The sequence below is a fragment of the Roseofilum capinflatum BLCC-M114 genome, assembly GCF_030068505.1.
GTDB lineage: Bacteria > Cyanobacteriota > Cyanobacteriia > Cyanobacteriales > Desertifilaceae > Roseofilum > Roseofilum capinflatum.
Map to the genome: position 1 here is coordinate 57,672 of NZ_JAQOSO010000074.1, position 81,398 is coordinate 139,069.

Consider the following 81,398-nt stretch of genomic DNA (forward strand, 5'->3'; position numbering starts at 1 on the left):
AATCTCCTGAACCGTTCCCTTATGAGTCAAACTATACAAAACGAAGGCTAGAGGACACAAGGGTGAGTGTGGCATAGGTGATATCAAGGATTTTAAAGACCAAAACCCATTACACTAAACAACGGTTAAACTCTAGAACAAGGCCAGAGGCCCTAGGCTACTCTGGTTAGTCTATACCTATATTCGGCGATCGCCCTGAACTGAATCCGGATTTCCCCCTCTGGATCAGGATTAAACTCTTTTCTAAATGATTGAAACCCAGTTGAATGACTGGAATTACATTTACGTCTTCTTGATTGAGTCCATTGCGTTATACCCATTTCTCCCCTAGTCTATGAAAGAAGTTTCAACTGCCATTAACCCCCCCCAAGAGACTCCATCGAGTCCCTCAAACCAAAATACAACCCTGAACGCCATCGGGTTATCTCTGTTATGGCTGATGATTATCCTCATGTTTGGCAGTGCTGGGTTTGTAGCCACTTGGCTGTTAACTCGCGTGCCTCCCACCCCAGACTGTAAAGAGTTGTCGCCGTTGGCTGCTGATGGCGAGCAACTCTATTGTGTGGAACAGCAAGCCCTTTCTGGCAAGCTAGAGGATCTAGAATCGGCGATCGCCTTTGTAGAGCAATGGGACTCTGACCATGCTCTCTATGCCGAAAGTCAACGGTTGATGAACAATTGGTCAAAGGCAATTTTAGAATTTGGTCGCCAGGAAATGCAGGCGGGTAATCTGGAAAAAGCAATTGAGATGGCTCGTAAAGTGCCCCAGAGCAGCCCCTTATATGCTGAAGCTCAGACCAAGATTAACTTATGGCAAGCCGACTGGGAGACCGGTCAAGAGATCTATGAAAAAGCGCTTAAGGCCATAGAAACTCAAAATTGGACGCTTGCCTATCAACAGGTAGCTCTGTTGGGCAAACTCGATGACCCCTTCTGGAGTCAAGAGCGCTTTGTCGAGGTGACTCAGTTAATGGCCTCGGAAAAACAACATCAGAAACAGTTAAAGGATGCTCGCTATTGGGCCAGTTATGGTACGGTCGCCGACTTAGTAGAGGCGATGGAGCGAGTGAATGAAATTCCGGCCGATAGCTTGACTCGGAAAACAGCAAACGAGGAAATCGCCACTTGGAGTCGTCAGCTTCTGGAAAAAGCGGAAGAGCGCTTAGAAGAAGAGGATCTTGAAGGGGCGATCGCCATTGCTGAAAACGTTCCTAGTTATTCCCCTCGTTATGCGGAAGCTCAAGATTTTATTCGCTTGGGAGAGGCCATTGATACCGTTGAAGAGGAAAATTTAGGGGCTTTGTTATTAGCCCAAACTCAAGCGGCTCAAATTAAACCCGATCGCCCCCTCTATGAAGAAGCTCAAGCCAAAATTGGCCAGTGGCAAGAACAAGTGCAAGATGAAATGCAAATCCAGTTTGCTACTTTCATTGCTAACGTGGGCCAACCCATGGCCCTGAAACAAGCGGAAGAATTTGCCCAAATGGTCTCCGTTGACCGTCCCCGACGCATTCAAGCCCAGACTAAGGTGGCCCATTGGCGCAAGGAAATTCAACGGCTAGAAGCACGACCGGTTTTGGCGATGGCTCGCCAAGCGGCAGCCAGGGAAACTTTGGAAGATTTTGAACAAGCCATATCCTTAGCTGCCGAGATTGAGCGGGGCCATCCCCTACGCATTGAGGCTCAAACCTTAATCGCGGAATGGGATAAGCGGATTGAAATTATTGAGGATGGGCCGATTCTGGATCGGGCTAAATCTTTGGCTCAGGCAGGAGATTTGTGGGCCGCTATTGAGATGGCGGAAAAAATTACGCCCGATCGCGCCTTGTATGGTCAAGCCCAGGATATTATTTATGAGTGGGAAGTGGAAATTCAAACGGCTCAGGATGAAGCGGATATGAGGGATGCTGAATATTTAGCCTCTTTGGGTCGTTACAATGAAGCCATTAGCGCTGCTTCCCGTATTGGTTGGGGTAGACCCCTGTATTACCAGGCTCAAGATGCGATCGCCCGTTGGCAAGCAGAACTCGATGCCTTATACACTCCTCCTGCTCCAGTGTATCAAGAGCCGGTTTATCAAGAACCGGTTTATCAGGAGCCGGTGTATCAAGAGCCGGTGTATCAAGAACCGGTGTATCAAGAACCGGTTTATCAGGAGCCGGTTTATCAAGAACCGGTTTATCAAGAGCCAGCACCCGAACCCGTTTATGAAGCGGCTCCTGAGCCTTCAGATTATAGCCCTGAGCCGCAGTTTTAAGCAGAGGTAGAGGTGGCAGAGGATATACAAAGTATTGGTATTCCCTGAACCAGTGAGCCTACCCCTGGTCTCTCAATTAAGTGTCCCATGTCCCATTCTCAACCGTTTCCGATTCGCCTGTTATTCATCGTTCCCAGTCGAATTTTTCGGCTGGGACTTCAGGCAACTGTACAAGCCTATCCTGAATTAGAGATTATGGCTGAAGTAGACACCCCTAGCGCTGCTTTGCGGTATCTACAAGACCAACGGCTATCGATTAGCGATCGCCCCCCTGGTGTGGGCATTATCGTGATTGATTCTGCCCTAGAAGCCTCCCTCTCCAAAGATGCCTTACTACAGTTTTGTCAAAATCTGAAAACCTGGTATCCCTCCTATAAACTGGTTTTATTGAGCGATCCAGGGACAGTCAGTTGGCAAAGAGCGCACGCGGTAGGGGTTGACGGCTATTGTCCGAAAACGGCGGATCAGAGCCAGTTGGTGGCTACGCTCAAACAAGTCGCCCTCGGAGAATCTTATCAGGTCAGTGTTGCCCCATCCTGGGTTGAGAGCGATCGCCCATCCTGGTGGACGAGAGTAAAACACCGTTGGTATCTCTGGGGGATTAAAACCATCTCGGAAGTCGAAACCAAGTTAAAAGCACAACTGAATCAACCCGATTTATCCCTATTAGAACGGGCAGTGATTCGCGGCAGACTGCGGGAGTTATTAACCGCTCGATGGTGTATTCATTGGTTATTAGCGCCCCAGTTAGAAACGGTAGAATTTGAAGAAACCAGAGCAAATCCTGCCAACCCCAATTCTGAACGATCAGCCAATCCCTCCCTAGTTCCTTCTCCTCCCCCAATTTTAGACCTCGAATCTAGTGAATCATTAATCCCCATTTCTCCCCTTCAGCAAGTCTTAGAAAACACTGCGGCTCATCTGCAATTTCAACTCAATAACTTAACCCACACCCCCCTAGAGCTAGATATCCTCAAACCCCAAAAACGGCAAGAACTCTTACAAGTTGTGTTGGAAGAGTGGGAAGTCCTGCTTCAAGATTTGAAAATCTCCCAAATTCAAGGAGAGCAATTAGTCGCCAAAAAAATCGATTTACTGCGAGATTTATGGTCAGCTTCTGTAACTGAGTTCTTCGGCAAATATTCACGAATTAGGGTCAAAGGGAAAGAAGTCGAGATTGTCCCGATTGTATTGCAGGATATCGACCGAATTCAGACCGAGTATTTAGAGAAAATCCCCTTATTCATGGACTTGCTCAATTATTTAGTCTATGAAAGCCCCCTGATGATTGATAATCGTTTATATGCCCCTGGCACACCAGAAGCGCGAAAACGTGCTGAAATGTTAACCCAAAATCTGATTGTTCAGCTAGGGAATAGCGTGGTTAATCCTCTTTTAAATCACTTTGCTGATTTTGTAGAAGTGAAGCAGATTTTTTACGATGAACAGTTGATTACCAGTCGCAAAATAGAACGCTTTCGCAATGATTTATCCTGGAGATCTCGCCAACAACAATGGTTAGGAGAACCCAAAGCTATCTTTGAAAGTCAATATTCTTTATTCATCTTAGAGGGGCGAGGCATTGAAAAAGTATCGATTTATGCCCCCAGACGGGAAGAATTAGATGGGTTAAAAGGGTGGTCTTTAGTAGTAACCTTAGTCCTTGAAGGTCGAGATGCTGTTGCTCCTCGCTTACAAGCCTTAGTTGGCTCAGTTGGCCAAGTTTTAATCTATATTTTAACCCATGTGATTGGACGAGGAATTGGCCTTGTTGCGCGGGGAGTCCTGCAAGGAATCGGTAATTCTTGGTCAGAGAGTCGGTTAAGTGGGAACGGCGATCGCCCAAAATAATTAAGCATTAACCACTTAACCATGATGGTCTTCAAAGATTTGCAGGGCTAAATCAAAGGGATATTCCGGCGATCGCGTCAGCAAAATTTCGTAAGCCAAATCCACAAACGCCTGATCTAGACTGGCTTGTGGTCTAATTAACTTACTGGAAGGGTAACGTTCTGGAGTAATATTAATCTCTTCCGTAAACCCCGTTTCTAGACCCTGATGGTGATGCCAAGTTAAGCATTTTCCCCTTAAGGTTAACTGAAACCAAATCAGTTCCCGATCCTGAATGTCAAAAAAGACATCAAAATAAGGCTCTTCTCCCTGATACCAAAAGCGTAAAATTCCCTGCTCTTCGTCGAATTTTAACAAATTCTGGCGAATTGGTCTTAAGGAAGCTCCCAGCTTTTGAATATGATCGCGAGTCATGGTTAACATAAGAATAGGAAGGAATCATAGGGGAAATCGTGAGAATAGGATTGAGGGAACTTAGGGCAGGTCGCCCGAATTGGCTCGGAGAATAGACCGAAAGTATGGTAGCCTTTGTTTAATCCTATAGTTCCTTATCCATTGAGCGTGTTGGGAATCCGTAATAAAATGCTATTGAATCAAATTGATCGATGGAAACAAACGTTCGTCAGTGGATGTTTGTTGCTGATGGTACTCTGTGTCACTTGCTTCTTGAGTTTGGGGACACCAGAGGCGATCGCCGGTATGAATGAAGATACCTTTGATGGTAATATTTTTGCCCTCTATGGGGGGAATGGTTCCCTTGTTCCTCCTAGAGTTGCATTTAAAGATTCCCTAAAACAAGATCGGGCTACATTATTAGTGTTCTATCTTGATGATAGCCGAGATTGTAAGCAGTATGCGTCGGTGATCTCCCAGCTTCAAGCTTATTATGGGCGAATTGTTGATTTTGTGCCCCTGAGTGTGGATCAAATTATCTTTGATGAGACTAAGGATAGCACGAAAGCGGCTTACTACTATAAGGGCAAAGTGCCCGAAACCATTCTCTTCGATCCGCAAGGTAATGTGGTTTTTGAAGGGACGGGTAATATCCCCTTTGAACAGGTGGATGATGCTCTACGGGATTTATTTGATTTTCCCCCCAGAGAAAATACCCAACCCCGTGTTCCCAAAGCGGTGAATGAGCTGAATACGGAGTTAGCCCCGAATTAAAGGAACGCAGGGGACAAGAAACAATGAACAATGAACAATGAACAATCAACAATGGGGAGCGGTTGAGAACCGTTGGCTCTAGCGGTAGGGTGGGCAGGGCAAGAGTTATCAAAGTTGAATCAATGGCTTATTCTTCTGCCCACCTTACTCCCTACTGCCTAACTTAAAACCTTGGCTGCTGCGGTTACCCCTGCACCGGGAGTAAAACCGGTATCGCCTAAGATTTGTAAGCTGGTTTCTAGGGCAGAAATGCAGGTGAGAATATCGCGATCGCCCACAAATCCCAAATGACCAACCCGGAAAATTTTACCCTTCAAATGGTCTTGTCCACCGGCTAGGGCAATATTAAACTGTTTCCGCATCGTCGAACGAATGGCTTCTGCTTCCACGCGATCGGGTGCAACTGCGGTGACTGCGGGACTGGCGGCATCATCAGGAGCAAAGGTGGGCAAATTGAGGGCTTTTACGGCTTCGCGAATGGCTGTTTTCGATCGCTGATGACGGCTAAAAATACTCTCTAATCCCTCATCTTTGAGCATCTGTAGAGCCACTTGCAAGCCATAAAATAGATTCACGGGAGGGGTAAAGGGATTACTGTTTTTAGCGGCGGTTTTGCGATACGGGCCCAAATCTAAATAGAATTTGGGTAAGTTGGCACTTTCATAAGCTTCCCAAGCTTTCGCACTCACAGAGACAAATCCTAAGCCTGGAGGAATCATATAGCCTTTCTGGGAACCCGACGCAACTACATCTAATCCCCATTCATCAATGGGAACGCTAATTGCGCCTAAACTGGTGACGGCATCCACCATAATCAGGGCTTGTCCATGGGTTTTCACGTAGCGGTTAATGGTTTCTAGGTCATTGAGTACCCCTGTGGAGGTTTCCGAGTGGGTGATAATCACCGCTTTAATTTGCTTGTCGGTATCTGCTTCGAGCTTTTCCCGGAATGCTTCGGTATCGAGGGGTTGTCCCCATTCGGCGGTAATGATTTCTACCTCTAGGTTATAGGCTTTAGCGACTTTGGCCCAGCGATCGCCAAATTTACCATTACTGCCGACTAAAACGCGATCGCCTGCACTCAAGAAGTTAATAATCCCCGCTTCCATAGCCGAGGTTCCACTCCCGGCGACAATTAGCACATCATTCTGGGTTTGGTGCAACCACTTGAGATTTTCCGTCACCTCTTTCATAATCAAACTAAAGTCGCCACTACGATGACCTATAATCGGTTTTGCCATCGCCAATAGCACCGGATCGGGCACTGGAGTAGGGCCGGGAATCATTAACATTAAGTTGTCATCCATGGGGTTGTGTCCTCAAATTTTTATGGGGCGATCTACTATCCTACAAGGATCGGGGTATGGGATAAAGAGCCAGCCCCTTGATTCCCGCCATGGATAGACATAAGGACAGGATGTGGGGACGTTTTAATGGGACGATCTCTGGAATGGATGGGTGGCAATATCCTACAAGTTGGTGTTCGCCGACAAGCAGGTTAAAATCGTCAACAGGGGGAAATGAAATGTCACTTTTCTTTCTTAGCATCAATGGCACAATAGCACGATGATAGGCGATCGCCTCCCCTGTTGGCAGACAACAATCAAACGGGTGAGAGTCGTTCGTAGAGCGGACGGTTGTTAGCAACTCAAGAGACAAGCCCCATGGAACGGCTGCTTAACCAACGATATCAATTTATTAAAACCCTTGGCTCCAACCAGCTTGGCCAAACTCACCTGGTGGGCGATACCCATTTGCCGGGCCATCCTCGATGTGTGGTCAAACAATTAAAATTGCCCGGTAATAATCCCAAAACCTTAGAATTTAGCTTAATTTTACTCAATAAGAAGGCGGAAGCCCTCAAAGGTCTTGGCGCTCATCCCCAAATCCCTAAACTGCTCGATTACTTTGAAGAGAATCAAAGTTTTTATTTAGTGGAAGAGTTTGTAGTGGGCACTTGTTTACGAAAACAACTCGAATCTCAACCCCAATGGTCAGAAGCTCAAGTGGTGAGTTTGCTCGAAGAAGTATTACAAATCTTAGCATTTGTCCATAGCCGAGGCCTGATCCATCGCTCGGTTAAACCCTCGAATTTAATTCGCCGTAAATCAGACGATCGCCTAGTTCTAACTGGATTTGGGATCTTTAAAGAAATTGGCGCTCAAGTGATGCGCTCTCAACAACAACTGTTACAGGCTCAAAGAAATGGCTCGGTGGTCTATGTTTCCCCAGAACAAGACCAAGGACAAGCCCATTTTAATAGCGATCTCTATTCGTTAGGGATGATTGGGATTCAATTACTGAGCGGTCAAAGTCTTCTGGAATTATCGACCTTGAGGGGGAAAGCGAACCACGATTGGTGTGATGGAGTCAAGGCTAATCCAGAATTTATTCGGATTTTGAATAAAATGGTGGCTCCAGACACAAAGGAACGCTATCAGTTAGCCAACAGTGTTTTGGACGATTTGAGCAGTTTGCAACCGGGTAAGGTGACTGGGCACTTAGTGCGCTCGGAAACCCCTCCCTTAGTTCCCCAAGGACAACCCCCAGAAGAGACGATGAATTATGAGGAGGCAACGCCAGTGACTCCCCTAAATTCCTGGCAAGCCAAGCGTTATTTATTACCGTTGATGGTGACATTAGGGAGTTTGATCTTGCTGGGGATTGCCTTGGGATCGAGTCGTTTATCTTTATCCGGGTTGGGCAATCAGGGTGGACTGAGGGAGGCTCAAGGGTATGTAGAAGAGGGCAATTTAGAGGAGGCTCTGGAGTCTTATGATCAGGCGATCGCCAAACAGCCCCAAAAGGGTGAGGCTTATTATCATCGCGGGTTGATTCATCAGGATATGGAGAATCTGGAGGCGGCTTTGGAGGACTTTACCCAGGCGATTTTGCTGGAGAGTCACCTGAGTCAGTCCTATTATCAACGTGGCAATATCCGCTTTGAGTTGGGCGATCGCCAGGGAGCGCTTGCCGATTATACTGAGGTGATCCAACTCGATCCCAGTTTTGTCCCCGCCTACGTGAATCGCGGGAGTGTATTGTCAGATTTAGGAGATGATAAGGAGGCGATTCTGGATTATACTGAGGCCCTAGAACTAGAGCCGACGTTGGGGGCTGCCTATTTGAATCGCTGTTTATCTTGGTCAAATGTGGGAGATCAGGATCGGGCGATCGCCGATTGTACCCAAGCCATTAATCTGGAACCCACCGATGGCTTTGCCTATCAAAATCGGGGGTTAGCCCGGCGGAAAAAACAAGATTTTCAGGGGGCGATCGAAGATTACAATATTGCCATTCGCCTCGATCCAGAAGATCCGGTTCCCTATCATAATCGAGGCTTAACGCGATTAGATTTAGGGGATGCACAGGGAGCGATCGCCGATTTTACACGGGCGATCGAGCGTAAGTCCGATTTTGCCCTCGCCTATTATGACCGAGGATTAGCCTACATGAAGCAAAAGCAAGCCGATAAAGCCATTTTCGATCTAGAAAAAACTGCCCAACTCTGTTCGAGTATGGGCAGAGTTGGGTGCTATGAAGATGCAAAATATCAATTGGATCGATTACCCTCTACCGGAAACGTTACGCCATAATCCGTCGTCGTCCCGTACCCCCTCTGGGGGTTTGACCTCCTCTACGGTTGTATCCATATCCATAGATCAGTTCTGTGGACTCGGAAGCAACGGATAGAGTCGGTACTTCAGGAGAAGAAACCGGAGTCGTGGCGATCGTGTTCACCATGAACAAGGGAGACACCAATAAAGCGATCGGAAAGTGCATAGATGCCACACAATTAACTTCTATACTCTCTTTACCGAGACCCTAAGTGTAATCCGGACAGTTTGGCTATTTTTGTTTTAATACCAGCAACGTAATATCATCAAACACTTTTTGTTCCCCAATAAACAAGCGTACATCCTCAATAATCCGATCGCGAATGTGAATCACTGAATGTTGCCGGTGCTGTTGTGCCAATTGAGCTAATCGCTCTAACCCATACTGCTGATTCTCCAGATTTTCCGCTTCCGTAATTCCATCTGTATAGAGGATAATCACATCATCTGAATTTAAAAACAGCTCTTGTTCATGAATAAATTCACCAATCTGCCAATCTAAACCTATGGGAAATCCTAAATCCAGAGTATCAATCAACTCCAGCTCTCCATTCCCTCGCACCACAATAATTTCTTCATGTTGTCCACTCACTTTCATCAAACCCTCTTTATAGTTAAGAATAGCCAAACTCATATTCTTATGCGAGTTCATCCGTTCTAAGTTTTGACAGAGAGTTTTATTAACCATTTCCAAAAAATGGATCGCACCGGTTTCATGCATATTTTCCAGGGTTCGCACCACCGTTTGCGCCATGAGCATTAACACGCCACTTTCCAAACCATGGCCAGTTACATCTCCAATCGTAATCTTGATGCGATCGCCTTCCTGCAAAATATCGTAATAATCCCCCCCCACTTCATCCGCCGGTTCCATATAGCAAGCGATTTCCAAATCTTCCACACTGTCTAATTCCGTAGCTTTTGGCAGCACCATCTGTTGAATCTTTTTCGCCACATCCAACTCGGAACTCAAGCGGAGATTCTCTGAGGTTAATTGTTCATTTAAGGTTTTAATTTCGGCATTCGCTAAAGCCAGTTCCGCCGTGCGCTCTTCAACTTTCTGTTCTAAGTTACGGTATAAATATGCATTTTCCAGGGCGATCGCCGCTTGCCCCGAAATTACCTGTACAATATTCACTCTTTCCTCCGTGAATGCCCCCGTTGTTAAGTTATTTTCTAGATAAACAATACTAATGAGTTTACCTTGATTAACCAGAGGTACACAGAGAATTGATTGAGGTTGATGGGTTTGAATATAACTATCCTGAGTGAAATTTCCAGAATGTGATGCATCGTTTAAAACTATGCTTTCCTGGGTTCTGGCTACATAGTTAACAATAGCATGGCATACTACAGTTGATTCTTCTACAGGTAATTCTTGCAGTACCCTAATTTGTTCCGAGTTAATATTTCCCGATGCTTGAACGATTAAACTCCCTCGATCCACAATCATCAAACAGCCCGTTTGTGCCCCAGCATTTTGCAGGATAATTTTCATTAACTCCACCAAAAGCTTATCTAAAACAATCTCTCCAGAAATAATCTGATTCGCCTTAAACACGGTTTTCATATCTAAGGTCTTATATAGATTTTTTCCACTAGACGTTTCAGTTATAGTCTTAGTAACATTTAAGTTCTGTTGGGAAACAGCACTTAATAAGGTTGAATACTGTCGATTTAAGTAGTTAACTTTCGCTAAAGCACCCCAAAGCATATAAGCATAGCTTGCATCCTGCATGTACGATTGGGCAATCTTACCTTTTCCCCAGTTTAAGTAAAACTTAGCAGCCAGCTCATTGGCTAGGGCTTCTTCATGGATATATTGATTTTCATGGGCAGCCGATATTGCCCGGTCATAATCTGCAATCGCTTCCGCTTTGTTGCCATACACTCTATGTTTTTCAGCTTGCAACAAATACCATTTATGTAGATGATTACTGGGAGAACACTGCGCCCATTGATTAACCGTTTTTTCGTGAACATCCAGCCGTTCTAAGTAACTATTTTTATCTCCTTCTGAATCCAATGACAAAATAGCTAGATAGGTTAATGCAGCATAGAAATGAAAACAGGGAATACACACCATACCTGTCACTGCATTTTCATAATTATTTTCTTCTGCAATTTTGATATACTCTAATGCAGACTGATAATCTTCAAATAAATAGGCTAAAAGCAACTTGTAGAGATAAAGTAAGCTCAACGCTGTTAATTCTTGATCCTCTTCGTGTTTGGGGATTCTCTCGATTTCATTGTAGACTTCTCCCAGCAGTCGATGGGGTTCAGGAAATGTTTCTCTCAGGTTTATCCCGGTTTGTTGCAGGAGATCCAAATACCCTAATGGAGAAAACTGTTTAATTGAGATCATTAAATGACGATAGTCTAACAGTTCACGGATCATCGGTTCGAGTTCAGTGCCGAATAAGAATCTTTGTAAATAAGAATTGGAGATACTATATCCACAAAACAAAAAATCACCGGTTTCCAAGCCTGACTTATGTCCTTCATATAAAGTGGCACTGGTCTCTCGAAAGTGATCTTTAAAGTGTTGAATATGGTTGCCAAACATATTCAGGACAATAGATTTAAAGTTATTCCAATGAAAACGATCCAGCAAATTCAGGGATAATCGACCAAAGGCATAACCCTCTTCTAATTCTTGCCAAACTGAACAGAGGACTAAGCCATGGAGAACATAGCCGACGACTGAGGCAGGGGAATTGCCAAATTCAAGGGATAGGCGAACCATGGTGATCCCCACCATTGGCAGTAAATCGGGCTTACCTTGGAAAACAGGAGCCAGTAGCATATGTAATATGTTCATGGAGGCCTGGATATGGCGATCGCTCATGATCGGCAGATCGATTAACTCCTCAATGGTTCTGCCTTCGAGTTGTTGATTGAGAGCTTGTAGCGCCTCATTATTTTGCGTGGCATTCATAGAAGCGGGTACATCCACCCCCAATTCCTGTAAGACTTGTCTACCCAAATCCACAGATTCCTGCATTTTACCTTGACCGGTATATGAACTAATTAGCACTTCATAGACCGGGATTTTGTCGAGAATTGTCTGGCCGTGGTGTAAGACTTGATTGGCTCTCTCTTGCATCCGATCTAAATCGGCATTTAAATAGGCTAACTCAGTGCCTGTGATATAAAGCTTTAAAGTTAAATGATATTGACTGTCCCAAGAATGAGAGTTGAGCAAACCAATCCCAGTTTGCACATACAAAATACCCGCACTATAGGCCGTTGATTTTTTGGCTTTTTCCCCAGCTTGTAAGTTGAGTTGAGCTAACTCTTCTTTTTCGGAGTCTTGTTCAATGAGTGCTTGGCCTAAATTTAAGTGACCGAGGAAATCAAAGAGCCTTTCTTCTTTCTGTTCTTCAGATGAGTTACCCAGGAGTAAGCGGCCAATTTTCAAATGCAGAGCAGCTTTGTCATCTTCAGCAATTAAGCTATAGGCAGCTTGTTGCACGCGATCGTGCAAAAACTTGTAATCTTGAATGAGCAGTTCTTGATCTAATTCGGATACCGTTAAAATTAGCCCAGATTGAATGGCTTTGACTAAAGCTAAAAATGTATCTTTAGGTGATGTTTGGGCAATAATAGATAACGTGGATAAATCAAAATTAGCACCGATACAAGCGGCTAATTTCAAAACGTCTTGAGTGGCTATCGGTAGTTTTCTCAAGCTTTGAATCATTAAATCGACAACATTATCTGTAATGTTGCAGCTTTCTATCTCCTGCTGATTCCACTGCCATTTTTTCTGTTTGTAATCAAAGTTGATTAATTTTTCAGAATATAAGTTAAGCAAAAATTGATTAACAAAAAATGGATTTCCATCTGTTTTTTGAAAGACCAATTCAGCCAAAGAATTGCTTTTTTCTAAACTAGACTTTAAGGTTTCACTCAGAATTTGATTCACATGGTGTAGAGACAGATTGTTTAGGTTTATTTCTTTAATTATGGCTTGAGTCTCTCTTAATTCATTGACCATCATCTCCAGGGGGTGACCTGGATTCACTTCATTATCTCGATAGGCTCCAATGAGTAAAAGATTTTGCAAATTAACATCGGACATCATTAATTTAATCAATTTGAGTGTGGCGGCATCTGCCCATTGTAAATCATCTAGAAAAACGACTAAGGGATGTTCGCGACTACAAGTCGCATGAATAAAATTTTGAAATACTAAGTTAAATCGGTTCTGGCTCTCTGTGGCTCCTAATTCGGCTACTGGCGGTTGCTCACCAATAATGAGTTCGATTTCGGGGATGACATCAATTAATACGTTTCCATTGCTTCCTAGGGCTTGCAGAAACTTATGTTTCCATGCTTGTAATTCTCTTTCACTTTCGGTTAAAATTTGCTCGATGAATTGACTGAAGGCAGTTAAGATTGCTGAGTAGGGAATATTGCGCTTAAATTGGTCAAATTTACCGGAAACAAAATATCCTTTTTTTTCAGTAATTGGTTTGTGAATTTCTTGAACTAAACAGGATTTGCCAATCCCTGAGTATCCGGCTACTAAGATGAATTCGCTTTGGTCTTTTGCTCCCTCGAAGGAACTCAGTAGGGTTTCAATTTCTTTTTCTCTACCATAGAGCTTTTGAGGGATAGAAAAATGATCGGAAACATCATTTTGACCTAGGTCAAATGAGAGGATTGTACCGGTTTGTTGAAGTTGATTAAGTGCGGTTTTTAGATCGGATTCTAATCCCCAGGCACTTTGATACCTATCTTCGGCATTTTTGGCCATGAGTTTCATGGCGATATCGGAGAGGATGGGAGGAAGGGATGGGTTTATTTGATGGGGAGGTTGGGGGGCTTTGGCAATGTGAGCATGAACCAGTTCTAATGGGTCTATCGTCTGAAAAGGGAGTTGATGGGTGAGGAGTTGATAAAATAGGACTCCTAGGGAGTAAAAGTCGGTGCGATAATCTAGGGAGCGGTTCATTCTCCCGGTTTGTTCGGGTGAAATGTAGGGTAATGTGCCTTCTAGGGTGTTGGGATTTTTGAGGGTGGGATTTTCTCGACTTAGGGGTGTGGCGATGCCTAAATCAATGAGTTTGAGTTGTTGGGTTTGAGGGTTGATGACGATATTGGCTGGATTAATATCTTTATGAATAATATTTTGGGCGTGTAGTTCTCCTAAGCTCTGAGCAATTTTAATCATGATTTCTAGAGATTGCTCTAAGTTGAGTGACGATGGGTTGAGGAGGTTGGCTAATGGGATGCCTCCAAAGTCTTCTAAGACGATCGCCAGGGTTCTTTGATAGGGTTGTAAGCTGTAGGCTCTGATCGTGCCTTCTAAATTGAGACTATGGGTGAGTTCGTATTCTTGTTTGTAGCGGGTGAGTTCGGCGGCAGTGGGGTAATCTTGTTTGAGGATTTTGATAATGACGGGGGTTCGATCGCTCTGACGGATGCCACGATAGACTTGTGAGTTGAAGCTATCGTAAATTTGAGTGAGGATTTGATAACCAGGAATATCGATCATGACTGAAGTTGTGACTGATCCGAAAAGAGTTCTATCCGATCAGAAAGAGCGATCGCCAACTCGATAGGATACCTCGATCGCTCTCTATGATTAGTATTATTCTCAATATGGGCGCAGAAGATGTCAATCAGATCGGCACTTGAGTGACGGAAATCTTGCCGGAAAAACAGATATCGACATCGGTTCCCGGAGTGCGATCGCGGCGATCGTAATTTCCGCAGTAGATATACTCACCTCCTTCTACCCGATATTGGAGGGGCAACGGTTGGGTACTCAGGGGACAAAACACCATTTCCGGTTCTTTAGCACCCGGTTCCAGATGGGGAATATTCACATTCCAGAAACATCTCGGTTCTAGGGGATGGGAAAACAGCTTAGATAAAATATGGGCTGTCCATTGGGTTGTCCGTTGCCAGTCGATCGCCAGGGGGCGCTTAATCCAGTGGGAAATGGCAATACCGGGAACTCCATGAAAAGCCGCTTCGCGCACCGCAGCCACGGTTCCCGACATATAGACATCAATCCCCATATTGCCCCCCGCATTGACTCCAGAGAGAACCCAATCAATCGGTTGATTCAGTTGGGGTTGCAGTTGGGCGATCGCCAAGCGAGTACAATCAGCAGGTGTACCGTGAACCGCGTATTCAGTTGGCGATCGCTCCTCCATCTTCAGAGGTTTATGGGTGGTCGTTTGATGCCCACAGCCAGAATACTGAACCGTCGGTGCAACCAGAATCCCCTGATCCCCAACAGCGTTCTGGAGAGCGCGAATACCGGGAGCATCAATCCCATCATCATTGGTTAAAATTATCATCAGTTAAAATTAGAATCCGAGTGGAACCTATCTGTGTCTATCAATCGCCAGCATCCAACCCACTAAGCCATCTTGAGTGCGAACTCGGACATATTGTTGTCCACCGTAGTAAAAACTATTGTTCCAGTTGACGATTATGGGTTCACCTCGATAAACTGTGCGGACGCGATCGCCCTGATTATTATAAATCCCCGAAGTCACCCCTACTTGTTCGCGGGAACCCCTACGGACTGGATCTCTAAAATCAATTCCTGGAGGGCCAAAAAAACCGCCCCCACCGGGATTTTGAGCATAATTGGTTTCAAATCGGGCGCGACAACCATTTCTCACCCAAACAAACCCATTCCCAAATCCCCAGTTCCCTATACAAGAGGCTGTAGAATACTGTTCCACTAAAGTCACCCCATTGCGAGTATCGATGGGGCAGTTGGCAGGTTGGGCATCCCGACTTTCACAGCGCACCGATCGCGGGGGCTGTTGCCGTTGAGCGGTAGCCGGTTGCGGGTTAATAGTGCTGAGACCCACCATTACACTAGAGCATAGGGCGGCACTTAGATAAGATTGAAGAACTCGACGCATCGCTGAGTTAGTTAACATAATATAGAATGCCCGTTGATTGTAACATTGCTCAGGGCTGACGAAAGTTTGAGTGAGGGAGTGCCAGAAGAGAAATCTTTCGGTTGGGTTAAGAGTGATTTATAATCTCTTTATATAACTTAATCACCGCCGTTATTTTATCCTTTTGTCTCTTAAGATTATGACCAGCTTAACAGAACTGAAGATCCAACTCGATAGTGATAATCTTCGCGATCGCAAGCTGGCCCTGTTGGCACTGCGAGATCTCTCCCCGACTCAAGCGATGCCTTTGGTCAAACAAGCACTGCAAGACCGCAATCAACAAGTGCGGTCTATGGCCATTTTTGCCCTAGGGGTGAAGCCAACGGAAGAATCCTTTCCCTTGCTGGTCAATCTGTTAGAGACCGATCCTGATTATGGCATTCGTGCCGATGCTGCGGGGGCTTTGGGTTACTTGCGAGATTTAAGAGCCTTTGAACCCTTAGTGCGGGCTTTTTATGAAGACCCCGATTGGTTAGTGCGCTTTAGTGCCGCCGTTTCCCTAGGCAATTTACGGGATCAACGGGCCCATGATGTCTTGCTGCAAGCTCTAGATAGTGCGGAAGTGGTGATCCAGCAAGCGGCGATCGCCGCTTTAGGAGAAATCCAAGACCTCAGCGCCGTCTCCGCAATTTTGCGATTTGCGGGTTCAGACGATTGGCTCGTGCGTCAGCGTCTAGCAGAAGCCTTGGGTCATTTGCCCTGTAGCAAAAGCCAATCCGCCCTCAAATATCTCAGCAAAGACGCTCATCCCAACGTGGCCCAAGCCGCTACCCTAGCCCTAGAAAACTTGGCTTTCTGAACTCATTATTCATTATTCATTATTCATTATTCATTGTTCATTGTTCATTGTTCATTGACCTCACCCCCCAGAACGCTTGACTTTATAGCCTTTTTGTGATAGAAAATTCATCATTTTTTGTCCATGATCCCCTTGAATTTCCAAGGTTTGCTCCTTCAGGGTTCCCCCCGCTCCACACTGAGCTTTCAATTGTTTCAACAGAGCAGACAAAGTGTCCTGGGAATGTTGAAATCCTTGCACCACCGTCACCGTTTTTCCCTTGCGTCCTTTGCGAGACACTTCCACCTTCAGGTTTTGTTGCTTCGGCGGCACATCCACCTGCACCGAGTCTTGTCCCTCGGTGTTTGCACCCTCGCCAAACTCTTGATAGACTAGGCGATCGCCCGATTTTGACTTACCTTGAGAACCCATGTTCAGTATTTCCTAACTTCTCCAAAATATAGAATCCACGGATAAAATCTGCCACCACTTCCGCCGTCGGCACAGACAACTGTTGCATTTTCATCGTGTTGGTTTCACTGGTCTGAAAATAAGCAGCCGAATTAATCAACCGCTTACCAAAAGAGGGATGAAAATAAATATTGAGGGATTGATCGCTCGAATTGGTCAAACTCACCTGAGTCGGCACAGAAAAGAACTCTTCCGAACCCGGTGGGTTGGGCAAATCTCCACCCACTTTCACCCGGACAACCCGACTCATGACCTGACTAAGTGCCTTACTAATTTGTTTAATCCGTTTTCGGTCTCGAATGGTCAAATAATCCTCCATATCCGGAGAGCGAATAATCTCCATCACTTCAGAAATATTGCGTTGGGTGGCCGTACTATCCTTAAAGGGTAAAATGGCTAAATAGGCGATCGGCAACAGCTCCTCATCCCGGTCTAACCGGAAAATCAACGTCGTCCGACGATAGCCCACCTTAATACTCGGAGGATGATTCATCCCCGGATATTGCCCAGCAATATGATAATAGAACGCCGATAAAACAAACGATGCTGCATGATCGAGTTGGGCATCTACAGTAATACTCACCGTAGGCGGAGTGGGATTAAAAAACTGCTTAAACTCATCCGGTGTAAAATGATAAACCTGGGTATGATCGCCATCGGGACTTAAATCCACCCATTCACAGGCCATGCCATCGGTCTTTAAACCAAATCGAGACACCCCATGGAGCTTGGCCCCAGTTAAAGTCGCGCCACTCAAATCTGCGCCGCTCCATTCCACTTGGATCAAATTGGCTTGAGTTAAATCGGCATGAACCAAACTACAATTGACCAAATTGGCATTACTCAAATCCGCTCCAATCAAATTGGTTCCACTCAATTTGGCTTCACTTAAATCCGCCCAACTGAGATTGGTTCCACTGAGATCCACCCAGCGCAGATTGGCTCCACTTAAATTGGCTCCGCTCAGATTAGCCCGACTGAGATTGGCGTGGCGCAAATCCGCATCCCGCAAATCTGAGCCACTCAAATCCGCTCGTCCTAAGTCGGTTCCATGGAGATTGGCCCCTTCTAGATTGGCCGCAATCATGGATGTGCCGCGCAAATCCACTTCACTGAGATTGGCCCCACTGAGATTGGCTTGACGCAGGGTGGCTTCTCGCAAATCGGCCCCCGTCAGGTTTGCTCGACTGAGGTTAGCATTACTCAATTGAGCGCGAATCAGTTCAGCCCGAATCAGGCCGGTTTGTATTAAGCTTGCACCACTGAGATCCGCTCGTACTAAGTTAGCCACATTGAGAATGGCGCGGTTGAAATTGGCTTTGGTGAGATTACAACCACTGAGCCGAGCGACATTGAGTTTGGCTTTACTCAGATCTGCCCCTTGTAGGTTAGCCCCACTGAGGTTGGCTACACAGAGATTGGCCCCGCTAAAGTTGGCTTCACTCAAGTTCACCCCACTCAAATTTGCTTCGGTGAGTAAGATGCCCATAAAATCTCTTTGTCCGGCTTCGTACTGATTAAGCACTTCCTCTTCGTCCATGGCGATTTCCTAGAGATTGGTTGAGGTACACTGGCGTTGGCATAGGTTTCCCATCGAGTTGGATAACTGGGATGATGGGGAACAGGGGATCATGAACCCGATCCGGTGACTCTGATGGATAGATTGGAGTCTGGGAGGGGGTGACAGGGAGACCCAAAACGTTGAATGGATAGGTGGGTGATGAAAGTAGGCATCATTGGTTTAGGGTTAATCGGTGGGTCATTAGGGTTGACTTTACGATCGCTCGGTTGGGAAGTTTTGGGAGTGAGCCGTAATCCCCATACCTGTGAAGCAGCCGTTGCACAAGGGGTGGTGGATCGAGCCAGTCTTGAGTTGAGCCATTTGAGTATGGCAGAAATTATTTTTATTTGTACTCCCATTGGCCGGATTGTGCCGATCGCCCAGCAATTGGTTCCTTGGCTCTCTCCGGCCACAATTGTAACGGATGTCGGGTCAGTTAAAACGCCAATTGTCGAGTCTTTAGCCCCCATTTGCCCCAATTTTGTTGGCGGTCATCCCATGGCAGGAACGGCAGCACAAGGGTTAGGCGCGGCCGAGTTCGGATTATTTGAAGATCGTCCCTATGTTCTCACGCCGGTGGAAACGACCCCACCCGAATCTTTAGAGCGGATGACCGAAGTGGTGCGATCGCTACAAGCCAAGGTGTATCATTGCTCACCCCAAGACCACGATCGAGCGGTGGCCTTGATTTCCCATTTACCTGTTTTCATTAGTGCTGGATTAATTGCGACTTGTAGCGATCGCCCCCTGGACTCCGTGCGCGATTTAGCCCAAAAACTGGCCAGCTCCGGCTTTGCCGATACCAGTCGCGTGGGGGGAGGCAATCCAGAATTGGGTCGCATGATGGCCGAATACAATCGAGAAGCTCTGAAAGAATCTCTCTTAAGGTATCGCCAAAATTTAGATCGAGTCCTCACCTGGATTGAAAACGAAGATTGGGCCGCCATTGATGGGTACTTACAGAAAACCCAACAAGAGCGACCCAAGTTTTTGTAGGGAATGGGGAATGGGGAATGGGGAATGGGGAATGGGGAATGGGGAATAGGGAATAGGGAATAGGCAAAAGTTGATCCTCCCTATCTCCCCCACTCCCCCACTCCCCTATCTCCTAACTGCTCTGTCCTGGGACTAAGTTTTCTGCGCCTTCAATGACTTTCATCGAGATGATGCGATCGCCTTTTTTCAACTCTGGCAACACTTCCTCACCCTCAACCACATAGCCAAAACCAGCATAGCGACCATCCAACAGATTTAAGCCCGCAGGAGTCAATTCCGGTTCAAACAGGAAGAAGAAAAACTGAGATGAACCCCCATTCGGATCGTCATCCGGGCGAGCCATGCCTAGGGTTCCATAGGCAGAAAACGGCAATACCGGATCTTCCCGGTAGAGGCCAATTTCTTCTAGAGTAAACTCATAAATCGGTTCCGGTTCACTTTGAACCCGAATTTCTAAAGGAATAGTGCGCTCTTCTCCCGTGTCAGGATCGACAAACCCCTCTTCTGGGCCGGGAGGATCGCCAAGTTGCAGCACATAGAATTCTTCCGCACGGGTAATCGGTAAACCATCATAAAACCCTCTGGAAACCAGATCCACAAAGTTCCCAGCCGTCACCGGTGCATTATATCCATCAACGACAACCGTCAAGGTTCCTTTTTCTGTTTCAATTTCTACGGTTGCCCGTCCTTTTAACTGAGGTAAGGCACTATAGTCGGAGGGGACTTCATAGGGAAACCCTTGCACCATCAGATTTTCCAGAACATCTACCTCAGAGAGGCAACTTTTTTGAGTCGCAAAGGCGGCCATTTTGTCTTGTTCTGCCACTTGATCCCGAAGGGTGTTGAGATCGGCACTCAGTTGGTCTAAAACGGCTTGAGCTTCAGAGTGCCGAGATTCCGGAATACTGGCTAAAATTTTTTCACTACGGGTGGAGACCAAAAAACTCGCTTCACTGAGGCTAGAGCTTGCCGCACTCCAACGTCTTCCCCGAATGGGGGCCACAATCGACTCAATATCCCCTTGGATTTTAAAGATGGTGGGATTATCAATCGGTAGGGCATAGCGCAAAAGGGCATCGCCCTCGGTAATGGCATCTCCACCAGGGAGGCGACTTTCTCGGTTCGGTGCTGCTTGAGTGGGGCTACTGAGTCCCACCCAACAGGTCAGGAGCAGCACAAAAACCAAGGTTGCCTTGAATAAGGACTTTAGACTATGAATCATGGAAATCTTATCGCGATCGCTTCACAAGTATCAGCTCTGGGTTGAGCAACCCTAGGCTTATCATCCCATAGATGGGGACGGGGGGATTGGGAAGATCGAACATCAGGGCGATCGATTATTTCATCGGTTCTGATCCTAGAGAAACCAAAGGAGAATAATCCTTAAGTCGCACAGACTGTTGAGGCACGCCAATACCAATTCCCTCCTTTTCAAACACTAACTTCAGCCGCCGACGAAACTCACGAGCCACATCCCATTGTTTGATCGGTTGAGTTCGGATAAGGGCACGGATCAAAACCCCTTGGTGAGAAAGTTCATCCACTCCCAACATTTGCAAATCATCGGTAATAATATGCTCCCAGGCCGGTTCTTTTCTCATGGCTGAAGCCGTTTCTTCAATTAATTCCATCGCCCGATTTAAATCTGCATCATAGGCAATCACCACACTAAAATTCACCCGCGACCAATCCTTGGTCATATTGCGGACTATATCCACCGATCCATTGGGAATGGTAATGGCTTCTCCATCTAAATTTCGCAATTGGGTCATATATAAATTCAGCTTCTCTACTAATCCACCTACCCCATTAATATCCACCACATCTCCAACTGCATAACGGTCATTCCACAAGATAAGAGCGCCATTGAGTAAATCTTGAACCGTATTTTGGGAAAACCAACTCAAGGTCACAGCAATTACCCCAAAACTTGCCAGGATCGTTGGCGAAAAACCCAATAACCGCAACGTCATTAGGATGCCAAGGGTGATAAAAATAAAGCTGGTCAGTTGAGTTAAGGCCGTTGAATAAGTATTCGCTCTTAAAGCATAGCGAGACGAGGAACTCGATTCCTGACGGGAGGAATATCTAGCCCATCGACTCAGAGACCATTCAATTAAGAAATCGCCCAGTTTATTGAAAACAATGATTAAGACCCACACCAGAGGTAAACTTAAACTTAACTCCCAGAAAAAATGTTGATAATTTCGGGTTTGAGGGTAGACATTAACTAAGGCAGCTCCTCCCCAAGACCAAATCAAAAATTGTACGGTCAAGAGTAATTGTAGAATGAGGTTGAGGAGGTTACGCTGTTGTTTCAGGAATGTGCGGCGCTTAATCAATAATTGAGGCAAGATTTGCAATATTGATTCTAATTGATTGGTTGTGTTATTCAGTTGTTTCCAAAATTCGGGGAGTTTAATATTGCCTTTTACGATCAATGCTAAGTTTTGAGGTAATGAGTCAGAAGAAGAGGTCTCGCCCTCGCTAGACAAGGAGGTTAAGTTTTCTGATGAGGCCGATTCAGCATTGAAGGCGAGATTATTATCGAGTTCTTGAAGGGTGCGACGGAGTTTACGATCCCAAGCTTTGATTAATCGGTAGATTACATAAATAGAGAGGCTGATAAAGATAATCCATAGGAGTCTTCTACCGACAGTCTTCAAAGGTTGAAAGGGGGTTTGGTATAGTTCTTCTCGCTCGGAGATGGAGTCCTGAAGTTGCTTCTGAATTTTATTTTTCCATTCTTCTGCTAAATTGGAAATTTGTTTTTCTGCGTAGCGAGCATCTAGTTCAGTGATGGTTACAATTTTACGAGAGACTAGACCTTCTTGATCGGGCAAAAAAACCACAGTTTGACCAAATAATTCTCCAACTTCTATTTTTATAGACGAAGAAGTATAAGTCTCGTCGGCTGCTTTCTGTTCCAGGTCATAGATTTGTTTAGAATTAATGATTCTATAGAGGGTATTTTGAATGTTTTTTGATCGTTCCTCTGCTGAAAGAATGTATTGATCTCCACTGTTGAGCTGATTTTCGGGCAAAGAGGTGACGGAAAACAAGAAGTTGCCATCGACATAGACCGGACTGCATAAAATATTGCCACAATCATACATTTCATTAATATTCCACCCTAGGGCAGAGGTGGAGTGTTGAGGTTCTGATGTGGGGAAGAGGGGGAGCTGACTGAGGGCTGGAGACGTGCAAAGTCCAGATAAGATCAGAGCAACCATACAGACTCTGAGAATAAATTTCCAGATTCTGGAAGAACGTTGAATGGATCTTATGAGTCGGATGAGGTACATGATCAAAACTGAACTAAGGATGAACAAATTGCTTTGATGATTATAAGAGATCTGTGGGCAGATGAGTGAATGGATTAAGATGGTGAACGATAGTCTAAGATAAAGGGTTATGGAAGTTGGTTTAGAGACTCTGTTGAGCGATCGCCGCTTAGAGGTAACACAAAGGAGTCAGCAAGGGAATGACCCCATATCCATCAGAAATGGTAAAATGATCGGGTAGTAAAATCGTAGTGCCGTGACAACCCTAAAATGGTGGGTTACGGCGGATTGATAGATTGCTGTCAGAGTCTAGGTTTTAGCCGCCTAACCCACCCTACGCTAATGCACTATTTTAGCTGTGTCATGGCAGTAGGGTGCGTTAGCGAAGCGTAACGCACCAATCCTCTATCTATGGGTTGGCTAAGACCGATTCTCCCATTTGAATGCGCCATAAACTGGCATACACACCATTACGAGCTAACAGGTCTTCATGACGACCGGATTCGATGACTTTGCCGCGCTCCATGACGTTGATACAATGGGCGTTGCGGATGGTAGAGAGACGATGGGCGATCGCGATCGTCGTCCGATTCTGAGTGATGCGCTCTAACGATCGCTGAATGGCGGCTTCCGTCTCATTATCTACCGCAGAGGTGGCTTCATCAAGGATCAGAATGGGAGGATCTTTCAAGATTGCACGGGCGATCGCCAATCGTTGCCGTTGTCCTCCGGATAATTTCTGACCTCGCTCCCCAACAATAGTATCGTATTTTTGCGGTAATTCCATAATAAAATCATGGGCTTCTGCCAAGGTTGCCGCCGCAATAATATCGGGTTCAGAAGCCTCGAATGTGCCATAGGCAATATTTTCGGCTACAGTTCCATGGAATAAGAAGACATCTTGGCTCACTAACCCAATACAGCGCCGCAAATCCTCTAATCGTATTTTTTGCAACTCAATACCATCGAGAGTGATTGAGCCGTTTTGCACCTCATAGAGCCGCAAAAGCAGCTTGACTAGCGTACTTTTTCCCGAACCTGTAGAGCCGACAATGGCAAGGGTTTTGCCGGCGGGAATGGTGAAGGAGACCTGGTTTAAAACCGGCAGGCGATCGCGATAGGAAAAACTCACATCTTTCAACACCACTTCACCACGCACCGTCTCTAAAGGCAGGGGAGTATCTCCCGTATGAATGGCGATCGGTGTATCCAATAATCCCATTACCCGGCGAGTAGAAGCCATGGCACGCTGACATAAATCTAAGGTATTTCCGAGGCGTGTCAGGGGCCAAAGTAACCGTTGAGTCATAAACACCAGGGTACTATAGGTTCCCACCGCTAACGTGCCGTTGACTGCTTTTAAGCCGCCATAGAGTAAGATGCAGCTAAAACCGAGCAGAATTAACATCCGCACTAAAGGAATAAACGCCGCAGAATAGGCGATCGCCTCCTGGTTCGATCGCCGATAAGCCATTGAATCTTGTCCCACCCGCTTGACTTCGTAGGCTTCGGCGGTAAAACTTTTAATCGTGGTAATACCACTGAGATTATTCGCTAACCGATGATTGAGAAACCCTGCATTCTGACGCACTTGGGTATAGCGAGGAGCGAGAAACTTCTTATAGGCGATCGACCCCCAAATAATAAACGGCATGGGAACAAGGGTCATCCAAGCTACATCTGGCGCTAGGATTAAAAACATTGTGCCAATGATTAAAACCGTGGTCGATACTTGAATCACCTCATTGGCTCCCACATCCAAAAACCGCTCTAATTGGTTAATATCATCATTGAGAATTGCCATTAACTCGCCCGTGCTGTGGTCTTCAAAATAGGCCAGGTCTAGGTTTTGTAAATGACTGTAGGCATCTAAGCGCAGATGATGTTGAATGGTTTGCGCCAAATTGCGCCACAATCGTTCATAGGCGTATTGAAATGCTGATTCTAAGCCCCAAACTAGGGCAGAAACCAAGGTGAGCAGCAAGAGTTGGGTAAAAATGTTGGTGATTCCCAGAGCGGCGATCGCTGAATTTTCCTGTTTAACCACCACATCCACAGCAATCCCAATTAAGACGGGAGGGGCAAGATCGAACACCTTATTGAGAATAGAGGTGGCGATCGCCAACCGAACTTGATTCTGATAGGGGCCACTATACTCGATTAAACGCTGGAGAGGAGAAGAACTCAATTTCACGGTTTTGGGCATGGGGTAGAGAATTTGACTTCAATGAGTGTAACAAGAGAATTCTCGCTATTACCAGTGCCCACATAAAAGCAGCTTGTTCTAATGAACAAGCTGCTCAGAAAAAACTAGGTGATATCATGTCCGCTAAATCAGCTATAACAAGTCATTGCGTTTCGGCTGTCGCCGACATGAATACGAAGTATGCGCGTTTCGGCTGTCGCCGACATGAAAGCGAAGCTTGCGTGAAACGTAAAGCGCGAGTGGAACGGAGTGAAATGAAGCAATCTCGATCATCTCGATAATTGTAGCGTTAGCGAAGCTTGCGCGAAGCGCGAATGCTTCCCTGCGGTCGCAATGACATCTATTTAACCGGACATCATATGAAATGGATGGGAAAACCGTCCATAGGCAATTACATCATACCCATGCCGCCCATGCCGCCCATGCCACCCATACCACCCATGCCGCCCATGCCGCCCATGCCGCCCATATCGGGAGCAGCAGATTTGGGTTCAGGTTTTTCTACGACTAAGGCTTCCGTGGTTAAGACCATTCCAGCAATGGAACCAGCATTTTGCACAGAAGAACGAACCACTTTAGCCGGGTCAATAATACCCGCAACAATCATGTCTACATATTCACCCGTAGCAGCGTTGTAGCCCACATTAAATTCAGTAGTCCGTACATGGGAAACCACAACAGAACCTTCAACGCCAGCATTATCAGCAATTTGACGTAGGGGAGCAGCCAAGGCGCGAGAGACGATTTCTGCACCAATTTGCTCTTCAGGGCTTAATTGAGCTTTGAGTTCTTCCACTTTATTGGACAGGTGAATTAAGGTCGTTCCGCCTCCGGGAACAATCCCTTCATCAACAGCAGCTTTGGTGGCGTTTAGCGCGTCTTCGATGCGAAGTTTGCGGTCTTTAAGTTCCGTTTCAGTCGCTGCACCCACCTTAATGACGGCTACCCCACCAGCGAGTTTAGCGATCCGCTCTTGCAGTTTTTCTTTATCGTAATCAGAATCGGTTTCTTCCAGTTGGCGACGAATTTGGGCGATCCGTTTTTCAACATCCGCTTGGGTGTTGTTTTCCGAGACGATCACGGTGCTGTCTTTGTCGATGCTAATTTTGCGGGCGCTTCCCAGCATGTCTAGCTCGATGGTATCGAGACTTAAGCCCACTTCTTCGGAAATCACTTGACCGCCAGTCAATACGGCAATGTCTTGCAGCATTTGTTTGCGGCGATCGCCAAATCCCGGTGCTTTAACGGCGGCTGCATTCAGTACCCCTCTGGCTTTATTCACCACCAGAGTGGCTAGGGCTTCCCCTTCAATGTCCTCTGCAATAATCAGCAGGGGTTGACCCGCTCTGGCCACTTTTTCTAAAACCGGAACCAGGTCTTGAATCGAGCTGATTTTTTTGTCAGTGAGCAGAATCTTGGCACTGTCATATTCCACCGTCATCTGGTCATTGTTGGTGATGAAATAGGGCGACAGATAACCGCGATCGATTTCCATCCCTTCCACCACTTCCAGCTCGGTGAGCAAGGATTTGGACTCTTCCACGGTGATTACACCATCTTTGGTGACCGCTTCCATGGCTTTGGCAATCATTTGCCCCACTTCTTCGTCATTGCCAGAAGAAACCGTGGCCACTTGGGCGATCGCATCTCCTTCTACGGGTTTAGCAATGGCGGCAATTTCTTTGACTAAGTGGGCGATCGTTTTTTCAATTCCCCGACGTAGCGCCACGGGGTTTGCACCAGCAGCCACATTTTTTAGCCCTTCCTTCACCATGGCTTGAGCTAAAACAGTAGCGGTGGTGGTTCCATCCCCTGCCGTGTCTTTGGTTTTAGACGCTACTTCCCGGATCAGTTGCGCTCCAGTATTTTCGAGAGCATCTTCGAGTTCAATTTCTTTAGCAACAGTGATCCCATCATTAATGATTTGGGGCGCTCCAAATTGCTTTTCTAACAGCACATTCCGACCTTTGGGGCCGAGGGTAATACGGACGGCATCCGCTAGGGCGTTTACACCTTTTTCTAAGGCTTTCCGCGATTCTTCCTTAAATGAGACAATTTTAGCCATACACCTTTAGGGTTAGGTTTACCTGATATCATCAGACGCTTTAGCACTCTCTTGGTTAGAGTGCTAACCTCTTCCACATATATCAGGTTTGGGTCAAGTTTCGAGGTAGGGATATCCACACATGGAATGGGGGGAGTGGGTACACTCCGACAAGATCCCCACAACTTCCCTTAAAAAGGATCGATCGCCCAAAATGCCCTAAAGCACAATACTATACAGCGCTTCACGCTAGGCAAAAGGCAAGAGGCAAAAGGCAAAAGTCTTGTTGCAAAAGGTTTTTAGCGTTCAACCCTGTATTCCATAACAGAGCAAAGTGCTGTAATACCCATGGTTATCCTTTTTTTCCCTTCAATTCAGGATATTATGTCTGGCTCAACAGCCGAATTGTAGGGTGCGTTAGCGAAAGCGTAACGCACCTACTACTGAGAATACAACTAAGGTGGATACACCCAGATTGATCTACAAAAATGGTATCTGTAGGGGCGAACGGCCGTTCGCCCCTACAACCATATCTCACTCTTATCTGAATCAAATATAATTGTCATTGCGACCGGAGGGAAGCAATCTCTAAGATTTGGAGATTGTAGAGATTGCTTCGTTCCGCTCCGCTCCACTCGCAATGACTGGATTTAATTCACTTAGGGCTTTTTCTGGAGAGCTTGCATTTCTTCTTGCACGCTCATGCCAATTTGAAGAGCTTGACCAAACAAATCACCATATTGACTCGCTTCCTCGCTCATTTGCAAAATCTTTAAAGGTTCTAGGTTCATATTAAAGTCAGTTGACCGAAGGTTAGGGTTTTCGCGAAATGTCTTTTCAATTCTTAAGGCACAAATGAGATCGGCTCTCATTATCCTCAATGCTTCGATCATTTGTTCTTTATTGTTCAATCGCTTTGTCCCACCAGAACACTGTGCTTCATCTAATGCATCTACTGCATCAAGTAGCGAATTATAATAAGTACAATCTCCTAAATATAGAGTCGTCAGCACTTACATATAGGAAATGTTGTTTTTGTTCCTCGCAATAACACAAATGGATGATTGGGTATAAACCCTAGTTGTGCTAAAGATACATCTATTCTACCCAAATCGCCCAAAATGCCCCAAAGCGCAATACTATAATACCCATGTTTATCCTTTGCTCATTAGGCCAGATGCTCCATGACCCGATTATCACCAGATGAACGTAACGCCCTGTACACCGTGGAGTCGGAACGGGTGGGCATTCATAAATCGATTTTGGCAGGATTATATGAGGTGCAGCAAAAACCCCAACTTCAGGATGGAGAAACGGGGCTGGGAATTTCCCCGGCTAACCGTATTGCTCTAGAATCCGTTGATGAGTTTGAAGGTCAGGTCATCTATGCCGCCAATACAATAAGGGTAATTACGGATACACTAATTAGTCAAGGATGGCAAGGGGACGACCTTTGGGATACGACTCTGGGTTACTACAGCAAGAAATTTATTGAGCGGGTGGCCGAGGGCTATTCGCCGCCACCCCAGGAAGTCAAAGCAGCCCGTTTAGAGCCTTGTGATGGTAAAAAGCTGTATGAAATTTATGTCGAAGACTTGCAAACGGACTATAGCCTCGAAAACCTGCCCTCGAATCTCTCCTATTTGGATATTGCCCTGTTATCTCTGGTCGAGCGCATCCCCCAATATTATCAAGGCTTACCTCATCAACGGGATGGTCTGCTAGAGGTGTTTCGGATCTGGCGTAACTTTGATACCCGTGAAGAGGCGATCGCCGCTCTCACCGAAGTTCCCCCCTCCACAGCCCCCAACTGGGAAGAAACCCATGTTGATCCGCCCCTGCTGCAATTTCTCTCCCGTCTCTCTCGCAATTATCTCGGCTATCCCCATCAACGGGAAGCCCTGATCCGTCTCACCCAACTCTGGCGCAACCTGGACTCTAGGGAAGAAGCCATATCCTCCTTGGAACGGGACACCTCCCCCGAACCCGCCCTCTTTTATCTCGACCCCGCTCTGATTGCCTTTGCCCAACGGGTTCCCCAATACTACACCGGTCGCGGATACCAGCGCCAAGCCCTCACCGAAGCCTTCCGCATCTGGCGCAAACTCTCCTCCCGCACGGCAGCCTTAGCCGATTTAGGCTTAGAGGTCAAGATGCTCAGAACCAGCAGCACCGACCCCAATGTACTCGCCAATACCGCCGCCCAACTGGATCGGGAACTGCTCGGTTTTATCAAGCGTGTCCCTTTTGCCTACACCGAAGAAGAGCATCAGCGCAATGCCCTGATTCGTATGGTACAACTGTGGCGAGGACTGGACTCGCGGGAAATTGCTATCTATACCCTGTTTGAAGACCTGAAGCGGATGAATAACACTCACCGCAATAGCCCGGATGCTCCTCGCCAACCGGGGCCCGTGGTTTTACCACCCCGTCCCAGCCGTTGGACACCCGACAATATTCAACTCCATGCTTCTATTATTCCCGGAGGCTATTTTACTTGGGCTGAAGCTACCCATGGCGGGACGCGAGTGCCTCCCAATCAATCCACGGTTAATGCTATTGTCAGAATAGCAGTTTTAGCACAACAGGCCCGCGATCGCATCGGTCGCCCCTTCTTTATCACCAGTTGGTATCGTCCCCCCGATATTAATCACCGAGTTGGCGGAGTGTCTAATAGTCGGCATATCGTCGGAGATGCCATAGACTTTTACTGTGACGGACTCACCGGAAATCAAATTTATTGGTTCCTCGATCCCTGGTGGCCTGGGGGTTTAGGTCGATATCAGAGATACCCCTATATCGCCCATATTGACGCTCGTAGCTATCGAGCGCGATGGATTCGCTAAGAGGGTCGATTAGATTTTAGAGATTCTTCAGGATCGATCCTCTCAGAAAACACGCTGAAAAAGAACGAACGCCTACAATAGAACAAAGCTCCTAGTCGGTATCCATATGCAGCATCGTATCCTTGTTGTTCCGCCTACTCTAGCCCAAGCGTCTCCCGACGCTCAACCAGAGTCCCCCTCTCTGGGCCTGTTACCGATGATCTTTATGGGTCTGTCGGCCGTTCTACTGCTTGCCCTAGTCGGAGGAGGGATTTATGCCAAACTTGAGTTGGATAAAGCTAATAAAAAAGTCAAGTTTGAGGATTTTAAGAATAAGGAACTCCAGAAAAAACTCAAACTAGCCCTGAGTACCATTACCAAAATGGAGGCCAACCCGGACTTGGTTCACTCACGGGAATTTAACCTGGACTATCTGCGAATGCGGATGGATGAGGAAGTGTTCCATTTTGCGATTGTCAATCAAATTAAAGTTAAAGTTAAAGAGCAAATTACTGTTGCTTTACGTCCCACCCAAGCTAAGGAAGGTAAAATTGGCGAGACCTCCGCATCCGCTCGTAAGATCAGTGAAGTTTTTGATGTCACCTATGAAACGGGAGAAGGGTCAGTCATTCAAAAGCGGGTGTTATTCCGAATTCAAATTAATATGACTCGTCTACCCACTCAAGCGACCTCAAAAACGATTCAGGATATTATCGATTGTATTGAAACCTATCTGAGTCCCCATCCTGACCCCAATTGGCAACCGGCCATTCAGGGCAGATTAGTTAATTTACATTGGGATCAAAAAGCGAAACCGACACCTTTACTGGTCTTAGAGCAACTGAATGAAGGAAGCAATGTGACCTTCAAGACGAAAACCCATGCCCCTTCCCCAACTCCCCCTGCGACAAAAACTTCTCGTTCGAGTAGTAGTCGCACCAAGGGTCGATCTTCGGGAAGTCGTAGTAGTGGCAAAAGTAGCAGTAGTCGAACGTCAGGAAGTCGCTCTCGCTCTCAAGCTCGGCGCTCTAAGTAAGGATGCGATCCCATGTCCGGTTCCATCGTTGTCATGGCGATCGCTACAACCCATAAACCTGTGCGTCCTCAGAGGGCGCATTTGCAGTTTATGGGGTTGCAATTGAGATTGAACGGGCCCTGAGGGACTCGAACCCCCGACTTACTGATTAGAAATCAGTTGTTCTATCCGACTGAACTAAGAGCCCAGAGCTTGAGTAAGCACTTCTCCCATTATAAGTCAAACACCCCCAAAAGGGTACTGTCTCATAAAATGAGTTGCTGGATATATGAAAATTACGTTAAATTTAGTTAAGATTCATGGAGAATGAAGATTTTATTATGAAATTATCTTGGAAAGTCATACTTCTGTGGACATTACCCGCCCTAGTCATTGGCTTCTTTGTGTGGCAAGGAGCCTTTGCCCCCAATGTGGTCGATGGAGGTCGCAATGCTGCAACCACGCGCATGACCTATGGCCGCTTCATTGAGTACCTGGAAGCGGGTCGAGTCAATAAAGTGGATCTCTACGAAGGCGGCAGAACGGCCATTGTGGAAGCCGTCGATCCTGAACTCGATAACATCATGCAGCGCTTGCGGGTAGACCTTCCGGGCAACTCCCCAGAAGTGATTTCCCAACTGCGCCAAGCGGATGTGAACTTGGATATCCATCCCCCCCGCAGTGATGGAGCCGTTTGGGGCTTACTGGGTAATTTAGTCTTCCCTTTACTGTTGATTGCTGGATTATTTTTCCTCTTCCGCCGTTCGGGTAATGTACCGGGGGGGCCGGGGCAGGCGATGAATTTTGCTAAATCGAAAGCTAAATTTCAAATGGAAGCCAAAACCGGTGTCATGTTTGATGATGTGGCCGGTATTGAAGAAGCTAAAGAAGAATTACAAGAAGTCGTTACATTCCTGAAGAAACCCGAACGGTTTACGGCCGTTGGCGCACGCATTCCTAAAGGGGTGCTGTTGGTGGGCCCTCCGGGAACGGGTAAAACTTTGCTGGCTAAGGCGATCGCCGGAGAAGCAGGCGTTCCCTTCTTCAGTATCTCTGGTTCCGAGTTCGTGGAAATGTTTGTTGGGGTCGGCGCTTCGCGGGTGCGCGACCTGTTTAAGAAAGCCAAAGATAACGCCCCTTGCATTATCTTCATCGATGAAATTGATGCCGTGGGTCGGCAACGGGGAGCCGGTATTGGCGGCGGAAATGATGAGCGCGAACAAACCCTAAACCAGTTATTGACGGAAATGGATGGGTTTGAAGGTAACACAGGCATTATTATTATCGCGGCGACCAACCGCCCGGATGTGCTGGATCAGGCCCTGTTACGTCCCGGTCGCTTTGACCGTCAGGTAACGGTGGATGCTCCTGATGTGAAGGGACGGTTGGAAATTCTCGATGTTCATGCTCGCAATAAGAAATTAGCGCCGGAAGTTTCCTTAAAGGCGATCGCCCGTCGCACCCCTGGCTTTACCGGTGCAGACTTAGCTAACTTGCTCAATGAAGCTGCTATTCTCACGGCTAGACGGCGCAAAGACGCGATCACGATGCAAGAAATTGATGATGCGGTAGACCGGGTAGTAGCGGGAATGGAAGGGACTCCCCTCACGGATGGTAAGAGCAAGCGCTTAATTGCCTATCATGAAGTCGGCCATGCGATCGTCGGAACCTTGCTCAAAGACCACGACCCCGTACAGAAAGTCACCCTCATTCCCAGGGGACAAGCCCAAGGGTTAACCTGGTTTACCCCTAGCGAAGAACAAAGCCTGATTTCTCGCGCCCAACTCACCGCTCGCATTTGTGGGGCCCTTGGGGGTCGCGCTGCCGAAGCCATCATTTTTGGCGACGCAGAAGTGACCACCGGTGCAGGGGGAGATTTGCAGCAAGTCACCGGAATGGCTCGGCAAATGGTCACCCGGTTTGGCATGTCCGATCTGGGCCCCTTATCCCTAGAAGGTCAAACCAGTGAAGTGTTCTTAGGTCGGGATCTGATGTCCCGTTCTGAATACTCAGAAGAAATTGCCTCCCGCATTGATGCCCAAGTTCGGGTCATTGTAGAACATTGCTACGATCAAGCTCTGCAAATTATGCGCGATCATCGCAATGTCATCGATCGCCTGGTCGATCTGCTGATTGAAAAAGAAACCATTGATGGGGAAGAGTTCCGGCAGATTGTGGCGGAATATACCACGGTTCCAGAAAAGGAAAGTTACATTCCTCAAATCTAATCCCCTCTCTGTGTGAAAACAACCCGATGTAGGGGCGAACGGCTGTTCGCCCTTTTTTTATCAGAAAAATGCCGACAACTCCGTGAATTCCCTCCGGGAATGATGTCCATTACTGTACTGGATGTTGGCCATAAAAGGGAAGTGCATCGATCCAACTGGGTCGTTCTCCCTGTTTCCAACCTAATGCTGCTAACTCTAAAACACTGGAAACGGTTTCGCCTAAATGGGGTGGGGTTTGAATTAAGGGATAGGAATGCTGTTCTAAGGTCTTTTGCCATCCTTCAGGAGTAAAGACTTGATCCGGAATGAGGGGGATCGGGGGATAGGTGTTCACCGGATAGATGGCTCCAAAGCGCTGCCCCCGTTGAGCAGGCATTTCTACCGCTATCACGGGATGTTCCTCTCGACGCGACCAGGCTACAGCAGCGAGGGTAGAAATAGTAAAGAGGGGTAGATTGAGCTGTTGGGCCAGGGTGCGAGCAGTGACTAGACCCAGACGAGTCCCGGTAAAGCCTCCAGGGCCTTTGGCAACGGCTAACCAGCTTAAGTCTTGCCAACTGAGGGGTTGAATGAAGGTTCCTAGTAAATGGTGCAGTTGACTTGAGGTTTCATGTCCGAGGTTCCAGGTTTGCGATCGCCGATTTCCGGTTAGGTCTTGGAGAGCTAAACCGAGTTGGGGGCTGGTGGTATGGAGGGCTAAACCGGACATAGACAAAATGTTCTGCTCTTAATAATTGCTTGATTAACTTTACTATTATCTATTATCCCCAACCCAGCCAATGCAGCCAACGACCGACCTCTACCCGCTCCCATAGGCTTCCTGGAAGGGACTGATTTAAGCGCAGGGGAATTTTAGGAGTGGAAAAGGATTGGGTATAAGCTGGACTGAGAAAAACTTGATAGCGTTCTTTCTCTGGGGTTAATTGTTTAATAAAGGCTAGTGAAACTCCATTTAGCAATTGATGTAGAGGTTGAAAGGGGGAGGTGACTGGATTGGAATATCTGAGATTGCCAATACTTAAATGGGGGGTTCCGATAGCGGTGAGCAGATATTTGGGCCCGGTTAAGTGGTTAAAGGGGCGGATTTGATGTTCGAGAGCAGGGGTAACAGCATCATTGGTATTGGTTAAGATCAGGGTGGGGATTTTTACGGCGCTGATTCCAGTTTCGCCAAATAAACGCCCGATCACGGGGCTAATGGCAATCACTTGTACAATGCGGTCGTCCTTGAGAGAGTGGGGTACAGTGGTGAGATCGGCGGCTGCACATTGTAACCAGTCAGCCGGAGAACGACCCAAGGGTAGGCGATCGCGGCAAAATCGGCGTAAACTGGTTAAATCTAGCTCTGCACCGGCTAAAACGAAGGCAGTATATCCCCCCAAGGAATGACCGACCATTGTTACCCGCTCGGTGTTCAGTTTGCCGTAAAAAGGGCCGGGTTGATGATTGAGGTTTTGTAGATAATCGAGCAAAAAGCGGATATCTTGGGGGCGATCGATAAATTCTTCTGGAGGAACTAAGGTCGCCAAGTGGCTAAATTTTGACCCATTTATTAACCATTTTAGGCTACTTCCGGGATGCTCGATCGCCGCTACGGTTAATCCATTGGATGCTAAATGGTAGGCTAAACCGGATAAGTAATTGCGATCGGAGCCATATCCGTGGGAAATGACCACTAGGGGGCCAGAGGCTGGCGATTCAGGAATAGTATAGAGATCTACGGGGATCACCCGCTTTCTATCCCAATCTCGAAGGATTAATGATGTTTTTTCTACCAGGTCATCCGCCGGTTGGGTGGGATCGATGTCCCAGGTTAAAGCGTCTGAGGGTTCATTGACTAACAGTTCCCGACTCAGTAAGGGTTCTAGAAGACGACTTTGCCAATAATCATGGTTAAACTGGAGGGCAAAGGATAGGGCGGCGGATAGATTTACGGTGATTTCTTTACCGGGATAAGCTTTGAGAATCGAGAGAACACTGAAATGGTTGTTTTTCAGGGTGGTGGTTACAGCTTGCTCTAGATAGTCGAGACGACTATCGGGCAAAATGGGAACGACACTTTGGTAAATTTCTAGACTGAGGGGAGAGTGAAAAATGTTTCTGAGGATGCGATCGCCCAGTCGGGTATCGATGGGAAACCGATAATCTATGAGCTGCTGTACCCTAGGGGTGAGGACAGAGCGATAGGGGTGCAAGGCTGGGGAGAGGGTTCCGGTTTCGCTAAAGTGTTCTAAATCGGCGATCGCGATTTGAGTCTGCCATAATCCTAAACGGAGATTGATGCGATCGGCTCCATAGGCAGCTTGTGCGAAGGCACACCAGCTTGTCAACAAAGTTAAGATCAATCTTAAACCCCATTGCCTGGGCGATCGCTTCATCATCCTCATGCTTGACTCAAACTCAACAGTTCTGGGCACACCCGTTAACGGGTTTCTTCCTGTGCTTCTCTCAGTAATAACACAAACTGATAGGTTCCCACCGGCATATCCCTCTCAGGACTCCAATTCCCATTCACCCAATCCCAAATATAAAGCTGTTTATTCAGAATTGTCACATAAGATATCTCTCCTAAATTTCCCGTCACCAAATACATCGGCACACCCAACCGATAAGTATTATTACAATTTTCAGCACCCGATTGAATTTGGTTACAAATCTGACGGTATAACGTAGGATTTAAATCGATTAGTTCATGAAAATTGCGGCGGTGTTCTGCCCAAGCTGCATCCGAAATTACCATACATCCTAAAAACGCTGTTAAACTCGTTAACAGGCTGGCAACTATACGAGTTTTCATCATCTAGACTCCATTTGAGAATTTGGCTTTGATTATATAGCGCTACAGGCTGGTAATGGGTAACAAAGATACTCCCAACCTCTGATTGATTGAGAGCATCCTGACCTAGAGTTAAGTTTGGAGTTCACCCACTTCTATGGTTATTCGTTTTCTGTCGTAAATTGTCTGAGTAGCTCTTCACGAGACAATTGTAGAAGCAGAGGGGTAAATTCGTCTGAAGGCAGGGCGGCTATTCGCCCTACAATAGCAGCGAGTTCTTCATCCACTTCTCCAAACCGAACCTGCAAGAGATTAGTTATGAAGCGCACAGTAGCTTGCTCTTCCCCCTCTTGCCGTCCTTCTTGCCGTCCTTCTTGTCGTCCTTCTTGTCGTCCTTCTTGCCGTCCCTCTTGCCGTCCTTCTTGTCGTCCTTCTTGCCGTCCTTCTTGCCGTCCTTCTTCGCGCAGTTGGGCGATCGCTTCTTCATAAAGTTGAGTTAAAGTCACGATTAGCTACTCCTCTGACACTTAATCCTGTTCTACCCTAAATCGCAGGAGTAACTCTTCACGAGACAATTGTAGAAGCAGAGGGGTAAATTCGTCTGAAGGCAGGGCGGCTATTCGCCCTACAATAGCAGCGAGTTCTTCATCCACTTCTCCAAACCGAACCTGCAAGAGATTAGTTATGAAGCGCACAGTAGCTTGCTCTTCCCCCTCTTGCCGTCCTTCTTGTCGTCCTTCTTGTCGTCCTTCTTGTCGTCCTTCTTGCCGTCCTTCTTCGCGCAGTTGGGCGATCGCTTCTTCATAAAGTTGAGTTAAAGTCACGATTAGCTCCTCATCATCTCGATCTGCTTCTTGGGTTTGCCGCGTGGCTAGAATCGTTAAAAGTTCGTAGACCAATTTTATCACATTCGCTCGCCAGCGATTCCCTTTGGGCAAAGCTTCGAGTTCTCTGATAGCTTGTTGTTGGACTCTTCCCCGTCCTAGGAGTCTCAACCATAGAGTGTCGGGAGTACGGGGGAGTTGATGAATAACGATAATGGCGCTTTTGTAGAGTGCTGGACAATAATAGACTCCTGTCGGTTCATTGGCTAACTCCTTTGCACCAGCGCTCTCTAGTAAGTTTTCTGATGCTGTGGGAGTTAATATCCATAGTTTTGGTGGCTCAGTATCAGTCTGTTGTGTATTTTCTCTATCCCGTTCCTCTTTGGCTTGCAGTACCAATAGTTTCAACAGACAGGCGCGAATGTCCTTAGCTGTGATGGGGTTGCGAAAGGGTTCAAAGATTGCCGGAGTTTCCGTAAGTTTCCCTAACAACCCAAGTTCGCTGGCATCAAGTTCGGAAGAAGATGGGGTAAAGAACACATCAACTTGGCGGACTTCTGAGGCAACATCTTTGCTGGTTTCTACTGTGCCAAAAGAGGAGAGGAGTTCGCTGAGGTATTGTTTAGCGAATTGGTCATGGATAAATCGGGTCACGGTGAGGCATTGAGCAACTGCAATAATTTTACCAGAAGGGAGCCAGCCATCCCATAGCCAGGGTTGACGGGCGATCGTAGACTGATTAAGGTTTAACATTCAACCCCCTCAACTCATATGACCTTACCCGCAGATTTAATCGGGCAACTCAAACAGAACCAAAGCCGTTTATACGAACTGATCGATCGCTTCAGTCAAGCGAAAGTATTAGTTGTTGGCGATCTAACCCTCGATGAATTCCTCACCGGTCAAGTAGAACGACTCTCCAGAGAAGCCCCTGTTCTGATTTTACGCCATGAGGAAACCCGCCAAATTCCTGGAGGGGGAGCCAACGCGGTTTACAATTTGGCGAAATTGGGGGGACAAATTAAAGCGGTGGGTATTGTGGGAAAAGATGACCAAGGGCAAGCCCTGCGGCGGATTTTTGAGGAAGCGGGGATTAATACCCAAGGCATTCTGATCGATGAAACCCGGCCCACAGTCACCAAAAGTCGCATTTCTGGCCATGCTCGTCAGTCGGTCACTCAGCAAATTGTGCGGGTCGATCGCAAGTCGGATCGGTTGCCAGAGTTATCTTTACAACAGGCGTTAGCGGATTATGTTCAATCCCAATTAGATCGGGTAGACGGTGTGATTTGTTCGGACTATGGGGATGGAGTCTTTTGCACTCGACCAGATGGGCAAGTCTCTCCCGTGATTCCCGCCAGCTTAAGCCATAATCGAGTAATGGTAGATACGCAAAAAGATTTGCAACGCTATCGGGGAGCAACCTTGTTTACTCCCAATTTACCGGAGGCAGAACAGGCGGTGGGTTATGCCATTGATTCGGATGAGCGGTTAATGCAAGCGGGGGAAGAGTTGTTAAAGATGACTGAAGCCAGTCATCTTTTAATGACTCGTGGAGATGAGGGGATGAGCTTGTTTACACCGGAAAAGCCCATGGTTCATATTCCCGCCTTTAACCGTCGCCAGGTGTTTGATGTTACGGGAGCTGGGGATACGGTGATTGCGGCTGTGTCTTTGGCGTTGTGTGTGGGGGCTTCGTTTTGGGAGGCGACGGTGTTGGGCAATTTGGCGGCTTCTCTGGTGGTGCGCCAGTTCGGAACGGCGACAACCCAGGGTGAAGAGATGAAACAGGCTTTGGCGGAGATGCTGGAGAATAGGGAATAGGGAATGGGGAATAGGGAATAGGGAATAGGGAATGGGGAATGGGGAATGGGTTCGTGTGATTGCTATAGTGGTCAGGGGTGTAGGGGCGGGTTCTCCCAAATCTCGACGACTGATAAATTTATGAGCTAAACCCGCCCTAATAGGTCTGAATATCAACGGTAATTTTAAGGATATTTAAGGATATGGAAAATCGTAATTCTCGTCGTGTTTTGGTTACCGGTGGTGCGGGGTTTATTGGCTCGAATTTTGTCCAGTATTGGTGCGATCGCTACCCGGAAGATCGGATGGTGGTCTTGGATGCGCTCACCTATGCGGGGAATTTGGCTAATTTACAGCCGGTGAAGGATCGTCCTCAATTTCGCTTTGTACAGGGGGATATCGGCGATCGCTCCCTCATTGACCAACTTTTAGCCGAAGAACAAATTGACACCCTGGCTCACTTCGCTGCCGAATCCCATGTAGACCGCTCTATCCTTGGGCCAGGGGCATTTGTGCAAACCAATGTGGTCGGTACATTTACCCTCTTAGAAGCTTTCCGCCAACATTATCCTACTCTATCCGATAAGGGCTTATTTTTGCATGTCTCTACCGATGAAGTGTATGGTTCTTTAGGGCCGAGCGATCGCGCCTTTCAAGAAACCACCCCCTACGCCCCCAACAGCCCCTATTCTGCCTCGAAAGCGGGGAGCGATCACCTAGTTCGCGCCTATTATCATACCTATAATTTACCCACGATTATTACCAATTGCTCCAATAATTATGGCCCCTATCAGTTTCCTGAAAAGCTGATTCCCTTGATGACCCTTAACACCTTAATCGGCAAAAACTTACCCGTTTACGGCGATGGTCAAAACATCCGAGATTGGCTTTATGTAATTGACCATTGCAGCGCTCTAGATGTGGTTATTCATAAAGGAAAACCAGGGGAAACCTACAATGTAGGGGGAAATAATGAAGTTAAAAATATTGACTTAGTGACCATTTTATGCGATCTGATGGATGAACTCGCGCCCCAGCTCCCTGTACGTCCCTGTCGGAATCTGATTACGTTTGTGAAGGATAGACTGGGACACGATCGCCGCTACGCGATCGATTCGACTAAAATTCAAACGGAACTCGGTTGGCAACCTTCAGTTACCGTGGAAGAAGGACTACGGCAAACCCTGAAATGGTATTTAGATCATCAAGATTGGTGGCAACCTCTACTGTCCCAAGACTATCAGGATTATTACCGCCAAGTTTATGAAGGGTGTTAGGGGTCGAGAGAGATGTCACCATAATTGGAAGTGGAGTCCAGACGCTCTCACCGATTGAGAACCATCTCTGAGTTATGGGACTATTAGTCCCACTGGATGTACGTTTTGGGTTTTACCCAAGACTTTCCATCCAAACAAATCGCACAACCGAATCAACTATATAGCAAACTTAAATGAGTTATGTAATGGCTGCCCCTCATCCCCTGTATATGAGTGTGGGTTCAGGATATTGATGGGTTGGTATTTACCTAAGCTAATGTTGGTATAACCCGTCCCTACGAATCCTGTATTAGACAAAATTAGACCATGATATGGTAAACTAAAATACTCGTAGGTAAAATCTGTAGAGCAATTTTCAGAGCGATCGCCCCTAACCCCCCAATCAACCCCCATTCTCTGAGCTTATTCCCTATTCCCTAGCGCGAAGCGCTATAGATCCCCTTCAATCACAACCAACGCCTCCTAATTTGCCGATATTTTGGGCGCACCTACCGCTTGTTGAAGTCCCAAAAGCCTTTTGACCTCAATGACCCGATCGCCTCTCCTTGACATCCAAACCAGGGTCTACAATCATGAGGGAACATTCCGATAGCAATATTTCTTTAACAAATGTGTCACAGGGGACACAAACCTGATAAATTGACCGAGTATCGGTAAATGATTTTGAATCGAGTTACGTTATGAAAGTCCTAGTTATTGGTGGCGACGGCTATTGTGGGTGGGCTACCGCACTCTATCTGTCTGACCATGGTTATGAAGTAGGGATTCTGGATAATCTCGTGCGTCGTCATTGGGATCAACAACTTTGTGTTGAGACCCTGACACCGATCGCACCTATTCAGCAACGGTTACGCAAATGGCATGAATTGACCGGCAAAAAGATCGATCTCTTTATTGGCGATATCAATGATTATGATTTCTTGATTCGCTCTTTGCGTCAATTTGAACCGGAAGCGATCGTCCATTTTGGCGAACAGCGCTCGGCTCCGTTTTCCATGATTGACCGCGAACATGCGGTGATGACACAAACCAATAATGTGGTTGGCAACTTAAATCTTTTGTTTGCCATGAAAGAGGAGTTTCCAGACACCCACTTAGTAAAATTGGGAACTATGGGTGAATATGGAACGCCCAATATCGATATTGAAGAAGGATATATCGAAATTAACCATAATGGACGGACAGATACCCTTCCTTATCCGAAACAACCGGGAAGTTTCTATCATTTGTCTAAGGTTCATGATAGCCACAATATCCATTTTGCCTGCAAGATTTGGGGTCTGCGAGCCACGGATCTAAACCAAGGGGTGGTTTATGGGGTGCATACGGATCAAACCAGACGAGATGAAATGCTCATCAACCGTCTGGATTATGATGGAGTCTTTGGGACAGCGCTGAACCGGTTCTGTATTCAAGCGGCGATCGGTCATCCCCTCACGGTTTATGGTAAAGGGGGACAAACCAGAGGCTTTTTAGATATCCGCGATACGGTGCGCTGTATTGAAATTGCGGTGAATAATCCTGCCAATTCCGGTGAGTTCAGAGTCTTTAACCAGTTTACCGAAATGTTTAGCGTCGGCGATCTGGCTCTCATGGTTGAAAAAGCCGGTAAGCATGTGGGATTAAATGTGGAAATTAACCATCTGGATAATCCCCGTGTGGAATTGGAAGAGCATTATTTCAATGCCAAAAATACCAAACTCAAAGACTTGGGATTAGAACCGCATAACCTAGAAGAGTCGCTGCTCGATTCTTTGATTAATGTGGCCCAACACTACAAAGATCGGGTCGATGAAACTCAAATTCTTCCCAAAGTTTCTTGGCGACGGAATTAGTTAGCTCAGTCACCAGTTACCAGATGGATGGTTTTTCGATGTCCAGGTGGGACATTGCTGGTGACTGTTCCCTATTTATTACTTTCAGGATGGCGCTTTTTTTATGAGAATTGCTCTATTTACAGAAACTTTTCTACCGAAGATCGACGGAATTGTAACTCGTCTGACGCAAACGGTCGATCATCTACAACGGTTGGGCGATCGCGTGTTGATTGTTTGTCCAGAGGGGGGACTGACGGAATATAAGGGGGCGAAAATCTATGGGGTATCGGGAATGCCCCTGCCTTGGTATCCTGAGCTGAAAATGGCGTTTCCGCGACCAGCCATTGGGGAGGCGATCGCCGATTTTAATCCCGATCTCATTCATGTGGCAAACCCGGCGATCCTGGGTTTAGCTGGACTCTATTATGGCAAGAAGTTGGAGATTCCCCTTGTTGCTTCTTACCATACCCATCTGCCCCAATACCTACAACATTACGGGTTAGGCATGTTAGAACCGGTGTTATGGGAGTTGCTTAAAGGGGCCCATAATCAAGCGGATCTCAACCTCTGTACCTCCAGTGTGATGGTACAAGAACTCATCAACCATGAGATTGAACGGGTGGATTTATGGCAGCGCGGAGTCGATACGGAACTCTTCCATCCCAGTTTAGCTTCTAGAGAAATGCGCGATCGCCTCTCCCAAGGCCATCCCGACAGCCCCCTCCTCCTCTATGTCGGACGCTTAGGGGCAGAAAAAGAAATTGAGCGTATTAAACCCGTCCTGGAAAGTATCCCCGGTGCTAGATTGGCTCTTGTAGGGGATGGCCCCAACCGCGCCGTTTTAGAAGAACATTTTGCCGGAACTCCCACCCATTTCGTCGGCTATCTGCGCGGCCAAACCCTAGCCTCCGCCTTCGCTTCCGCCGATGCCTTTATCTTCCCCTCCAGCACCGAAACCCTCGGCTTAGTTCTCCTGGAAGCCATGGCTGCGGGTTGTCCCGTCGTCGCTGCGGGAACCGGCGGCATCACGGATATTGTCACTGATGGCGTAAACGGCTACCTGTTTGACCCCACGGATGATAAGGGAGCGATAACAGCCACTCAAGCTTTACTCGATAATCAAGCGGAGCGTGAAACCCTGCGCCAGAATGCCCGCCAAGAGGCGGAACGCTGGGGTTGGAGTGCGGCGACGCGGCAATTGCGCCGCTATTATCAGGGGGTGGTGAATACCCGGCAACCCCTAGCTGCTTAGTGATACCCAGTCCGCTAAATACCTTAATTAAACGTCATAACCGCTAAAACTGTTGTATCAGTAAGGTGGGCAGGTTTCGCTGGTAGATTTTGAATGATGTTGCCTTATTCATCTGCCCACCCTACGGTGATTGGCTGTGGTAGCTCGATAAAAAAAAGTAGGGGCGAAACATTTTTCTCCCCTACAAAATTAGGTTTTAACCGAACCTAAACTATCAGGATAGAGAACCTATACCAGAGCAAAGGACTGGCTAAAGTCAACACTGGCAAACGCTGTTGCACCTACGGCAAATTCTTGACCACCAAGAGTGCCACCGACAAAGACGCTGCTCATGACGGAGACATTACCGGTAAAGTTAACCTGAATATCGGCAGTGCTGAAGGTGAGTTGTTCAGGCGCTACACCGTTGACGATACCGAGAACGGAGGTTACGCCATTATTGTTGACTTCGATAATGGTATTGCCGTTTTCTACGGTGAAGGTGAGATTATCGGGAGTGATGCCACCGGTTAAGCCGATGGTGTCGCCTTCGCGGTAGTCTAAAATCAGGTCGGCTTCGGCTGCGGTTGCGGCTGCGGTTCCGGTGCGGAGAACGAAGACATCATTGCCTGCACCACCGATGAGGGTGTCTATACCGGCATCACCACTGATGACATCATCACCATCACCACCGTTGATGAGGTCATTGCCTTGACCGCCAAAGATGTTATCGTTGTCTGCGCCACCGTCGATGGAGTCGCTGTCTTGACCGCCGGTGAGTTGGTCTTCGCCAGCATCTCCGTTAACGATATCATTGCCGCGATCGCCGGAAGCCATATCATTACCATCGCCACCACTGACAGCATCATTCCCTTGGCCACCGTAACAGATATCATTCCCTTCGCCACCGTTAACCACGTCTTCACCTTGGTTACCATTGGCAGTGTCATCACCTGCGCCAGCGTCAATTTGATCGTTACCCGCCAAACCAAAGATGGTATTCGCTCCGGCTGTACCAATCACCACATCATTACCGATACTGACATTAAACTCAGTGGTGAAGTCAACAGAAACATTCGTTCCGGTTGTAGTTGTGGTTGAAGAAGAACTCGGAGGCGCAACCGGGTCAGTAAACGTACCCGAACCGGAACCAGAAGCTGGGGGTTCGGGGTTGGGGAAGGCGGCCAAAATTTCCGCACTGGTTAAATTAGCGACTTGTTCAACAACACCGGCTCCTCCAGAATTGCTTTCCAAGGAGAAGAAGTCTTCAACCACTAAGTCTTTGCTTGCATCAACCTGGCCATCATTATCGAGATCGACAACTAAATTAGTGCCATCGCGTAAGACCTTCGTTCCCGTGGCTGGCGCTGCATCTTCACCTTCCGGAGGTAGAGACAGGGTAACCCCTTCCACCTCAATCACATCATCAGTACCACCACCATCTTTAATCGTGGTTCCCACAGCATTGGCAGCCGTCAATTTATAGGTATCGCTACCGCCGCCTGCTTGCAGATTTAAGCCCGCAACTGCACCACCAGTAATCACATCATTGAAGTCAGAACCAATAGCCCCTTCAAATCCGCTAATCTGATTCTCAAATTGACCGACAATCGTGATACCCGTTTCCAGGTTAATTTCCACACCGACCGAGGCTTCTACATAGGAAACAATATCAATGCCATCGCCACCGGTTAAGGTGTCATTACCTTCTCCACAGGTGAGGGTATCATCCCCTTCTCCCCCATCAATGTTGTCATTACCTGCTCCACCATTGAGGGCATCACCATTTTCGCTACCGGTCATGGTGTCATCACCTGTGGAACCGGTGAATCCTTCCACCCCTTCCATTTGGTTGTTGAGTTGTCCCCCTCCAGCGAGAGTGCCGCTCACCGTGGTTGTGCCGGTGGCAGAAACATTAATTGTTAAGCCAATATTGATCGAGATGTCTAGCTCAATACTCAGGAAACTGACAATATCAAATCCAGCTCCCCCTTTAATTTCAGTGGTGGTTTCTCCACCAATGAGCAAGTCATCATCAGCACCACCATCTAGTACATCGCCACCGACAAGGGTATCTTTACCATTGCCACCGACGAGACTATCTGCTCCTTCGCCACCGACGAGGCTATCTTTGCCGTTACCGCCTACTAGGGTATCGCCGCCGTCTCCACCGACGAGGGTATCATTACCATTTTCGCCGACTAGGGAATCATCGCCTTCGCCACCAACACAGGAGTCATCGCCATTGCCACCGAGACAGGTGTCATTACCGGCATCGCCCACTAGGGTATCATCCTGATTTCCGCCGATGAGGGAGTCATCCCCTTCACCACCTTCGAGGGTATTTTTGCCGTTGCCACCGTCGAGGGTGTCGTTCCCTTCACCGCCTACACAGGAGTCATCCCCATCGCCACCAATTAAGGAATCATCTCCATTGCCACCGTCGAGGGTATCTTTATCTTTGCCACCGTCGAGGGTGTCGTTGCCTTCGTCGCCTACACAGGAGTCATCCCCATCGCCACCGATTAAGGAATCATCTCCATTACCGCCTTCAAGGGTATCTTTATCTTTGCCACCGTCGAGGGTGTCTTTGCCTTCGTCACCTACACAGGAGTCATCCCCGTCTCCACCGACTAGGGAATCATCCCCATTACCGCCGATGAGGGTATCCTTGTCATCTCCTCCATCTAGGGTGTCGTTATCATCGCCGCCGTCTAAGGTATCATCACCATCGCCACCTACACAGGAGTCTTCACCCGCACCGCCAGCGCAGGAGTCGTTCCCAGCTCCACCGAGGCAGGTATCATCACCTGCACCGCCGTCCATTTCGTCGTCACCGTCAGCGCCGGATAGGCCGGAAATTTTGGAGAGGTTACCGGAACCGCCACCGGAACCACCACCGGAACCGGAGCCACCGCCTGAACCGGAGCCACCGCCTGAACCGGAACCACCGCCTGAACCGGAGCCACCGCCTGAACCGGATTTTCTAGATTTTCCCGATCCACCAATGAGGACATCGTTGCCATTTCCCCCATTGATTTGATCGTTTCCTGCACCACCGATGAGGATTTGACCGTTGCTTAAATCGCCGGATACGCTGCCTTGTCCTTGACTGTCAACGGAAATAATGGCTTTACCAAGAACTTGAACGGAAATGTCGAGGGCAAATTCAGCGACTTGTGCATCGCTGAGTTCGCTGACGTTGACTCCAAAGTGAGCTTGCAGTTCGGCTTCGTAGTTGACTTTAACGAAGGTTAGAGCTTCAACGGATAGGGTGGATTCAGCAGTAATGAATGCCATGTTTTAATTCTCCTGATTCTCTTGAGATTGAGTAGGGCTGGGGATCTTAGAGTCCACAGCGTTTGAGTCGCGATCCTAAGTAGGGCCATAAGCGTCCCCGTCTTCCCCATGTGGGAAGATGGCCCTGGGGAGCGCCGAGATCGAAGGTGAGGTTAGCGTAGGCTAACCAGGACTGGCCTAGCGATCGCCAACCGACGCGATCGCCGAATTCTTGATAGTTTTTGTCGAGTGACCGCCAAATGCGGTTTTGCACGCTAAATCCAAAGTGACCGTTGCTGTATTGCACCCATAAGCGGTCAAGGGTTCGCAGGTCTCGACCGGGCAGGTATTTGACTTGCTCTTCGGTGAGACTACCTTCTGAGGTACGATCGCTAATTTCGAGCAAAATTTGGTCGGTTTGGCGATCGGCTTCTTGCCAATTTCCGGCGGCTAAGAGTTGCTCTAAGGTGCTGTAGTCCATGCCTACAGCCGAACTCCATTTACGCTCGGTGTCGTTGATGGCAGGGGGCGCTTGCCAAGGGGGGGAAATGAGGGCAATTCCCAAGAGATCGAACCAGTGCTGAACCGACTGGGGCCGGTCTTCGGGTTCGAGGGCCATGCCTGCTAGAATGGCGGCGTTGGTGCGATCGCTAATCACCGGATTCAGTTGGTTCGGTGGAATGAGCGGATCGGGTTGATTGCGAGCCACCCGGCGATCGCGGTTGGTTGCTGACTCTGGCACTTCTTCGGTTAACAATGCATACAGGGTAGCAGCTAACCCGTAGACATCGGTGTAAGCGCCCCGAAAGGATTGCCCATCATACTGTTCTATGGGGGCAAATCCTCGACTCACATAAGCGGTATGACCTTGGACGAGATTGGGCATAAATTTACGAGCCATGCCAAAGTCGATCAGTGTGGTTGAGGCTTCACCCTTGCGCCGCAGGATGTTGAGCGGTTTGATATCCCGATGCAAGAACCCTTGATGATGGACGGTATTGAGAGCGTCTCCAATTTGTTGAATATAGTGCAGGGCTTCGGCTTCGGGTAAGGCTCCTTCGGTATCGACTAGAGTCCCTAAATTTGTGCCGTCGATATACTCCAGAACAATGCACCACAGGTGGTCTTCTTGGATCAACTCTTCCACCCGCACAATGTGGGGATGGGAGCATTTAGCGATCCACAGGGCTTCATTGAGAAAGTCTTGTTGACATTTCTCGAAGTCCTTTTTATTGCGGATCTTCTCATTGAGCGTTTTGATCACCACCTTCTCGCCGGTTTCCGTGTGAGCCAGATAGGTAATGCCAAATCCGCCCTCACCGAGTTGCCCGGCGATCATATAGTGACCGTCTTGGAGTTGATGTCCCGGTTGCCACACCATAGGGTTTTGTTGTTCGAGATCAAAAGCGAGGTTTAATTTGGGCTTTATTTTAGTCGATTGACCCGTCCAATCTGGAGTAGGTAACAAGAGCATAAATCACACCGAATCCCAGGGTTCTTGATGGAGAACATTGTTGACAGGATAGGCCATTATCTCGCCTGTTTCGGCGATCGCCCCAATGGGTTGATGGAGCGATTTGGCTCCCTCCCCCTTCAAAGCTCTTAGACGAGGCTTCTTTTTTAGCACTTCTTATAACTTCCATAGAATTTGACCTAGCCGGTCATCTTCTACAGAACATCACGTTTGAAGTTCTGTTAGTCCTGTCCATCTAGTCCTACATCCTCAATTTTCTCCATTACGGATTTTTCACTTAATTTTTTTTTGGGTCTGAATCAATCCCAAAGTGCTGATGAACGCCCTGCGGATCGTCCGATTGTACCAATTTATTCCTGTGAATATTCTTTTGTTGAATAGATTTAGGAAAAATTTATTTTTTTGATCGCACTTAAGCCAATCCCACATCTACTTCTACAAATATCACTTGGTTATTTAATACCAAACTAAAGTTTATACCGTAGATCGACGCGATCGTTGCACCTGTACTAATTTGATCGATTCTGGCTTCAAAATGCCCCGTTCTCACCACGGTTACATCATTTACACTAATTCCTGCTAAACCAATGATTTCATTTTCGTGATAGCCAAAAATCAAAGGAATACTGGTAAAGTCACCTGCTAGAGAAGCCCGTAAAATATAAGTATCCAGACCTGCTCCTCCAGATAAAATACCGCCACCGCGATCGCCACTTAGGGTGTCATTTCCGTCACCCCCAGAAATCATATCGCGGCCTTGTCCACCCCAGATAAAATCATTGCCGGCTCCTCCGGTTAGGGAATCATTTTCTTGCCCACCTAAAATTAAATCATTCCCGATACTCCCCTCAATAGTATCGTTGCCTTGTCCACCAAAAAAGAAATCATTGCCACTATCCCCATTGAGGATATCATTCCCTAAATCTCCATAGAGGAAATCATCCCCATCACTGCCACTAATCGAATCATCATTTTGTCCCCCATAACAAAGATCGCTACCTTCCCCACCGACGATCCAATCGTTGCCTGTATTGCCACTAATAAAATCTCGTCCCCCTGCACCGCTTAAAGAATCATTTCCTTCTAAACCGAACAAGTAGTCATTGCCTTCTTTTCCTAAGATCTCGTCATTATCGATCGTTCCCATTAAGAGGGCATCTTGGTTATCGGGTGTCGTAATGGCTACCATGATTCTCTCGATTTAAGGTGGATATGAACAATTCTAGGGAAAGGAGCTGATCGATATCCCTAATCGGGCATTGCAGATTAACCCTGAATTAAGGATGCCCAGATTTTCCCTAAAATTGTCTTGGATTGGATTAAGTTTTATTGCACAGATGAGGGGGACTCCTGTGCAGGTTGGGGCCAAATATAAATGAATCCCGAAATCCAGGTTAAGGCTACAGCGCTCCAAAATAGGATTAAGATGGGCACAGTCCAAGAAAGGGGAGTTGGAGCAATTAAAAAGGCGATCGCCGCAATCTGCACTACGGTTTTCAGCTTACCCCAGAGATTCGCACCAGAAACGGTAGTTTGATTCACCCGCCATCCGGCGATCGCCAATTCCCGCGCTAAAATCAGAAACACTCCCCAACCTGGCACTTCCCCCAACTCCACCAACGACAACAACGGCGCTAACACCAACAACTTATCCACCAAAGGGTCGAGAAACTTACCCATCTCACTGATTTGATCTAACCGCCTAGCTAAATAGCCATCCAACCAGTCCGTTCCCGCAGCCACCAAAAACACCGCCAAACAAAACCAGCGCCGCTCTACTGTCGGCTCTAGCAACCCGTAGAGCAGAAAGGGAACCCCCAGCAAGCGAGAAAATGTAATCCAATTGGGAAGCGTCATAATTACTTAAAAATTAAAACTGTAAAATTAAACCGGGTTTCTTGCCTCTGTTCCCTATACTATCCGAGGTTTTCCTAGAAGTCTGGTTTCTGAACCCCCTTTGAGAAGTCCAGCAAGATGTAACATTTTGTAATATCCAGCTCCTACGCCAAAGTCAATGCTGCAAGAGGCACGAAATGCTCGAAAATGAAGATGCTGAAGATCCGAGCATCAGCTATTTATGAGCATAAAAACTATTTCAACTCAACCGTTTACCGACCAGAAGCCAGGAACCTCCGGTTTACGCAAACAGGTTCTGGCCTTTCAACAACCCCATTATTTGGAAAATTTCATCCAATCGATTTTTGATAGTTTAGAGGACTTTCAGGGTAAAACCTTGGTGTTGGGTGGAGATGGTCGCTATTATAACCGAACAGCGATTCAGACGATTTTGAAAATTGCGGCCGCTAATGGCGTGGGTCGTGTTTTAGTGGGTCAAGGGGGGATTCTATCCACTCCTGCGGCTTCTTGCATTATCCGTAAAAATAATGCATTTGGCGGTATTGTTCTTTCTGCCAGCCATAATCCAGGGGGGCCAGAAGGGGATTTTGGTGTGAAGTATAACGTTAGTAATGGCGGGCCAGCTCCGGAAAAGGTGACCAGTGCCATTTACGATCGCTCCAAAACCATCGATCAGTATAAAATCTTAGAAGCAGCCGACCTCAATCTTGACCAGTTGGGTAGCTTCAAACTCGGAGATATGACCGTAGAGGTGATTAACTCCGTTGCTGACTATGCCGAGTTGATGGAGTCTCTGTTTGATTTTAACGTCATTCGCAACTATCTAGCCTCTGGCCAGTTTCGCATGTGCATGGACTCCCTGCACGCCGTCACCGGGCCCTATGCCAAGGAACTGTTTGAAAACCGGCTCGGCGCACCTGCGGGAACGGTGCAAAATGGGGTTCCTCTAGAAGACTTTGGGGGCGGACATCCTGACCCTAACCTAGTCTACGCCCATGATTTGGTCGAAGTTCTCTATGGAGACAATGCGCCCGATTTTGGGGCAGCTTCCGATGGAGACGGCGATCGTAATATGATCCTAGGAAACCACTTTTTTGTCACCCCTAGCGATAGTTTAGCCGTCCTCGCCGCCAATGCCACCCTCGTCCCCGGCTACAAAGACGGCCTCGCCGGAATTGCCCGCTCCATGCCCACCAGTGAAGCCCCCGACCGAGTTGCTGAAAAACTGGGCATTGACTGTTACGAAACCCCCACCGGCTGGAAATTCTTTGGTAATCTTCTTGATGCTGGAAAAGCCACCCTTTGCGGCGAAGAAAGCTTCGGAACCGGTTCCAATCATGTGCGGGAAAAAGACGGACTTTGGGCTGTTTTATTTTGGCTGAATATCCTGGCCGTTAAAAAGCAATCTGTCGAGGAAATTGTCCGCCAACACTGGCAAACCTACGGTCGAAATTACTATTCCCGTCATGACTACGAAGGGGTAGACTCTGAACCCGCCAATACCTTAATGGAAAACCTGCGTTCCTTAGTCCCCACCCTCCAAGGTAAACAGTATGGCAACTATGAAGTCAAATATGCCGATGACTTCAGCTATACTGACCCCATTGATGGGAGTGTGGCCAGTAAGCAAGGGATTCGCATTGGCTTTACCGATGGCTCTCGGATTGTCTTCCGCTTATCGGGAACGGGAACCCAAGGAGCAACCTTGCGCCTGTATTTAGAGCGGTATGAACCCGATTCTAAAGCCCATCATCAAGACCCACAAGAGGCTTTAGCCCCCTTAATTCAATTGGCTGATGAAATTGCCCAAATTCGCACGTTAACCGGACGGGATAAACCCACTGTTATTACTTAACATCCCGTTTTAAGCAGTAGTGGCTTGGCAAGCTTAAAACTGTAGGTTGGGTTGAACGAAGTGAAACCCAACTTTCGTCAGACGGGTGTTGGGTTTCGTTCCTCAACCCAACCTACACTCTTACCCCCAATTTTAAGCTTGCCGGTCCAGTAGGGTGGGCAGTGCCCACCCTACCAATTAATTAGAATCTTTTCAAGAAATGGATTGAACACAATAGGAGATAAATTAAGTGTTTATGGTCGCCTTAGAAACGATTAAATTATTTCAAAAACAACCCGAACCTCGCTATTTTAAGGCGGGAGATATTATTTTTGAAGATGGACATAAAGGGGAACATATGTATGGCATTATTAAAGGAACCGTAGAATTAAAAGTTAATGATAAAGTCGTAGAAACCATTGAACAGGGAGATGTGTTTGGAGAAGGTGCTTTAGTGCATCATGAAGGCACTCGCGCTTCTACCGCAGTGGCTAAAACAGATTGTACTTTAGCTTTTATCGATAGAAGGCGCTTTTTATTTGCGGTGCAAGAAACGCCAGAATTTGCCCTAGAGGTTTTACGGAGTTATTCCGATCGCCTGCGACGGCTCAAACGGCATGAAATGTAAGCGCTACGGGTTGGTAATGGGTAATGGGTAATGGGTAATAGCCCATCCTCCCCATTCCCACAGGAAAGCGCAAAGCACTGTATTCTGACGGTGTTACTTCAATCCTAAAATAATCCTTAAACTTTTTCGCCATCCCCCCTAAATTTTTAAGAGTTATTTAAGTTCAGTCCTGGAAAAAATTTCTTAAGATTAAGTTGGGTAAGTCTAAGTTATCAACACCTTACTCGATTTACAGACATTTTAGGAGATAATTATGAGTCAGACGCTACTCGAACAACTGCGCCAAATGACGGTTGTGGTTGCCGATACGGGGGATATGCAATCCATGGAGAAATTTACCCCCCGCGATGCGACGACGAACCCCTCCTTGATTACCGCAGCCGCTCAAATGCCGGAATATCAAGAGATTGTGGATAGTACCCTGAGAAAAGCCAGAAAAGATCTAGGAGATGCAGCAGGGACTCAGGAGGTGGTTCAATTAGCCTTCGATCATTTAGCTGTGGACTTTGGAGTAAAAATTCTGGATATTATTTCTGGACGGGTGTCTACGGAAGTGGATGCTCGCTTATCCTATGATACGGAAGCGACGATCGCCAAGGCTAGAGATATTATTGCCCAATATGAAGAAGCTGGGGTCTCTCGCGATCGCATCTTAATCAAAATTGCCTCCACTTGGGAAGGCATCAAAGCGGCTGAAATTCTGGAAAAAGAAGGCATCCATTGTAATTTAACTCTCTTGTTTGGCTTGCACCAGGCGATCGCCTGTGCCGAAGCTGGAGTCACCCTGATCTCTCCCTTTGTCGGTCGCATTTTAGACTGGTACAAGAAAGAAACCGGACGGGATAGCTATCCTCCTGCCGAAGATCCGGGGGTATTGTCGGTCACTCAAATTTACAACTACTACAAGAAATTTGGCTATCCCACGGAAATCATGGGAGCCAGTTTCCGCAACATTTGCGAAATCACCCAATTAGCTGGATGCGATTTACTCACCATATCCCCGAAACTCTTGGCTGAACTGGATTCAACCAGTGGCGAATTGCCGCGCAGACTCGATCCAGAAGCAGCGAAGGGAATGGAGATTGAAAAAATTCCCATGGATAAGGAAACCTTTGAGAAAATGCACGCCGAAGATCCGATGGCTTCAGAAAAACTCGACGAAGGAATTAAAGGATTTTCTAAAGCCTTAGAAGAGCTAGAGAGTCTATTAGCAGAGCGTTTAAATCAAGTCGAAGAAATGGTTACTGTTTAATCTGTAGCAAAAGGTAGTAGGGGCGAAAATTTTTCGCCCCTACCGATAGGGTATTTAAGAGCGCTGAAGTTTACCTAAGTCTCCTCGTTGCTCTAAGCTAAACTCAGGATGCACTTTTAAGAACTGGCGCACCCCTTCGCGAACTTGTTGCCCCCAGAAATCCTCTCCCATATCATGGAGAATAATCGCCCCATCGGTTGCGAGATGGGACGCTAAAAGGAGCAGATCGCTAAGTACGGCTTCTGTGTGGTGATCGGCATCGAGGAAAACGACATCAAAGGGGCTATGAGTTTGACAGACTTCTGGGCCAAGGGTGGCATAATGGTCTAGATTAACGCCATAATCGGTAACGTTTTGGCGATCGCCCTTATCGGGGAAACAGCAAGAGAAAAAGCCCTGATAGATCTTAACGCGATCGCGAACTCCCACATGGGTGAGCGCTGCTTCCACAAACGATAGCATGGTTTGCGGGTAGTCTGGGATCTCAAATTTTCGCACACACAACCCATTCATCAAACCCGTCGGCAAACCAGGATCGACACAGATCATTTCAGAGTCAGGAAAACACAGGCTTAACACCACAGAAGATACACCTACAAACGTGCCCACTTCTAGAATTTTTTCCGGACGTTTGTGGGGACAAAGCTGCACCAAAATCTCTGCATCATCGGGTTTTAAGGAAGCATTTTCCACAAACTCTCGATTGAGTCCTGCTTGGTCTAAGAAAGCAAGGGCCAACTGGCGAGCCTCTTGGGGAGACATGGAGGGTTTCATGATTAGGTATGCCTCTATAACCGGCGTAAAAATTCCAGGGGTAAGCCATCCCGATCGGCAATAAAGGCCACCTCATAAACCTGATTGCCAATCATTTGTTGCATGGGAGCCAATAATATTTTTAGGGGAGGAAGATCGGGACAAGCCGTCACTTTTTGCTGTAACTCCTGTAACCAGCTTGGTAAATCCGAGGCGCGATCGCTTAAATCAAACGATAAATGATAATATCCAGTATAATGCTCATCCCCAAACGCATCAGCCGCCGGACGAGGTTCAGGAATTTGGATTAACTCAATCCGTCCTCCCAACCCTTCCAGCCAACAAGCCAAGGTCATCCCTGTGGTAAAGCGCTCAGTCACCTCAAATCCGAGGATCTCATAAAAGGCGATCGCCTGATGGATATTACCCGTGCGAATTGAAACATGGTGCATGGTCATACACCCTATTCAAACAAACGGAAATAGGGATAACGTACCGGTGCGCCCGGTTCCTTATCCAAGTCAAAATTAATCACCTCCCAACAGGGTTCTTGGGAGGGATCGGGACTAAATTCAACCGGCAACCCATATAATTTAGGCGTTTGGGCATCTTCCCCATTGCGCCAAGCTGAATTGCGCTCCAAATAGGCATAAATTAAGTCCTGATAGCGCCGAGCAATAATAATTTTAGTTGCCCGATACCCTTGAGTATAAAGCCGGTCTAAAGCCTCATGGATCTCAAAGCGAATTCCATCGGGATGGGTATGTTGTCGATACCATTGGTCTTTCCAGAGTCGCCAATGACGGCCAGACTGGATATGGAGTAACTCCTTCGTCTTTGGATCAGATTCAAACGCGCCATGACGAGGACAAAGATAGGTATCCGTCAGCGTCAACGCTGGAATGGTTTGACGACAGTGAGGACACTGTATCTCTGGCCCAAAAACAGGATATTGAAACGTGGGGTTGATCATGAAGCGTTTTTTGCCACAACAAATCGCACTTTGTGATTGTATTATAACCAGGAGAATTTTGCTGTATTCTTCTCTGGTTGTTATTTGAGTCAAAACCCAATATGAATCCCTCCGATCCCATGTTTCCTACCTACTGGGAAGCCCCAGACACCTCTTCTGCGGCGTTTATTGCTGCGAATGCCACCCTAGTGGGCAATCTTCAATTGGGCTTAGGCTCTAGTGTCTGGTATGGGGCAGTGGTGCGGGCAGATGTCGAGCGTATCGAGATTGGAGCCTATAGCAATATTCAAGATGGAGCCATTTTACATGGCGATCCGGGTAAGCCGACGATTCTAGAAGAGTATGTCACGGTGGGCCATCGGGCGGTGATCCATAGCGCTCAGATCGGGCGAGGATCGTTAATTGGTATTGGCGCAATTGTTCTTGATGGGGTAACGGTGGGTGAAGGGTCGATTGTCGGTGCAGGTGCAGTAGTCACTAAGGATGTGGCTCCCTTTTCCCTGGTGGTGGGAATGCCTGCCAAGCGATCGCGGGAAGTCACCCAAGAAGAAGCGGATCATTTAATCGAACATGCTCAGAAGTATTATCAGTTAGCCCTTGTTCATGCTAATCAGGGTACAGATTTAGGCTTCACAGAGTCCTTATAGCTTCGAGGACTCCAGGATGCGATCGATTTGCACCCATAACTGGGATTGAGTCGAGCTATTGTTTAACAGGCGATCGGCTTTTTGGCATTTTTGCGCTAAAGGCATTTGACTGTCGATTCTCATCTGTGCCTGTTCTAAGGTTAACTGATTGCGCTGCATCAACCGCTTGAGTTGTTGTTCCTCAGAGCAGTACACCACCCAAATTTCCTCGACCAGATCGCTCATCTGGGCTTCAAACAGGAGGGGAATGGAGAAGACGAGGGTATCCTGGGGAGAGGATTGGTTAAGGATAGTGTAGAGGCGATCGCGCACATAGGGATGAATTTGCTCCTCTAACCACTGTCGCTCTGTGGAGTTCTTAAACACAATCTCCCCCAACTGCTGGCGATTTAATCCCCCCTCCGGTAACTGAATCGACTCCCCATATCGTTGCACAACGCGCTCAAAAATCGGCGATTCCGGTTTTACCGCTTCCCGCGCATAAACATCCGCATCAAACACCGGCAAACCATAGCGTTTTTCCAGATATTCAGTCACCGTACTTTTTCCCGTCGCAATTCCTCCAGTAATTCCAATTTGCGCTTGTTTTCGACTCATTGATCGATCGTCCCTTGTCATTTTGATCTTCATCATCTAAAACATTAGCTAACCCAAAAGTTCTTGAATCAATGTTTTGAACGTTCTGATAGCTATTTTCCAATTCAGCCGAGACTCGTATTCCTGAAATGAAGACAGAGCCAAAGACTGATACGCTTCTCGATTGTGTAGCATCTCTAGGATATACTCGCTATAAACTGAACTTTCAGTTTCCAAGGAAAATGTCTTTCCATTTTTTCCATCTTGAATAATCGTCGGAATTCCACCAATATTAGTGCTGACACAAGGCACACCATAGGAATTAGCCTCGATTAAAACATGAGGAGAACAGTCGGCTAAAGTGTGTAATATTAAGAAATGAGACGCAGAAAATAAATGATCGAGTTGTTGTTGTCCAGATGTTGTGGATTTATCGATATATCCAATAATATTAACAAAATCGAGACTTGATACCCATTTAGGGGGTTGACATCCCACTACATTTAAGTCTGTTTTTACTCCTGCATTGTTTAAGTTTTTGGCAACTTCTACCGCAAAATCCCCTCCTTTGCGTTCCCAATCTACACCGATAAATAACAGTTGACATTGATCGGGGTTTCGGTTTTGAATCGATAATTCAATATCGGATAAAGTTCTTGTACTTTTCAGATTCGCTCCCCAAGGGATAACGCTCACTTTCTCAGAGGGCAAATTATAAATTTTCATTGATTCCTCGGCAGCCCAATCGGATGTGAAAATCAGGCGATCGCACCGATCAAAAGCTGACTTTTCTAAGCGATAAATATTTCTTGTTGTTTCACCAGACAAATTATTTAAATAAGAATAAAAATTGATTAAACTCCCTAAAGGTGCATCTGTCCATAGAACTAGAGGTTTAGGGCTTTTTAAGTAGGCAAAAGGAATCGCATTTTCTGGACAGAGTGCCAGCCTAGCAGCAGAATTACATAACTTTTTCTCAATTTGTTTAGCATAGGATTTCAAAATTACAGGTTCTGCCCAACTATAATAATCTTGTTTAAATAAATTGCGATAAAATAGCCATTTTAATCGTGTGACGGGAGTCTTATATTTTTCTAAAGGGCCGAGATGGTTTAAGGTAAAGTCTTGTGCTTGAAATTCTTGAGACAAATAAGAACCAGCAGTATACATTCCCATATGTTGCTTGGGCCAGCTAGAGGGCTTAAATACATCATAGGTAGTTATATAATCGAGTTGCATTATTTTATCTCATCTTAAGGTTTTTTGATTAGATCTTGCATCAGCTTATAAGCTAATTCTCCAGCCTTGTCCCAATTGAGGCGATCTTGATATTCTTGGAACGAAGAAGTGGCTAAATCCTGATAAGTTTCCCAATCATAGAATGTGGATTGAATATACTGGTGATACTCTTCAATTTTGGCATTGAGAGCAAAGGTTTTACCATTTTTACCTTCCCGAATTAATGTGGGAATACCTCCCACTTTCGTCGATAAACTCGGCAGTCCGAAAGAGCTTGCTTCCCGGATGACTGCTGGTGTTACATCTGCTCTGGAGGGTAAGATCAGAAAATGAGACTGGGCAAAAATTGAGTTGAGTTGTTCTCGTCCCTTATCTGTGGATTTATCAATAAAATCGATCGCGGTGACAAAATCCGGTATCGTTTGATCGGTGGGTGGACGGGTTCCAACAATGGTTAACTGAACCGGAAATCCAGATTGATGTAGCGATCGCCCCACTTCTAAGGCAATATTACCCCCTTTGCGATACCAGTCTACACCGATAAACAACAGATGGCACGTGGCTTTCGACTTCCCACCAATGATATGCTGAATCTCTTCTGGGGTGCGATCGCACTCCATATTTGCCCCCGTAGTCACCACCTTTAGCTTGTTGGCGTTAACATTATATAGTTTTTTGGCTGTTTCTGCTGCCCAATCCGAGGAAAAAATAGCCAGGTCAACATTCTGTAATGCTCGGAAATCAATGGCTTTTAAATATTGCTTAGATCGCCAGCATGTATTTCGATAGACTTCTGGAATTCCCCCACAAGTGGTGTCTGTCCACAAGACTTTGGGACAGTTATACTTTAAGTAAGCTAAAATAAGAAGATTGGGAGAAAAAATAATATCAGGTTTCCATAATTCTAATTGACGAATAATTTGCTGGCAATAGTTTTGATTCACCGAAGGTTCCGCCCAATAGAGATACTCTTGTTGAGAAAATATGGTTTCATAAAATCGCCGTTCTAACTTCGCAAAAATTGAATGCTTCTGTTGTAGCGCACCAATATATAAAAACGACTCCGCCTGCTGTTCCAACATTTTCGCCATCCAGTAGTTGCTTCCCCAGTTACCAACCGAGCCACGGGGCCAACTTTTGGAGTTGTATAGATCCGAATGGGTTACAAATGCGAGTTTCATTTCAACAATTCCTAAAACTTAAATTGACTTAGAACATAAACTTTGATAAAATTTTATGGTATCGAAACTTAATTGTTTCCAATCTAGTTGTTCTAAAGGAGCTTGTTGCGATCGCGGTTTTTGTATCCATTCTAAACTTTCTTTGAGCAGATTAGCATTTAACTCATTTTCATAGACTTTTACCCAATCATAACCAACCCAGGTTTGCAGTTCAGCCATGGCTCCTTGATTCGGAACCAGGATCGGACAATCGAAGGATAAAGCTAATAAAGCGCTTCCAGAATTGAGGATTTCTGCAAATGGAAGGACAACTAAATCGGCGGCTCTATAATAAAATTGCAGCTCTTCATTAGGGACATATCCGAACAGCAGACGAATTCGGGAATCTTGATGAGCAGACTTTTCGAGTTCCCCTTGCATTTCTGGAAGATCGAGACGGCCAACAATGAGTAAAATAGCGTCAGGATCGTTTAATTCTCGAAAGGTTTGAATTAGGAGGGGAATATTTTTATAGGGGGCAATGTATCCGAGAAATAGGATAACATTGGAGGTTTGGGGAATATTGAGCTGATTTCGGGCAGTGGCGCGATCGCACTCATCGGCATATTCTCCCCGATAATGACCATGGGGAATTATCCCACAAGGACGCTCTCTGAGGCTAGGATAGCATTCTTGGGCAAGCTCTTTGCCTATCTGACACATGCTGATATAGCCATCAATGCGCTTGAGCAGTTGCCCTTGAAACCATTCTGCTACTTTGGGATGAAGCACAATATGGGGAATTTTATCGTGAAATGTCCAAACAATTCGAGTTCCTCTAAATTTAGCCCAATCAATTAAGGCTAACATCATCCGAGCGCGAACCCATGCCATTATGGAACTAGGATGGCGAACAATCGTTTCCGCAGCCCAATGGAGATGAAAAATATCATAGCGCTTGCTCAGTAACCGCTTAAATGAAAACTCTTCCACCTCGACTCCTTGTTGAGCCATGGGTTGATATAATAACCAATTATAAGGATTAAGATATCGAGTTTTGAACGCCGGCCAAGCAAGCACTTTCATAAACTTATACTTTATCTAGATATTTATTTTTCCACAAATAGAATGGACTTTTCAAGCTATTCACCAGCATCTCCAATCGACAAGCAGCAGTCAAATTGGATTTAACTTGAGTTCGGTAACGCAAAAATAATAGAATCATTCTTCTGATATCATTGACCATATACATGGGATAAATTAATGGTCTTTGCCAAGGCTTAAAATTAATGGTTCGAGTTACATAGCGACTCAAGCCAATTCCCTGAAGTAGAGAGAGTAAGTAGGAGCGCTGTAAACGAGAATCTGGAATTTTATGATCGATTTCCATTTGGGGATTGTACCAAATTTCCCAGCCATTTTTGCGAAGGTAAGATAAAGTCTCTAAATCTTCAGAGGTTAACCAACTTCCTTCTACTCTTCCAGTTAAAATCAGGTTTTCTGGGACGCTAGTCAACCAAGCTTGTTTGCGAACCACTAACCCCGCACTAGGAGGTAATAGATTATTTTTGGGACTGTATTCTAGGGGCTGATCTCCTCGTTCGACAATGGCCAAAAATCTGAGAAGGGGTTTAACCTCTTCTGAAGGGGGAGATTCAAATTGTCCATGAATTTGACTGCCAAATGCGCCCGCTTGGGGATACTCTTGTGCGAACTTCAAGGCAGAATATACCCAATTGTCACTCGGCAAATTATCATCATCTAAGAAGCCAATTAACTCAGACTCCGATTTTTTCACCGCTCGCTGGCGAGCAAACGCTGCGCCTTGTTCGGGTTCAAACTCATATCGCAAAGGAATGTTTAAATCCCAAGTTTTTTGGTACTCTTGGAACACTTGAGCGGTGCTGTCTGTACTATTATTATCAACTAGGATAATTTCCCAACTCAGGGACTCAACCCCAGTTTGTTGGCGCAACTTATCCAATACTTCTGGAAATCGGTTTGCGCCATTATAGGTGGGAATTGCAACTGTAAATTGGACAGACATTGTTTACTCTCCTTACTCGGAGACAGATGCAACCGGTTCGGGTTCTGGGGATACAGTGGCATCCTTGGGTTTACTGAAGGTTAATGCACCGTCTTGGCAATCAATGATAATGGTATCGCCTTCTAGGAAAGTATTGTCTAAAATTTGGGTGGCGATCGCATTCTCAACCTGTTTTTGAATCGCCCGCTTCAAGGGACGGGCCCCATACACCGGATCGTAGCCCGCCTCCACCAAATGGTCAACCGCCGCCGGGGTAATCTTCAGCGTAATCTTCTGTTCCGCTAACAACTGCTCGGTGCGTTTGAGTTGAATATGGACAATATTGCTCAATTCCCCTTTACCCAAGGCATGGAAGAGGATGATATCATCGACGCGGTTGAGAAACTCCGGTCGAAACTGCTTCCGCAGTGCCTTTTGTACCCGTTTCCGCATCTCCTCATATTGGCTATCATCGCCAGAAACATCTAAAATATGCTCCGATCCAATATTACTGGTCATCACAATCACCGTATTGCGGAAATCAATTGTCCGTCCTTGGGAGTCCGTAATTCGACCATCATCGAGGACTTGCAGCAGAATATTAAATACATCTGGATGCGCCTTTTCCACCTCATCCAACAGCACCACAGAATAGGGACGACGACGGACTTGCTCGCTCAGTTGTCCCCCTTCCTCGTATCCCACATATCCCGGAGGCGCACCGACTAAGCGGGAAACGGCGTGTTTCTCCATATACTCGGACATATCAATTCTGACCATGGCTTCTTCCGAGTCGAATAAACTGGCAGCCAAGGATCGCGCTAATTCCGTTTTTCCCACCCCTGTCGGCCCCATGAACAGGAAGGAACCGATGGGACGACCGGGATCTTTCATTCCGGCTCTGGCGCGGCGTATGGCTTCAGCAACTGCCTGTACAGCCTCATGCTGACCGACGACGCGCTCGTGTAAATAGTCTTCGAGGTGTAGCAGTTTTTGCCGTTCAGATTCGAGTAAACTATTAACCGGAATTCCCGTCCACTTGGCGACAATTTCGGCAATATCTGCTTCTGTGACTTGTTCGCGCAATAGAGTCGATCCCGTTTCTTGCAAGGCTTGTAGTTGCCCTTCTTTAGTTTCTCGCTCCCGTTCCGTTTTCTCTAATTTGCCATATTTGAGTTGGGCAGCCCGATTTAAATCATAGGCTCGTTCGGCTTGTTCGATTTGCACGCGCAATTGTTCTTCTAATTCTTTGAGGATCTTAATATCATCGATCAGTTGCTTTTCCATTTGCCATTGATCGTTGAATGTCTTCTGTTTTTCCTTGAGTTCGGTAATCTCTTGCTCGATGCGTCTGACTTTTTCTTGGGGTTCCTTCAACTGTTCCCCATCTAGGGAGATTTTTTCCATCTCTAGCTGCATGATTCGGCGATCGATGGTTTCCAATTCCACCGGTTTCGAGGTAATATTCATTCTTAATTTAGCGGCCGCTTCATCAATCAGATCGATCGCCTTATCGGGTAAGAAGCGATCAGTAATATACCGGTTCGATAACTTCGCCGCCGCAACTAGGGCTGAGTCCGTAAACTTGACGCTATGGTGGACTTCGTAGCGGTCTTTTAATCCCCGCAGAATGGAAATGGTATCCTCAACACCAGGTTGATCGACATATACTTGTTGAAAGCGCCGCTCCAGGGCCGCATCCTTTTCAATATAATTGCGGTATTCATCCAGGGTGCTTGCCCCAATACAGCGCAATTCGCCCCGCGCTAACATGGGTTTGAGTAAATTGGAGGCATCCATGGCGCTCGACTGTCCGGAACCAGTTCCCACCACCGTATGCAGCTCGTCGATAAACAGGACAATTTGCCCTTCGGAGTGGGTGACTTCCCGCAAAACTGCCCGCAGTCTGGCTTCAAATTCTCCCCGATATTTGGCTCCAGCGATTAAACTGCCCATATCCAGGGTGATCAGTTGCCGGTTTTTCAGGGACTCTGGCACTTCATTATTAACGATACGCTGTGCTAGGGCTTCGGCGATCGCCGTTTTTCCCACCCCCGGTTCCCCAATAAGCACCGGGTTATTTTTCCGTCGGCGCGACAGGACTTGTATCACCCGCCGAATCTCCTCATCCCGCCCGATAACCGGGTCTAGATTGCCCGATCGCGCCAATTCTGTCAAATCTCGCCCATACTTCTCCAAAGCGTCGTAGCGGTTCTCTGGGGCTTGATCGGAGACCGTTTGACTGCCGCGAATATCCTTGATCGTTTGCTCCAGTTGCGTGCGGGTGCGGTTAAACCGACGCACCAATTCCCGGCCAATCCGTTGATCTTCGGCTAAAGCGAGTAAAATATGCTCGACGGAAATATATTCATCATTCCAGGTTTGCCGAGCAATTTCAGCTTCATCGAGCAGCTTATCTAGACTGCGACCGAGATAGAGTTGGTCAACATTGTAGGTGGTTTTCTGCCGCGCATCAAACTGGGTCAATTGCTGTAATAACCGCGCTGGGTCAATTCCCGCCTTTTCTAAGATAGTTTTCGCCAGGCCTCCTTGCTCCAAAAGAGCGATCGCCACATGCTCGACTTCCAACTGCTGATGTTTCCCCCGTCGAGCGATATCCTGAGAGTTGACAATGGCTTCCCAAGCTTTATTGGTAAATTTAGATGAGTCAGTTGGTTGCATGGTTAGGATAATTGGCGATCGTTTCGCTATAAGCTTATCTATTATAATGATCAATTCTGTAGGGGCGAACGGCCGTTCGCCCCTACATCACCTAATTAAGTGGGCAAGGTGGGCAGAACCAGCCGCAATATCGTTCAAATTTCACAATACTCTCCTGCCCACCCTACGATAATTTACTGTAGGGGTGGGTTGTGCAAGAGCTAGGAGAGTGGCGATCGCCCATCTGAACCCACCCCATCAGGCTAATGTTTGGTCTTTTGCTACAGTGTTAACCATACCCAACTTAGAGCGATCGCCATGTTTAATCTTTCTCGTACCCGTTCCCTAAATCAGGTTCAAGAAGCCGTTCCAGCCCTTCTTGATGAGTTAAAAACCGATAAAACACCGATTGTGATTACCCTGGATGGTAAAGCTGCGGCTGTACTGCAAGATGTTGAAAGCTATCAAAATCTGCTCGACAGACTAGAATTATTAGAAATGATTGTCGGGATTCGGAAAAGCTTAGAAGAATTTGAGCAAGGAAAAGGAATTTCGATCGATCAAGCATGGGAACAGTTTCAGCAAAAACATGACTTACCAAGTTGAAATATCTCCTACGGCAAACCAAGATATAGAAAATATCTTTCTTTGGCTCCAGCAAAATATCCCCAATCAATCTTATCGCTGGGTTCGGGGATGTTATGAAATCATGCTGACACTTGAGAACTTCCCTAATCGTTGTCCCCTGGCTCCAGAAAGCGAATATTTAGATATAGAAATACGTCAACTTTGGTATCAAAAAAAGTATCGTATTTTGTTTAGTGTGACCGAAAATGAAGATCGGGGAACGGTTCAAATCCATAGAGTCAGACACGGATCTCAAAAACAGATTGAATCTTTAGAGGAATTTTTCAATGATCGGGAAGAAGGAAATGAGTAATACCAATCCTTTCAAGATAGTGCCACGACTAGCGAGATTATGAGATTGCTTCACTCCACTGAGTTCTGTTCGCGTTTCACGCAAGCTTCGCTTTCATGTCGGCGACAGCCGAAACGCTGACATACTATAACTGATCCAATGGACTTGATATGACAGTTTATTATGGCGATCGCCCATCTGAACCCACCCCATACCGCTTTGTACCCTGGCGGGGGGCGGGTTTAGGAGATGGGATCGCTGATGATTTACTCAGAGCAGGAATTCCCCAAAATAAAATTGTCCTCGGATTTTATCTTCCCCATATCCGACGTTATACCGAATTTGCGGTCAATTAAACCAATTCTCCTATGTATCGTTGTTAACCTGACTCAGGTCAGGTTAAAATAACGATTGATTTTCCTCTCTTCTCCTCCATGTCTATTCAGGCTCAACCTCCTATTTTTCTCGTGGGCTGTCCGCGATCCGGGACAACCTTTTTGCAAAGCGCGATCGCTGCTCATCCAACGATCCATTCCTTTCCCGAAACCCAGTTTTTCAAGCACTTAACTCCTCACAACCCCTTAAAAGCTCAATTAGGGTTAGTGGCTCGGAGTAAGATCCGACCGAAACTGATCTCTTTTTTCCAAGAAATCAATCGTCCTGACTTAATTTCTACCATTCCTCAGATCCCCTATAAACCTATTTATATCAATTATTTTATTAATCTCTTGCAATCCTTAACTCATGAGCAAGGCAAAGATCGCTTCTTAGAAAAAACCCCAGAACATCTCTATTACATTCCGGAAATCGAGCCGTATGTTCCAGGCGTGAAATTCATTCATCTCTTTCGTAATGGCACTGATGTAGTTGCCTCCTTGTATGAAGTCACCCATCGCTACCCGCAACGTTGGTGGGGAGTGTGGACTCTTGATTATTGTATCGATCGCTGGCTGGAAATGGTTGCCCTGAGTCAAACTTATCTAGACCAGCCTCATCACTGTGCCGTTCGCTATGAAACACTTTTGCAAAACTTTAGTGAATGCTTGCAGCGCATTTGCCAGTTTCTCAACATTGAATATAGTGAAGCAATGATCGACAACTATCATCACTCTTCAAAGTTCTTGATTAATACAACGAGTAGACAAGTAGAGAACCAGATTAGAGATATTAGTACAGTTAGCTCAAAATTTGAATCCTTGTTTGATGAGTCACAACGAGAGTATATTATCGAGAGAGTTTCTGCTGTTGATTTAGAGACGATTCCGTTTCTGTAACAAGTCATTGCGTTTCTGCTTCGCGGACATGAAAAGCGCTCTGCTGGCAAGCATTGAAAATCAAGACTTGAAAACAGAAGAGTTTCAATTCTTACTCATTACTGATTACTTACATCGCCCGTTTTACCCATCCCCCAATCCTCCACCAGACCCTAAGACAACTTCATGAGAGCATCCGTAAGCATCGGCGGCAACTTTCTCAGCACCTTACCCCGTTGGCGATCGATCGCCACTAATGTCACCTGAGCCGTTAGATAACGTTCCTGACCATCTAACGAACAAATTTGACATTGTATGATCTGGCGAACCCCCGTAATTTCCGACAAACGAGTTTTCAAGATCGCCCTCATCCCCAACTGAAGCGGTTGATGATAGCGCACCGACAGATCCACCACGGGTAGATCGCATCCAATAGCCACCAATTCCGCAAAATTGAGACCAATGGAGCGGAAATACTCTACCCGCGCCTCCTCCATCCATTGGATATAAGTTCCATGCCAAACCACACCAGCATAGTCCGTATGGTGGGGATAGACACACAGGGGATATTCAAACCAAGGGCGATCGCCAGGATCGGCCGTTGGCGGGGAAACCGGTACAATTCCAGAAGTTGGGATCGGTTTGTCTGACACTTTTCTTAAGATTCTACGTTCAAACTTCAGATTATCCTTAAATCATAAGAAAAATTTCCTCAATACAGGTGGAATTACTCCTATGTTCAAGAAAATTTTAGTTGCCGTTGCCGGCCGAGGCCTATGCGAACAAATGATGAACATGCTCCTGGAGATTCCCTCAATTCAACGGGAAGCTCAGGTGACCGTTCTTCATATTGTTCCCAAAAAATCTAGCGAAAGTGCGATGGCCAGTCGGTTGGAAGAAGGGGGCAAAATCCTAGCTGAAGCCGTGGCCTCCCTCAAACTCGATGAAGACCGGATTAATCCCCGACTCAAGCAAGGAGACCCCAAGCAAACCGTTCTGGATGTGGCAGAAGAAGAAAACTCTGACCTGATTATCATGGGTTCTCGTGCCCTGGGTCGTCTGCAATCGATCCTGCAACAATCTGTGAGTCAATATGTTTTCCAGACCACAACCCGTCCCATGCTTTTGGTCAAAGATGATGTGTATGTCCAACGCATCAATCGGGTATTAGTCGCTCTCGATGGTTCAGAAACTGCCCAGGAGAGTCTCCGGGTTGCCCTGCAACTGTTGCAAGAGGTCTCTGGGGGTTCTCTAACCCTGCTTCATGTGAATCCAGAATCAAAAATTCCCAGTCCCGATCAAGACCCGATTTTAGTCGAAGCAGCCCAGAAAGCAAAAGCCTTTGGAGTCAATACGGAACTGCTCCATGCTGTGGGTAATGCCGGTGAAAAAATTTGCCAGCTTGCCGAAGAAAAAAATGCCGATTTAGTGGTGTTGGGTTCTCCAGACCGTCGGCCCTCAATTGCCAAAGGATTACCCGATCTCGACCGCCTATTGGGATCTTCTCTATCTGACTATGTGCGCGTTCAGGCCAACTGCCCGGTATTACTGGTCAGAAGTTCCAGTAACTAGGGATTGGAGCCATAAAAAATGCTGAGACGTTTCTCATCTCAGCATTTTTCATTCATCTAACCGTGAAACATCAGGACAATCAAGTGCCTTTATTCTCACGACTAGCGGTTTGAATATAGAGGATCAACAAAAATACAGCAGGAACCAGAACGAATAGGATGCTGGCCACAAATCCTAAATCATTGACTTGCATGAGCTATAGGCCTCTTGTTATCTAAGGGTTACATCCCTACCTAGAATAACCGAAATTTATCCCCGGTTGAAATAGTTTACGGCTTGGTTTTCACACTGACGGGGCCATTGACCACGGTTTGACAGGCTAAACGGTAAGTTTCAGGCTTTTTCTTGAGCTTTCGTTGTTCAAAGTCAGTCTTAGGAGAAAGGTTTTCCATTCCCTCGACAATCTCGACGATACAAGTCCCACATTGACCGACTCCGCCACAGTTGGTCATTTTACCGATCAGCTTATAGATATCGATCCCTTTCTCCAGAGCTTGTAAGCGCAAGTTGGCTCCATCGGCGGCGATCGCCTCCTGATTCTCATTGACAAATTTGATGTTAGCCATGATCACCTCTTGTTTCTTCTCGTTAAGAATTATAAAGAAATGTTGCGCTTTTGGGTATAGTTATGATCAAAATCAACAAGAAACTAGCGTAATCGATTTCAGCTTGCAATCGGTTCCATCACTGGTTACAATTCGTTATATTCGTTCTCATGAAAAAACCAGCGCTCATGAAGAGAAGTCTTGACGGCTCTGAATTGAGAAGCTGATTTAATATTACGGTAGACTCAGCGTTGAGCTTCAAGGTTCTACCGAAAAAACGAAAAACCACTTGAGTTGATCGTCGATTTATAAGTCCTAAAAGGAGGAGCGTAGTCAATGGGACTACCCTGGTACCGAGTACATACAGTCGTCCTGAATGATCCAGGCCGTCTAATCGCTGTACACCTGATGCACACTGCCCTGGTTGCAGGGTGGGCTGGCTCAATGACCTTGTATGAGTTAGCTATCTATGATCCTAGCGATCCTATCCTTAATCCTATGTGGCGGCAAGGCATGTTTGTCATGCCCTTCATGGCCCGTCTAGGAGTCACCGATTCCTGGGGAGGATGGAGTGTTACGGGTGAATCCGTATCCAATGTTGGCTTCTGGTCTTTTGAAGGCGTAGCCGCAGCCCACATCATTCTATCCGGCTTATTATTCCTAGCCGCTTGCTGGCACTGGGTCTACTGGGATTTGGAACTCTTCACCGACGCTCGTACCGGTGAACCTGCCCTAGACCTGCCCAAAATGTTTGGTATTCACCTATTTTTGTCTGGACTGCTGTGTTTTGGCTTCGGAGCCTTCCACGTCACTGGCCTATTTGGGCCAGGGATTTGGGTGTCCGACCCCTACGGCTTAACCGGAAGTGTCCAGGCGGTCGCCCCAGAATGGGGCCCGGCGGGATTTGACCCCTTCAATCCGGGGGGAATCGCCGCTCACCACATCGCTGCTGGTGTGGTTGGTATCATTGCTGGATTATTCCATCTCACCGTTCGTCCCCCAGAGCGCCTCTATCGCGCCCTGCGGATGGGTAACATTGAAACCGTACTTTCTAGCAGTATTGCTGCCGTGTTCTTTGCTGCCTTCGTCGTAGCAGGAACCATGTGGTATGGTAGCGCCGCCACTCCCATTGAACTCTATGGCCCCACCCGCTATCAGTGGGATCAGGGCTATTTCCGGCAAGAAATAGAACGCCGAGTTCAAACGAACCTAGCCAATGGCGATAGTCCATCAGAAGCCTGGAATAAAATTCCAGAAAAACTAGCTTTCTATGACTATGTAGGAAACTCTCCAGCCAAAGGCGGTTTATTCCGGGTTGGGCCGATGAATGATGGTGATGGGATTGCCCAAAACTGGCTCGGACATCCCGTATTCAAAGATAGCGAAGGTCGCGTGTTAAGCGTGCGCCGGATGCCGAACTTCTTTGAAACCTTCCCCGTTGTCCTCACGGATGAAGAAGGTGTAGTTCGCGCTGATATTCCCTTCCGTCGAGCTGAATCTCGGTATAGCTTCGAGCAAACCGGGGTAACGGCAACGATTTATGGTGGTGAACTCGATGGGCAAACCATTACTGACCCAGCTAAGGTGAAGCAAATCGCTCGGAAAGCCCAATTGGGTGAACCGTTTGAATTCGATCGCGAAACCTTGGGTTCGGATGGTGTATTCCGCACCAGCACCAGAGGTTGGTTTACCTACGGTCACGCCGTATTTGCTCTGTTATTCTTCTTCGGTCATATCTGGCATGGTTCTCGGACTCTATACCGAGATGTATTTGCCGGAATTGATTCCGATATTGAAGAACAAGTTGAATTCGGTGTGTTCGCTAAACTGGGTGACACTACTACCCGTAAAGAACCGGTTTAGTAGACTGGCGAACCCCTTAAACGGGGGTCAGCATCAAAACCCATAACGGAAAAAGTAGGAGTAGGCCAATCTACTCCTACTTTTTCTTGGTTTCAAAGTAAGATAAAATAAGGGCAATTCATCCATTACCCCATGGGGACGTTAAACTATGGAAAGCACCGTTTATATATTGGTTCTAGCATTAGCTTTGGGCACAATTTTCTTTGCGATCGCCTTCCGCGATCCCCCGAAAATTGGTAAATAAGACGCTCCCATGAGGGATTTTGTCTCAATCTAGGAACAGTCCATCCCGCAAAGAGGCTCAAGGATTTAATCATTATGCGATGTCCATTTTGCCAACATACCGATAGTAGGGTTTTGGAATCGCGCTCTGCCGAAGCTGGGCAAAGCGTGAGACGGCGGCGAGAATGCCTACAGTGTAAACGCCGCTTTACCACCTATGAACGGATAGAATTGGTTGCAATTACGGTCTTGAAACGGGATGGACAACGGGAGTCGTTCGATCGCTCAAAACTGCTCAGGGGAGTGGTGCGATCGTGTGAAAAAACAGGCATTGATTTGGCGACGTTGGAGCGACTGGTTGACCGGATTGAAACCAATTTGCAACAACGCACTCAACGAGAAGTCAGCAGTTGCGAAATAGGCGAGCAGGTGTTACGCCATTTGCGCCCCCTGAGTGAGGTCGCCTATATTCGGTTTGCATCAGTCTATGGAAAATTTCAAGGGATTCGGGATTTTGTAGAGACTCTCAATCATTTGCAATCTCACCCGATCGCCGAGCAAGCTGCGCCAAAGTCCGATGGGACGGAGCCTGAAAACTCGATTTCGTCACCCGATCCTCAAAGCGATCGTCAATGGGTTTGTACTCCCTTAGATTACGTCTAACTTGAATTAGGATGACCCAGATGACCGAAAGGGGCGAATCTGACTACACTTCCATAGAAGCATTTGATAGCGCAACAGTTAGTGAAACGTTAATTCGGTTAACTCGGCCCTGGACAGTCCATCGCCCCATGGAAAGGCACTCTTGTCCAGAAGCTCTGCAAATGGCCATGGAGCAATTGATGATCCTGATCGAACAACTGCGATCGCCCCAAGGGGGTTGGCCAGAAAATTTACCCTTTACAGAAGAAAACTTGCTTCCCTACATCACAGAAGAAGTTTATGAAATCTTAGAGCATCTCTATGAGATCGATCCCCCCCAGATCCGCCAATCCCCCCAAGACTCAAACTGGCTAATAGAAGATCTCAGTGTCCAACTGCTCTGGAGCATTGCCACCAGTTCCTATGCTCTCATGCAACTTAGTGGGGGTGTACTGGCCCAAACTGGCGAAACCAAGGGACTCTTGCGCGTAGTTCCCATTCTAGAAGTGCAAGCGGATTCAATTGGATGGGCCATCGATTTAGCCACCCTAGCCCCTCCTCCCCTCCCTCCCGATCCACAAACTCAGTTCCAAATCCTCACACCATCGATCGCTACCCCCATCTCCTGTGCCGATCTGCTCCAAGAATGTCACGACAATCTGCATACTCAGACCCCCCATTTGCAAACCTGGACGGAACCTGAATTGGTCGATATTCTCGAACCGGGTAAAGATTGGGTCTCCGGTACGGTGCAAGTTAAGCTGGGTTTAGAGTGGATAGCAGAAGCAATGGAGCCAGATCGTCATCCGAGCGATCCACCGATTCAGATTCGCTGGACTGATCCCCAATTGATTGCTGCTTATCGTCAAACCTTGCTTTCTACGGCCCTATTTCCGGCCCTCGATCGACTGGGAAAGTTAGACCCCCTAGAGACAGAGAGTCCCTTAAAGGCGATCGCCATTACCCAACAAGTCTTAGCCCATCTTAACCTCTGGCAAGAACAATCGAGTCCCAAAACCATTCCTTCCCCCTTCCACTTTCAACTGCTCAAAGAGAGCCTGGAACTCGATCCCCAAGTCTCCTTAAACCAATGGATGTCCTATCTACTCTGGGAACTCACCAGCTTATCCTATGACTTAATGCAATTCCTCGGCCAAGTCCCGGCCTGCGTGCTACAACCGGAATGGGGATGGGATGCAGGAACCTTGCGCTTAGTTGCGCTGCTGAATGTCAAATCCATTGACCAAGATCTCCAAATTGACTTAGCCACAGGACAATCCTACACTCCTAGCCATTTTTGTTTGATGAATGATGCCATCATAGAATTGTCCTTGAGGGAAAATGAATCCAAATTAACCCTACAAACCGATCAGTTTTTAGAACAGATTCAAACAGAGATCGAAACCGTAAAACCTGCCCTGGGTTTACTCTTTTCCGGTACTGGGATAAAAATTGCCGCATCCGGTCAACCCTGGAAATTGGGACTGGTTCAGCTTACCCTAGTGACTGAGTTTATTCCTGCCTAAGCACACAGCAACGGTTTTTACAACGCCATAAGTGTGATTTAATTCAATATCAACAGTCCTACGATCTCAGAGCGCTCAAAGCGCGTTTACTGCAACGATTCTAATCATGTCTCTATTTCCTCTTATGCCGATCGCTGCCTTAATGGTGATGAACCTCAGCCCCGGTCTGCATCTTTCCCAACTTCCTTCTTCCCTAGAAACAACGTCCTGGCAATGGATAGATTGGACTCAAGGGAATACAACTCAACGGCCCCTTGCTCAAGCTCCCATTACCCTGATATTCAAAGAGGGTAAAGTGAGTGGATTTGGCGGATGTAACAATTACTTTTCTAGCTACCAAGTGGACGGCGATCGCCTTACCCTAGCCGAGTCCTTTGGCCGTACCTTCAAGGCCTGTGGGGATCTCTCCGAGCAAGAAGACCAATTTCTAGAGCGTTTAGGGCAAGTCGAGAGCTATCAAATTAACCCGGATGGAGAACTCTATCTGTTTTACCCCCAGAATGGGGAAGTAGGGCAAATGCGCTTTAGACCGATTCCCGAACTCTCCGAAGCTCAGTCTTCGTTTACCGATCTTCCTGCCAACCATTGGGCCCGGGAGTTTATCATGGCCCTAGTCGAGCGTAACCTAATGTCCGGGTTCTCCGATGGTACATTCCGCCCCGACGATCGCCTCACCCGCGCCGAGTTTGCCAGTCTTCTCCAGAAAACCTTCGATCTGCCCCAGGTGCGTAAGCGCGTCCAATTTCGAGATGTTCCCCAAGAGTTTTGGGCCCATGGAGCGATTGCATATGTAGCCACGACCATTCCCCAGCTCATGGGAGGTTATCCAGGGGATCTCTTTCGCCCAGAAGAGCCGATTTTAAGGGTTGAGGTGGTGGTAAGTTTGGCAAATTTATTGCGGGACGTGCCAGAGGTGGAAGTCAAACGGCTGTTGGAGCGTTATGAAGACTGGGAAGACATCCCCGATTATGCCTTAGAAAAAGTGGCGATCGCGACAGGGCAGCAGATGGTGGTCAATTATCCTCAAACTGGGCAACTGCGTCCCCAGGAATCCACCACCCGTGCAGAAGTGGCAGCCCTGGTGTATCAAGGCTTGGTACAAATTAATCAAGCGCCCGAAGTGCGATCGCCCTATCGGGTTAATCCTTAAATTGATGGTATTACAGTACAAGATTGCTCTCTTCTCAGGCTATTCTGGATCGCAGATCGCCTATAGCTCAAAATCCAACAGTCCCCAGGGAGCATCTATAGATTCAGAAAAATTGGGACTGTGCAACAAATTTCTCGGCAGAACTATCAGGGAAGAGATATCCCTAAATCCCCCAAGCCAATTTTTATCCCGATTAGTCATAAAAAATCGCGTTACTCTAAACAGAAGAAGAGGCTTGTGACATCGGGGATTGAGGGGCAAAACCCACCTTTTCCCCTTCGGGTTCCGACCCATTCAATCTGTCCCAGTCCCCTAGCCTGTGGGATCGGCGATCGCTCAGGGATAGGGTCTTAGGGGTCATCCACCGCTCTCAATCAACCCAAAAATGTTCAACGATCACAATCACCAGATGAATCACTTGACTTCAACTCCAGGATGGCAACGGTGGGTTGGTGGGACTCTCGCGGCATTGATCGTCATCGGGCTAGAAGCAGTAGGGATGATCGATCAATTAGAACGGTTAGCCTATCGAGGCTTGTTCCAGTTGCGGGGAGAGGAACCTTGGCATAGTCAAGTAGTGATTGTGGGCATTGATGAAACAACCCTGAAAAATCGAAAAAACTCCGAGAGTCCCCGGCAACTGTATGCGGCTCTTTTACAGCGTTTGGCCCCCAGTCAACCCCGGATGGTGATTTTGGATATTTTAATGCACGATCGCTCCCCTGACGATCCCCAGTTGGCGGAAGCGATGGGTCAAGTCCCTGTAGCCTTGCCGATGGCTTGGGATAGGCAAGGAAATGAGAAGCTGCCGGTTCCGGAATTAGCCGCCGAAGCTGTCGTTATGGGCCATGTGGTGAGTCGTCAAGATGCCGATGGTTTGACTCGTACCGTTGCGTTTGAGTCCCGGCAGATTCCTGCCCTGGGAGTAGCAGTCGCTCATGAGGTGATCGATCAGCCTGTGGGCTTGGATCGGCAGGGGTCTGAATTATGGATTAATTGGCCTGGCTCGGTTAAGCATTTGCCCCAATATGGGTTGTTGGATGTAATTGAAGGGCGAGTGCCGATGGAGAACTTCCACAACAAAATTGTGATTGTGGGGGCGAATGTCACCGGGTTTAATCCTGTGTTGACCCCGTTTGATGTCAATCCTCCAGCGAATGGGATTCATGTTCATGCGGCGGTGATCAGTAATCTGTTATCGCAAAATGGGTTAGAGCAGGTGGGAACGTCTTGGAATTGGGCTGGCATACATTTGCTTTACTTTGGGGGGGCGATCGCCTTGAGTGCAACTGTGGTGTTTTGGTCGTTCCGCAAACAAGTAATTGTGGTGGTGGGTTTGGGGGGAGTATGGCTGGGAGTGTGTTATGTGGCTTTCCGGTTTTATTATCTTTTGCCGGTGGTATCACCCTTGGTGTTGTTGGGTTTAACTCTGTTATTGGTGACGCTTCAAGACCGGTTGAAGATGAAGGCGATTTTGGTGGAACGGGAAAAGCAATTGTTTCAGTCGGCTTTTTACGATCCGGCGACGGGTTTACCCAATTATGCGTTGTTTATGGATCGTTTGGAGGGGGCCCTGTCTCGGACTCGTCAACCGGCTGGCCCCCCCTTGTTTGCCGTGTTCTTTATTTATCTGGATCGGTCTAAGGTGGTTAACCCTGATTCGGGACATCGCTTGAGTAATGAGTTGCAGGTGGCGATCGCCGATCGCATTGAAGAGGCTCTGAGAGAAGCGATCGCTCCCCATTCCCCTCGCCCCCTGTTGTCTCCTTCACCCCAATTCTCTTCCCTGTCTGAGATAACCTCTAAAGGGACTGAATTTACCATCGCTCGCTTAGATACGGATACGTTTGCTGTTTTGGTTAATACTCTCTCCTATCCGAGACAGGCGATCGATATCGCTCAAACCATCGATCAAACCCTCTCCCATGCTTATGTTTCCGATCGATTACTCCCCCCTGGAGACTCAGACGAAACCCGGAGTTTACTAGAAGAAAACTTATCAGCCATGACTGCTTTTATTGGGGTAGCATTATCAGCCGTCAATTCTGATTTCGATCAAGTTTCGGTGAATATCTATTCCCAGGCGGAAAGTATGCTCCGAGATGCCGAAATTGCCATGTATCAAGCCAAAGTTAAAGAAAGTAATCATTACGCCGTTTTTGACCAAAATCTCCACAACGCAGAAGTGCAAAAATTAGAACTAGAACTCGATCTGCGACGAGCTATTAATCGCTCTCGACAACAACAAGAAAACTTGTCTGCTTCCAGGAGGGAGAGCCATCCTACTCCAACCCCTTTTACCTATTCCTCTGAGCAATGGGGATCGGAATTAGAAATGCAAAGTGATTTTCGCCTTTATTATCAACCCATTGTCGCTTTAGATACGGGTAGAATTAGTGGATTTGAAGCCTTAGTTCGTTGGTATCACCCCACCCGTGGCATGGTTTCTCCCGTGGATTTTATACCCTTAGCGGAAGAGACGGGATTAATTATGGATTTAGGAGATTGGATTTTACAAACCGCTTGTTATCAGTTACGAGAGTGGCAAGCTAAGTTTCCCCATGGCTTAGAAGTGACCATGGTGGTCAATTTATCCAGTTTGCAGCTACATAACCCCCAGCTTGTCAGCCAAATTCAGCAATTACTTGATGAAATGAACTTGGATCATCGCTATTTAAAGTTGGAAATTACTGAAAGTGGATTAATGGAAAATGAAGAAATCGCCCTAGATTTGTTAAGAACCATGAGAGAGGCAGGTATTCAGTTAAGTATTGATGATTTTGGTACGGGGTATTCTTCCTTAGCTCGTTTGCATAATTTGCCTGTAAATACATTAAAAATTGATAAGTCTTTTTTACAAAGAACAACCTTCGATCATGAGAGTTGGGAGATTATTGAAACCATTATTATTTTAGCCCATAAATTAGGCTTAACCGTTGTTGCGGAGGGGATTGAAACCGGCGATCAGTTTGAGTTACTGCAAAGACTCAATTGTGATTATGGTCAAGGGTATTGGTTATCTCGACCCATGGATGCTTCAGGAGCAACAGCCTTGTTAGCTAAAAATCCTCAGTGGTAATACAGAGCTTTGCCCTCTCATCCCATTTCTCTTTAATATTGCCATTAATTCATCATTTCCCCTCATTGTAGGGTGGACAGGAAAACAAGCGCGATCGCCCTCATACCCCACCCCTAACGGCAAAGAACCCCATGCGCGTGCTTAAAGGGGCGATCGCCAACCATTGACGATCGCCCCACTTGTCTCTAAGATGAAAGTCTAGTCAAAAATGTAAAGATTCGTTAAGATAATCTCACAAAACTATCGGCGATTCCCACAACTGACCATTGCACGAGGGGTTAAGAATGAAAAAAACACATAAAAAAACATATTGGCAAACCAGTTTAGCTGCAATTCTAGCACTGTTGATTTGGGCGATCGCTCCAGCCGCCCACGCCTACAACAACCCAGAACTGCTACCCGACACACCCACACCCATCATTGACCTAGGCCGCAACCTCACCGACACCCAAGAAGCCAATCTTGCCGACGATTTAGCCCAATTTGAACAACAAACCGGCTGGAAACTTAGAGTCTTAACCCAATTCGACCAAACCCCCGGCCGCGCCGTCAAAGACTTCTGGGGACTCAACGATAAAAGCGTCCTCCTCATCGCCGATGCCAGAGGTGGCAACATTCTCAACTTCAGCGTTGGCGATGATGTCTATAGCCTCCTCCCCCGCACCTTCTGGATTGAACTGCAAACCCGATATGGTAACCAATTCTTCGTCCGCGAAAACGGCTCCGACCAATCCATCATTCAATCCCTCGAATCCATCAAAACCTGCCTCGTCCAAGGCGGCTGCAACGTTGTCCCTGGACTGCCCAGAGAACAATGGATTCTCACCCTGATTACCTCCCTCGTCGGTGGCATCATCTTTGGCTTTGCTGCCATTCCCCGTCAAAATGGGCAAATCTTCGCCTGGCAATGGGCCCTGATCTTCTCTCCCCTGTGGGGCATCCTCTTTATTGCCTTCGGCATTGGCCCCGTGGTCTCCCGCACCAGCGAATGGCTGCCCCTGGTTCGCAACATCATCGGATTTGCCCTCGGAGCCTTAGTCGCCTATCTCTCTCCCACCTTCAACCAATCAGAAATATCAGAAACCTAAACCAGAGTTGCCCAAACTGGTAAGCTAATACCGTAAGCATTCAGGAATCACACTCCCCTGAATGCTCATCAGCCCACTTAACCCTTGCCTTGCAACTCAAATATGGAATGGCATATCACAGACGCTCTCAGTTTCGGCATCATTGACCGTGAAGTTGGTTCTCACAGTTTTTCGCCAGCAGAATACGAAATTGTCCGTCGGGTGATTTACTCCACTGCCGATTTTGAGTACAAGTCCCTGATCCGATTTTCTGACCAGTCTTTACAATCTGGTGCAGCCGCTTTAGCCGCCCGAACCACCATTGTTGTTGATGTCCCGATGGTACAAGTGGGCATTGCCAAGTTAATTCAGGAGACCTTTGCCAACCCAGTTTATTGCAGCATGGAGACCCTCACCCGTCCCCAAAAGGAAAAAACCCAAGTAGCTTGGGGTGTGGAAACGTTAGCGCGACGATATCCAGAAGGCATATTTGTGATTGGTCAATCGCCAACGGCTCTAGCTGCCTTAGTAGAATTAGTGGAAACGGAAGTGATTAAACCGGCTTTAATTGTGGGCGCACCGGCGGGTTTTGTGGAAGCGGATGTGACGAAGGGCCGTTTAAATGATTCCCAAGTCCCCCATATTCGCATCGAGGGACGTAAGGGCAGTGCGGTGGTCGCTTCAGCAATTATGAATGGGTTGGTGGATTTGGCTTGGCAAGCCTACGGCCAGGAAGTCTAGCCCCTAGGGGATGGCAAGTGCCCATAGGTTTTAATTAAAAATGGAGCTGGGCAGAATCGAACTGCCGTCCGCAATAGCTATTACTCTCTGTTCATTCACAAGCTTATCCCGTCTAAATCCTCTGGGCAGGAACCATTCTTGACCCCGAATGGTGGGGATTTCTAGTTAAGTCTTAACCCTTAAACACACTAGAAACTGTTCAAGGGAGCATCCGTTGGGGTTTTCACCACAGCCCTTAACGGAGTCGGACTATGATGGCTCGCGCCTGTTTGAGGCTAGATTTAGGCTACAGCAGCAGCCTTGCGAGCGAAAGGAACGATGTTGTTCGCAGTTACATTTAGTTTGAGCCTTGATTTACGAGAGGGGACTCACTCTCGGCTTGCATCACAGATTAGCGTTCACTATCCCGTCGAAACCATTACAGCCCCGCGCGCGATCGCTATAGCCGATCTTTAACACTTAACCTAATTATAACCACACGGACTGGGAAACGGCCAAATTTGTCCAGAATGTATCTGAGCAGTTAGGGTCTACAATTAAAGTCTAACTCTATTCATACGGGTTCCAGTAGGGTCTGACCAAGGACATTATGTTAAACACTACAGAAATTCTCATTCACCATTTTGTCGATCAAGTCCAGCAGGGATATCGTCGTACCTATGGAGGCTGGAAGCATGATTATGAAGATATTATTGGTTGGGCAGCCAATATGGCCTTAGAAAATATCGCCAATAGTGATGCCCTGTACCATAATGTAGAACACACGATTTTGGTTACCTTAGTCGGTCAAGAGGTTATTCGAGGCAGACATATTCGCGAGGGGGGGGTATCTTGTGAAGATTGGCTGCATTTTATTATTTCCCTACTCTGCCATGATATTGGTTATGTGCGCGGAGTCTGCCGCCAAGACCAAGAAGGTCTTTATGCAACGGGTAAGGATGAGGCGATGGTTTCTTTACCTCCAGGGGCCTCTGATGCGGGGATGACTCCTTACCATGTAGACCGGGGTAAGTTGTTTATTGAGGAACGGTTTGGGGGCCATAAGTTAATTGATGCGGATGTGATTAAGCGTAATATTGAACTGACTCGTTTTCCGGTTCCCAAGGATAGCGATCATCAAACTACGAGTGATTATCCGGGATTAGTTCGGGCGGCGGATTTAATTGGTCAGTTGAGCGATCCTCGATATTTACAGAAAATTAGCGCTCTGTATTATGAGTTTTTGGAAACGGGAGCGGCTAAGGCGCTCAATTATCGCCATCCTGAAGATTTACGCAATAATTATCCTAAGTTTTATTGGCATGGGGTGTTTCCTTATATTAAGGAGGCCTTGGGTTATTTGGAGTTAACCCAAGAAGGAAAGCAGGTGATTGCGAATTTGTATGCCAATGTGTTCCGGGTGGAACATCAGCCGAATCCGTCTTTACAGATGATTGTTTAAGGGGTTGATCTAGTCGGGATCGAAGTCTTGGGGGATGTCTTGTTCTGGCCAGAGTAGGCGCACGGCCATGATCGCGAATCCCAAGGCGGCGATCGCCTTTAAGAGCTTGGTGGGTAAAATTTCTGCGGTTCCCTGGCCAAGAATTACCCCTAGAAAACTAGCTAACAGCAAGGCCCCTGCTGTTCCCAGGAATACGGCGCGGGGAGAACCGGATGTGCCACTGATGGCGATCGCCGCCACCTGACTTTTATCTCCTAACTCGGATAAAAATACGGCCGCAAAGCTTAAACTTAATAATTGCCAATCCATACCCGTTGTATTTAATGCTTGACTAACTCCTATGGTAAACTCTAGGAGAGTAAAAGCATATCAATTAAAAATTAAAAATTAAAAATTAAAAATTAACAATCCCAAACCGTAGGGGCGGGTTAAACCCACCCATAACGACACCCATCGATACCTGTCCTAAACCCGCCCTCCACCACCAGGCGATCGCCGGTTCAATGAAAAATGAACAATTGACCATCGGGATAGGGCGGGTTTACATCATTGATGATGGGTATCCTAAATCTGGGTAAAACCCGCCCCTACAACATCGTCGTGGGGCGATCGCACCCTAAAATGAAAAAATACCACGCAAAACCCTGTAGGGGCGGGTTAAACCAACCTATTAGGACTCCCACAAATAGCTGTCCTAAACCCGCACGAACCCATTCAATGAACAATGAACCCTTATGAATTCTAGAACAGTAACCCAACAAAAACTTATCGAATCGATCGCCAGTTTATCAGCAGAGTCTCTTTCTGAGCTGGCCCGTTTCATTGACTATCTGCACTATAAATCGGGGACAGCTCAACTGGAGCAGGAGCAACGGGACGAGAGTCAACCTAATTTCTTATTGTCTATTGCGGGTTTGGGTAGTTCCGGAGCAACCGATATTTCTGAACGAGATGAAGAGATTCTGTCCCAGGAAATCGATCCGATTTATGGCTGGACAAGTCATCCCGATCGCCAACCATGACCGTTATTCTCGATACCAGTTTCTTATTTGCCTTAACCGATCGCTGCGATCGCAATCATAACCGAGTCTTGAACGTCGCTCGCAACATCAATGAGCCGATGCTGCTTCCTAGCGTTGTCCTAACTGAAGTGTGTTATATTCTAGCATCCCGGTTAGGACATCCCGTTATGCGTCAGTTCTTAGGCAATCTAGTCGTGAGCGGTATGGAAATAGAAGGGATCGCGATCGCCGACTTAGAGCGAGTCGAGCAGATTTTGCAGCAGTATGCTGATAGTCAACTCGACTTTGTAGATGCGGTCATCGCTACCATTGCCGAGAGAGAAAACATTACCTGTATTCTTACCCTCGATCGCCGCGATTTTTCCATAATCCGTCCAAGGCATTGTCAGTATTTCCAGATTTTGCCCGATTAGCGGGATGGGGCGATCGCCGCCTAAAAACCCAAAATCACCCCCCAAACCCCCGTAGGGGCGGGTTAAACCCACCCATAACGACACCCATCGATACCTATCCTAAACCCGCCCTCCACCACCCGGCGATCGCCGGTTCAATGAAAAATGAACAATTGACCCTCGGCATGGGGCGGGTTTACCTCATTGATGATGGGTGTCCTAAATCTGGGCTGCCCTCTTCCCCCAGCCCCTTCTCCCACGGGAGAAGGGGAGCAAGATAAAGTCCCTCTCCCGTGGGAGAGGGATTTAGGGAGAGGGCAATCGATCGCCGGTTCAATGAACAATTAAAAATTGACCCTCGGCATGGGGCGGGTTTACCTCATTGATGGTGGGTGTCCTAAATCTGGGCTGCCCTCTTCCCCCAGCCCCTTCTCCCACGGGAGAAGGGGAGCAAGATAAAGTCCCTCTCCCGTGGGAGAGGGATTTAGGGAGAGGGCAATCGATCGCCGGTTCAATTAACAATTAAAAATTAAAAATGAAGAATCCCCCACCCTCGGCATGGGGCGGGTTTACCTCATTGATGATGGGTGTCCTAAATCTGGGCTGCCCTCTTCCCCCAGCCCCTTCTCCCACGGGAGA

The 81,398-nt window shown here is 47.1% G+C and carries 71 protein-coding genes, 1 tRNA gene and 1 other RNA gene; 34 read left to right on the forward strand and 39 right to left on the reverse strand.

Going from position 1 to position 81,398, the window contains the following annotated elements:
- Positions 1-334: 334 nt before the first annotated feature.
- Positions 335-2,257 carry a hypothetical protein gene (locus PMG25_RS12580; protein WP_283767252.1) on the forward strand — a complete coding sequence of 641 codons (1,923 nt, stop codon included), beginning with the start codon at positions 335-337 and terminating at the stop codon, positions 2,255-2,257.
- Between the two features lie 87 nt (positions 2,258-2,344).
- Positions 2,345-4,108, forward strand: coding sequence for a DUF3685 domain-containing protein (locus PMG25_RS12585; RefSeq protein WP_283767253.1), 1,764 nt, complete (start codon positions 2,345-2,347; stop codon positions 4,106-4,108).
- A 15-nt stretch (positions 4,109-4,123) separates the two neighbouring features.
- Here the strand turns inward: PMG25_RS12585 and PMG25_RS12590 are convergent, their stop codons facing one another.
- Positions 4,124-4,522, reverse strand: a complete 399-nt coding sequence (locus PMG25_RS12590; RefSeq protein ID WP_283767254.1) for a hypothetical protein — start codon at positions 4,520-4,522, stop codon at positions 4,124-4,126.
- Between the two features lie 174 nt (positions 4,523-4,696).
- On the opposite strand from PMG25_RS12590, the gene PMG25_RS12595 reads away from it, so the two are divergent.
- Positions 4,697-5,275 (forward strand): thylakoid membrane photosystem I accumulation factor, encoded by a 579-nt coding sequence (locus tag PMG25_RS12595; protein WP_283767255.1) that lies wholly within the window; start codon positions 4,697-4,699, stop codon positions 5,273-5,275.
- Positions 5,276-5,433: 158 nt separating this feature from the next.
- Here PMG25_RS12595 and PMG25_RS12600 read toward each other — a convergent pair whose 3' ends face one another.
- Positions 5,434-6,582 carry a pyridoxal-phosphate-dependent aminotransferase family protein gene (locus tag PMG25_RS12600; protein ID WP_283767256.1) on the reverse strand — a complete coding sequence of 383 codons (1,149 nt, stop codon included), beginning with the start codon at positions 6,580-6,582 and terminating at the stop codon, positions 5,434-5,436.
- 357 nt (positions 6,583-6,939) lie between these two features.
- On the opposite strand from PMG25_RS12600, the gene PMG25_RS12605 reads away from it, so the two are divergent.
- Complete coding sequence (locus PMG25_RS12605; protein WP_283767257.1) at positions 6,940-8,871, forward strand: tetratricopeptide repeat protein; 1,932 nt, start codon at positions 6,940-6,942, stop codon at positions 8,869-8,871.
- Here PMG25_RS12605 and PMG25_RS12610 read toward each other — a convergent pair.
- The 4 genes from PMG25_RS12610 to PMG25_RS12625 form a co-directional block, all read right to left on the reverse strand.
- On the reverse strand, positions 8,861-9,058 hold the full coding sequence (locus PMG25_RS12610) for a hypothetical protein (protein WP_283767258.1): 198 nt from the start codon (positions 9,056-9,058) through the stop codon (positions 8,861-8,863). The genes PMG25_RS12605 and PMG25_RS12610 overlap by 11 nt on opposite strands.
- Before the next feature lie 66 nt (positions 9,059-9,124).
- Positions 9,125-14,398, reverse strand: coding sequence for an AAA family ATPase (locus PMG25_RS12615; protein ID WP_283767259.1), 5,274 nt, complete (start codon positions 14,396-14,398; stop codon positions 9,125-9,127).
- Between the two features lie 127 nt (positions 14,399-14,525).
- A complete protein-coding gene (surE, locus tag PMG25_RS12620; RefSeq protein ID WP_347178823.1) occupies positions 14,526-15,215 on the reverse strand; it encodes a 5'/3'-nucleotidase SurE in 690 nt (229 codons plus the stop codon).
- Positions 15,216-15,239: 24 nt separating this feature from the next.
- A complete protein-coding gene (locus tag PMG25_RS12625) occupies positions 15,240-15,791 on the reverse strand; it encodes a DUF3011 domain-containing protein (RefSeq protein ID WP_283767261.1) in 552 nt (183 codons plus the stop codon).
- A 178-nt stretch (positions 15,792-15,969) separates the two neighbouring features.
- Here PMG25_RS12625 and PMG25_RS12630 point away from each other — a divergent pair, with 178 nt between their 5' ends.
- Positions 15,970-16,629: a HEAT repeat domain-containing protein gene (locus PMG25_RS12630; RefSeq protein WP_283767262.1), complete on the forward strand. Its 660-nt coding sequence runs from the start codon at positions 15,970-15,972 to the stop codon at positions 16,627-16,629.
- A 60-nt stretch (positions 16,630-16,689) separates the two neighbouring features.
- On the opposite strand, the gene PMG25_RS12635 is transcribed toward PMG25_RS12630, so the two are convergent.
- Together PMG25_RS12635 and PMG25_RS12640 are read right to left on the reverse strand one after the other, a co-directional pair.
- Complete coding sequence (locus PMG25_RS12635) at positions 16,690-17,040, reverse strand: translation initiation factor (RefSeq protein WP_283767263.1); 351 nt, start codon at positions 17,038-17,040, stop codon at positions 16,690-16,692.
- On the reverse strand, positions 17,024-18,619 hold the full coding sequence (locus tag PMG25_RS12640; protein WP_283767264.1) for a pentapeptide repeat-containing protein: 1,596 nt from the start codon (positions 18,617-18,619) through the stop codon (positions 17,024-17,026). Before PMG25_RS12640 ends, PMG25_RS12635 begins: the two co-directional genes overlap by 17 nt.
- A 180-nt stretch (positions 18,620-18,799) precedes the next feature.
- Between PMG25_RS12640 and PMG25_RS12645 the strand changes: the two genes are divergently transcribed.
- Positions 18,800-19,636 (forward strand): prephenate/arogenate dehydrogenase, encoded by an 837-nt coding sequence (locus tag PMG25_RS12645; protein ID WP_283767265.1) that lies wholly within the window; start codon positions 18,800-18,802, stop codon positions 19,634-19,636.
- Positions 19,637-19,748: 112 nt separating this feature from the next.
- On the opposite strand, the gene PMG25_RS12650 is transcribed toward PMG25_RS12645, so the two are convergent.
- The 5 genes from PMG25_RS12650 to PMG25_RS12670 form a co-directional block, all read right to left on the reverse strand.
- Entirely contained in the window at positions 19,749-20,858 is a 1,110-nt protein-coding gene (locus PMG25_RS12650) for a peptidylprolyl isomerase (protein WP_283767266.1), read from the reverse strand.
- Between the two features lie 115 nt (positions 20,859-20,973).
- On the reverse strand, positions 20,974-22,869 hold the full coding sequence (locus tag PMG25_RS12655; protein ID WP_283767267.1) for a mechanosensitive ion channel family protein: 1,896 nt from the start codon (positions 22,867-22,869) through the stop codon (positions 20,974-20,976).
- A gap of 460 nt (positions 22,870-23,329) precedes the next feature.
- Complete coding sequence (locus tag PMG25_RS12660; RefSeq protein WP_283767268.1) at positions 23,330-25,126, reverse strand: ABC transporter ATP-binding protein; 1,797 nt, start codon at positions 25,124-25,126, stop codon at positions 23,330-23,332.
- Positions 25,127-25,517: 391 nt separating this feature from the next.
- Entirely contained in the window at positions 25,518-27,191 is a 1,674-nt protein-coding gene (gene groL / locus PMG25_RS12665; RefSeq protein WP_283767269.1) for a chaperonin GroEL, read from the reverse strand.
- A 638-nt stretch (positions 27,192-27,829) separates the two neighbouring features.
- Positions 27,830-28,042 carry a hypothetical protein gene (locus PMG25_RS12670; protein WP_283767270.1) on the reverse strand — a complete coding sequence of 71 codons (213 nt, stop codon included), beginning with the start codon at positions 28,040-28,042 and terminating at the stop codon, positions 27,830-27,832.
- A gap of 312 nt (positions 28,043-28,354) precedes the next feature.
- On the opposite strand from PMG25_RS12670, the gene PMG25_RS12675 reads away from it, so the two are divergent.
- Both PMG25_RS12675 and PMG25_RS12680 read left to right on the forward strand, forming a co-directional pair.
- On the forward strand, positions 28,355-30,016 hold the full coding sequence (locus PMG25_RS12675; RefSeq protein WP_283767271.1) for a D-Ala-D-Ala carboxypeptidase family metallohydrolase: 1,662 nt from the start codon (positions 28,355-28,357) through the stop codon (positions 30,014-30,016).
- A 106-nt stretch (positions 30,017-30,122) separates the two neighbouring features.
- Entirely contained in the window at positions 30,123-31,031 is a 909-nt protein-coding gene (locus PMG25_RS12680) for a hypothetical protein (protein WP_283767272.1), read from the forward strand.
- A 113-nt stretch (positions 31,032-31,144) separates the two neighbouring features.
- Here PMG25_RS12680 and PMG25_RS12685 read toward each other — a convergent pair.
- A tRNA-Arg gene (locus PMG25_RS12685) sits at positions 31,145-31,218 on the reverse strand.
- Positions 31,219-31,351: 133 nt separating this feature from the next.
- Here PMG25_RS12685 and ftsH2 point away from each other — a divergent pair.
- Entirely contained in the window at positions 31,352-33,238 is a 1,887-nt protein-coding gene (gene ftsH2 / locus PMG25_RS12690; RefSeq protein ID WP_283767273.1) for an ATP-dependent zinc metalloprotease FtsH2, read from the forward strand.
- Positions 33,239-33,347: 109 nt separating this feature from the next.
- On the opposite strand, the gene tsaB is transcribed toward ftsH2, so the two are convergent.
- The 5 genes from tsaB to PMG25_RS12715 all read right to left on the reverse strand — a co-directional run bounded on the left by tsaB (position 33,348) and on the right by PMG25_RS12715 (position 37,591).
- The gene (tsaB, locus tag PMG25_RS12695) at positions 33,348-33,947 is read right to left on the reverse strand and encodes a tRNA (adenosine(37)-N6)-threonylcarbamoyltransferase complex dimerization subunit type 1 TsaB (RefSeq protein WP_283767359.1); all 600 of its coding nucleotides are present in this window, start codon (positions 33,945-33,947) and stop codon (positions 33,348-33,350) included.
- 52 nt (positions 33,948-33,999) lie between these two features.
- On the reverse strand, positions 34,000-35,655 hold the full coding sequence (locus PMG25_RS12700) for an alpha/beta hydrolase (RefSeq protein ID WP_283767274.1): 1,656 nt from the start codon (positions 35,653-35,655) through the stop codon (positions 34,000-34,002).
- A gap of 5 nt (positions 35,656-35,660) precedes the next feature.
- On the reverse strand, positions 35,661-36,035 hold the full coding sequence (locus PMG25_RS12705; protein ID WP_283767275.1) for a hypothetical protein: 375 nt from the start codon (positions 36,033-36,035) through the stop codon (positions 35,661-35,663).
- Positions 36,036-36,175: 140 nt separating this feature from the next.
- Complete coding sequence (locus PMG25_RS12710) at positions 36,176-36,520, reverse strand: FliH/SctL family protein (RefSeq protein WP_283767276.1); 345 nt, start codon at positions 36,518-36,520, stop codon at positions 36,176-36,178.
- Between the two features lie 21 nt (positions 36,521-36,541).
- Positions 36,542-37,591 (reverse strand): RpnC/YadD family protein, encoded by a 1,050-nt coding sequence (locus PMG25_RS12715; protein ID WP_283767277.1) that lies wholly within the window; start codon positions 37,589-37,591, stop codon positions 36,542-36,544.
- A gap of 18 nt (positions 37,592-37,609) precedes the next feature.
- Here PMG25_RS12715 and rfaE1 point away from each other — a divergent pair, with 18 nt between their 5' ends.
- The 4 genes from rfaE1 (at position 37,610) to PMG25_RS12735 (ending at position 42,987) form a co-directional block, all read left to right on the forward strand.
- On the forward strand, positions 37,610-38,662 hold the full coding sequence (gene rfaE1, locus PMG25_RS12720) for a D-glycero-beta-D-manno-heptose-7-phosphate kinase (protein WP_283767278.1): 1,053 nt from the start codon (positions 37,610-37,612) through the stop codon (positions 38,660-38,662).
- A 182-nt stretch (positions 38,663-38,844) separates the two neighbouring features.
- Complete coding sequence (gene rfbB / locus PMG25_RS12725; RefSeq protein ID WP_283767279.1) at positions 38,845-39,918, forward strand: dTDP-glucose 4,6-dehydratase; 1,074 nt, start codon at positions 38,845-38,847, stop codon at positions 39,916-39,918.
- Positions 39,919-40,598: 680 nt separating this feature from the next.
- On the forward strand, positions 40,599-41,753 hold the full coding sequence (locus PMG25_RS12730; protein WP_283767280.1) for a UDP-sulfoquinovose synthase: 1,155 nt from the start codon (positions 40,599-40,601) through the stop codon (positions 41,751-41,753).
- A gap of 103 nt (positions 41,754-41,856) precedes the next feature.
- Positions 41,857-42,987, forward strand: a complete 1,131-nt coding sequence (locus PMG25_RS12735) for a glycosyltransferase (protein WP_283767281.1) — start codon at positions 41,857-41,859, stop codon at positions 42,985-42,987.
- Positions 42,988-43,215: 228 nt separating this feature from the next.
- Here the strand turns inward: PMG25_RS12735 and PMG25_RS12740 are convergent, their stop codons facing one another.
- From PMG25_RS12740 to pgsA, 5 genes are all read right to left on the reverse strand, one after another.
- On the reverse strand, positions 43,216-46,266 hold the full coding sequence (locus PMG25_RS12740) for a calcium-binding protein (protein WP_283767282.1): 3,051 nt from the start codon (positions 46,264-46,266) through the stop codon (positions 43,216-43,218).
- Positions 46,267-46,312: 46 nt separating this feature from the next.
- The gene (locus PMG25_RS12745; protein WP_283767283.1) at positions 46,313-47,719 is read right to left on the reverse strand and encodes a serine/threonine-protein kinase; all 1,407 of its coding nucleotides are present in this window, start codon (positions 47,717-47,719) and stop codon (positions 46,313-46,315) included.
- A 3-nt stretch (positions 47,720-47,722) separates the two neighbouring features.
- Positions 47,723-47,872: a hypothetical protein gene (locus tag PMG25_RS12750; protein ID WP_283767284.1), complete on the reverse strand. Its 150-nt coding sequence runs from the start codon at positions 47,870-47,872 to the stop codon at positions 47,723-47,725.
- A 259-nt stretch (positions 47,873-48,131) separates the two neighbouring features.
- Positions 48,132-48,908 (reverse strand): calcium-binding protein, encoded by a 777-nt coding sequence (locus tag PMG25_RS12755; RefSeq protein ID WP_283767285.1) that lies wholly within the window; start codon positions 48,906-48,908, stop codon positions 48,132-48,134.
- A gap of 137 nt (positions 48,909-49,045) precedes the next feature.
- Positions 49,046-49,576 carry a CDP-diacylglycerol--glycerol-3-phosphate 3-phosphatidyltransferase gene (pgsA, locus tag PMG25_RS12760; RefSeq protein ID WP_283767286.1) on the reverse strand — a complete coding sequence of 177 codons (531 nt, stop codon included), beginning with the start codon at positions 49,574-49,576 and terminating at the stop codon, positions 49,046-49,048.
- Between the two features lie 220 nt (positions 49,577-49,796).
- Between pgsA and PMG25_RS12765 the strand changes: the two genes are divergently transcribed.
- From PMG25_RS12765 to PMG25_RS12775, 3 genes are all read left to right on the forward strand, one after another.
- Entirely contained in the window at positions 49,797-51,431 is a 1,635-nt protein-coding gene (locus PMG25_RS12765; protein ID WP_283767287.1) for an alpha-D-glucose phosphate-specific phosphoglucomutase, read from the forward strand.
- Between the two features lie 235 nt (positions 51,432-51,666).
- The gene (locus PMG25_RS12770) at positions 51,667-52,038 is read left to right on the forward strand and encodes a cyclic nucleotide-binding domain-containing protein (protein WP_283767288.1); all 372 of its coding nucleotides are present in this window, start codon (positions 51,667-51,669) and stop codon (positions 52,036-52,038) included.
- Between the two features lie 253 nt (positions 52,039-52,291).
- On the forward strand, positions 52,292-53,290 hold the full coding sequence (locus PMG25_RS12775) for a transaldolase (protein ID WP_283767289.1): 999 nt from the start codon (positions 52,292-52,294) through the stop codon (positions 53,288-53,290).
- 54 nt (positions 53,291-53,344) lie between these two features.
- On the opposite strand, the gene PMG25_RS12780 is transcribed toward PMG25_RS12775, so the two are convergent.
- Genes PMG25_RS12780 through PMG25_RS12790 form a run of 3 tightly spaced genes read right to left on the reverse strand, consistent with a single transcriptional unit; the run spans position 53,345 to position 55,016 of the window.
- Entirely contained in the window at positions 53,345-54,064 is a 720-nt protein-coding gene (locus PMG25_RS12780; protein WP_283767290.1) for a class I SAM-dependent methyltransferase, read from the reverse strand.
- A 14-nt stretch (positions 54,065-54,078) separates the two neighbouring features.
- A complete protein-coding gene (locus tag PMG25_RS12785) occupies positions 54,079-54,495 on the reverse strand; it encodes a VOC family protein (protein ID WP_283767291.1) in 417 nt (138 codons plus the stop codon).
- A gap of 11 nt (positions 54,496-54,506) precedes the next feature.
- Positions 54,507-55,016, reverse strand: coding sequence for a TIGR02652 family protein (locus tag PMG25_RS12790; protein WP_283767292.1), 510 nt, complete (start codon positions 55,014-55,016; stop codon positions 54,507-54,509).
- A 119-nt stretch (positions 55,017-55,135) separates the two neighbouring features.
- Between PMG25_RS12790 and PMG25_RS12795 the strand changes: the two genes are divergently transcribed.
- Positions 55,136-55,663 (forward strand): gamma carbonic anhydrase family protein, encoded by a 528-nt coding sequence (locus PMG25_RS12795; protein ID WP_283767293.1) that lies wholly within the window; start codon positions 55,136-55,138, stop codon positions 55,661-55,663.
- On the opposite strand, the gene coaE is transcribed toward PMG25_RS12795, so the two are convergent.
- From coaE to clpB, 6 genes are read right to left on the reverse strand one after another with little or no spacing between them, the layout of a single operon-like run.
- A complete protein-coding gene (coaE, locus tag PMG25_RS12800; RefSeq protein WP_283767294.1) occupies positions 55,658-56,260 on the reverse strand; it encodes a dephospho-CoA kinase in 603 nt (200 codons plus the stop codon). The genes PMG25_RS12795 and coaE overlap by 6 nt on opposite strands.
- A 48-nt stretch (positions 56,261-56,308) precedes the next feature.
- Positions 56,309-57,478, reverse strand: coding sequence for a glycosyltransferase family 4 protein (locus tag PMG25_RS12805; RefSeq protein WP_283767295.1), 1,170 nt, complete (start codon positions 57,476-57,478; stop codon positions 56,309-56,311).
- Between the two features lie 14 nt (positions 57,479-57,492).
- Positions 57,493-58,659, reverse strand: coding sequence for a glycosyltransferase family 4 protein (locus PMG25_RS12810; RefSeq protein ID WP_283767296.1), 1,167 nt, complete (start codon positions 58,657-58,659; stop codon positions 57,493-57,495).
- Positions 58,660-58,677: 18 nt separating this feature from the next.
- Positions 58,678-59,724 (reverse strand): glycosyltransferase family 4 protein, encoded by a 1,047-nt coding sequence (locus tag PMG25_RS12815; RefSeq protein WP_283767297.1) that lies wholly within the window; start codon positions 59,722-59,724, stop codon positions 58,678-58,680.
- A 4-nt stretch (positions 59,725-59,728) separates the two neighbouring features.
- Positions 59,729-60,685 (reverse strand): hormogonium polysaccharide biosynthesis glycosyltransferase HpsE, encoded by a 957-nt coding sequence (gene hpsE / locus PMG25_RS12820; RefSeq protein WP_283767298.1) that lies wholly within the window; start codon positions 60,683-60,685, stop codon positions 59,729-59,731.
- A gap of 12 nt (positions 60,686-60,697) precedes the next feature.
- Positions 60,698-63,346, reverse strand: coding sequence for an ATP-dependent chaperone ClpB (gene clpB, locus PMG25_RS12825; protein WP_283767299.1), 2,649 nt, complete (start codon positions 63,344-63,346; stop codon positions 60,698-60,700).
- 249 nt (positions 63,347-63,595) lie between these two features.
- On the opposite strand from clpB, the gene PMG25_RS12830 reads away from it, so the two are divergent.
- The 4 genes from PMG25_RS12830 to PMG25_RS12845 all read left to right on the forward strand — a co-directional run bounded on the left by PMG25_RS12830 (position 63,596) and on the right by PMG25_RS12845 (position 65,518).
- A complete protein-coding gene (locus tag PMG25_RS12830) occupies positions 63,596-63,931 on the forward strand; it encodes a type II toxin-antitoxin system Phd/YefM family antitoxin (protein WP_283767300.1) in 336 nt (111 codons plus the stop codon).
- Entirely contained in the window at positions 63,915-64,265 is a 351-nt protein-coding gene (locus tag PMG25_RS12835) for a type II toxin-antitoxin system RelE/ParE family toxin (protein WP_283754825.1), read from the forward strand. The genes PMG25_RS12830 and PMG25_RS12835 overlap by 17 nt, the downstream gene beginning before the upstream one ends.
- Before the next feature lie 149 nt (positions 64,266-64,414).
- Positions 64,415-64,600: an element excision factor XisI family protein gene (locus PMG25_RS24685; RefSeq protein ID WP_283767301.1), complete on the forward strand. Its 186-nt coding sequence runs from the start codon at positions 64,415-64,417 to the stop codon at positions 64,598-64,600.
- A gap of 78 nt (positions 64,601-64,678) precedes the next feature.
- Complete coding sequence (locus PMG25_RS12845) at positions 64,679-65,518, forward strand: sulfotransferase family protein (protein WP_283767302.1); 840 nt, start codon at positions 64,679-64,681, stop codon at positions 65,516-65,518.
- A 152-nt stretch (positions 65,519-65,670) separates the two neighbouring features.
- Here the strand turns inward: PMG25_RS12845 and PMG25_RS12850 are convergent, their stop codons facing one another.
- Complete coding sequence (locus PMG25_RS12850) at positions 65,671-66,150, reverse strand: acyl-CoA thioesterase (RefSeq protein WP_283767303.1); 480 nt, start codon at positions 66,148-66,150, stop codon at positions 65,671-65,673.
- An 82-nt stretch (positions 66,151-66,232) separates the two neighbouring features.
- Between PMG25_RS12850 and PMG25_RS12855 the strand changes: the two genes are divergently transcribed.
- Positions 66,233-67,069, forward strand: coding sequence for a universal stress protein (locus tag PMG25_RS12855; protein ID WP_283767304.1), 837 nt, complete (start codon positions 66,233-66,235; stop codon positions 67,067-67,069).
- Positions 67,070-67,148: 79 nt separating this feature from the next.
- Here the strand turns inward: PMG25_RS12855 and psbM are convergent, their stop codons facing one another.
- Both psbM and PMG25_RS12865 read right to left on the reverse strand, forming a co-directional pair.
- Positions 67,149-67,262, reverse strand: a complete 114-nt coding sequence (gene psbM / locus PMG25_RS12860) for a photosystem II reaction center protein PsbM (protein ID WP_283753020.1) — start codon at positions 67,260-67,262, stop codon at positions 67,149-67,151.
- Positions 67,263-67,338: 76 nt separating this feature from the next.
- Positions 67,339-67,635, reverse strand: a complete 297-nt coding sequence (locus tag PMG25_RS12865) for a 2Fe-2S iron-sulfur cluster-binding protein (RefSeq protein ID WP_283767305.1) — start codon at positions 67,633-67,635, stop codon at positions 67,339-67,341.
- Between the two features lie 315 nt (positions 67,636-67,950).
- Between PMG25_RS12865 and psbB the strand changes: the two genes are divergently transcribed.
- The 8 genes from psbB to PMG25_RS12905 all read left to right on the forward strand — a co-directional run bounded on the left by psbB (position 67,951) and on the right by PMG25_RS12905 (position 77,904).
- Positions 67,951-69,477: a photosystem II chlorophyll-binding protein CP47 gene (psbB, locus tag PMG25_RS12870; RefSeq protein WP_283767306.1), complete on the forward strand. Its 1,527-nt coding sequence runs from the start codon at positions 67,951-67,953 to the stop codon at positions 69,475-69,477.
- A 148-nt stretch (positions 69,478-69,625) separates the two neighbouring features.
- Positions 69,626-69,721, forward strand: a complete 96-nt coding sequence (locus PMG25_RS12875) for a photosystem II reaction center protein T (RefSeq protein WP_271936322.1) — start codon at positions 69,626-69,628, stop codon at positions 69,719-69,721.
- 74 nt (positions 69,722-69,795) lie between these two features.
- Positions 69,796-70,362 carry a transcriptional regulator NrdR gene (gene nrdR, locus PMG25_RS12880; RefSeq protein WP_283767307.1) on the forward strand — a complete coding sequence of 189 codons (567 nt, stop codon included), beginning with the start codon at positions 69,796-69,798 and terminating at the stop codon, positions 70,360-70,362.
- 20 nt (positions 70,363-70,382) lie between these two features.
- Positions 70,383-71,867, forward strand: a complete 1,485-nt coding sequence (locus tag PMG25_RS12885; protein ID WP_283767308.1) for a hypothetical protein — start codon at positions 70,383-70,385, stop codon at positions 71,865-71,867.
- A 106-nt stretch (positions 71,868-71,973) separates the two neighbouring features.
- On the forward strand, positions 71,974-73,017 hold the full coding sequence (locus PMG25_RS12890) for an S-layer homology domain-containing protein (protein WP_283767309.1): 1,044 nt from the start codon (positions 71,974-71,976) through the stop codon (positions 73,015-73,017).
- Positions 73,018-73,426: 409 nt separating this feature from the next.
- The gene (locus PMG25_RS12895; protein WP_283767310.1) at positions 73,427-76,096 is read left to right on the forward strand and encodes an EAL domain-containing protein; all 2,670 of its coding nucleotides are present in this window, start codon (positions 73,427-73,429) and stop codon (positions 76,094-76,096) included.
- Positions 76,097-76,380: 284 nt separating this feature from the next.
- On the forward strand, positions 76,381-77,184 hold the full coding sequence (locus PMG25_RS12900; protein ID WP_283767311.1) for a TPM domain-containing protein: 804 nt from the start codon (positions 76,381-76,383) through the stop codon (positions 77,182-77,184).
- Positions 77,185-77,286: 102 nt separating this feature from the next.
- Complete coding sequence (locus PMG25_RS12905) at positions 77,287-77,904, forward strand: precorrin-8X methylmutase (RefSeq protein WP_347178825.1); 618 nt, start codon at positions 77,287-77,289, stop codon at positions 77,902-77,904.
- Between the two features lie 38 nt (positions 77,905-77,942).
- On the opposite strand, the gene ssrA is transcribed toward PMG25_RS12905, so the two are convergent.
- Positions 77,943-78,332: a transfer-messenger RNA gene (ssrA, locus tag PMG25_RS12910) on the reverse strand.
- A 161-nt stretch (positions 78,333-78,493) separates the two neighbouring features.
- Between ssrA and PMG25_RS12915 the strand changes: the two genes are divergently transcribed.
- Positions 78,494-79,345: an Npun_R2479 family HD domain-containing metalloprotein gene (locus PMG25_RS12915; protein ID WP_283767313.1), complete on the forward strand. Its 852-nt coding sequence runs from the start codon at positions 78,494-78,496 to the stop codon at positions 79,343-79,345.
- Between the two features lie 9 nt (positions 79,346-79,354).
- Here the strand turns inward: PMG25_RS12915 and PMG25_RS12920 are convergent, their stop codons facing one another.
- Both PMG25_RS12920 and PMG25_RS12925 read right to left on the reverse strand, forming a co-directional pair.
- Positions 79,355-79,654 carry a TMEM165/GDT1 family protein gene (locus tag PMG25_RS12920; protein WP_283767314.1) on the reverse strand — a complete coding sequence of 100 codons (300 nt, stop codon included), beginning with the start codon at positions 79,652-79,654 and terminating at the stop codon, positions 79,355-79,357.
- An 85-nt stretch (positions 79,655-79,739) separates the two neighbouring features.
- Positions 79,740-79,871, reverse strand: coding sequence for a hypothetical protein (locus PMG25_RS12925; protein ID WP_283767315.1), 132 nt, complete (start codon positions 79,869-79,871; stop codon positions 79,740-79,742).
- A gap of 208 nt (positions 79,872-80,079) precedes the next feature.
- On the opposite strand from PMG25_RS12925, the gene PMG25_RS12930 reads away from it, so the two are divergent.
- The 3 genes from PMG25_RS12930 to PMG25_RS12940 are packed head-to-tail and all read left to right on the forward strand — an operon-like array spanning position 80,080 to position 81,040.
- The gene (locus PMG25_RS12930; RefSeq protein WP_283767316.1) at positions 80,080-80,367 is read left to right on the forward strand and encodes a hypothetical protein; all 288 of its coding nucleotides are present in this window, start codon (positions 80,080-80,082) and stop codon (positions 80,365-80,367) included.
- Entirely contained in the window at positions 80,364-80,780 is a 417-nt protein-coding gene (locus tag PMG25_RS12935; RefSeq protein WP_283767317.1) for a type II toxin-antitoxin system VapC family toxin, read from the forward strand. Before PMG25_RS12930 ends, PMG25_RS12935 begins: the two co-directional genes overlap by 4 nt.
- Positions 80,750-81,040 carry a hypothetical protein gene (locus PMG25_RS12940; RefSeq protein ID WP_283767318.1) on the forward strand — a complete coding sequence of 97 codons (291 nt, stop codon included), beginning with the start codon at positions 80,750-80,752 and terminating at the stop codon, positions 81,038-81,040. Before PMG25_RS12935 ends, PMG25_RS12940 begins: the two co-directional genes overlap by 31 nt.
- Positions 81,041-81,398: the final 358 nt, after the last annotated feature.

Bases quoted from the DNA above. Each gene is read 5' to 3' on its own strand.
- PMG25_RS12580 (WP_283767252.1), top strand. From the start codon at position 335: ATGAAAGAAGTTTCAACTGCCATTAACCCCCCCCAAGAGACTCCATCG.
- PMG25_RS12585 (WP_283767253.1), top strand. From the start codon at position 2,345: ATGTCCCATTCTCAACCGTTTCCGATTCGCCTGTTATTCATCGTTCCC.
- PMG25_RS12590 (WP_283767254.1), bottom strand. From the start codon at position 4,522: ATGACTCGCGATCATATTCAAAAGCTGGGAGCTTCCTTAAGACCAATT.
- PMG25_RS12600 (WP_283767256.1), bottom strand. From the start codon at position 6,582: ATGGATGACAACTTAATGTTAATGATTCCCGGCCCTACTCCAGTGCCC.
- PMG25_RS12605 (WP_283767257.1), top strand. From the start codon at position 6,940: ATGGAACGGCTGCTTAACCAACGATATCAATTTATTAAAACCCTTGGC.
- PMG25_RS12610 (WP_283767258.1), bottom strand. From the start codon at position 9,058: ATGCACTTTCCGATCGCTTTATTGGTGTCTCCCTTGTTCATGGTGAAC.
- PMG25_RS12615 (WP_283767259.1), bottom strand. From the start codon at position 14,398: ATGATCGATATTCCTGGTTATCAAATCCTCACTCAAATTTACGATAGC.
- PMG25_RS12625 (WP_283767261.1), bottom strand. From the start codon at position 15,791: ATGCGTCGAGTTCTTCAATCTTATCTAAGTGCCGCCCTATGCTCTAGT.
- PMG25_RS12630 (WP_283767262.1), top strand. From the start codon at position 15,970: ATGACCAGCTTAACAGAACTGAAGATCCAACTCGATAGTGATAATCTT.
- PMG25_RS12635 (WP_283767263.1), bottom strand. From the start codon at position 17,040: ATGGGTTCTCAAGGTAAGTCAAAATCGGGCGATCGCCTAGTCTATCAA.
- PMG25_RS12640 (WP_283767264.1), bottom strand. From the start codon at position 18,619: ATGGACGAAGAGGAAGTGCTTAATCAGTACGAAGCCGGACAAAGAGAT.
- PMG25_RS12645 (WP_283767265.1), top strand. From the start codon at position 18,800: ATGAAAGTAGGCATCATTGGTTTAGGGTTAATCGGTGGGTCATTAGGG.
- PMG25_RS12650 (WP_283767266.1), bottom strand. From the start codon at position 20,858: ATGATTCATAGTCTAAAGTCCTTATTCAAGGCAACCTTGGTTTTTGTG.
- PMG25_RS12655 (WP_283767267.1), bottom strand. From the start codon at position 22,869: ATGGTTGCTCTGATCTTATCTGGACTTTGCACGTCTCCAGCCCTCAGT.
- PMG25_RS12660 (WP_283767268.1), bottom strand. From the start codon at position 25,126: ATGCCCAAAACCGTGAAATTGAGTTCTTCTCCTCTCCAGCGTTTAATC.
- groL (WP_283767269.1), bottom strand. From the start codon at position 27,191: ATGGCTAAAATTGTCTCATTTAAGGAAGAATCGCGGAAAGCCTTAGAA.
- PMG25_RS12670 (WP_283767270.1), bottom strand. From the start codon at position 28,042: ATGAGAGCCGATCTCATTTGTGCCTTAAGAATTGAAAAGACATTTCGC.
- PMG25_RS12675 (WP_283767271.1), top strand. From the start codon at position 28,355: ATGACCCGATTATCACCAGATGAACGTAACGCCCTGTACACCGTGGAG.
- PMG25_RS12680 (WP_283767272.1), top strand. From the start codon at position 30,123: ATGCAGCATCGTATCCTTGTTGTTCCGCCTACTCTAGCCCAAGCGTCT.
- ftsH2 (WP_283767273.1), top strand. From the start codon at position 31,352: ATGAAATTATCTTGGAAAGTCATACTTCTGTGGACATTACCCGCCCTA.
- tsaB (WP_283767359.1), bottom strand. From the start codon at position 33,947: ATGTCCGGTTTAGCCCTCCATACCACCAGCCCCCAACTCGGTTTAGCT.
- PMG25_RS12705 (WP_283767275.1), bottom strand. From the start codon at position 36,035: ATGAAAACTCGTATAGTTGCCAGCCTGTTAACGAGTTTAACAGCGTTT.
- PMG25_RS12715 (WP_283767277.1), bottom strand. From the start codon at position 37,591: ATGTTAAACCTTAATCAGTCTACGATCGCCCGTCAACCCTGGCTATGG.
- rfaE1 (WP_283767278.1), top strand. From the start codon at position 37,610: ATGACCTTACCCGCAGATTTAATCGGGCAACTCAAACAGAACCAAAGC.
- rfbB (WP_283767279.1), top strand. From the start codon at position 38,845: ATGGAAAATCGTAATTCTCGTCGTGTTTTGGTTACCGGTGGTGCGGGG.
- PMG25_RS12730 (WP_283767280.1), top strand. From the start codon at position 40,599: ATGAAAGTCCTAGTTATTGGTGGCGACGGCTATTGTGGGTGGGCTACC.
- PMG25_RS12735 (WP_283767281.1), top strand. From the start codon at position 41,857: ATGAGAATTGCTCTATTTACAGAAACTTTTCTACCGAAGATCGACGGA.
- PMG25_RS12740 (WP_283767282.1), bottom strand. From the start codon at position 46,266: ATGGCATTCATTACTGCTGAATCCACCCTATCCGTTGAAGCTCTAACC.
- PMG25_RS12745 (WP_283767283.1), bottom strand. From the start codon at position 47,719: ATGCTCTTGTTACCTACTCCAGATTGGACGGGTCAATCGACTAAAATA.
- PMG25_RS12755 (WP_283767285.1), bottom strand. From the start codon at position 48,908: ATGGTAGCCATTACGACACCCGATAACCAAGATGCCCTCTTAATGGGA.
- pgsA (WP_283767286.1), bottom strand. From the start codon at position 49,576: ATGACGCTTCCCAATTGGATTACATTTTCTCGCTTGCTGGGGGTTCCC.
- PMG25_RS12765 (WP_283767287.1), top strand. From the start codon at position 49,797: ATGAGCATAAAAACTATTTCAACTCAACCGTTTACCGACCAGAAGCCA.
- PMG25_RS12770 (WP_283767288.1), top strand. From the start codon at position 51,667: ATGGTCGCCTTAGAAACGATTAAATTATTTCAAAAACAACCCGAACCT.
- PMG25_RS12775 (WP_283767289.1), top strand. From the start codon at position 52,292: ATGAGTCAGACGCTACTCGAACAACTGCGCCAAATGACGGTTGTGGTT.
- PMG25_RS12780 (WP_283767290.1), bottom strand. From the start codon at position 54,064: ATGAAACCCTCCATGTCTCCCCAAGAGGCTCGCCAGTTGGCCCTTGCT.
- PMG25_RS12785 (WP_283767291.1), bottom strand. From the start codon at position 54,495: ATGCACCATGTTTCAATTCGCACGGGTAATATCCATCAGGCGATCGCC.
- PMG25_RS12790 (WP_283767292.1), bottom strand. From the start codon at position 55,016: ATGATCAACCCCACGTTTCAATATCCTGTTTTTGGGCCAGAGATACAG.
- PMG25_RS12795 (WP_283767293.1), top strand. From the start codon at position 55,136: ATGTTTCCTACCTACTGGGAAGCCCCAGACACCTCTTCTGCGGCGTTT.
- coaE (WP_283767294.1), bottom strand. From the start codon at position 56,260: ATGAGTCGAAAACAAGCGCAAATTGGAATTACTGGAGGAATTGCGACG.
- PMG25_RS12805 (WP_283767295.1), bottom strand. From the start codon at position 57,478: ATGCAACTCGATTATATAACTACCTATGATGTATTTAAGCCCTCTAGC.
- PMG25_RS12810 (WP_283767296.1), bottom strand. From the start codon at position 58,659: ATGAAACTCGCATTTGTAACCCATTCGGATCTATACAACTCCAAAAGT.
- PMG25_RS12815 (WP_283767297.1), bottom strand. From the start codon at position 59,724: ATGAAAGTGCTTGCTTGGCCGGCGTTCAAAACTCGATATCTTAATCCT.
- hpsE (WP_283767298.1), bottom strand. From the start codon at position 60,685: ATGTCTGTCCAATTTACAGTTGCAATTCCCACCTATAATGGCGCAAAC.
- clpB (WP_283767299.1), bottom strand. From the start codon at position 63,346: ATGCAACCAACTGACTCATCTAAATTTACCAATAAAGCTTGGGAAGCC.
- PMG25_RS12835 (WP_283754825.1), top strand. From the start codon at position 63,915: ATGACTTACCAAGTTGAAATATCTCCTACGGCAAACCAAGATATAGAA.
- PMG25_RS24685 (WP_283767301.1), top strand. From the start codon at position 64,415: ATGACAGTTTATTATGGCGATCGCCCATCTGAACCCACCCCATACCGC.
- PMG25_RS12845 (WP_283767302.1), top strand. From the start codon at position 64,679: ATGTCTATTCAGGCTCAACCTCCTATTTTTCTCGTGGGCTGTCCGCGA.
- PMG25_RS12855 (WP_283767304.1), top strand. From the start codon at position 66,233: ATGTTCAAGAAAATTTTAGTTGCCGTTGCCGGCCGAGGCCTATGCGAA.
- psbM (WP_283753020.1), bottom strand. From the start codon at position 67,262: ATGCAAGTCAATGATTTAGGATTTGTGGCCAGCATCCTATTCGTTCTG.
- PMG25_RS12865 (WP_283767305.1), bottom strand. From the start codon at position 67,635: ATGGCTAACATCAAATTTGTCAATGAGAATCAGGAGGCGATCGCCGCC.
- psbB (WP_283767306.1), top strand. From the start codon at position 67,951: ATGGGACTACCCTGGTACCGAGTACATACAGTCGTCCTGAATGATCCA.
- PMG25_RS12875 (WP_271936322.1), top strand. From the start codon at position 69,626: ATGGAAAGCACCGTTTATATATTGGTTCTAGCATTAGCTTTGGGCACA.
- nrdR (WP_283767307.1), top strand. From the start codon at position 69,796: ATGCGATGTCCATTTTGCCAACATACCGATAGTAGGGTTTTGGAATCG.
- PMG25_RS12885 (WP_283767308.1), top strand. From the start codon at position 70,383: ATGACCGAAAGGGGCGAATCTGACTACACTTCCATAGAAGCATTTGAT.
- PMG25_RS12890 (WP_283767309.1), top strand. From the start codon at position 71,974: ATGTCTCTATTTCCTCTTATGCCGATCGCTGCCTTAATGGTGATGAAC.
- PMG25_RS12895 (WP_283767310.1), top strand. From the start codon at position 73,427: ATGAATCACTTGACTTCAACTCCAGGATGGCAACGGTGGGTTGGTGGG.
- PMG25_RS12900 (WP_283767311.1), top strand. From the start codon at position 76,381: ATGAAAAAAACACATAAAAAAACATATTGGCAAACCAGTTTAGCTGCA.
- PMG25_RS12905 (WP_347178825.1), top strand. From the start codon at position 77,287: ATGGAATGGCATATCACAGACGCTCTCAGTTTCGGCATCATTGACCGT.
- PMG25_RS12915 (WP_283767313.1), top strand. From the start codon at position 78,494: ATGTTAAACACTACAGAAATTCTCATTCACCATTTTGTCGATCAAGTC.
- PMG25_RS12920 (WP_283767314.1), bottom strand. From the start codon at position 79,654: ATGGATTGGCAATTATTAAGTTTAAGCTTTGCGGCCGTATTTTTATCC.
- PMG25_RS12925 (WP_283767315.1), bottom strand. From the start codon at position 79,871: ATGGTCAATTGTTCATTTTTCATTGAACCGGCGATCGCCTGGTGGTGG.
- PMG25_RS12930 (WP_283767316.1), top strand. From the start codon at position 80,080: ATGAATTCTAGAACAGTAACCCAACAAAAACTTATCGAATCGATCGCC.
- PMG25_RS12935 (WP_283767317.1), top strand. From the start codon at position 80,364: ATGACCGTTATTCTCGATACCAGTTTCTTATTTGCCTTAACCGATCGC.